The 115,343-nt window shown below is 33.3% G+C and carries 94 protein-coding genes and 1 CRISPR repeat array (1 of these 95 running past the window's edge); of the genes, 75 read left to right on the top strand and 19 right to left on the bottom strand.

The features are described from left to right. The 7 genes from H3T96_RS05205 to H3T96_RS05175 all read left to right on the top strand — a co-directional run. On the top strand, positions 1-1,982 hold the 3' portion of the coding sequence (locus tag H3T96_RS05205; RefSeq protein WP_186279235.1) for a type VI secretion system Vgr family protein. Its footprint begins 742 nt before the window's first position; the window shows 1,982 of its 2,724 coding nt (coding positions 743-2,724); its start codon lies beyond the left edge, outside the window; its stop codon occupies positions 1,980-1,982. Between the two features lie 11 nt (positions 1,983-1,993). Further along, positions 1,994-5,164 (top strand): hypothetical protein, encoded by a 3,171-nt coding sequence (locus tag H3T96_RS05200; protein ID WP_144091743.1) that lies wholly within the window; start codon positions 1,994-1,996, stop codon positions 5,162-5,164. Between the two features lies 1 nt (position 5,165). Next, on the top strand, positions 5,166-6,266 hold the full coding sequence (locus H3T96_RS05195) for a hypothetical protein (RefSeq protein ID WP_144091744.1): 1,101 nt from the start codon (positions 5,166-5,168) through the stop codon (positions 6,264-6,266). 37 nt (positions 6,267-6,303) lie between these two features. Next, on the top strand, positions 6,304-7,404 hold the full coding sequence (locus tag H3T96_RS05190; RefSeq protein ID WP_144091745.1) for a hypothetical protein: 1,101 nt from the start codon (positions 6,304-6,306) through the stop codon (positions 7,402-7,404). Between the two features lie 37 nt (positions 7,405-7,441). Beyond that, positions 7,442-8,536 (top strand): hypothetical protein, encoded by a 1,095-nt coding sequence (locus tag H3T96_RS05185; RefSeq protein WP_144091746.1) that lies wholly within the window; start codon positions 7,442-7,444, stop codon positions 8,534-8,536. A gap of 37 nt (positions 8,537-8,573) precedes the next feature. Continuing rightward, positions 8,574-9,656 carry a hypothetical protein gene (locus tag H3T96_RS05180; protein WP_144091747.1) on the top strand — a complete coding sequence of 361 codons (1,083 nt, stop codon included), beginning with the start codon at positions 8,574-8,576 and terminating at the stop codon, positions 9,654-9,656. An 864-nt stretch (positions 9,657-10,520) separates the two neighbouring features. After that, a complete protein-coding gene (locus tag H3T96_RS05175) occupies positions 10,521-11,237 on the top strand; it encodes a hypothetical protein (RefSeq protein ID WP_144091748.1) in 717 nt (238 codons plus the stop codon). A gap of 160 nt (positions 11,238-11,397) precedes the next feature. Here H3T96_RS05175 and cas3 read toward each other — a convergent pair whose 3' ends face one another. Further along, a complete protein-coding gene (cas3, locus tag H3T96_RS05170; RefSeq protein WP_144091749.1) occupies positions 11,398-14,112 on the bottom strand; it encodes a CRISPR-associated helicase Cas3' in 2,715 nt (904 codons plus the stop codon). 595 nt (positions 14,113-14,707) lie between these two features. Here cas3 and H3T96_RS05165 point away from each other — a divergent pair. From H3T96_RS05165 to H3T96_RS05145, 5 genes are all read left to right on the top strand, one after another. Beyond that, positions 14,708-16,669, top strand: a complete 1,962-nt coding sequence (locus H3T96_RS05165) for an extracellular solute-binding protein (RefSeq protein WP_198248610.1) — start codon at positions 14,708-14,710, stop codon at positions 16,667-16,669. 1 nt (position 16,670) lies between these two features. Further along, the gene (locus tag H3T96_RS05160; protein WP_086308514.1) at positions 16,671-17,759 is read left to right on the top strand and encodes a microcin C ABC transporter permease YejB; all 1,089 of its coding nucleotides are present in this window, start codon (positions 16,671-16,673) and stop codon (positions 17,757-17,759) included. Continuing rightward, positions 17,759-18,790, top strand: coding sequence for an ABC transporter permease (locus tag H3T96_RS05155; protein ID WP_086288154.1), 1,032 nt, complete (start codon positions 17,759-17,761; stop codon positions 18,788-18,790). The genes H3T96_RS05160 and H3T96_RS05155 overlap by 1 nt, the downstream gene beginning before the upstream one ends. After that, positions 18,787-20,520 carry a microcin C ABC transporter ATP-binding protein YejF gene (yejF, locus tag H3T96_RS05150; RefSeq protein ID WP_144091750.1) on the top strand — a complete coding sequence of 578 codons (1,734 nt, stop codon included), beginning with the start codon at positions 18,787-18,789 and terminating at the stop codon, positions 20,518-20,520. The genes H3T96_RS05155 and yejF overlap by 4 nt, the downstream gene beginning before the upstream one ends. Before the next feature lie 77 nt (positions 20,521-20,597). Beyond that, entirely contained in the window at positions 20,598-21,455 is an 858-nt protein-coding gene (locus H3T96_RS05145) for a hypothetical protein (protein WP_144091751.1), read from the top strand. Positions 21,456-21,528: 73 nt separating this feature from the next. Here the strand turns inward: H3T96_RS05145 and frdD are convergent, their stop codons facing one another. Together frdD and H3T96_RS05135 are read right to left on the bottom strand one after the other, a co-directional pair. Then, positions 21,529-21,885 carry a fumarate reductase subunit FrdD gene (gene frdD / locus H3T96_RS05140; protein WP_186279236.1) on the bottom strand — a complete coding sequence of 119 codons (357 nt, stop codon included), beginning with the start codon at positions 21,883-21,885 and terminating at the stop codon, positions 21,529-21,531. A 14-nt stretch (positions 21,886-21,899) separates the two neighbouring features. Continuing rightward, positions 21,900-22,331: a hypothetical protein gene (locus tag H3T96_RS05135; RefSeq protein ID WP_144091753.1), complete on the bottom strand. Its 432-nt coding sequence runs from the start codon at positions 22,329-22,331 to the stop codon at positions 21,900-21,902. An 876-nt stretch (positions 22,332-23,207) separates the two neighbouring features. On the opposite strand from H3T96_RS05135, the gene casA reads away from it, so the two are divergent. From casA to yciH, 14 genes are all read left to right on the top strand, one after another. Then, positions 23,208-24,734, top strand: coding sequence for a type I-E CRISPR-associated protein Cse1/CasA (gene casA / locus H3T96_RS05130; RefSeq protein ID WP_144091754.1), 1,527 nt, complete (start codon positions 23,208-23,210; stop codon positions 24,732-24,734). A gap of 20 nt (positions 24,735-24,754) precedes the next feature. Beyond that, positions 24,755-25,378 carry a type I-E CRISPR-associated protein Cse2/CasB gene (gene casB / locus H3T96_RS05125; protein WP_198248609.1) on the top strand — a complete coding sequence of 208 codons (624 nt, stop codon included), beginning with the start codon at positions 24,755-24,757 and terminating at the stop codon, positions 25,376-25,378. Positions 25,379-25,383: 5 nt separating this feature from the next. Beyond that, the gene (gene cas7e / locus H3T96_RS05120) at positions 25,384-26,448 is read left to right on the top strand and encodes a type I-E CRISPR-associated protein Cas7/Cse4/CasC (protein WP_144091755.1); all 1,065 of its coding nucleotides are present in this window, start codon (positions 25,384-25,386) and stop codon (positions 26,446-26,448) included. Between the two features lie 13 nt (positions 26,449-26,461). Beyond that, positions 26,462-27,205 carry a type I-E CRISPR-associated protein Cas5/CasD gene (cas5e, locus tag H3T96_RS05115; RefSeq protein ID WP_144091756.1) on the top strand — a complete coding sequence of 248 codons (744 nt, stop codon included), beginning with the start codon at positions 26,462-26,464 and terminating at the stop codon, positions 27,203-27,205. Beyond that, complete coding sequence (cas6e, locus tag H3T96_RS05110; protein WP_144091757.1) at positions 27,206-27,883, top strand: type I-E CRISPR-associated protein Cas6/Cse3/CasE; 678 nt, start codon at positions 27,206-27,208, stop codon at positions 27,881-27,883. Between the two features lie 11 nt (positions 27,884-27,894). Beyond that, positions 27,895-28,812 (top strand): type I-E CRISPR-associated endonuclease Cas1e, encoded by a 918-nt coding sequence (cas1e, locus tag H3T96_RS05105; protein WP_144091797.1) that lies wholly within the window; start codon positions 27,895-27,897, stop codon positions 28,810-28,812. A 1-nt stretch (position 28,813) separates the two neighbouring features. Then, positions 28,814-29,107, top strand: a complete 294-nt coding sequence (gene cas2e, locus H3T96_RS05100; RefSeq protein ID WP_025316428.1) for a type I-E CRISPR-associated endoribonuclease Cas2e — start codon at positions 28,814-28,816, stop codon at positions 29,105-29,107. A gap of 84 nt (positions 29,108-29,191) precedes the next feature. Then, positions 29,192-29,893: a CRISPR direct-repeat array (repeat unit 29 nt; unit sequence GTGTTCCCTGTATGCACAGGGATAAACCG). Positions 29,894-30,142: 249 nt separating this feature from the next. Further along, the gene (tmk, locus tag H3T96_RS05095) at positions 30,143-30,784 is read left to right on the top strand and encodes a dTMP kinase (RefSeq protein WP_144091758.1); all 642 of its coding nucleotides are present in this window, start codon (positions 30,143-30,145) and stop codon (positions 30,782-30,784) included. Then, on the top strand, positions 30,781-31,767 hold the full coding sequence (gene holB, locus H3T96_RS05090) for a DNA polymerase III subunit delta' (protein WP_144091759.1): 987 nt from the start codon (positions 30,781-30,783) through the stop codon (positions 31,765-31,767). The genes tmk and holB overlap by 4 nt, the downstream gene beginning before the upstream one ends. 60 nt (positions 31,768-31,827) lie before the next feature. Next, on the top strand, positions 31,828-33,228 hold the full coding sequence (locus tag H3T96_RS05085) for an MBOAT family protein (protein ID WP_144091760.1): 1,401 nt from the start codon (positions 31,828-31,830) through the stop codon (positions 33,226-33,228). 18 nt (positions 33,229-33,246) lie between these two features. Beyond that, positions 33,247-34,743 carry a DUF459 domain-containing protein gene (locus H3T96_RS05080; protein WP_144091761.1) on the top strand — a complete coding sequence of 499 codons (1,497 nt, stop codon included), beginning with the start codon at positions 33,247-33,249 and terminating at the stop codon, positions 34,741-34,743. Further along, entirely contained in the window at positions 34,736-35,908 is a 1,173-nt protein-coding gene (locus H3T96_RS05075; protein ID WP_172398405.1) for a hypothetical protein, read from the top strand. The genes H3T96_RS05080 and H3T96_RS05075 overlap by 8 nt, the downstream gene beginning before the upstream one ends. Positions 35,909-35,942: 34 nt before the next feature. Further along, on the top strand, positions 35,943-36,647 hold the full coding sequence (pyrF, locus tag H3T96_RS05070) for an orotidine-5'-phosphate decarboxylase (RefSeq protein WP_086326389.1): 705 nt from the start codon (positions 35,943-35,945) through the stop codon (positions 36,645-36,647). 4 nt (positions 36,648-36,651) lie between these two features. Further along, positions 36,652-36,975: a stress response translation initiation inhibitor YciH gene (yciH, locus tag H3T96_RS05065; RefSeq protein ID WP_367301860.1), complete on the top strand. Its 324-nt coding sequence runs from the start codon at positions 36,652-36,654 to the stop codon at positions 36,973-36,975. Positions 36,976-37,033: 58 nt separating this feature from the next. Here yciH and tmaR read toward each other — a convergent pair whose 3' ends face one another. After that, a complete protein-coding gene (gene tmaR / locus H3T96_RS05060) occupies positions 37,034-37,354 on the bottom strand; it encodes a PTS system regulator TmaR (protein WP_025316420.1) in 321 nt (106 codons plus the stop codon). Positions 37,355-37,674: 320 nt separating this feature from the next. Here tmaR and accD point away from each other — a divergent pair, with 320 nt between their 5' ends. The 21 genes from accD to H3T96_RS04955 all read left to right on the top strand — a co-directional run bounded on the left by accD (position 37,675) and on the right by H3T96_RS04955 (position 63,654). Further along, on the top strand, positions 37,675-38,565 hold the full coding sequence (gene accD / locus H3T96_RS05055; protein ID WP_086327175.1) for an acetyl-CoA carboxylase, carboxyltransferase subunit beta: 891 nt from the start codon (positions 37,675-37,677) through the stop codon (positions 38,563-38,565). Positions 38,566-38,568: 3 nt separating this feature from the next. Further along, positions 38,569-39,843: a bifunctional tetrahydrofolate synthase/dihydrofolate synthase gene (gene folC / locus H3T96_RS05050; protein WP_144091762.1), complete on the top strand. Its 1,275-nt coding sequence runs from the start codon at positions 38,569-38,571 to the stop codon at positions 39,841-39,843. A 12-nt stretch (positions 39,844-39,855) separates the two neighbouring features. Beyond that, positions 39,856-40,437 carry an SPOR domain-containing protein gene (locus H3T96_RS05045; RefSeq protein WP_086327177.1) on the top strand — a complete coding sequence of 194 codons (582 nt, stop codon included), beginning with the start codon at positions 39,856-39,858 and terminating at the stop codon, positions 40,435-40,437. Between the two features lie 121 nt (positions 40,438-40,558). After that, positions 40,559-41,044: a CvpA family protein gene (locus tag H3T96_RS05040; protein WP_144091763.1), complete on the top strand. Its 486-nt coding sequence runs from the start codon at positions 40,559-40,561 to the stop codon at positions 41,042-41,044. Between the two features lie 18 nt (positions 41,045-41,062). Next, entirely contained in the window at positions 41,063-42,580 is a 1,518-nt protein-coding gene (purF, locus tag H3T96_RS05035; RefSeq protein ID WP_144091764.1) for an amidophosphoribosyltransferase, read from the top strand. A gap of 475 nt (positions 42,581-43,055) precedes the next feature. Next, positions 43,056-45,755, top strand: coding sequence for an inverse autotransporter beta domain-containing protein (locus H3T96_RS05030; RefSeq protein ID WP_144091765.1), 2,700 nt, complete (start codon positions 43,056-43,058; stop codon positions 45,753-45,755). A gap of 157 nt (positions 45,756-45,912) precedes the next feature. After that, positions 45,913-46,959 carry a hypothetical protein gene (locus H3T96_RS05025; RefSeq protein ID WP_144091766.1) on the top strand — a complete coding sequence of 349 codons (1,047 nt, stop codon included), beginning with the start codon at positions 45,913-45,915 and terminating at the stop codon, positions 46,957-46,959. 323 nt (positions 46,960-47,282) lie between these two features. Further along, positions 47,283-47,489 (top strand): YheU family protein, encoded by a 207-nt coding sequence (locus H3T96_RS05020; protein ID WP_144091767.1) that lies wholly within the window; start codon positions 47,283-47,285, stop codon positions 47,487-47,489. An 86-nt stretch (positions 47,490-47,575) separates the two neighbouring features. Next, entirely contained in the window at positions 47,576-48,208 is a 633-nt protein-coding gene (gene crp, locus H3T96_RS05015) for a cAMP-activated global transcriptional regulator CRP (protein WP_025316411.1), read from the top strand. Positions 48,209-48,269: 61 nt separating this feature from the next. Then, entirely contained in the window at positions 48,270-49,001 is a 732-nt protein-coding gene (locus H3T96_RS05010; RefSeq protein ID WP_144091768.1) for an isoprenyl transferase, read from the top strand. Further along, positions 48,995-49,834, top strand: a complete 840-nt coding sequence (locus tag H3T96_RS05005; protein ID WP_144091769.1) for a phosphatidate cytidylyltransferase — start codon at positions 48,995-48,997, stop codon at positions 49,832-49,834. The genes H3T96_RS05010 and H3T96_RS05005 overlap by 7 nt, the downstream gene beginning before the upstream one ends. Positions 49,835-49,848: 14 nt before the next feature. Beyond that, positions 49,849-51,168: an RIP metalloprotease RseP gene (gene rseP / locus H3T96_RS05000; RefSeq protein ID WP_144091770.1), complete on the top strand. Its 1,320-nt coding sequence runs from the start codon at positions 49,849-49,851 to the stop codon at positions 51,166-51,168. 25 nt (positions 51,169-51,193) lie between these two features. Beyond that, complete coding sequence (gene bamA, locus H3T96_RS04995; RefSeq protein WP_144091771.1) at positions 51,194-53,617, top strand: outer membrane protein assembly factor BamA; 2,424 nt, start codon at positions 51,194-51,196, stop codon at positions 53,615-53,617. Positions 53,618-53,656: 39 nt separating this feature from the next. Further along, entirely contained in the window at positions 53,657-54,145 is a 489-nt protein-coding gene (locus tag H3T96_RS04990) for an OmpH family outer membrane protein (RefSeq protein ID WP_144091772.1), read from the top strand. After that, positions 54,145-55,173: a UDP-3-O-(3-hydroxymyristoyl)glucosamine N-acyltransferase gene (gene lpxD / locus H3T96_RS04985; protein WP_086326637.1), complete on the top strand. Its 1,029-nt coding sequence runs from the start codon at positions 54,145-54,147 to the stop codon at positions 55,171-55,173. Before H3T96_RS04990 ends, lpxD begins: the two co-directional genes overlap by 1 nt. Positions 55,174-55,280: 107 nt before the next feature. Next, positions 55,281-56,582 carry a trigger factor gene (gene tig / locus H3T96_RS04980; protein ID WP_144091773.1) on the top strand — a complete coding sequence of 434 codons (1,302 nt, stop codon included), beginning with the start codon at positions 55,281-55,283 and terminating at the stop codon, positions 56,580-56,582. A 93-nt stretch (positions 56,583-56,675) separates the two neighbouring features. After that, complete coding sequence (gene clpP / locus H3T96_RS04975) at positions 56,676-57,278, top strand: ATP-dependent Clp endopeptidase proteolytic subunit ClpP (RefSeq protein WP_065737770.1); 603 nt, start codon at positions 56,676-56,678, stop codon at positions 57,276-57,278. A gap of 12 nt (positions 57,279-57,290) precedes the next feature. Further along, on the top strand, positions 57,291-58,565 hold the full coding sequence (gene clpX / locus H3T96_RS04970; protein ID WP_144091774.1) for an ATP-dependent protease ATP-binding subunit ClpX: 1,275 nt from the start codon (positions 57,291-57,293) through the stop codon (positions 58,563-58,565). Between the two features lie 187 nt (positions 58,566-58,752). Continuing rightward, the gene (gene lon, locus H3T96_RS04965; RefSeq protein ID WP_144091775.1) at positions 58,753-61,188 is read left to right on the top strand and encodes an endopeptidase La; all 2,436 of its coding nucleotides are present in this window, start codon (positions 58,753-58,755) and stop codon (positions 61,186-61,188) included. 132 nt (positions 61,189-61,320) lie between these two features. After that, entirely contained in the window at positions 61,321-63,180 is a 1,860-nt protein-coding gene (locus tag H3T96_RS04960; RefSeq protein WP_144091776.1) for a SurA N-terminal domain-containing protein, read from the top strand. A gap of 153 nt (positions 63,181-63,333) precedes the next feature. Beyond that, the gene (locus H3T96_RS04955; RefSeq protein WP_144091777.1) at positions 63,334-63,654 is read left to right on the top strand and encodes a helix-hairpin-helix domain-containing protein; all 321 of its coding nucleotides are present in this window, start codon (positions 63,334-63,336) and stop codon (positions 63,652-63,654) included. Between the two features lie 49 nt (positions 63,655-63,703). On the opposite strand, the gene priA is transcribed toward H3T96_RS04955, so the two are convergent. Further along, the gene (gene priA / locus H3T96_RS04950; RefSeq protein ID WP_144091778.1) at positions 63,704-65,872 is read right to left on the bottom strand and encodes a primosomal protein N'; all 2,169 of its coding nucleotides are present in this window, start codon (positions 65,870-65,872) and stop codon (positions 63,704-63,706) included. 219 nt (positions 65,873-66,091) lie between these two features. Here priA and moaC point away from each other — a divergent pair, with 219 nt between their 5' ends. The 5 genes from moaC (at position 66,092) to H3T96_RS04925 (ending at position 70,026) form a co-directional block, all read left to right on the top strand. Beyond that, positions 66,092-66,583 (top strand): cyclic pyranopterin monophosphate synthase MoaC, encoded by a 492-nt coding sequence (moaC, locus tag H3T96_RS04945; RefSeq protein WP_086326377.1) that lies wholly within the window; start codon positions 66,092-66,094, stop codon positions 66,581-66,583. Then, positions 66,576-66,821 (top strand): molybdopterin synthase sulfur carrier subunit, encoded by a 246-nt coding sequence (gene moaD / locus H3T96_RS04940; protein ID WP_039128173.1) that lies wholly within the window; start codon positions 66,576-66,578, stop codon positions 66,819-66,821. The genes moaC and moaD overlap by 8 nt, the downstream gene beginning before the upstream one ends. A 4-nt stretch (positions 66,822-66,825) precedes the next feature. Continuing rightward, positions 66,826-67,269, top strand: coding sequence for a molybdopterin synthase catalytic subunit MoaE (gene moaE / locus H3T96_RS04935; protein ID WP_144091779.1), 444 nt, complete (start codon positions 66,826-66,828; stop codon positions 67,267-67,269). Between the two features lie 56 nt (positions 67,270-67,325). After that, on the top strand, positions 67,326-68,024 hold the full coding sequence (locus H3T96_RS04930) for a Bax inhibitor-1/YccA family protein (RefSeq protein WP_039128179.1): 699 nt from the start codon (positions 67,326-67,328) through the stop codon (positions 68,022-68,024). A gap of 175 nt (positions 68,025-68,199) precedes the next feature. After that, positions 68,200-70,026: a sulfatase-like hydrolase/transferase gene (locus H3T96_RS04925; protein ID WP_144091780.1), complete on the top strand. Its 1,827-nt coding sequence runs from the start codon at positions 68,200-68,202 to the stop codon at positions 70,024-70,026. 73 nt (positions 70,027-70,099) lie between these two features. Here H3T96_RS04925 and sppA read toward each other — a convergent pair whose 3' ends face one another. The 6 genes from sppA to pcnB form a co-directional block, all read right to left on the bottom strand. Beyond that, positions 70,100-71,935: a signal peptide peptidase SppA gene (gene sppA / locus H3T96_RS04920; RefSeq protein WP_144091781.1), complete on the bottom strand. Its 1,836-nt coding sequence runs from the start codon at positions 71,933-71,935 to the stop codon at positions 70,100-70,102. 27 nt (positions 71,936-71,962) lie between these two features. Beyond that, positions 71,963-72,781, bottom strand: coding sequence for a bis(5'-nucleosyl)-tetraphosphatase (symmetrical) ApaH (apaH, locus tag H3T96_RS04915; protein WP_039128184.1), 819 nt, complete (start codon positions 72,779-72,781; stop codon positions 71,963-71,965). A 4-nt stretch (positions 72,782-72,785) separates the two neighbouring features. Next, positions 72,786-73,583 carry a 16S rRNA (adenine(1518)-N(6)/adenine(1519)-N(6))-dimethyltransferase RsmA gene (rsmA, locus tag H3T96_RS04910; RefSeq protein ID WP_039128187.1) on the bottom strand — a complete coding sequence of 266 codons (798 nt, stop codon included), beginning with the start codon at positions 73,581-73,583 and terminating at the stop codon, positions 72,786-72,788. Then, positions 73,576-74,895 (bottom strand): peptidylprolyl isomerase SurA, encoded by a 1,320-nt coding sequence (surA, locus tag H3T96_RS04905; protein ID WP_086326373.1) that lies wholly within the window; start codon positions 74,893-74,895, stop codon positions 73,576-73,578. The genes rsmA and surA overlap by 8 nt, the downstream gene beginning before the upstream one ends. A gap of 73 nt (positions 74,896-74,968) precedes the next feature. After that, complete coding sequence (lptD, locus tag H3T96_RS04900; RefSeq protein WP_039128190.1) at positions 74,969-77,326, bottom strand: LPS assembly protein LptD; 2,358 nt, start codon at positions 77,324-77,326, stop codon at positions 74,969-74,971. 74 nt (positions 77,327-77,400) lie between these two features. Continuing rightward, positions 77,401-78,735: a polynucleotide adenylyltransferase PcnB gene (pcnB, locus tag H3T96_RS04895; RefSeq protein WP_260846846.1), complete on the bottom strand. Its 1,335-nt coding sequence runs from the start codon at positions 78,733-78,735 to the stop codon at positions 77,401-77,403. A 437-nt stretch (positions 78,736-79,172) separates the two neighbouring features. Between pcnB and oxyR the strand changes: the two genes are divergently transcribed. From oxyR to H3T96_RS04880, 3 genes are all read left to right on the top strand, one after another. Next, on the top strand, positions 79,173-80,099 hold the full coding sequence (oxyR, locus tag H3T96_RS04890; protein ID WP_086327616.1) for a DNA-binding transcriptional regulator OxyR: 927 nt from the start codon (positions 79,173-79,175) through the stop codon (positions 80,097-80,099). A gap of 2 nt (positions 80,100-80,101) precedes the next feature. Further along, a complete protein-coding gene (gene fabR / locus H3T96_RS04885; RefSeq protein ID WP_039130139.1) occupies positions 80,102-80,746 on the top strand; it encodes an HTH-type transcriptional repressor FabR in 645 nt (214 codons plus the stop codon). Positions 80,747-80,941: 195 nt separating this feature from the next. Further along, positions 80,942-81,979, top strand: coding sequence for a lipoprotein signal peptide (locus H3T96_RS04880; RefSeq protein WP_144091783.1), 1,038 nt, complete (start codon positions 80,942-80,944; stop codon positions 81,977-81,979). A 60-nt stretch (positions 81,980-82,039) separates the two neighbouring features. Here the strand turns inward: H3T96_RS04880 and pntB are convergent, their stop codons facing one another. Together pntB and pntA are read right to left on the bottom strand one after the other, a co-directional pair. Further along, the gene (gene pntB / locus H3T96_RS04875) at positions 82,040-83,428 is read right to left on the bottom strand and encodes a Re/Si-specific NAD(P)(+) transhydrogenase subunit beta (RefSeq protein ID WP_086327293.1); all 1,389 of its coding nucleotides are present in this window, start codon (positions 83,426-83,428) and stop codon (positions 82,040-82,042) included. Between the two features lie 15 nt (positions 83,429-83,443). Next, positions 83,444-84,976, bottom strand: a complete 1,533-nt coding sequence (gene pntA, locus H3T96_RS04870) for a Re/Si-specific NAD(P)(+) transhydrogenase subunit alpha (protein WP_086327294.1) — start codon at positions 84,974-84,976, stop codon at positions 83,444-83,446. A 693-nt stretch (positions 84,977-85,669) separates the two neighbouring features. Between pntA and H3T96_RS04865 the strand changes: the two genes are divergently transcribed. The 4 genes from H3T96_RS04865 (at position 85,670) to H3T96_RS04850 (ending at position 87,910) form a co-directional block, all read left to right on the top strand. Further along, positions 85,670-85,912, top strand: coding sequence for a hypothetical protein (locus tag H3T96_RS04865; protein ID WP_086351314.1), 243 nt, complete (start codon positions 85,670-85,672; stop codon positions 85,910-85,912). A 148-nt stretch (positions 85,913-86,060) separates the two neighbouring features. Next, a complete protein-coding gene (locus H3T96_RS14990; RefSeq protein WP_143423811.1) occupies positions 86,061-86,180 on the top strand; it encodes a hypothetical protein in 120 nt (39 codons plus the stop codon). Positions 86,181-86,258: 78 nt separating this feature from the next. Beyond that, a complete protein-coding gene (locus tag H3T96_RS04855; protein ID WP_086327435.1) occupies positions 86,259-86,528 on the top strand; it encodes a hypothetical protein in 270 nt (89 codons plus the stop codon). Continuing rightward, positions 86,522-87,910, top strand: a complete 1,389-nt coding sequence (locus H3T96_RS04850; RefSeq protein WP_144091784.1) for an MFS transporter — start codon at positions 86,522-86,524, stop codon at positions 87,908-87,910. The genes H3T96_RS04855 and H3T96_RS04850 overlap by 7 nt, the downstream gene beginning before the upstream one ends. A gap of 128 nt (positions 87,911-88,038) precedes the next feature. Here H3T96_RS04850 and H3T96_RS04845 read toward each other — a convergent pair whose 3' ends face one another. Continuing rightward, positions 88,039-88,761 (bottom strand): DUF4198 domain-containing protein, encoded by a 723-nt coding sequence (locus H3T96_RS04845; protein ID WP_086327437.1) that lies wholly within the window; start codon positions 88,759-88,761, stop codon positions 88,039-88,041. Positions 88,762-89,074: 313 nt separating this feature from the next. On the opposite strand from H3T96_RS04845, the gene mukF reads away from it, so the two are divergent. The 7 genes from mukF (at position 89,075) to H3T96_RS04810 (ending at position 100,756) form a co-directional block, all read left to right on the top strand. Then, positions 89,075-90,397 (top strand): chromosome partition protein MukF, encoded by a 1,323-nt coding sequence (gene mukF, locus H3T96_RS04840; protein ID WP_144091785.1) that lies wholly within the window; start codon positions 89,075-89,077, stop codon positions 90,395-90,397. Positions 90,398-90,440: 43 nt separating this feature from the next. Further along, positions 90,441-91,163, top strand: coding sequence for a chromosome partition protein MukE (gene mukE, locus H3T96_RS04835; RefSeq protein ID WP_144091798.1), 723 nt, complete (start codon positions 90,441-90,443; stop codon positions 91,161-91,163). 2 nt (positions 91,164-91,165) lie between these two features. Then, positions 91,166-95,584 carry a chromosome partition protein MukB gene (gene mukB / locus H3T96_RS04830; protein WP_144091786.1) on the top strand — a complete coding sequence of 1,473 codons (4,419 nt, stop codon included), beginning with the start codon at positions 91,166-91,168 and terminating at the stop codon, positions 95,582-95,584. 369 nt (positions 95,585-95,953) lie between these two features. Then, positions 95,954-96,172, top strand: a complete 219-nt coding sequence (locus tag H3T96_RS04825) for a hypothetical protein (RefSeq protein ID WP_086326965.1) — start codon at positions 95,954-95,956, stop codon at positions 96,170-96,172. A gap of 569 nt (positions 96,173-96,741) precedes the next feature. Further along, on the top strand, positions 96,742-96,963 hold the full coding sequence (locus tag H3T96_RS04820; RefSeq protein ID WP_144091787.1) for a hypothetical protein: 222 nt from the start codon (positions 96,742-96,744) through the stop codon (positions 96,961-96,963). A gap of 396 nt (positions 96,964-97,359) precedes the next feature. Beyond that, entirely contained in the window at positions 97,360-98,652 is a 1,293-nt protein-coding gene (locus H3T96_RS04815) for an HlyD family secretion protein (protein ID WP_186279237.1), read from the top strand. After that, on the top strand, positions 98,645-100,756 hold the full coding sequence (locus H3T96_RS04810; protein WP_086327252.1) for a peptidase domain-containing ABC transporter: 2,112 nt from the start codon (positions 98,645-98,647) through the stop codon (positions 100,754-100,756). Before H3T96_RS04815 ends, H3T96_RS04810 begins: the two co-directional genes overlap by 8 nt. A gap of 660 nt (positions 100,757-101,416) precedes the next feature. On the opposite strand, the gene lepA is transcribed toward H3T96_RS04810, so the two are convergent. Next, entirely contained in the window at positions 101,417-103,213 is a 1,797-nt protein-coding gene (lepA, locus tag H3T96_RS04805) for a translation elongation factor 4 (protein WP_086327529.1), read from the bottom strand. 132 nt (positions 103,214-103,345) lie between these two features. Here lepA and H3T96_RS04800 point away from each other — a divergent pair, with 132 nt between their 5' ends. Next, positions 103,346-103,777, top strand: coding sequence for a MerR family transcriptional regulator (locus H3T96_RS04800; protein ID WP_144091788.1), 432 nt, complete (start codon positions 103,346-103,348; stop codon positions 103,775-103,777). 122 nt (positions 103,778-103,899) lie between these two features. Here the strand turns inward: H3T96_RS04800 and H3T96_RS04795 are convergent, their stop codons facing one another. Further along, positions 103,900-104,547, bottom strand: coding sequence for a LemA family protein (locus tag H3T96_RS04795; RefSeq protein WP_086327721.1), 648 nt, complete (start codon positions 104,545-104,547; stop codon positions 103,900-103,902). Positions 104,548-104,961: 414 nt separating this feature from the next. Beyond that, positions 104,962-105,114: a hypothetical protein gene (locus H3T96_RS04790; protein WP_186279238.1), complete on the bottom strand. Its 153-nt coding sequence runs from the start codon at positions 105,112-105,114 to the stop codon at positions 104,962-104,964. Between the two features lie 1,059 nt (positions 105,115-106,173). Here H3T96_RS04790 and H3T96_RS04785 point away from each other — a divergent pair. The 6 genes from H3T96_RS04785 to H3T96_RS04760 all read left to right on the top strand — a co-directional run bounded on the left by H3T96_RS04785 (position 106,174) and on the right by H3T96_RS04760 (position 110,095). Continuing rightward, positions 106,174-107,055, top strand: coding sequence for a LysR family transcriptional regulator (locus H3T96_RS04785; protein ID WP_144091789.1), 882 nt, complete (start codon positions 106,174-106,176; stop codon positions 107,053-107,055). A 231-nt stretch (positions 107,056-107,286) separates the two neighbouring features. Next, positions 107,287-108,495 carry an MFS transporter gene (locus H3T96_RS04780; protein ID WP_144091790.1) on the top strand — a complete coding sequence of 403 codons (1,209 nt, stop codon included), beginning with the start codon at positions 107,287-107,289 and terminating at the stop codon, positions 108,493-108,495. Between the two features lie 30 nt (positions 108,496-108,525). Further along, the gene (locus H3T96_RS04775; RefSeq protein ID WP_086327248.1) at positions 108,526-108,915 is read left to right on the top strand and encodes a hypothetical protein; all 390 of its coding nucleotides are present in this window, start codon (positions 108,526-108,528) and stop codon (positions 108,913-108,915) included. Further along, on the top strand, positions 108,905-109,363 hold the full coding sequence (locus tag H3T96_RS04770; protein ID WP_198248605.1) for a cyclophilin-like fold protein: 459 nt from the start codon (positions 108,905-108,907) through the stop codon (positions 109,361-109,363). The genes H3T96_RS04775 and H3T96_RS04770 overlap by 11 nt, the downstream gene beginning before the upstream one ends. A gap of 40 nt (positions 109,364-109,403) precedes the next feature. Continuing rightward, the gene (locus H3T96_RS04765) at positions 109,404-109,664 is read left to right on the top strand and encodes a hypothetical protein (RefSeq protein WP_198248604.1); all 261 of its coding nucleotides are present in this window, start codon (positions 109,404-109,406) and stop codon (positions 109,662-109,664) included. Continuing rightward, positions 109,652-110,095: an MBL fold metallo-hydrolase gene (locus H3T96_RS04760; protein WP_198248603.1), complete on the top strand. Its 444-nt coding sequence runs from the start codon at positions 109,652-109,654 to the stop codon at positions 110,093-110,095. The genes H3T96_RS04765 and H3T96_RS04760 overlap by 13 nt, the downstream gene beginning before the upstream one ends. A gap of 436 nt (positions 110,096-110,531) precedes the next feature. On the opposite strand, the gene H3T96_RS04755 is transcribed toward H3T96_RS04760, so the two are convergent. Next, on the bottom strand, positions 110,532-111,620 hold the full coding sequence (locus H3T96_RS04755; protein ID WP_144091791.1) for an alpha/beta hydrolase: 1,089 nt from the start codon (positions 111,618-111,620) through the stop codon (positions 110,532-110,534). A gap of 170 nt (positions 111,621-111,790) precedes the next feature. Between H3T96_RS04755 and H3T96_RS04750 the strand changes: the two genes are divergently transcribed. After that, entirely contained in the window at positions 111,791-112,675 is an 885-nt protein-coding gene (locus H3T96_RS04750; RefSeq protein ID WP_086327312.1) for a LysR family transcriptional regulator, read from the top strand. A gap of 747 nt (positions 112,676-113,422) precedes the next feature. On the opposite strand, the gene H3T96_RS04745 is transcribed toward H3T96_RS04750, so the two are convergent. After that, on the bottom strand, positions 113,423-114,319 hold the full coding sequence (locus H3T96_RS04745; RefSeq protein WP_144091792.1) for a LysR family transcriptional regulator: 897 nt from the start codon (positions 114,317-114,319) through the stop codon (positions 113,423-113,425). A 79-nt stretch (positions 114,320-114,398) separates the two neighbouring features. Between H3T96_RS04745 and H3T96_RS04740 the strand changes: the two genes are divergently transcribed. Beyond that, on the top strand, positions 114,399-115,040 hold the full coding sequence (locus H3T96_RS04740; protein ID WP_306298066.1) for an NADPH-dependent F420 reductase: 642 nt from the start codon (positions 114,399-114,401) through the stop codon (positions 115,038-115,040). Positions 115,041-115,343 lie beyond the last annotated feature (303 nt).

Here is a 115,343-nt window from a genome sequence, read left to right as displayed (position 1 = left end):
TTATTCAAAGACTGCTTGCTGATGTGGGGGGCTATTTCCGGTTTGAAACCCATGGTGAACATAATTGCGATGTAATGGTCATCAGTGATTATGAGCAAGGTTACCAGCAGGTGGCTGATATTGTGTACAAACAACCGAGCGGTACACTGGATAACGGCATTGAAAGTGTCTGGGATATGACCTTGCACAGTCAGATGGTGGAATCTTCGATACAAGTACAAGATTATAACTACCGCGATGCGCAGGCGAATTTACTGGGTGAGGTTAACAGCCAACAGAAAGATAACACCACTTATGGCACCGATTACCGTTATGATGAGCACTATAAAGGATTAAATAGCAATGGTGACAGCAATAATGGAATTGATAGTGACACCAACAATAATGATGATGACGATGATAATGAAAACAGTGGTGATATCGATACCGACGACAGTAACGGCAATAATAACGATAATAGCAGTGATATTAGTACTCATTCTGGTAATGCGAGTAATGGTGTTGAAAGTGGTGAATGGTATGCCCGTATTCGTCATGAACATGCCATTAGCTGTCAAATTGTTATCCGAGGTAAAAGCAATCAGGCCAATTTAGCTCCGGGTCAACATATCCGCATCAAAGGCAGTACGATTGCCGGAATAGATGAGGGGGTAATGATATTAACGGTGCAAGGACAGGGAAACCGCAGTGATGCTTATGAGCTGAGTTTTACTGCTATACCTTACCAACCATTAAAACCTTACCGCCCGGAGCCGATTCCTTTTCCGACTATTGACGGCACTTTACCGGCACGGGTAACCAGTCCGAATAATGACACCTATGGTTATATTGATACACAAGGGCGCTATCGGGTTAAATTTAACTTTGACTTAAAAGAGTGGCGAAACGGTGAAGAAAGCTTATGGTTAAGACTGGCTAAACCGTATGCGGGCAGTACCTATGGTTTTCACTTTCCGCTGATTGACGGCACAGAAGTTGCGGTAGCGTTTACTAACGGTAATCCGGACCGACCTTATATCGCACATGCAATGCATGACAGCCAACACCCTGACCATGTGACCACCATAAACAAACACCGTAATGTAATTCGTACTCCTGCTAACAACAAATTGCGGATGGATGATAAGCGCGGACAAGAGCACATTAAGTTAGCAACCGAATACGGTAAAACCCAGCTTAACATCGGGCATTTAGTTGACCAAAACAAAGAGCAGCGAGGTGAGGGATTTGAACTGCGCACCGATGAGTGGGGTGCAATTGCCGCCAATAAAGGCTTATACCTCACCAGTCAGACCGAGCCTAAGGCACAGGGTAAACAGCTTGATATGCAAGGTGCCATTACTCAGCTTGAAAATGCGTTATCAATTGCTAAAGCACTGCAAAATGCAGCAACTGCCTCTGAAGCCCATGGTGCGGATACCGACAGTCAAGAACAACTTAAAACAACATTAACCCAATTAGCCCAAAGTGGCATTATTGCTTATGCACAAGAGGGTATTGCTTTAACCAGTCCTGAAAACATCCAATTGTCAACTTCAAATAGCGTTTCAATGACCAGTGAAAACCAAACTGACATCAATGCATTAAAAAACATTACCGTCTCATCCGGTGAATCCATCGGTCTGTTTGCTCATAAATCAGGAATGAAAGTCTTTGCCAACCAAGGTGATGTTGAGGTGCAGGCACAAAATGCCAACCTGAATATGGCTGCCAAGCAAGATATTAAAATAGACAGTGTCGATGGTGAACTGAGAGTAAGCGCATGCGAAGATTTGACGTTAATGTGCGGAGGTTCATACATCAAACTCAGTAGCGCTGGGATTGAACTGGGTACCGCGGATAATGTTTATATAAAAAGTAATGCTATGCAAAAAATGGGACCGAAAACATTAGATAATAAAAAGCATAATTTTTCAAAAAATGAACTAGATGTCTCCCTTAAGCGTTTTAAAAAAAGTAAGCATAGTAATTTTTCAGGTTAAGGAGTTAAAAAATGACATTGTCAGCAGTAACAGGATGGAGATATCCAATAACTATAAAAAGTATAGATGAGTATAATGAAGCATTGTTGTCAGCATCAACTGGTTTTTATCCAATAAGTGTTAACAAATTTATACATCAAGGTATTCATTTTGAAGAAAATGTGCTTAATAAATTAGGTGTTGAAAAACCAAGAGAAATAAATAGTAAAGTATATTGTATTGCAGATGGTGAAGTGATTGCTTATCGTTGTAACGATAATTATCAAAAACTAGATTATGGTGATAGAGTCGGATTTTTCTCAACAGGCTTTGTTCTGGTGCGTCATTTACTTGAAATGGAGCGAGTTGAAGAAGAGACAAATTCAACTAAAACTGAAAAACAAAAACAGCCACCACATCGTCTCTATTTTTATAGCCTTTATATGCATCTGGCAGATAAGGCTTTTTATGAAAAAAATTCTAAAGAGCCGGTACCAGCATTTTGGCAGCAAGATATTTATCAAGTGAAGGATAAAAATCTACAATATATTAAAGGATTAAATTGTCGAAAAGAGCCCGACCCTCAAAACAATCTAAATAGATTAGCTGTATTACAAACTGGAACAAAGCTTAAATTAAATCTTGATATTAATCGAGAAGGAAAAAGTCACAAAATGTGGTATGCAGTTTCGAGTTTAGTGGAGGGCTATTCAACGATACCTCAACTAGAGCCTATACCGTATCAACATGACAAAAAGACTGTGGATATTTTAGGATGGGTTAATACAGGCGACAAGGTAGATGACCCAATATTTGAGGTTAAAGAGAGTGGTGATACTTCACTCGTAAAATCTAAAGGATTACAGGTAAAGGATGAAAATGACAAAATCATCTCAATGCTACCAGTTGGCACCGATATTAAAATTTCAGGTAATACCCAAAATGGTAGTTTAGTTGAATTAATTGAAATTATTGGAAATGGGAAACCAACACTACCCTTGCCAGAAGGGAAAAATAAAGTTTTATTTGATGGACTAAAAAAACATGTCCGCCCCCAAAAATATAATGAAGTTGTGATATTAGATAAACCTTTCCCAATAAAAGCTGGCGATTTGATTGGGCATGTTGGGCATATCCATTTACATGATACGGCAATTATTAAAGAAATTGATAAGGATACTGAAAAACCTATCGATATAGATTTATTACCACTCACTCGTCCTTTGAAAGAAACAGAATTTAGACCAAATTTTCATCTTGAATGTTTTACCTGTGATGACTTGCCTAACTTTATTGCGCAAACTAAAGCCGAAGCCAGTAAGATAGCTGATAAAGATAAAACCTTGTTAGCCATATCGGAGCAAGCAAAATTGTTGGTGGCAGCCAAAAAAGCAGATACTAACGTAGGCAAACCTTATAAAGATACAAAACTAAAAATCCTAAGTAAACGACGAAATATTAAATGGTTACAAATCGAAATCACCACCTCCGAAACGGAAAAAAAGACATTATGGATTGAAAACAACAAAGATATAATGTCAAAAAGTGAAATAAGCTTGGATGAAAAAACAGAGGCTTGGACTAGTCACCCTCTGCAATTTAGCGACTTGTCGAGTAGCACCAGTAGTGTTGCTATACCTTTATTATTAAAATTGAGTGATAAACAATTTCAATCAAGAGACAATCAAGCCGAAGACGAACAAGGTAAGGCTTGGTACAGGATTGACAAGTTAGAAAAAGGAGTATTACCAATCAAAGGTTGGGTTGCCATAGATAACCAAAAGGTGAAAAAGTACAGCAGTTGGGATTGGTTTGACTTTAAGCAGATTAAAGAAACGGCATCTCTAAAAGAAATCTATTTAGAGATAGAAAAATCCTTAGCGCGAGATGATGCCGCCCTTGAATCATACAAACCGATTTTAAAAGAGACTTTAACCATATTAGATAAACAGTTTCATCCGGATCAAAAAAAATATGCAAAGATTGATACCAAAAGCTTTAGTGGACTTGCTGATAAACCGCATTTATCCTCGGCACTTTCCCGGTTACTGATTCACTATGAAAGTGAATGGTATAGTGAGATAAATGCAGAGGGTAAAATGCCTAAATGGGAAGCATTAAACAGTGAAATGAATGAATGTAATAAAAAATTACTGGATTATTTACAAACGGGTGATGAAACAAAATTAAATGCTTATTTAGATAAAATTGGTAAATCAACAGATTTATCTGAAGCGAATAAACACAAAAAAGACAGAGAAACTATTAGTACATTTCCTGCTGATTATAAAGACAATCCAAAGGAAAAGCTTAATGACAATCAAAAGAAAAGTTATGAAAATTTAACCGCACTAGAAAATGATGTAATGGTATGGGAAAAAGAAAAAGAGAAGATTAAAAAACTATTATGGTGGAGTGATGTTGTTAAAAGTCAAGCCAAACTAAATCCAGATGGCAAAGTATGGTCTATCCATCCGATGGCAATGTTAGAGATTGTTATATCTAATGATTTGATTGATGTCGAAAATTTTATTGCTATGTATAAATTAGAGCATCATAAAATTATAAAAGCTTCCAAGGATACTAGCACTGGAAAAGATATAATAAAGGAGCCTAAATATGATCAAGAATCAATAGAAATATTGCGAGGAGTACTTAAACGAGTAAATCTATTCTTTCGAAAAAATACAGAATATATACCCAATCTTTATTATCTATCTTATATGTTAGCAACCGGTCATTGGGAAACTACCTATGCTAAGGAGTTTGATTCATTGGTAGAGCGTAATGATGGTCGTAACTATGATCCCGTATTAGCGAGTACGGAAAAACTAAAAGAAAGGGCAAAGAAAAACGGTAATACAGAAGAGGGCGATGGTTCAAAATATCGTGGTAGAGGTTTGGCGCAGATAACTTGGAAACCAAATTACAAAAAAGCGAGTGAATATTTGAATGTTGATTTTATCAATCAACCAGATAAAGCTGCTGAGCTGGATTATGCTGTACCAATTTTAATCTGGGGTTCAATAAATGGCACTTTTTCTGGAAATAAATTACCAAGCTATATTAATGAAAATAAGATTGATTATAAACTCGCCAGATATGTAATTAATTCTCAAGATAATGCTCAGTATATCGCGCAAAATGCTGAATGTTTTGAGGCAATACTTAGGCAAACATCAAATTTGATTGAGGCATTTTAATATGAAAAAAATTCTTTTATTACTGTTATTGATAATAATCAGCACGGTTTGTCACGCCAAGGAGCCTTGTACCAATAAAACCTTTGTGGAAAATTATCAATTTAATATTAACTCTCAACCATATAAATTCACTTCTTACTTATGTGAAGATAAAGATGAAGATGAAGATGATGACGTTTTTCTTACACCCGGAATTTTAGAAGTACATGGCAAAAATTTTAATAAAACATATAAAAATGTTATTGGATTAGGAGGTTATAGATATAGCACGTTTACGCAATGGAATGATAAACATATACCAATATTCTATTATACTATCACCTCATCAGAATATGATACCGAAGCATATATGCCAATAATCATCAAAGATAATAATCTAATGGTTAATTGTATATATATGAATAAAAGTTTCAAAAATTCAATGAAATTTAATTATTCTTATTGTGGTAATTTGCAAATTGTCGAAGATGGCTTTGGAAACGTTGAAGTGGGATTTGACAAGCTAATTCGTAATTTTTATTTGGAAGCAATATACTATTTTTCAGATTTTGCTAAGAATAAGGAGAGCCTACAATACAAAAAATTTGATGTTTTTATTGGTAAAATCGATGGTATCAGTTTTTACCGCCGCTATTCATCGATAAAAGATTATGAGTTGAATAAATATACGGTTGTTATAGCAAATAAGATAAAAGAATACCGATTTAAGCCAGAAGATGAAGTTTATCAACGAATAGTTGACCGTTCTGGTTCACAAGCCTTTATTGGTTTGGATATAGTCGATTCCAAAGGAAATATCAAGTTTTATAATAAAAAGGCCTTATCGGCATTATTAAATAAATCGACAATAAAAAGGAACATTACATCTTATATACAATATAATGAAAAAACAAAACTCTATAATAAACCAAGTAATCGCTCAGCAACAGATATGTACCTAGTACAACACGACTCCGTCACAATTTTGGATGAGATTTTGTATAAGGGTAATAGTTTAGTTACTTGGTATAAAATAAGTTATAACAGTAAAAAACACGGAAAAATAATTAAATGGATTAAAGGCAATGCGTTTTTCCCTATGAAAGAAATATCTTCGGATTAAAGATGATGATAACGCGATTTAGTTGAGAAGTTCTGATATGAAAAAAATTCTTTTATTACTGTTATTGATAACAATCAGCACGGTTTGTCACGCCAAGGAGCCGTGTATCAATAGAACCTCTATTGAAAATTATCAATTTAATATTAACTCTCAACCTTATAAATTCACTTCTTACTTATGTCAAGATAAAGATGAAGATGAAGATGATGACGTTTTTCTTACTCCCGGAATTTTAGAAATACATGGCCAAAATTTTAATAAAACATTTAAAAATGTTATTGGAATGGCAGGTTATAGATCTAGTATGTTTACGCAATGGAATGATAAACATAAACCAGTATTCTATTATTCTATCAGAACATCAGAATATCTTACCGAAGCTCATTTTCCAATAATCATTAAAGATAATAATGTTATGATCAATTGTATATATTTCAATAAAAATTTTAAAAATTCAATGGAATTTAATTATTCTTATTGTGGTAATTTGCAAATTGTCGAAGATGGCTTTGGAGACGTTGAAGTGGGATTTGACAAGCTAATTCGTGATTTTTATTTAGAACTAATATACTATTTTTCAGATTTCGCAAAGAATAAGGAGAGTCTACAATACAAAAAATTTGATGTTTTTATCGGCAAAATCGATGGTATCAGTTTTTACCGCCGCTATTCATCGATAAAAGATTATGAGTTGAATAAATACACGATTATTATAGTAAATAAGGAAAAAGAATATCGATTTAAGCCAGAAGATGAAGTTTATCAACGAATAGTTGACCGTTCCGGTTCACAAACCTTTATTGGTTTGGATATTGTCGATTCCAAAGGAAATATCAAGTTTTATAATAAAAAGGCCTTATCGGCATTATTAAATAAATCGACAATAAAAAGGAACATTACATCTTATATACAATATGATGAAAAAACAAAACTCTATAATAAACCAAGTAATCGCTCAGCAACAGATATGTACCTAGTACAACACGATTCCGTTACAATTTTGGATGAGATTTTGAATAAGAGCAATGGTTATGTTGATTGGTATAAAATAAGTTATAACAGTGAAAAACACGGAAAAATAATTAAATGGATTGAAGGAGATTCGTTTTTCCCTATGAGAGAAATATCTTCAGATTAAAGATGATGATAACGCGATTTAGTTGAGAAGTTCTAATATGAAAAAAATTCTTTTATTACTGTTATTGATAACAATCAGCACGGTTTGCCACGCCAAGGAGCCTTGTACCAATAAAACCTCTGTGGAAAATTATCAATTTAATATTAACACTCAACCTTATAAATTCACTTCTTACTTATGTCAAGATGAAGATGAAGATGATGACGTTTTTCTTACTCCCGGAATTTTAGAGATACATGGCCAAAATTTTAATAAAACATTTAAAAATATTATTGGACTGGCCGGTAATAGAGGCATTATTTTTACGCAATGGAATGATAAACATATACCAGTATTCGTTTATTATATCAGATCATCAGAATATGATACCGAAGCATATATGCCAATAATCATCAAAGATAATAATGTAATGATCAATTGTATATATTTCAATAAAAGTTTCAAAAATTCAATGAAATTTAATTATTCTTATTGTGGTAATTTGCAAATTGTCGAAGATGGCTTTGGAGACGTTGAAGTGGGATTTGACAAGCTAATTCGTGATTTTTATTTGGAAGCAATATACTATTTTTCAGATTTCGCTAAGAATAAGGAGAGTCTACAATACAAAAAGTTTGATGTTTTTATTGGTAAAATCGATGGTATCAGTTTTTATCGACGCTATTCATCGATAAAAGATTATGAGTTGAATAAATACACGATTATTATAGCAAACAAGGAAAAAGAATATCGATTTAAGCCAGAAGATGATGTTTATCAACGAATAGTTGACCGTTCAGGTTCACAAGCCTTTATTGGTTTGGATATAGTCGATTCCAAAGGAAATATCAAGTTTTATAATAAAAAGGCCTTATCGGCATTATTAAATAAATCGACAATAAAAAGGAACATTACATCTTATATACAATATAATGAAAAAACAAAACTCTATAATAAACCAAGTAATCGCTCAGCAACAGATATGTACCTAGTACAACACGACTCCGTCACAATTTTGGATGAGATTTTGTATAAGGGTAATAGTTTAGTTACTTGGTATAAAATAAGTTATAACAGTAAAAAACACGGAAAAATAATTAAATGGATTAAAGGCAATGCGTTTTTCCCTATGAGAGAAATATCTTCAGATTAAAGATGAAGATAACGCGATTTAGTTGAGAAGTTCTGATATGAAAAAAATTCTTTTATTACTGTTATTGATAACCATCAGCACGGTTTGTCACGCCAAGGAACCGTGTATCAATAGAACCTCTATTGAAAATTATCAATTTAATATTAACTCTCAACCTTATAAATTCACTTCTTATTTTTGTGAAGATGAAGATGAAGATCAAGATAGAGTTTTTCCATATCCCGCTATATTAGAAATACACGGCAAAAATTTTAATAAAACGCTTAAAAATGTTATTGGAATGGCAGGTAAGATTGGTGTCATGTTTTCAAACTGGGATGATAAAAATACACCCGTATTCCATTATACTTTCAAATCACCAAAAAATGTTGAGTCCTATATTCCCATGATCATTGATGATAATAATGTAATGGTTGAATGTTCATACATGGATAAGACATTAACAACTGGAATAAAAATTAAATATTCTTATTGTGGTGATTTGCAAATTGTTCAAGATGGCTTTGGAGAAGTTGAAGAGGGATTTGACAATTTACTTCCTGAGTTTTATTTAGAATTAATATATGATTTTTCAGATTTTAATGAGAATAAGAAGAGTCTGAAATACAAAAATTTTGATGTTTTTATCGGCAAAATCGATGATATCAGTTTTTACCGTCGCTATTCATCCATAAAAGATTATAAGTTGAATAAATATATGGTTGTTATAGCAAACAAAGAAAAAGAATACCAATTTAAACAAAAAGATGAAATTTATCAACGTATGGGTAATCCTTTTATTCCAGAACGTTTTATTGGTCTGGATATTGTTGACTCTAAAGGGAATATAAAGTTTTATGATAAAAATGCCTTATCGGCATTACTAAACGAATCGCCAATAAAAAGAAACATCAAATCTTATATACAGAATGATAAAAAAACACAACTTTATAATCAACCCGATGATAACTCGGCAACAAATATTTACCTAGTCAAGCACGATTTTGTTACAATTTTAGATGAGATTTTGAATGAATACCAAGACGATATTCTTTGGTACAAAATAAGTTATAAAAGTAAAGAACACGGTAACATAACTAAATGGATTAAAGGAAAACCGTTTATCTCTAATTTAGATTAGTTTGAATTTGAATATTTGGCATAAAACAAGTTATCACAGTAACAAGCACAGTAAAATAATTAAATGGATTAAAGAAAAATCATTTAACTTTAAGAGAAATGATTAACGAGAACACTTAATTAAATAAATCAGAATGTATATTGATTAACCAGCTAGAGTCAGCAATATAGCTAAATTCCAATCCTTAATATTATTGTTATTTTGTCAAAAAGTTTGAGGAAATGGGTATGTTTCAGTATAAAACTAAAAAAATTGGTAGCGTTTTTAATTGATTATTTTAATTATTTAACAGGTGGTTATAATTAAATTGTTTTTTTCCCTATATAGGGATAAACCGATATTATACCAATAGAAGCTTATAAACGTTTAGTGTTTCCTATATACATAAAGTTAAATTTGTCTGCTAAGGATCAAATCAATTTTAGTTACCTTTACTGGTAAATAAATTTATTATTTAAAGGCGATACAGTAATACATATGATTTTTAATACTATTCTTTAATAAATTCATTAAATCTAAAAGTTGACCTATCTATTTTATGGATAGAATATCTATTTTTAATCCTCACACTTATTAGTAATTAAACTTATCCCTCATTTTGATGAATTTAATGTGATCAAAAACACAATTTTACTATTATCGGTGAGTTTATACCCAAAAAAGTTAATGCGGATAACCTTTTGAGAATGATAAGATAGCTTACAGCAAAAGGTTTTATGACTTTAGCTTTTTATACTATGATGTATTTACAAATTAAAAATTGTAGTTTTATATCATGTTCTTTACAAAAGAATATTTGTCAAATAATTAAATTGTTGTAAAGTAGGCAGTCTTTTTTTAGTAGTCAATGGATTAAGGATTTTTATGAAAACATGGCAGCGAGTTTTAGCTTGTTTTTTGGGTGGTTGTTTGATTGTTGGCGCATTTTGGTTTTTTACACAAACTCCATTAAGTGATGGTGATAATCAGATAGAAAAAGAAAAAAAAGCGATCATTTCTGAGTTTAATTCAAATAAAGAGAATATTTTTACACAAATTAACCGGTTAATTTCTGAAGAAAAATATGATGAAGCGATTTCTTTAGCCAGTAAATATCAGGTTACAGAAGACGAAGCATTGTTAAAATTGAAAGATCAGGCTCAAGCAGAGTTAACAAAAGTTAACACCCAGAAACAAATTACAGATTTGTCAAATGAGCTTAATGCAACCCCTGAATCTGAATTACAGAAACGATTTGATTTATACAGTAAACTATTAGAACTCGTTCCTGATAATTCGGAATATAAAACTAAACACGCTGAGTTAAAGCCAATAGTAGAAAGACTACAAATGATAAGCTCTCAATTTATGGGTGAAAATGGTGCTCATCGTAAACTTGAAAAATTTATAAAATTTAAAATGAAAGATGTAAGCAATTATGAACATCTTGAAACTAAATATGTTGAAAATGACGATAATACGTTAACAATTACTACTACGTTTAATGGTAAAAAGGGTGATAGTGGTAAGATTACTAAAAATACTGTCACAGCGATTGTTGATTCAAATGGCAATCCAATTCGTATTGTAAGTTGGAAATAAAAGGAGCAATAGCTCCTTTTTTAAAGTTATTAAATATGTGGCAACACTGCATAATAATGCGATATTTCTTCACTTTCTGCTTGTTCACCTATTTTTTACTGCATTTCATCTCTAATTTAAATCAGTTAATTTTCCTGAAATTTAATAGTTAGTGTTTCGATCAGTTAGCATGAAAACCTAATGATTTTGTGTAAAAAGATGGACCATCTCCTTTTTCAAGTAAAACAATGATGGCTTGCGGTCTATGCAGTTGTTGCCTTTTTTTTTCTAAACTTATGTCATCAAGTTGTTTAATACTTTTTTTTATTCTTTCCCATTTGGATAGGCTGATTGAAACTCGGCTTTGTTCCCATGCATATTCGCTATTAACACTATAAGGGATTATTTCGTGTTCTTCATTATAATAAGCTAAATATAGATCGATATTATCTTTAGATAATCGGGTGGACAATTCAACATTCTTATCCCAATAGCTATCGGAGTCTCGTCTATAACCACTGTTAATATCTAATACACTCTGATTGGCAATAGAAGAGTGACTAAGCGATTTTCCTTTTTCCTTATAGTAAACTTCTAATAACCCTGACGGAGGCTCAATATCTTCAGCATAAACAGAATCAATCAATAAACGTGCCTCTTGAGGCATTTTGATATATTCTTGCTTAAGTAGGATTTTTTGAGTGAGCCATAAATAAGCGTGATTAGGGTATACATAACTGGTATTGCGAAAAGCAGGATTATCCAGCCAATCTTTTTGCGGTTCATCTTGCCAAGGTGGTGCAAACACAGTAAGAACAGGTGGGTCTCGCTCATCCTTTGATTGATTCTCTTTATTATCAGGTTTGATATTACCGTGTTTATCTCTTACATGCCGTTGTAAACGCCCAGCACGTTGTATCAATAGATCGATAGGGGCTATGTCACTTATCATTTCGTCAAAATCAAGATCTAAAGATTGTTCTATGACTTGGGTTGCAATGATCACTTTTGCTTGGCGAATTTCACTATTTGAGGATTTTCCTGCCCATGTTAAGGCTTTTTCTTCAATTTCCAGTCGATCACAAAAAGCAAATCGACTATGAAAAAGTAAAATATGATCAGTGTCGATATTCAAGGTAAGTTGTAGTTGCTGATATAACTCAATAGCATTAGCTACACTATTTTTAATCCAACAGATAATTTTACCTTGTTCTATTGATTGTTTAATTCTAGTTATACCGGTTTCAATGTCCTCAATCCATGCTATTTTAACCTGACGTTTTACTTCTTCCCGGGTATCTATTGGTTTTTCAGTCAGACCATGATAATTAAGTCTCGTTATAAGCGGAAACGGTAATGACTGATTTAAAGATAAGGTTTGTTGGTTATTTGTTAAACCTTTATTGAATGCATTTAGTAACTTTTCACGTAAAAAACCAGGTAATGTGGCAGTTAAGATAATGGCGCTACCGCCTTGTGAGGCGTGATAATTAAGTAATATTTTTAGCAGCTTTACCATGTAGCTGTCATAAGCATGAACCTCATCTAATATAAGTAATTTATGTCGCAGACCTAATAAACGCAATGATTGATGTTTAAATGGCATGATAGCCATTAAAACCTGATCCAGTGTACCTACGCCAACTTCTGCTAATAAGGCTTTTTTACGAGTATCAACAAACCATTCATTACATTCAGCACTGACAGATTGTTCACCATTAGAATATTTTTGTTGGCTGATATGATCGTTCGTTAAAATGGATTGGGTAAAATTTGGATTCATATAGCTAGCGCCGTGAGTCAACACTAATGATGGATGACTACCTGTTTGATATAATTTCTCGTAAACATTTGCGGTGCGTTGATAAATGGCATTAGCTGTTGCCATAGTTGGTAGACCAATATAAATTCCTTGTACTTTTTGGGCTGACATTAATCGGCTTGCTAAAATCATTGATGCTTCGGTTTTTCCTGCACCCGTCACATCTTCCATAATAAACAATTCAGGGTGCTTATCAGATAATTGACAGGATAATGCGTACTCTTGTAGTGGTGTTGGTTTTTCAATAAAGGGAAAGAGATTTTTAATGTTCTTAAATTGAGCAACAGAAGATAATTTGGGTAGAGTTGCTATGGCATTTTCAGCTTGAATGATTGCATGATTTTGCCAATATTCCGATAATGGCATCACTTGCCAATTAAATGAGAATAACTGCTCATTTGATCCTAACCAATCGCTGATAACCGTTAAACCAGCAATCAACCAACTTATTTGGTTCAGTTTTTCTTGATGTGTTTCATCGATAAAAAATTCTGGATAATGTTGTAATTTATTATCTTTAATAAAAAGCTGATTAATTGCTTGAATATAATCGGATGCACTTTCTTTATCTTGTTGATTAAATGCTAACTTACCTTTTATATCTTTAAGTAGTTTAGGAGGCTTTCCATGATGCCCAGTCATGATTAATAACCAAATATTATATAAATTCTTAATTTTTCTATCATATTTGTCTAGTTGAATTTCTGGCTTGAGTGATAAGGATTCACGCCATAACCACCAACCCAGTGAGTCATGTCTTGATAAATATTCTTTTGAGGGATCAGCGGCAACAAGTTGTGGGTTATTGTGCTTAAATAATTTTTGAAATCCATTAGCAAATTTACCAATATCATGCCAAGCTAAAAAATAGGCAAACCAAAGTGCGGCTTGTTCTTTGTCATTTGAAGAAAAACCTATTTTTTCAAATAATTCAAAAGAATTGAAATAATTGTGTTTGACTATCTGATAACCGCATGCCGCTACATCCAAATTGTGGTAAGCAAGCAAATGATAGGAAGAATTATCGGTATTTTGTCGACATTTTCCCCAATATTGATAAAAAGATTCCGCCATTATAATTATTATCCTTTTTTAATTGTCGATAGATTGATTCATATTTTTTATTGGATAACAGAACTAAAAATATAAAGAAAAACCAAATAACTTCATATAATTAATTTTATTATATGCCCTATCGTTTAGCTAAACAGATATTGTGCTAGTAAATCGATTTTTTGTGGTTAATTCTTTTGTTAAGGTTGTTTACTAATCTATTTAGATTCTAATGAATAGAAAGCTTATAATTTGTTCTGATACTAATATAACTGGTTTAATATAAAAATACAGATAATAATTTAGAGTTTTATACTGAAACGTTATGTTAACCTGAAACTTTTTTACAAAAAACTTGTTTTTTTAAAAGGCTAAATGGATTAAGTGCTATGTTTATCTACTCATAAAGACAGCTATTAATAAATGTAATATCGGTATTAATGTTAACGTTTGTATTTATTCTTGAGTTTATGAATTAGGTTTTGCTCATTTAGTTGAAGTTTGGCAAAATAGATGACCTATTATAGGTGGAATAGTTGTTTGGAATTATGATGACAATAATTTCAATACTACTCATCAATATTGATATGAGTAATTAAACAGGAATGACATTAGGATGATTAACCAAATCAAACAAAAAATAAACGCAATACTTATAACAAGCTGTATAAGTGGGTTAGTTATTTGTTCTATGACGGTTAATGCTCAAGAAACTCAGCCAGAACAATCACCAAAGGCAATAGAGGTTAAAACTGATACTGATTTATCAAATCAACCATTAATAAATGATGAAGCTAATTTTGTTGGTCCTGTTCAAGTTACTGAAAAAATCTATCATAAAACTACTTTTTCTTTATTAGGTGAGCCTAAATATCCTGAAGATTTTGATCATCTTGATTATGTGAATCCAAAAGCACCAAAAGGTGGAACGATTAAACTTGCCGAAATAGGCACTTTTGATAATTTTAATCGTTATGCAAGCCGAGGTGCGCCAGAAAAGAACTCAGGATCATTATACGACACTCTTTTTACTAACTTAGCCGATGATATTACCAGTTTTTATCCACTAATTGCGACATCGGTTACTTATTCTGATAATTATCGTTGGGCGGAAGTTGCCATTAATCCCGATGCCCGTTTTCAAGATGGTAAACCGATTACGGCACATGATGTTGAATTTACCTTTCAAAAATTTATGACTGAAGGCGTTCCGCAATATCGTGTCTATAATCAGGGCATTACGGTTAAAGCGCTGGATGATTACCATGTGCGCATCGATTTACCAGAAACAGATCGAGAAAAGTTATTATCTTTTATTGGTAATATGCCTGTGATACCGCAACATTTTTGGCAAAATCATAATTTTGCAGAGCCAATTGCTACACCACCTGTGGGCAGCGGACCTTATTATATCAGTAATTATAAAATGGGACATTATGTGGTTTATCGACGCAATCCTAACTATTGGGCAAGCGATTTACCCGTTAATAAAGGGATGAATAATTTCGATGAAAAACGCATTGAATACTATATGGATAGTAGTATTTCGCTAGAAGCTTTTAAAGCGGGTGAATATGATCTTCGTGGTGAGGGACAGCCTAAAAACTGGTTTACCCAATATCAAGGCCAATATTTTGATTCAAATAATATTATCAAACAGGAAAAACCAATTAAAACGGCTGTAGATACCAAATGGTTAGCGTTTAATTTGCAAAAAGATTTGTTTAATGATGTTAAAGTTCGTGAAGCAATTACTTTAGCGTTTGATTTTCAATGGTTAAATCACGCTTTTTATTATGATAGTTACAAAAGACCTTACAGTTTTTTTGAAAACACCATTTATGCGGCGATAGGTACGCCAAGTGAACAAGAGTTAAAATGGCTTAATCAATATAAAGATATTATTCCTGAACGGGCGTTTGATAATGCTTTTTACATTCCTAAAAGTGATGGTCTTGGATTTAATCGTGATAATTTATTAAAAGCGACTGACTTACTTCAACAAGCTGGATGGATTATTAAAGAAGGTAAATTAGTCAATGCTAAAACCAATCAACCTTTTGAATTTGAACTTGTTACATATCTTGGGGATGATATTAAATATGCGATACCTTTTCAGCAAAACTTAGCTCGTTTAGGTATCACAATGAAAATCGTGTCACTTGATTATGCTCAGTTCACACGTCGTTTGCGTGAGCGTGATTATGATATGATGCCACGTACTTATGGTGCTGAAAATTATCCCTCATCAGACTTAATGATCCTTTGGGGAAGTAACTATCTTAATTCATCATGGAATGCATCAGGATTACATAATCCAGCAATTGATGGAATTATCGCTGAAATTACTAAAAATTTAGATAATCAAGCTCAGCTTATTCCTCTTGGGCGCGCTCTTGATCGCATCATAACTCAAGAATATCCTATGATTCCAATGTGGTATAACAGCAATACTTACTATGCATATTGGAACAAATTTGGGCAGCCAGCTGTTCAACCCGCTTACGCTATTGGCGTAGATAGTTGGTGGTATGATGCAGATAAAGCAGCTAGCCTGACTAAAAATCGGAAACATTAATATGCTTAATTATCTTATTCGACGATTATTACTCATTATTCCTACGCTGTTTGTTATTTTAACGATTAACTTTTTTATTGTACAAGTAGCGCCAGGTGGCCCAGTTGATCAAGCATTAGCACTGATTGAAAATGGTCCAGAAGCAGGACAAGCTATTTTGCCGGGGGGTGATAATAGCGCTGTAAAATTGCAACAACCTAAAAATGAGTCAACTTATCGGGGATCGCGCGGGCTTGATCCACAAATTGTGGCTATGATCGAAAAACAGTACGGTTTTGATAAACCAATAATTGAACGTTATTTTGAAACATTAAAAAAATATGTCATGTTTGATTTTGGCAATAGCTTTTTTAAAAGTGAATCTGTAATAGGTTTAATTATTAAAAGTTTACCTGTTTCTATTTCACTCGGCCTTTGGAGTACCCTCATTGTCTATCTTATTTCGATTCCTTTAGGGATCCGCAAAGCGGTTAAAGATGGATCGGCTTTTGATTTTTGGTCAAGTACGTTAATCATTATTGGCTATGCAATACCCGCTTTTTTATTGGCGGTGTTACTCATTGTGCTGTTTGCGGGTGGAAGTTATTGGGATATTTTCCCATTACGAGGATTAGTTTCTAACCATTTTGAACAGCTCGATTTTTGGGGTAAGGTAAAAGATTATGCTTGGCATATCTGCTTACCGACTATTGCAATGGTGATCAGTGGTTTTGCATCGTTAACCATGCTAACCAAAAATTCATTTTTAGATGAAATCCGTAAACAATATGTCATAACCGCTAGAGCCAAAGGTCTAAGTGAACGACAAATTCTTTATAAACATGTGTTTCGTAATGCAACTTTACTTATTGTATCGGGCTTTCCTGCTGCATTTGTCGGTATCTTATTTACCGGTTCGTTACTGATAGAAATTATTTTTTCACTCAATGGGCTTGGGCTATTGGGGTATGAGGCGATCATTCAACGAGACTACCCGATTATTTTTGGTTCGTTGTATATTTTTACGTTAATCGGACTAATTGCTAAACTATTATCCGATTTATCTTATATGATAATTGACCCACGCATAGACTTTGAGGCTCGCAATTGATGACTAGTAATTACTCTATTAATCAGCAACGTTGGCAACGATTTAAACACAATCGGCGTGGATACTATTCGCTTTGGTTGTTTATGATTTTTTTTGTAATTAGCCTATTTTCTGATTTTATTGCTAACGATAAACCGATTTTTATTAAATATCAGGATAATTACTATTTACCTATTTTTCATTTTTATCCTGAAAGTGAATTCGGTGGACAATTTGATACTCAAACTAATTTTTTAGATCCGGCTGTGCAGCATAAAATAGAAGCAGATGGTTGGATTTTATGGCCTCTATTTCGTTATAGCTATAATACGTTAATTTATGATACGCCAAGCACGTTTCCAACTTCACCATCACTTTCCCATTGGTTAGGTACGACCGATGCTGGTTTTGATGTATTGGCAAATATATTATATGGTTTTCGTATTTCTATGTTCTTTGCCATTTTATTGACACTTTTTACCACGATCATTTCAGTTATCATCGGCGCAGTTCAAGGTTATTATGGTGGCAAAATTGATTTGATTGGACAACGTTTTATCGAAATTTGGTGTGGATTACCTGAGCTATTTGTGATTATTTTACTGGCGAGTATTTTACCACTTGATTTTTGGTGGTTACTCGGGATAACGGTATTATTTGGTTGGATGGCTTTATCTGGAATTGTGCGTACTGAATTTTTGCGTACCCGTAATTTTGATTATATCCGTGCAGCCAAAGCAATGGGGGTCGGCGACAGCAAAATTATGTTTCGTCATATTTTACCGAATGCAATGGTCGCAACATTAACATTTTTACCTTTTATTTTATGTGGTTCAATTACGACATTAACTTCTCTGGATTTTCTAGGTTTTGGTTTACCGATTGATTCGCCATCTCTTGGTCGTTTGTTGCTACAAGGTAAAAATAATTTGCAAGCACCTTGGCTTGGTATTAGCTCATTTTTAATTATTGCAACTTTGCTATCATTGCTTATATTTATTGGTGAAGCAATCAGAGATGCTTTCGATCCAAACAAGGGAGTGTATCGATGAGTTCTACTTTATTATCTGTTGAGGATTTAAGTATTGCTTTCAAACGTGATACACAATCACAATCGCGTGTTGTAAGCAATGTTAGTTTTAATATTGATGAACAAGAAACACTTGCTTTGGTTGGTGAGTCAGGTTCAGGCAAAAGCGTAACTGCGTTATCCATTTTACGTTTATTACGTAAAGAACAGGTGAGTTACCCAACGGGTGATATTTTATTTGCAGGGCAATCCTTGTTGCATGCACCCGATAAAGAGCTTCGTAAAATTCGTGGTAATCAAATTAGTATGATTTTCCAAGAACCGATGGTATCGCTCAATCCATTACATACCGTTGAAAAGCAGCTTTATGAAGTACTTTCATTGCATCGTGGTATGCGGCCTAATGCTGCTCGTAGCGAAATTTTGCAATATCTTGATCGTGTTGGAATTAAAGAGCCTAAAAATAAATTATCTGCTTTTCCTCATCAGCTATCGGGTGGGGAGCGACAGCGAGTCATGATTGCCATGGCAATTCTAACTCACCCTAAATTATTAATTGCTGATGAACCTACCACCGCTTTAGATGTATCCGTACAAGCACAGATTATTCAATTGCTTAAAGAGCTTAAAAATGAATTGAATATGAGTTTGTTATTTATTTCGCATAACCTTAGTATTGTCAAAAAGTTAGCTGATAAAGTGGCCGTTATGCAACAAGGTAAAATTGTTGAATATAATAGTAAACAACGTATCTTTTTACGTCCTGAACATGAATATACTCAAACCTTGCTAAATTCCGAACCAAGTGGCGATCCGGTTGTTTTGCCTCAAACGCCAGGAATATTGCTTAGCGTTAACCATCTTAATGTTGATGTAATAACTAAAAAAAGGCTGTTTAGTCACGAACAAAAAAGAATTGTTGATAATGTAGGTTTGACGATACACCAAGGTGAAACAGTGGGTATTGTCGGTGAGTCGGGTTCAGGAAAAAGTACAACAGCTTTGGCTATTTTACGATTGATTAAATCTCAAGGTGAAATCTTATTTGATAGCCACCCAATACAGAATTTAACGGGTAAAAAACTGTTACCATTTAGAAGCCGAATGCAAGTTGTGTTCCAAGATCCGTTTTCGTCACTCAATCCTCGTTTTAATGTTGAGCAAATTATTAGCGAAGGTTTAGTTACTCATAAAAAACTGAGTAAAAATGAACGTGAAAAAGCGGTAATTGAAATCATGCAAGAAGTTGGTCTCGATCCTGATTTACGTTTTCGTTATCCAACCGAATTTTCTGGTGGACAACGACAACGTATTGCTATCGCTCGAGCATTAATTTTACAACCAGAATTATTGATTTTAGATGAACCAACTTCATCTTTAGATCATACTATTCAAAAGCAAATCATTGAGTTACTCAAATCTCTACAGGAAAAATATCAGCTCAGTTATCTCTTTATTAGTCATGATTTAGCACTAATATATTCAATATGTCATCAAGTCATTGTTATGAAAGATGCACAAATTGTCGAGCAAGGTTCACGAGAAAAGATTTTTTATTCTTGCGAACATGAATATACCAAAGCGTTACTGTCATTTTTAGATAAACCTCATCGCAGAGGAAGCAGAACCCTAATTCATGCTGATAAAGCTGAAAAAATAGAAAAGGGTGATCACAAAAATGATAATTCACAAAATCAAAAACAAGAAAAAAAGGTCGATTGGGAAAATGCGTTATTAATGCGCAAAAAATAGTTGTACGTAAAGCTATGGTTGAATTTAGTTCACTGTTTGCCAATGGATGAATATTTATCTCTATTTATAGGTTAGTTATGAAAAAACAAACATTACCTTGTTCTATAACACTTTGCACATTGTTACTTTCACCAACTGTAATGGCGTTAAGTTGTAGTGAAAATCTTACTCAAAATAGGGTTCAAGCAAATAATTATATTTTTCAAATTTTGGATTTTATTGATTTACCCGCTCAAGGAATTAAACAAGAAGTTAGAACATCAACAACAATAATTAATAATCGTAATGAGTCAACAGCTAAACAGATTCTCAATTATGATGAAAATGGATTAATTACTCAAAGCCAATATATTTTGTTCTCAGATGATAATAAACGTGTTTATTCCGAAAATTTGCAAAAAACAACCGCCGGTTGGGAAAACTTTATTGAAGATCTGGAATATAAAACAAGCAGTATCATTCAATTTAAAACCGATGAACAAGGTAGAATCGTTGAGTCACAACAAGCAAAAAAAGCGTTAGACTTTATCTTCACTGAAACGGATAGTTACCAATATGATAGTAACAACTGTCTGATTAGCAAACAGGTACAATGGAAAGTTAAAGGGGTTGATGATGAGGGTAAATTTACCGGTGTTGATCAAAATGGTGCGTCATCTTATACCTTTAATTATCAACAACAGCAATTAGCTAAAGTTTTATATCAGTTCAGTAATAATACCCAAAATGAAAGTAACTTTTCATATCAATACGATAATCAATATCGCTTAACTGCAATACAATCAGCTTATCTATCGGCAAACAAAGATGAAGTGAATTATACCACTCAATTCTTAACCTTTGATGGCAAAAACAATTGGCTCACCGCGTCTAAAATAAGACACGATCAAAAAAATAAACAAACTAATATTGTTAGAGAAATAACCTATTACTGATGTTTAACATTAATCAGCGTTATCCAACTGGATAACGCTTTTTATCGATTAATTATATCAAACTCTATTTTAGTTAACTTCGGACAAACAAAATATAAACGGCATGCATAGTCCATGCAAGGGCTAGCGCAACGGTAAGTATTTTTTCCCGTTTTGGATGGATTTTATGCTGATGCAAAATAGTAATAATCTTCTGTAATGCGCACCAAATCGGCAATGAAATCATTAAAAATAAAAATAATTTACCCGTTTCTGTATTTACTACTTTAAGTATATAAGAACGCGTTGTTGCATTACCAAAAGGAATAATAAATGCAATTATTATCATGATGACAGGCAAAAATATCGCAGCCCATGTGCCACCTAAAACAAATAATCCTTTTGCAAGACTTCCCTTTGAATGTGCAGTTTGAATTTCTTGATTTTTCATCGGATAAATACCATCTATTTTAAAACAAATAACACTAAGCAAATTGAAATAGCGATTGTCACTAACCATAAACCGATAGTGAATAAATAATCTTGTGCTCTCTTATTTGATCTTGTTGAAAAAATAACTTTAGGGACTAAATTAAACCAACTTATTGAATGGCAAATAGCAACCAATAATGCTAGGCAATTGAGCACAACAACAAAAGGACTACGTAAAAAGAAGATAAAGCGGTAAAACTCATCTTGTCCCATATTATTGGTATACATGCATATTACGCCATACATTAACATTAAACTGCCCCAAAGCATCGCAAAGGGAATTAATTTGTTAATGATTGAACAAAATCGAGATTGTTTTTGTGGTAAATCACTATATTCAGACTGATTACTGATATTACTTATATTGTTATGTGATTGATAATTATCATTACTTTTTTTAATCATAACTTTCTCAATGTGGGTACCATTATTAGGTAGTTAACGTTTTTAGAGTTTAATTAAGTATTATAAACACTAAGCTATCCAAACCGTCAAATTAAAGTCGCACATAATATCGGCTTTTGACTTAACAACACTAGGCAGAAAGTGCGTTAAAGGTCAATAGCCATAACATTAAAATATCGAGTTATCAGATAAATAGAAAGAGCAGATAAAAAACAAAAAATTTAAAAAAGGAAGCTAAGCTCACATTTTTTAAAATTGATATTCGTTAAACTAATAATAACGTTTTATCTATTTAATTTTGAAATGAAAATCCCCACGAGAGTGGGGAACTGATTTTAATTATTACTTGCTATAGGTTTATCCCTATCAAAATAAGGAACATTGATTACAAATAACAGTAGGATTGTAACATAAATAAATTTATTATCATAATTATCACTAGCTATCTTATTTTAATTATCACTAGCTATCTTGTCTTTTTATGTTGTTAATTAGAAAATTTTATGTTAAATTAAAAATGGCTAGAACATACTAGCTAAATATTATCAGCATTGAATGAAATAGCCATTAGATACGACAACTATGATTATACATGCATCGCTGATATTTATAAACAACCATTTAACTATTAACCCAAGGAGGTTGATAATGAATTTGATAAAATATTTTTTTGGTTCAAAATATCAAATAGGTGCCAATGATGAATTTCGAACAAAAATATGGAGTTTTGAAATTAAACAGAGAATAGATGAACATGAGACTCGATCCTATAGTTTAACTATACAAAAACAAATTCATTAAAATTTATTTTTTATGGAAACCGATAAGCGGTATAGATTAATATACCGCTTATTATAAATAAAAAAGGAGTAAATTTTGTTCTCGTTATCATTGTTAGATGAAAAATGGATTCCTGTAAGACATTTTAATGGTCAGATAAGTAAAATTAAACCCAGTCAGTTAATTGATGAAACCATTTCTGATTTAGCCTATTTTAGACCTGATTTTCAAGGTGCTGCATACCAATTTCTTATTGGTTTACTACAAACTGCTTTTTACCCCAAAAATAATGATGAATGGTTAGACTATTGGGATGAGGGGATACCCCAATCACAGCTAGATAAAGCATTTGAACAAGTTAAACCAGCAATGCAATTTGGTGCTACTAAACCTGCTTTTATGCAAGACTTTACACCATTAAATGGTAATAAAGTACCAATATCGGGTTTATTGGTTGAGGCGCCTGGTGAAAATGCTTTAAAAAGAAATACAGATCATTTTATTAAGCGGGATTTTGTTAAGGCTATCTGTCCACATTGTGCTGTTATGGCATTATTTACTTTACAAACTAATGCCCCAGCAGGTGGACAAGGGCATCGAGTCAGTTTGCGAGGCGGAGGACCAATTACCACGTTAATAATGCCTGATCTGAACTCGCCAACACCATTATGGAAAAAGTTATGGTTAAATGTAGTGCCACTTAATGATGATGAAAAACCACAACACTATGATGAAACTGTCTTTCCATGGTTAAACAAAACCATAACCAGTGAACCACCAAAAAATTTAAGTGTATACCCTGAACAAGCTAATTTTTGTCAAGCTTTTTGGGGCATGCCTCGCCGAATTGAGCTAGATTTTGACAATATAACGCAAGGCAATTGTGATCTTTGTGGTGAGGAGTCGTCTGAGCTTATAAGCCATTATCAAACTAAAAATTATGGTGTTCAATATCAAAACTGGCGGCATCCTTTATCTCCTTATCGAACAGACAGTAAAACGGGAGCACCGATATCCATCAAAGGTCAGCCTGGGGGGTTAATTTATCGCGATTGGTTAGGAATGGTTACTACTAATGATGATAACCAGCCAGCTCAAGTTGTTATCGTTCATAATTATCGTGACTTGGAATCTTCGCAAGAATATCACCTTTGGTGTTTTGGTTATGATTTTGACAATATGAAAGCTCGCTGCTGGTATGAACATAACTTTCCTGTCTATCCAATATTTGCTGATCCAGATAGCGATATCAAAGAGTTAATAGCACAAGCACTTGAGTTTAGTAAAGATACTTTACCAATACTACGTAAAGCCTTGGCTAGTATCAATAAACAATCAAGTTCCGTTGATATTGCTTATTGGAAAGAAACAGAAATACCTTTTTATGAATTTGTTAAACAACTTATTGATGAAAAAGATAACCCAAATGGTCGCTTTCATTTTTTGTTAGGTTGGACAAATACCTTATTAAAATATATCACCCAAATTTACGATAAAGCTGCTTTTTCAGATCCAGATCAACAGATGATCAATTCTGAAAAAATTAGTACAAGAGAAAAACTACTTAAAGATTTTAACAAACTTAAAAATATCAAAAAGATTAAAAATAATAAACCGTCTTGATAGCATGTAGGGAGAACAACATGTCAGATACTACCCCAAAAGAGCTGATAATCTTAAATGATAACCATAAAAAGATTATTGATGAATGGTTTTCTATGTTGCAGCAACGGCAAGGTAAATTCAATGGTATTACTTATAATGGACGCAAATTGCGGGCTGATTTACGTCGAGATTCATTATCTGAATTTATATTTTTACAAGATGGCTACACTATTTTAGCTAATAAACTTATTAATAACGACAGTAAATTAGCTCAAACAGAAGTTCATTATTATGCATTACAGATATTTGTTAATGTAGCAGCTTTCGCAGAAAAGAATAATGATAAATCGCCATTTGCAGCACAATTAAGTGAAAAAATCAAAGGCGGCGAACGTAATTATTTATCTGAACCGCGATTTGAACGTCTTCTTGCCAGTGAAACCCCTGAAGAATTTTGTCAACGTTTAATTCGTGCTGTTAAGTTGCGAGGTGAAAAAGGGGTTAATCTAACTTCCCTTGCTGATGGCATCTTTTTATGGATGCAAGAGTGGCATGCGCGTGAACATGGTTGGCCAGCTGATACTAACCCGTTTAAACGCCTTTCTGTTCGTTGGGCAATGGACTACTTTTCAACTAAAAATAATACTAATACTAAGGAATAATCATCATGACTACATTCATTCAATTACATCTATTAACCGCTTATGCACCCTCAAACTTAAACCGTGATGATTTAGGTCGACCAAAAACCGCTAAAATGGGTAATACTGACCGTTTACGCATTTCGTCACAAAGCTTAAAAAGAGCTTGGCGAACCTCTGACTGTTTTTATCAATCATTGAGTGATCATATTGGCGTTCGTTCACGCCGCTTTGCTCGAGATTGGGTGTATAAACCAATGATTGATAATGGCATATCTGAAAAAATAGCTAAAGAAAGTGCAATTAAAATAGCCGGTCAGTTTGGTAAAGTAAAAAATGAAAAATCACCAAAAGATCCATTGAGTAATTTAGAAATCGAACAATTGGTACATATTAGTAATTATGAACAACAAGCAATTAAACAATTAGTTGATTTATTAACTAGTGAAAAACGTGAACCTACCGATAATGAAGTTAAATTATTGCGTAAAGAAAATAGTAGTATTGATATTGCATTATTCGGACGTATGTTAGCTGATAGCCCGGCATTTAATATTGAAGCTGCGTGTCAAGTTTCTCATGCATTAGGCGTAAGTACCGTAACCATTGAGGATGATTTTTTTACTGCTGTTGATGATTTAAATAATAATGATGTTGATGCTGGCTCAGCGCATTTGGGCGAACGTGGATTTGCCTCTGCACTGTTTTATACTTATGTCTGTATTAGTCGTGATTTATTATTAGAAAATTTAAATGGTGATGAAGTACTGGTTGAAAAAACCTTAAAAGCTTTAACTGAATCAGCAGCAAAAATAGCACCAACTGGTATGCAAAATAGTTTCGCTTCACGGGCATATACTTCCTACTTATTGATAGAAAAAGGGAGCCAACAACCTCGCTCTTTAGCGGTAGCTTATTTTAATCCAATTCGTAGTCAAGATCTGGTTAATGATGCCATTACCCGTTTAGAAGAGCAACGTGATAAATTTGATAAAGTTTATGGCCAATGCGCTGATAGTCGCTATGTTCTCAATAGTGAAACAGGAGAAGGAACCCTTAGCGCGGCATTAGATTTTGTTGCGCAAAAATAGGAGAGCCGACAAGATGATAGCCCATCTTATTTTTCAGATTTATGCCCCTTTTACCTCTTGGGGCGAACCTGCTGTTGGCGAAATTCGCCACAGCAATATTATTCCCTCTCGCTCTGCTTTATTGGGATTAGTCTCGGCGGCGCTTGGCATTCGACGTGATGATAATCAAATTGATAATTTTAATCAGCATTACCATTTTGCGATTCGTCCTTTTATTGCTCATAATAGCTGGTTTAGAGATTTTCATACTGTTCAAGCTCCTAGAGCTAACAAAAAGCAAGTATGGCATACGCGTTTTGATGAAATTCGACAGACCCCCCTTGATCTAGAAACTTTATTATCACAGCGAGAATATTACAATGATGTTTACTATCAAATTGTAATGTCTGAAACTGAAAATTCACCCTATAGTTTAACCCAAATACAACAAGCATTACTTAACCCCGTTTTTCCATTATACGCAGGGAGGAAAAACTCACCTTTATCGTTGCCGTTATCGCCTATCTTGTATCAAGGAACATTGAGTGAGGCTTTTATTTTTGCAGACAAGCATTATCAAGAGTGTCATCGTCAAGATCCGGTTATTGATAAATTAGTCGAAAGCACTGCTGATGAATATTATTGGGAACAGACTAATCAAGAAGATCACTTTAAGATAATTAAAATTCAGCTTCGGCAAGATCAACCAATAAATCGTGAGCGCTGGCATTTTAGTTGTCGTCAGCAGTTTTCAGGCAAGTTGAAAGGGAGTGAATAGATGTATTTTTCTCGAGTTACTTTAAAACTAAACCAACTTCCTTATGTTATGCAACAGAAAATGCAAAATTCGGGACCTTATGCAATTCATCAATGGTTATGGCAACTCTTTCCTAATCAAGAAAAACGTACTTTTTTATTTCGGGAAGAGCGAATTGGTAAAGGTTATCAATATTATCTATTATCGGAAGTCGCACCACTCTCAAATCATCAGTTTTTTTTAATAGAAACTAAACCGTATCAACCAAAATTAACCGCTGGAATGAGATTGTTTTTTTCACTACGGGCGAATCCAGTAGTGTTTAAAAATGGTAAGCGTAGTGATGTGTTGATGGACGCTAAATATCCGATTAAAAAACAAAGGTTAAAAATAAAGACTAATGAGATAAAAACTCGCCAAAATGAAGCTGCAATAAATTGGTTAATTAAACAGAGTGAAACCAGAGGATTTTCATTATCAACGACTAACGATCAACAAGTAAATTGTGCAGTAATTAGTTATGTCCAACAGCAATTTATTAAAAAAAGTGATCTTAAACCAATTATTTACAGTAGCGTTGATTATCAAGGCGTGTTGACTGTGACGGATGCTGAATTGTTTTTAAATACCATCTATCAAGGAATAGGCAAAAGTAAAGGATTTGGTTGTGGTTTATTCTTGCTAAAACATTGTCAATAGGATTAACGGTTATGGTTTATATTCCACTTAATCCCATTCCTCTAAAAAATAGAACTTCAATGATTTTTTTACAATATGGACAAATTGATGTTCTAGATGGAGCGTTTGTATTAATTGATAAAACAGGCATTAGGACTCATATTCCAGTGGGTTCTATTGCTTGCATAATGTTAGAACCGGGCACCAGAGTTTCACATGCTGCTATCAAGTTGGCTGCAATGGTTGGAACCCTGCTCGTCTGGGTAGGTGAAGCAGGCGTCAGAATGTATTCATCGGGGCAACCCGGTGGAGCAAGATCTGACAAACTGCTTTACCAAGCTAAATTGGCATTAGATGATGATTTACGTTTAAAAGTGGTCAAAAAAATGTTTGAGTTACGATTTGGCGAACCTGCACCTAGTCGTCGTTCAATTGATCAGTTACGAGGTATTGAAGGATCGCGAGTACGTGAAACTTATTCATTACTGGCTAAACGTTATCATGTTAAATGGCACGGAAGAAAATACGACCCTAAAGATTGGCAAAAAGGCGATACGGTTAATCAATGTATAAGTGCAGCCACATCTTGCTTATATGGGATCACCGAAGCGGCTGTTTTAGCGGCTGGCTATGCTCCAGCAATCGGATTTGTACATAGTGGAAAACCACTCTCATTTGTTTATGATATTGCCGATATTATTAAGTTTGATACCGTTGTTCCCAAAGCGTTTGAAATAGCTGCAAAAAACAAGATTGATCCTGATCGGGAGGTTCGTGTGGCCTGTCGTGAAATTTTTAGAAGCCAGAAGACATTAGCAATATTAATTCCGCTTATTGAAGAAGTTTTGTCCGCTGGTGGTATAGAACCGCCTCTACAACCTGATTATGTCCTGCCACCCGCTATCCCAGAACCTCAATCTTTAGCCGATAGTGGCTTTAGGAGCCGCTAATATGAGTATGTGTGTTGTGGTAACTGAAAATGTTCCACCTCGATTACGTGGTCGTTTAGCAATTTGGTTACTTGAAATTAGAGCCGGAGTTTATATCGGTGACATATCAAAACCAATAAGAGAAATGATATGGCAACAAATTGTTAAACTTGCAGAAGAAGGCAATGTAGTCCTTGCTTGGGCGACTAATACAGAATCAGGATTTGACTTCCAAACTTATGGCGCTAATAGAAGGGTTCCGGTAGATTTAGATGGACTAAGATTAGTCTCTTTTTTACCTATTGAAAATCAATAGGTTAACGTTCTTTAAAAAATTAAAAAAATTGGTAGATTTTTGGGGTACCAATAAATCTAAATAAAACAATTATATATATTTAGAGTGTTCCCTGTATGCACAGGGATAAACCGCAGATGGGATTAGACGAGTCTGAACGAGACGAGTGTTCCCTGTATGCACAGGGATAAACCGTTAGAAAAATGGCTACTGACGGCAAATTATCAAGTGTTCCCTGTATGCACAGGGATAAACCGTCGTACGACACGATATTATCGATATCTGAAAAGTGTTCCCTGTATGCACAGGGATAAACCGCATAACCAATCGCTAATTTTGATTTCCTGTGCGTGTTCCCTGTATGCACAGGGATAAACCGTCATGGATTTTGTGGACCATGAGAATAAATATGTGTTCCCTGTATGCACAGGGATAAACCGCTCAGCGAGCTGTAGGTTTAAAAGCCAATCTTGTGTTCCCTGTATGCACAGGGATAAACCGTTACGAAAAATACGAACGAGGGATTGAAGAGGGTGTTCCCTGTATGCACAGGGATAAACCGACATAATTTTTTTTCCTGTTCTCGACGTTTAAGTGTTCCCTGTATGCACAGGGATAAACCGGAAACATTTAATTGGGTCGTCGCACCCAACATGTGTTCCCTGTATGCACAGGGATAAACCGCTATAATAATGGTAGCACAGCTAATGCGTACGTGTGTTCCCTGTATGTACAGGGATAAACCGTATTAGTGAGAACTAAAGATGGACGTAACATGACGTTTCCTGTATACACAGGGATATATAGTTAGATTAATTAGGTAAAGTAATAATAACGTTTTAACTTTATTTCTTTACCAATATCGGCATATATTCACTTTTATATTTTTATGAATATAAAAATCGAATGAGATTTATTAAAAATCTTAAATAGTTATGAAGTTCATTTTAAAACATGAATATTGAAAGTAACTGTTAACTAAACTAATAATCAAAAATAGCGTACAATAGAGCGTTATTAAACATATGATCATCATAAATAGTTTAGGAATTTAGCATGACAGGCAAATTTATTGTCATTGAAGGTCTTGAAGGTGCGGGTAAAACGACAGCAGTTAATACCGTTGCTCGTATTTTGAATCAATATTACATTTGCGATTTACAATTTACTCGTGAACCAGGTGGTACACCCATTGCTGAAGCATTACGCAATCTTATTAAAAATGGTTTGGATGATGAACCTTTGACGGATAAAGCTGAATTGTTGATGTTATATGCCGCTCGTATTCAATTGATTGATAATGTGATTAAGCCTGCTCTTAATGCTGGTAAATGGGTCATTGGTGATCGGCATGATTTATCAACGCAAGCTTATCAAGGCGGTGGTCGCCAGTTAGATAAAGTTTTTATCACCACATTAAAAGAGCAAGTTTTAGGTAATTTTAAGCCGGATTTAACTTTATATTTAGATATTGAACCACAAATTGGTTTAATGCGTGCTAGAGCAAGAGGTGAACTCGATCGTATTGAACAACAGTCATTACCCTTTTTTGAGCGAATTCGTCAACGTTATTTAGAGTTGGCAAATCAAGATGAAACCATTTTTACCATTGATGCATCTAAATCAATCAATCAGGTGACAATGCAAATTGAACAGATCCTAACAACATGGTTAACACAACAGGTTACTAATGTATGATTTTAAATGATTATCCTTGGCTGATATCGCCTTATCAACAATTTGCTGAAGGAATTATACATAAAAAGACTCATCATGCGTTATTGATTAATTACCTGCAAGGAAGTGGTGAAGATGAGTTCATTAATATGGTGGCTAATCGTTTATTATGTTTGTCTGCACAGCAATTAGAACCTTGTTCAAGTTGCCACAGTTGTAAGTTATTTATGTCCCATCATCACCCGGATTTTTACATCATAACGAATGAACAAGATAAACAATCTATTGGTATTGATCAAATTCGAAAAATTACCACTAAAGTGTACGAAAAATCCCAACAAGGTGGCAATAAAGTTATTTGGATTAAGCGGGCCGCTTTAATGACAGAAGCCGCAGCTAATGCATTACTTAAAACATTAGAAGAGCCTCCAGAAAATACCTACTTTATTTTAAGTGATGAGCATAATAGCCATTTATTACCAACAATTCATAGTCGTTGTTTTTCTTATTTTTTATCTGTACCTAAATTGGAGCAATCCATTGAGTGGTTAAAAAAGAGACATAATCAGCAAAGTAGCGATAATGAGCTTGCCTCTGCGCTGTTATTGAGCGAAAATGCGCCATTAGCTGCACTAGCTTTATTAAAACCAGAAAAGTGGCAGCAAAGAAAAGCATTTTGTGACCATTTATTACGTGTTGTACCTCATAATGATTATTGGCAACTTGCAAAAACATTTGATAATGAAGAATTTATTGAATGTATTATTTGGTTTTGTGCTTTATTAAGCGATGCATTAAAGGCAAAACAAAAAGCTGGTCGTTTTATTGTTAATCGTGATCAAGTACCATTAGTAAGATTATTAGCAACTAAAAGCAATGAAAAAATTTCTGCACTGTATGAATTATGGCTGCAGGCTAGGCGTTTATTATTGTCTGTAACAGGGCTAAATAAAGAATTAATTGTTTATAATGTGCTAGCTCAGTCTGAGATGATTAGTGATTAAGGCGTTAATATACTTTCTAAAGAACTTTCAGGTTCGATATATGTTTATAAAAGGAATGCAGTGAGTTATTTATCTATTGAATTTGGACTAATCTTTATCGTTTTTTTTGCGTTATATTGGCGGTATCGTCTTTTTCCTAAATTACAAAATAAATTACTTTTAGTTTCAAGTTATCTTATTGTGGCCAGTTTTAGCTTGCAGTTTGCGCTAATTCTTTTTATTTATACCTGTGTAATATATTTTTTCTCAATTATGATTGCCCGGTCAGATGAAAATGGTAATCGGTGGTTAATCTTGGCATTATGTTTATCAATAGCTAATTTGTCGCTGTTTAAATATTTTGATTTCTTCCGTTATGAGTTACAGGCCTTATTTAATTTCCTCCATATACCAATCGCACTACCTGTTGTAACAGTACTTATTCCTATTGGAATATCATTTTATACTCTTCATTCAGTTAGCTATATTGTCTCTGTTAAAAAAAGTGAATTACCGGTAGCTAAATTTTGGGATTTTGCACTGTTTTTATCTTTTTTCCCGAGTGTTATAGCGGGTCCAGTTAATCGTGCTAAAAATTTTTTACCTCAAATAACTACCCGTCATCCCCGCAAGATTTTACAACCTTTTAGAGCTTTTACTTTAATAATTTTATCTGTAATTAAAGTCTATTGTTTAGGCGGAATTATAAGTGAAAACTGGGTTACGCCAATTTTTGCTAATCCTTTAGAATTTAGTGTTATTGATTTGTTAGTAGGACTTTATGGTTATGCAATTCAAATTTACTTAAATTTTTCAGGCTATACCGATTTAGTTACTGGTATTGCTCTTTTATTAGGATTCCGATTACCAAATAATTTTAACTTCCCTTATTTAGCCTGTAATCTGCGAGAATTTTGGAGCCGTTGGCATATTAGTTTATCACACTGGATTCGTGATTATATCTATATTCCTCTTGGTGGTAATCGAAAAGGGCTTACTCGTACGCAAATTAATGTGATGTTGGCGATGTTAATATCGGGTTTATGGCATGGTGCTGGGATTAATTTTATTATTTGGGGCGCATGTCACGGAGTTGGTATTATAGCGCTTAATATTAGTGAACATTATTTTGGTCGAGGTTGGGTAACTGAACGTTCTCCTACATTAGCAAGGTTTCTCACTTGGCATTACGTGTGTTTTTCATGGTTATTTTTTAATTGTGAAAGTTTGCCTGATGCATTAGATTATTTAACCGCATTAACACACAACTTTTTGATTGAACCAAAATATATTGTAACTTTTTTAATTATCTATGTAGTATTTTTTATTTATCCGATATTAAAAAATATTCCAAATTGGTTTACTTTACTGATAAGTAGAATAAATCTGATTTACTTACCTATCATTTTTATTTCAGTATTGTGGTTGACAATATATATTGCACCATCTGGTGTGCCAAACTTTATTTATGCTAACTTTTGATTATGATGATAAATTATTATGGAATTTAAGAAATCGGTTACGAAAAATAAGAAAAAAACTTATTTGAATCTGAAATGGCAATCTCCTAATACATTGAATAAAGTTGCTTTCAAGCGTTCAAGAAAATTTGTTAAAAATAATGTTATTTCTGAAATTGTAAGAAGTACTTTATCAGCTCGATATATTTGTGTAATTTTACTTTTGACAGCGGTTGTTTTGATGTCAATTTATTACAAATCAATACTAATTTATTGGCAACAAACTTATCATTCAGATCTATTGGATTCCGATACGCTTACTGAAGATCCCACACCTGAAGAGTTGGAAAAAGATACAAGCGAAAGCATTATTGCACCTCAAGATGATTTAAACTCTAATGCAAAAGTGGATACTGATGAAAAAGAGGTTACTGATGAATCTGATCAAACTGAACAAACTGATGACGTGCCTGAACCTATCGAGACTATTGAAGAAAATCGATCCGAATCAAAAGAAAATAAACTTGAAACAAAAGAAGATATTCTAAGATTATTTGCAAGGGATGAATCACTTGATGATGAATCACTAGAGGATAAATCACTGGAAGATGAAGCACCTAAATTAGAGATTATTGATTCAGACACTAAGTCAGAAACTACAAAACAAACGACGCAAGAAACAATAACTAATACTGAAGATAATCCTGAAATTAAAGAGAAAAATGAAGTTGAGGTTGAAGCTGAAGATAAAGTTGACGAGAAAGTTCAACAAACATCTACGGAAGTTAAAACAATAGAAACGCAAATAACTCCGATAGATCAAAATCAACAACCAGAGGTTTTGTCTGATGATGCATCATTAGTTGATGAACCAATACCAATTGTATTGACTCAAAATGATAAAGTTTTTTTTGCTGGTGACTCTTTAATGCAAGGAGTTGCACCATATGTTAAAAAAATGTTATTCAAACAATATAGAATTGAAAGCATTGATTTAAGCAAACGTAGTACTGGACTAAGTTATCCTAAAGCTTTTGATTGGCCAAAAACGATTAATGATAAACTATCTGAAGATCCTTCAATTAAATTACTTGTCATTTTTTTAGGTGCTAACGATCCATGGGATTTTCCTGTTAAAGGTTATGCAACAAATGTAAGATTTAAATCTAAACTATGGGAAAAACAATATCGTTTACGTATTGCCAGTATTTTAGAACATGTCCAAAAACATCGTGTTCAAGTCCTTTGGCTTGCACCACCTTGTATGCGTAAGAAAAAACTAAATGATGGTATGGTTTATCTTAATAAATTATATCAGTCAGAGCTTGAAAAAACTCAACAACATTTTCTAACAACCAATGAGTTACTCGGTTGTTCATACGAAAAATTCAATAGTTTTGTTGAGAAGAATAAAGAGAAAATCAGAGTAAGGGTTGATGATGGGGTTCACTTTACACCTTCAGGTCAAAAAATTCTGGCAAAGGCCATTATGGAAAAAATAATTTTCAAAAAATTAGAGGATGTCCATAGTGAATAAGTTCTTAAAGTCTTTTCTGACGGTTATTTTGGTTACTTTCACTTTTGGATATGGTGTGACTGAAAGTGAAGCTGTTACGGGGTCTGGAATTATTGATTTTGGTGATCCAAATGCGAAACAATTTGCTACCCGATTGAAATCATTAATGACCAATAAAAGAGCAAATAATGTTGTTAATATCACTCAATTTGGTGATTCTCATACCGCAGCTGATTTTTTTACTGGTGAATTTAGAACATTGATGCAAGGAAAATATGGTGATGCTGGTATTGGTTGGATAACACCAATAGCCATAAAAGGTCAAAGCCATGCAGCAGTGACTTGGAAAAGTAAAAATTGGGATGTGTTAAGTAGTAGAACCTTGAGTAATAGAGATTTTCCTATGGGTGGCTTTATTGCCAGACCTAACCAAAATTCTGCGGTATTACAGATTCAACCTAAATCAGATTATAATGCGGATTGGCGGGTTCAGTTAATTTTTAAACCATTAAAAAATACGTCTAATTTATTTGGTCTTTATGATAATAATAATAAAAGAATTAAATTTGACTATGTCCCTAAAGCTAATGTTTGGCAAAGTGTATCTGTGGTTGCTAAAATGCCACTAAAAATAACAGGGCAAAGTACAGTTGAACTTGGGGGCATTTGGTTAACTCGTTACCAGCAACCTGGTGTTATTGTCTCAGCAATTGCTACAAATGGGGCAAGGCAGGCTATATGGCAGAAATGGAGCCCAAGTTGGTTTAAAGAGCTATCTTTATCAAAAAGTGATTTAATTATACTCGAGTATGGAACCAATGAAAGTTTTGATGAAACTTTAGATCTCAATGCATACCGAAAAAATTTAATTAATAATATACGGCTCATTCGTAAATCATTACCCAATGCCGCTATCTTAATAATGACGCCACCTGATACAATGGTTAATCAAAAAGATATACCTAAATCATTTTCGGCAATAATGAATATTCAAAAACAGGTAGCTAGAACTGAAAAAACATTATTTTGGGATTGGCAAAGAGCTATGGGCGGTAAATTTGCTATTAAAGAATGGCGTAAACGCGGTTTAGCTCGTCCAGATTTAGTTCATCAAACTTTGAAAGGTTATAAAGAAAGCGCACGAATATTTTATAACGATTTAAATGAATTTGTACAAAAAAGATAGATAAAATTTAAGATAAAAAAGGGATAAATGAGTTATGTCATCACCAATTATTGTTGCTGTTGATTTTGCTGATGTTAAGTCAGCTTGGAATTTTATTGATCGGGTTGATCCGAAAGATTGTCGTTTAAAAATTGGTAAAGAATTGTTTACTCATGCTGGACCTGAATTTATAAAACAGATTATGAATAAAGGCTTTGAAATTTTTTTAGATCTTAAATTTCATGATATTCCAAATACCGTGGCTAAGGCAGTAGCAGCGGCGGCTGATTTAGGTGTTTGGATGACTAATGTTCATGCTAGTGGCGGAATTCGTATGATGGAGGCTGCAAAAGATGCACTTTATCCTTATGGTAAAGATGCACCACTTTTAATTGCGGTAACAGTATTAACGAGTATGGAAGCGGCAGATCTTAAAGATATTGGTATTAATGTTTCACCTTTAGAACAAGCAACCAAATTAGCTATACTTGCGAAAAATTGTGGGCTTGACGGAGTGGTTTGCTCAGCTAAAGAAGTACAAAGTTTTAGAACTAGACTTGGTAGTAATTTTAAATTGGTCACACCTGGTATTCGTCCTGTAGATTCAGGGCCTGATGATCAGCGTCGTATCATGACACCACAACGAGCTCAAGCGGCCGGCTCCGATTATTTAGTCATTGGTAGACCAATTACGAGAGCAGAAGATCCTGCTAAAGCATTACAATCTATTTTATCTACCCTTGATTTAAGTAAGAGTTAATTTAATTATGTCCGATAATCCTCTTGTTTATTCGACCGATCAAGGACGAATTAAACCAATAGAAGCAAAGTTATCTCGCCCTAAAGGTGATGGTACTATACGTATTCAACGACAGACTTCGGGGCGTAAAGGGAAAGGCGTATGTGTTATTTCTGGTTTTGATTTGGATGATAATCAATTATCTAAATTAGCAGGAGAACTAAAAAAACGTTGTGGATGTGGCGGCTCTATTAAAGATGGAACGATTGAAATTCAAGGCGATAAAAGAGATTTGCTAAAGTCGTTGTTAGAAGATAAAGGCTTTAAAGTTAAACTTGCTGGCGGATGATTTAACTGTTAAAACATAACTCCCATATATAAAATTATGGGAGTTATATATTCAAAAATTAATTTGAACGATAAGTGCGCATTTTTTTACTGATATCGCGACGTTCTTTAGATATTTCAGCATTTTTAATAATATAATCATCAACTCGATCATCATAATCGCTTTTCATATTAGCAATAATAGCTTGAAGTTCTTCATACGTCATATTTGGTTTAATGTATTCACTTAGGTTTTCAAGTAAGAGTACACGTTTTTGGTTATCGCGAATTTTTTTCTCATTATCTGAAATTTCGCGTTTTAATTTATTTAAACGACGTGATAGGCGAATGTATTCTAATACATCTTGAAACGATGGTGCACTTGCTTTTTCCTTGTCCATCTAAAACCCCTTAATTGTAAAAAATTGAAAAATAAACCTTGTCTAATTATATACTAATAATTTTTTAAGGTCATATTAATTATATTTTTAAATATCATCAGATTTTGTTGGAAAATTCAATAATTAATTGCCTTTTTATGATTTATTTATCGGCATTTAAAATTATTGTTGAATTTAGTCATTAATTTTATACTTAAACGTATGCACTTCCTCAAATATTTTTACAAAAAAGAGAAAAATTAAAACAACTATTAAGAATTATTACAAAATATTATACAATAGCCCAATATTTCTAAAGAGTATCTAATGAGAGAATCATAATGAGCTGGATTGAGAAAATTCTAAGTAAAAATAATATATCGTCAGATCATAAAAAGGCGAATATTCCCGGTGGGGTTTGGACCAAATGTAGTAATTGTGAACAGGTCATTTATCAAGCTGAACTAGATCGTAATTTAGAGGTGTGTCCGAAATGTGATCACCATATGCATATTGCTGCAAGAGTAAGATTATACCGATTTTTAGATGAAGGTTCGGATGTTGAAATCGGTGCAGAACTTGCTCCAAAAGATATCTTAAAATTTAAAGATACTAAAAAATATAAAGATCGGTTAACCGCTGCTCAAAAAGATACCCGTGAAAAAGAAGCCATGGTGGTTATGAAAGGCACACTACTTGGTATTCCTGTTGTGGTCGCTTGTTTTGAGTTTGCATTTATTGGCGGCTCAATGTCCTCAGTTGTTGGCGCATTATTTACTCGTGCTGCTGAACAAGCTATTGCTGATAAGTGTCCATTAATCTGTTTTTCAACTAGTGGTGGTGCACGAATGCAAGAAGCACTATTTTCATTAATGCAAATGGCAAAAACGAGCGCTATTTTGGCTAAAATGCAAGATGAAGGTTTACCTTATATTTCAGTTATGACTGACCCTACAATGGGTGGTGTATCAGCAAGTTTAGCTATGCTTGGTGATATTAATATCGCTGAACCAAAAGCATTAATAGGTTTTGCAGGTCCTCGCGTTATTCAACAAACCGTTCGAGAAACGTTACCCGAAGGCTTTCAACGTAGTGAGTTTCTGCTAGAAAAAGGCGCACTTGATATGATTATCCATCGTAAAGATATGCGACCAAAAATTGCTGGTTTGATCGCGAAATTAATGAAACTTCCAGCCCCTTTTTATGATGCCACCAATAATGAAACAATGTAACTAATCATGCAAGTTGAAAAACCTAATGCCTTGTCTGATCTATCAGCGTGGCTTTGTTATCTAGAACAACTACATCCCTCGACAATTGATCTCGGTTTGGAGCGTGTCAAAACTGTTGCTCAGCGCCTTAATTTATTGCAACCAGCACCTTATATATTTACGGTTGCTGGTACTAATGGTAAAGGAACAACTTGTAAAACACTTGAGATGATATTACTTGCAGCCAATTTACATGTTGGTGTTTATAGTTCTCCTCATTTATTACGTTTTACAGAACGAGTGCGAATTGATAATCAAGAATCAACAGAGCAAGAAACGATAAATGCATTTACACAAATTGAGGATGCGCGCGGTGAGATCTCACTTACCTATTTTGAATATGCTACTCTCGCTGCTCTGTATCAATTCAAACAAGCTAAATTAGATGTTGTTATTTTAGAGGTCGGATTAGGTGGTAGGCTTGATGCAACTAATATTGTCGATGCTGATGTTGCAATTGTGACAACTATAGGTATTGATCATGTTGATTATTTAGGTAGTACACGTGAAAGTATAGGTCGAGAAAAGGCAGGTATCTTTAAGTCTAAAAGTATTGCTATCGTGGGTGAACCAGATATTCCTATGTCAATTTTAGATGTAGCTAAGTCCGTCAATTGTCCTATTCATAGCATTAATCATGATTGGTTTTATGAGCAAAAAAGTAGCGATAAATGGGATTTTTATTCTAGTCAATGTCAATATCAATCTTTACCAATTCCTAAAGTCCCTTTAGCTAACGCTGCAACAGCAATTGCCGCTTTAAGTTATTCATCAATCCAAATTGAAACAAGACAAATAAGTGAAGGTTTATTGAATTCAAGTCTGGTTGGACGATTTCAGACAATAAATACAGAACCACTAGTAATAATCGACGTCGCTCATAACCCCCATGCAGCAGGCTACCTAACAAAACAATTAGCATTATTGCGAACAGAAAAAAAATATTTAGGTAAAGTTAGATTTGTTATTGCTATGCTTAAAGATAAAGACATTAAAAGTACTTTGTCTATATTGAAAGGGGATGTTTGGTATTGTGCCTCACTTTATGGTGAACGTGGATGCCGTAGTGAAGTATTGAAACAATATTTAATAGAGGATAATAAGTTTAATGTATCAACATTCGATAACGTTTTAGATGCTTATCAAATGGCTCTACAAGATGCTAAAAAAGATGATATTATAGTGGTATGTGGTTCGTTTCATACGGTATCTGATGTTTTAGCTAATTTAGCGGATTAAGTTTAATTAATCATGATGAAAAATAAAAAAAGTAGCAGCAATAATCAAAATAGAATAAGAAATCAACTCGTTGGTTTTGCAACATTATTGTTAATTTTAGCTGTAATAGCGCCATGGATCCTAATAGATAAATCTAATCAACGAACTTTAGCTACTCCAATTTTACAACCAGAAATAGTTAATCAACAAAATCAACTCATAAATTCACCTAATGAATCAGGGGGTGATTTTGACAATACTAGTAATATACCTAATACTTCGTATATTTCGGGTGTAGATCAAAATTCAAGCCCATTGACGTTACAAGATATTTCCGAAAATGACGAGTCAGATTCGAAAGTTTCAGTTTCAGGACAAGAAACCAAAACATTTATGATCCAACTAACAGCGTTAAAAAATAAACAAAAAATTGAAGAACTCGTTGCATTATTGAGATTAAATAATTATAACGTGAGGCTCATACCTAAAAATCCAGAACCGAATCAAGTAATTAAATTACAAGTTGGTCCATATGCAAAAAAGGAACAAGCAGAACAAATTATTACTAATTTAAATAATTTGACAAAATTGAAAGGGATTATTGTAGCCAATTAAGAATTATTTTTTTATATCAAAGATAATTCTTAATTTATAACTTTACAAGTTTACATATAGTATTATTTACGATAATTAGCGGTAAAAAATATTTTTAAACATAAAATAGCGGATTATTATGATGAATTGGGTTGATATTACAATTATAAGTATTATTGCTTTTTCAGCTTCAGTTAGTATCGTTCGGGGTTTTATAAGAGAAGCTTTATCTCTTGTTAGTTGGGGATTAGCTTTTTTTATATCGGGTCATTTTTATACTTACATCACGCCATACTTGACCTACTTTGATAGCGACATCATTCGTATTGCAGTAGCAATTACTATCCTTTTTTTTGCTACATTATTAGTATGCTCTGTTGTTTCTTATGTTATTGGCCAATTAGTTCAAAAAACTGGCTTATCCGGTACTGACCGAGTTTTAGGTATCTGTTTTGGAATATTACGTGGTATTTTAGTTGTTGCAGCATTACTCTTTTTCATTGATACCTTTACGCCATTATCAAAATCACCTTATTGGACCCAGTCACAACTTATTCCTCATTTTCATTTTATTATTCGTTGGTTTTTTGATTATATCCAAAATTCATCATCTTTTTTAGTTCATTAAGTTTGAGGTAGTCATTATATGTGTGGTGTTGTAGGTATTGTAGGAAGTGGTACAGTCAACCAATCAATTTATGATGCATTGACTGTGTTGCAACATCGGGGACAAGATGCTGCAGGTATTGTTACAATTGATAATCAAAATCGCTTTCGTATGCGTAAAGCTAATGGTCTAGTTAAAGATGTATTCCAAGAACATCATATGCAGCGTTTACAAGGTAATTTAGGAATTGGCCATATACGTTATCCAACAGCTGGAAGCTCCAGTCCCTCGGAAGCACAACCGTTTTATGTCAATTCACCGTATGGCATTGCTCTTGCTCATAATGGTAATTTAACTAATACCGATAAACTGCGTAATAAAGTTTTTGAGTTAGCTAGGCGTCATATCAATACTAATTCCGATTCAGAAGTTTTACTTAACATTTTTGCCAGCGAACTCGATAAATTTCCAACTTACCCTCTTAGCCCAGATAATATTTTTACCGCAATTCATAATGTACATACGATTATTAAGGGGGCCTATGCTTGTGTAGCAATGATTATAGGACATGGTTTGGTTGCTTTTCGAGATCCTTATGGAATCCGTCCGTTAGTTATTGGTAGAAGAGTTTTAGAAAATCAAAAAATCGAATATATGGTTGCCTCAGAAAGTGTGGCATTAGATATTCTTGATTTTGAGTTTATGCGTGATGTTGATCCTGGCGAAGCGATTTATATCACTCAAGATGGGCAATTATATTCACAGCAATGTTCAGATAATCCTCAATATTATCCATGTATTTTTGAATATGTTTATTTTGCAAGACCGGATTCATTGATGAATGGTGTATCTGTTTATCAATCTCGCATTTCAATGGGGCAAAAACTAGGGCAAAAAATAGCAAAGGAATGGAAGAATGTTGATATTGATGTTGTCATACCTATTCCAGAAACATCGTGTGATGCAGCGCTTGAAATAGCAAGAATATTAAATAAGCCTTATCGACAAGGATTTGTTAAAAATCGTTATGTTGGACGAACATTTATTATGCCGGGACAAACGGCACGTAAACTTTCCGTAAGAAGAAAACTCAATGCAAATCGTATTGAATTTGAAGGTAAAAATGTTCTCTTAGTTGATGATTCAATCGTACGAGGTACTACATCAGAAAAGATTCTTGAAATGGTTCGCTCGTGTGGTGCGAAGAAAATTTATTTGGCTTCTGCCGCACCAGAAATAAGGTATCCTAATGTTTACGGTATTGATATGCCTGTTGCAAGCGAATTAATTGCATATAATCGAACCGTTGATGAGATAGCTAAAGATATTGGTGCTGATAAACTTATTTTCCAAAACCTTTCTGATTTAATTGATTCAATTAAAATCCTAAATCCAAACATAACCCATTTAGAATGCTCTGTTTTTAATGGGAAATATATTACCGAAGATATTGACGATGAATATTTGTCTTCGTTAGAAATAAACAGAAGTGATAAGATTAAGTTAACACTATCTAAAGAATCAGAAAATCTAGAAATTTATAATGAAGGTCAATAAAAAAACATCTAAAATGAAAGAATGTTAAAAACAGATGAATTATTAGACGGTTTATCTGTTTTTTATTATCCAATCAATTTGTCACACACTCCCAATCATAACAAAAAAGTAATTTTGAATTAATTATTACAACGTTTATTAAGTTAAACAATTAGTTTACTAAAGTCACATTATTATTCTTTTCATTTAACTCAATGAAAAATAATAAATTTATCTTTATTTACAAAAATAAAACAAAATTAATGTAAATTTATTTTGATTTATGACAATTTTGTAATATCATTCCTCCCGTATAAAGGGTTTAAAATAATTTTAAAATCCTTAAAAGAAAACATGGAAAGAAAACAAATTTGAAGCACTTTTTATCAGAATAAATTGACAATAAAAATTTAATGGTAGATGGCTTTATTAACAAATAAAAAAAGAACTTGTTACTGCGTAGCATTGTGTCGGTGAAATATAAGGAATAATTAAGATGAGAAATAATCTTAATTTAAAAGTTATCTCTACACTAATTATCATGGCTTTAGGCTGCCAGATGAGTTGGGCAGCCGATGATACTGTTTCTGAAACAGTAACAGCTGTTGATAGTAATAAAGTGATCGAGTTAAAAGATGGTACCAAAGTACGTGAAATGGTTAATAACCAACAACGTAGCTTATATCAAATAGCACTTTTAAGTGGCGTCTCTGTCTCAGAATTAAGAGAGATAAATGCTGGGCGTTATGACAAAAAAGATATGGTAGAAGTCGGAGAGCGTTTAGTGCTCCCTGAGAATTCTCCAATATTGCCTGCACTGAAAAAATCAGATTCTGATACTCAAGATAAATATGCTCATTTACCTAAATTAGGTTCGGATGATAATTATGACGTTAAAGCTGATAAAGATGCTTTAGCAAGTCAAGTTGCATCAACTTTACAGACTTTAGCTACTCAAGATTGGAAACAAATTACCTCTTCTGAAAATGGTGGCATCTCTGGGCATGTAAAAAATAAAGCAAAAGATTATGCTGAAAATTATGTCCGTAATAGTGTAAGAAACCAAGTTGTTGATCCACTAAAAGGTGCTGCACAAGATTTTTTAGGGCAATTTGGTACAGCGCAATTACAGTTTGATATAAGTGACACCGGTTCATTTAATAATATCAATGCTAAATTATTTAGCCCATGGTACGACACCGAAGATACTTTGATCTTTACTCAATTATCGTTTCAAGAATATGAGCATAATCGACGTATTGGTAACTTCGGTATTGGACAACGTTGGGATGTAGCTGATAAAACATGGTTATTAGGCTATAACGTATTTTTAGACCACGATTTTCAACGCTCTCATAACCGTTTGGGTATTGGTGCTGAAGCTTGGACAGACTATATGAAGTTTGCCATTAACTATTATCACCCTTTATCTGATTGGAAAAACTCAAGGGATTTTGATGATTATTTAGAACGTGCAGCAAGAGGTTTTGATGTGCGTTTCCAAGGATACTTACCACAATACCCACACTTAGGTGGTTCATTGATGTATGAACAATACTATGGTGATAAAGTCGCATTATTTGGTAAAGATAATTTGCAAAAGGATCCTAGAGCTATCACTGCGGGTATTGATTATACACCAGTCCCTCTATTTACGGTAAAAGCTGAACATAAACGCGGTCAAGATAGTAATAAAGAAACCAAAGCAGAATTAACCATGAACTACCGTATCGGAATGCCTTTAAAAGACCAGTTAGATCCTGATATGGTTCAAGCCGCTCGATCAGTTAAAGGTAGTCGTTATGATCTTGTCGATCGTAATAATTACATTGTTCTTGAATATAAAGAAAAGAAAATGAGTGTTGATTTGGGACTTGAATCACTGCAATTATTGGAAGGTGAGACTTATGATGTCAGCATTGGCGTTCATAATGCTAAAGGTATACGCAGTGTCTCATGGTCTGGTGATATGATGGAAATTGATGCGGGCGGTGGTTTCTTTTGTTTTGCAACAGGAACCTGTGGTTCTTCTAACTGGTTAACGCCTAATGCCAATATTAACAATTGGAAAATTGTCGCACCTAATTATGTTGATTCTAATGGTCAACGTCGTCCTATAAATACTAAGGGTAAATATACGTTAGCCGTAACAGTTACTGACGAAAAAGGTAAATCTGCAACATCTAACTCGATTTCATTTGAAGTATTACCAAATCTAAATACGCGTAAAATTGGGGTCTGGGTAGTAGATGAAAACGGAGATAAGGCTTCAATGGCTAGCAGACCTGCGGATGGTCAAAGCGCAATTACTATTTTTGCAACATTAGTTAAACCTAAAGTAGACATTGGTTCTATTACCTCTGAAAACGACGTAGATGGTTTTAGTGATGAAGAAGTAATGGATAGTATACCTGATAATTTTGCATCAGTATTAAAAGGGTGGTCAGCTACAAGCAATGGTAAAAAAGTAGCTTTAATTGACGGTACATCGGGTAATGTGGATGCCTGCCCATCACAGGAAACTTGTGTCATTGTAAAAGGTTTTGAAAAAGTTAAGATGGGACATAAAGTATCTTCTAATGCTGCAACGGCTGCTGATATTGAAGTAGTTGGGGATAGCTACATTTTAGATGTTGCTTCTAATCTCGCTGGTACTGTTGATTTTGCAATTACCGTTGATAGATTTGGAACTTCTTTCAATAAAGCTACCGTTAATTTTACGGGTGGACAAGCTAATACCATTAAAGTTTACCAAGAGGGTGGTGTATTAGTGGCTACAAGCACAGGTAATTCATTGCAGTTTGATCCAAATGCTATTAAAGAATGGAAAGTTGATAGTAAATATCATGTGAAAGGTTATGATGTTAATGGTCAGGAACTTAAAGATCCGTTTGTTGTTTGGTCACTTGTTGGTTCCAATGAAGAGGCTTGTCCTGGCAGTGCTGCAACTTCTCCATTACCAGGTCATGCACAAAATCCAAATGGTCCTTGGTTTAATGTTGCTATGGGACCTAATGCAGATTACAAGATAAGAAGTAAGAAAACGTTGAGTTATGCATCAGCAGGTAAAGGTATTGATGCTGTTGCTAACGCACCTGCTCATTTGGATTTACAACCATCGGTTATACCTTCACCATTAGCATGTGCGGGGGATCAAGGATTTAAATTGCAAGTAACGATTACAGATTATAACTAACTAGTTAGTGTGTATTGTTCAGGTGATATAAAAGTATGGTTATAGGTTTTAGGCTAACGAATGATTTCGGTGGCCTATATTTGGGAACACCAACAAAAGTGTTGTATTCAAATCAATACAACATATTTAATTTAAAAATAAAAATAGGAAGTTAAACATGAAAAATTTAACAATCAAAAAAATTGCATTTGGCTTGTTATTAGCAGGTTATGCTTCAAGTAGCGCTTTTGCAACATTAACTGCAACAACTAACCAACCAATACAAGGTAGTGCACCTGTACTTTCTAAAGTAAATGGCCTTGCATTGCATACTGTTACCGTAACATTTACAACTGATGCTGAAGGTAACACTGAAATTGAAGCAACTGACAACGTTAAAGTCGGTAACTATATGAAAATTTCGTATAAGGTGCTGGATGATGATGGTGATTTAGATCAGGAAGATATCATTAAGACAGTTACTCTCTATAAAAGAGAAAAAGATAATGATGGCCAATATACTTCTTGGAAAGAAATAGATGCTAGCGTTCTTAGCGCTGCTAAAGTTATCACTGGTGACAGTCAAAATGGTCAACAATTAAATTCTATTATTATTCCAATTAGTGATGATTTTGCTGGTGCAGATCAAATTGGTTTTAAATTACAAGAACGTACTAAATATGGTGCACCTAGCGTAAATCAATGGATAAGTGTATCCGATGTTTGGTCATCAGAACTCCCAGAAGTATCTACAGATGGCACTGAACCAGCTGGACTACCTTCTGATCCAAAAGGTCCAGGTGATAAAGCACCCGGTAAAGGTCCAATTGTTAGTGATACCTTTAAAGTTGGTATCTTCAAATACGACGACAAGGATATCTTAGATACTAAAGTTAACTATGCTAAGATTGATGCTAGTACCCCTACCCCTAAATATGGTGATAAATTCGGTGCTGTAGTATGGAATGATGCTGATAAAAATGGCAGTATTGATGATGGTGAGTTGATTAAAACTTCAGCGTATACATATAAATGGACTCTTTACGGTACCTATGAACAAGTTGATGCTACTAATGATGCCTTAGAATCAACCAAGACAACAGCTGATGGCGATACTATTCTCTTAGGTCGCAAAGCAGCAAATGAAACTCATAACTCAATGTATAACACAACCTATAAAGCTGGTGCTCAAGGTTATCACTTGAAAGTTGAAACCAACGAGTAAATATAAGTTAGTATTTTTATAAGTAGTAGTAATTGCTTAAAAAATTGTTAAAACCACTCATATGAGTGGTTTTTCTTTATTACTTAAAAATATTTATTCATGTATGGTTTATGTAAATCATTTGAATAAAAATAAATCGGTACATTATAATGTTATGAGTGATAAAAACTTATATTTTTAGTTTTTAAGATAGTTTATATAACTTTATTATATGATTTAACATCACGATTATTAGTCAAATAAAATTAAAAAGTGAAATGATTCTTCTTATTTTTAAATGGATGCTTTAGAATGCTAATAATCCCAAATAATATTAATTTATCATGATTATTCCTTGGCAAAATCTTAACCCACAAACGTTAGATAACATAATTGAATCCTTTGTGTTACGTGAAGGTACCGATTATGGTTTACAAGAAAAATCCCTCCAAGAAAAGGTTACTCAAGTAAAATCTCAGTTAATTGATGGAACTGTGGCAATCTTTTGGTCTGAGTTACACCAAACAGTTGATATTAGACTTGTTAAATAATGGCTAAAATCCTTATTGCTTAGTATATGATTTATTGTTCAACTTTGTTATAGTGTGTAAGTTGTAAATTGAATGGAGAGGAAGGAATAATGATTGGTAAACAGCAAACGGATACAACATTAGAGTGGTTTTTATCTCATTGCCATATTCATAAGTATCCAGCTAAAAGTACCCTTATTCATCAAGGTGAGAAAGCAGAAACTCTCTATTATATTGTAAAAGGCTCTGTAGCCGTATTGATTAAAGATGATGAAGGTAATGAAATGATATTATCTTATTTAAATCAAAATCAATTTTTAGGTGAATTAGGTCTTTTTGAAGAAGGAACAGAGCGAAGCGCTTGGGTTAAAGCAAAAACAAGTTGTGAAGTTGCTGAAATCTCTTACAAAAAATTTAAGCAACTTGTTCAAGTCAATCCCGATATTTTAATGAAACTTGCGAGCCAAATGGCTAGCAGATTACAAGTAACATCAGAAAAAGTCAGCAATTTAGCCTTTCTTGATGTTGCTGGTCGTATTGCACAAACCTTATTAAATCTGGCTAAACAACCGGATGCCATGACACATCCTGATGGTATGCAAATTAAAATTACCCGTCAGGAAATAGGTCAGATTGTTGGATGTTCTCGTGAGACTGTTGGCCGAATTTTAAAAATGCTTGAGGATCAACATTTAATTTCTGCTCATGGTAAAACTATTGTTGTTTACGGAACACGCTAAGTGATTAAACAAATATTTAATGACAAGTTGATAAAATGATTTATATGACACGGCATATTTCATGATTCAAGAAAGATACATTCCTAACCATGTAGCGATTATTATGGATGGAAATGGTCGCTGGGCACAGCAACGAAAACAATTACGCGCAGTTGGGCATAGAGCCGGTTTAAAAGCCGTACGTAAAATTGTTACCTATGCTGCAACTCTTGGTATAAAAGTTTTAACGCTATATGCTTTTAGTAGTGAAAATTGGAAACGCCCAGCGAATGAAGTTTCTGCTTTAATTTCTTTGTTTATTTATGCTTTGAATCGTGAAATGAAAAGTTTACATAAAAATAATGTTCGATTAAATATTATTGGTGATATTTCCCAATTTAATGATGATTTGCAAAATATGATTATTAATGCAGAACAATTAACAAAAAATAATTCTGGATTAGTTTTGAATGTTGCTGCTAATTATGGTGGTCGTTGGGACATTTTACAGTCAACTAAAAAAATGGCTAAACAAGTCTTTGATAGAAAAATAACGTTAGATGATATTACTGAAGAACGATTTAACTCGGAAATGAGTATGCATGAGTTTCCTGAAGTGGATTTAGTTATTCGCACTGGTGGTGAATATCGAATCAGTAATTTTTTATTATGGCAGATCGCTTATTCTGAACTTTACTTTACTGATGTTTTATGGCCAGACTTCAATCAAACGTTATTTGACAAAGCAATTGATGTTTTTAATACCAGAGAGCGACGTTTTGGTGGTATACCTATAGAGGAACATTCATGTTAATTCAACGATTACTTGCAGCAATTGTGCTGATTCCACTTGTGATTATTCTACTTTTTTTTACGCAACTGTCGATATTCGCTTGTATCATGATTGCTGTTGTCACTATAGCTGCATGGGAGTGGTCTCAGTTTTTACATATTACTAATAAGCATTCAAGATTAATGTTTGCTTTTTTTATTGCGATTATATTAGCTTTATTATATTTTATGCCAATCTCTTTGGAGCTAAAATCCAAGCTGTATAATATTATATTATCATTTTCAATTATCTGGTGGTTAGTTGCATTATTCTTAGTTATAAGTTATCCCAAAACCTTACATTATTGGTCTAACGTTGCTGTAAAATTAATTTTTGCTTTTTTTACATTAGTTCCATTTTTCCTTAGTATGATAGAGTTAAGATCCATTAACTATCATTCAAATTGTTATACAGGCGCAATCTTGTTGTTATATGTATTTGTGCTAGTATGGGCAACAGATACTGGAGCTTACTTTGCTGGACGAACTTTTGGTAAACGAAAATTAGCCCCAAAAGTTTCCCCAGGTAAAACTGTAGAAGGTTTCATTGGTGGTGTTAGTGTCGCGATTTTAATTAGTTTGATTGTTTATTGTTCAAATCTATTCAATATAAAATTTAACGTTTTTTTTATCAGTTCTTTTTTTGCTATCTTAGTCTCAGTATTAGGTGATTTAACTGAAAGTATGTTTAAACGCGAGGCAGGCATTAAAGATAGTGGTAATTTAATACCAGGACATGGCGGTATTTTAGATAGAATTGACAGTTTAACAGCCGCAGTTCCAATTTTTACAGTACTATCTTTATACTTATCATAGAGAGGTAATATATTTTGCTCTGGCCGTTGCTGCTATTTATCATTACTATGGGTATTTTAGTCACTGTACATGAATTTGGGCATTTTTTTATTGCTCGTTTATGTGGTGTTCATGTTGAATGCTTTTCAATTGGTTTTGGTAAAAAAATATGGTCACATAAATTTTCAAGTGGAACTGAATTCGTAATTGCTATGATTCCTCTTGGTGGTTATGTTAGAATGCTCAATGAAGATACAAAAAAAACTTCAATCCATGATGAGAAATTTGCTTTTAATAGAAAAAAAATCTGGCAAAAAATGGCAATTATATTCGCAGGACCTTTTGCCAACTTTGTTTTAGCTGCGATAATTTATTGGATCATTTTTTTAAATGGAGTAATGGTTTATCCCGTAAAAGTAAAAGATACTATCGCCAATACTCCTGCTTCTACATTGTATATTCCTTATGGAGCAGAGTTAAAAAGTATTGATAATATTAATATTAAAAGCTGGAATGATGTAAATTTAGCCTTGATATCTGTATTAGGTAAAAATAGTGTATCTTTATCTTATATTGATACAGATAATAATGGTAATCCGATAGAAGTAACAAAGAGTGTTGATATTAGCCATTGGAATTTTGATATAGAGAAAGAATCATCCATTACGGCATTTGGTTTTCTTCCTAAAACGTTGGAAGTTTATCCAATTGTAAGTAAAATTGTACCAAAATCGGCTGCAGAAAAAGCTGGGTTACAAGTAGGTGATGAAATTATCAGTTATAATAGTCATCTTTATACAAATTGGAATGATTTTTCTGCTGAAATAAAAAAAGCGAATGCAATGGTATTAAAGGTTAAGCGGGGTAATAGTGAAATTGAGCTTAATTTAATACCAACAGTTCAGAAAAATGGTGAAGGTGTAGCTGGTTTATATCCTTCTTCAGAGGCAGTAGTTAAGCAATACGGTTTTTTAGAAGGACTAGGTAAAGGTATTGAGCAAACAGTATTAACGACAAAAGTAACTGTAGGTTCACTATATCAATTAATAACAGGTGTTATTGGCCTTAAACATTTATCAGGGCCTATAACAATAGCAAAAAGCGCAGGGCAAACAGCAAGTTATGGTTTCACACCTTACTTATATTTCCTAGCATTTATTAGTGTAAGTTTGGGTGTTATCAATCTTGTACCATTACCAATATTAGATGGTGGGCAACTTGTCTTTTTATTGCTTGAAAAGATAAAAGGAAAAGCCTTATCAGAACAAACCCAAGAACGATTATTTCGCATAGGGTTTTTTTTATTAATATTAATAATGGGAATTGCACTATTTAACGATTTTTTACGATTGTGATGGGATGAGGTTATAAACATTTACAATGAAAATAAATAAATTACTTATAGCATCTTTGCTGTTCAGTGGTACAGCAATGTATAGTTCCAACGCATTTTGTGTTGATGATTTTATAGTAAAAGATATTAAATTTGAAGGTTTGCAAAGAGTTACTCCTGGTGCCGCATTGCTTGAAATGCCTGTTCAAGTTGGCGATTATGTCAATGAAGCGGACTTAGGGCGTATTATCAAATCCCTTTATGCTAGTGGTAATTTTGATAATATCAGTGTTTCCCGAGATGGTAGTAAATTGATTATTCATGTTCAAGAGCGACCAACTATTGCGAGTATTACTTTTTCTGGTAATAAATCAGTAAAAGATGATATGTTGAAAAAGAATTTAGATAGCTCTGGTATCCGGGAAGGCGAAGCATTAGATCGTACAATGCTTTCGGCAATTGAAAAAGGTTTAGAAGATTTCTACTATAGTGTTGGTAAGTATAATGCAAAAGTTAAAGCTGTAGTTACCCCATTATCTCGTAATCGTGCAGATTTAAAATTGGTCATTGCAGAGGGTAAATCGGCATTGATTGATCAAATCAATATTGTTGGTGCTAAAGCATTTTCTTCAGAAGAACTTATTTCACGTTTTTCACTACGTGATGAAGTTCCATGGTGGAATATGCTTGGAGATCGAAAATATCAGAAACAAAAATTGGCTAATGATTTGGATGAATTACAAAGTTTTTATCTAAATCGTGGTTATGCTCGTTTTAATATTGATTCCACACAAGTTAGTTTAACACCAGATAAAAAAGGAATTTACGTAACAATTAATATCCATGAAGGTGAACAATACAAGTTATCTGGTCTTGATTTCAAAGGAAAATTTGCTGGGCATAAAGATGCGATCGCCAAAATAGCTAATGAGCGCGTATCAGTTGGAGATTTATATAATGGTAAGAAAATAACCGATATCGAAGATAATGTTAAACGCTTACTTGCTAATTTTGGTTATGCTTACCCTAGAGTCATTATTCAACCAGAAATGGATGATTCTAAACATACTGTAAAACTTATCGTTATGGTTGATGTCGGGCAGCGTTATTATGTTCGTAATATTAAGATTGTTGGTAATACAGTAACAAGTGAAAGTGTTATCCGCCGTGAGCTTCGTCAAATGGAAGGCGCATGGTTAAGTAACGGGTTAGTTGAGTTAGGTAAGGAACGCTTAAATCGATTAGGTTTTTTTGATACTGTCGAAGCGAATACTGAACGAGTGCCAGGAATAGATGATCAAGTTGATATCGTTTATAAAGTTTCTGAGCGTAACACTGGTAGTATTAAATTTGGTGTGGGTATCGGTTCGGATAGTGGTGTTAGTTTTAATGCCGGTATTTCGCAAGATAACTGGTTAGGTACCGGTAATAGCGTATCATTTGATATTAACACTACTGATACGGATAAAACTGCCTCTGTTTCAATTGTTGATCCTTATTTTACTGTTGATGGCGTAAGCTTAGGTGGTAGTGTTTACTACAATACTTATAAAGCAGATGATGATGATGATGAGTCAGAATACTCAAGTAAAACATGGGGTGCATCAGTAAATTTAGGATTTCCAATTAGCGAAAATAATTTCATTCGCTTTGGTACTGAATATGCCAACCATAAGCTCTCTGATATGAAAGCTCAATATGGAATGTGGCGTTATTTTGAATCTATGGGCGAAAAGATGAAGAATAGACGTTCTATTTCTTTCGATACTAATGATTTACTACTAAATGCTTATTGGACGTATAATTCATTGGATCGAGGATTTTTCCCTACTGATGGTTTAAAAGTGACCGCTAGCGCAAAAGTAACCGCGCCTGTATTTGATAACCGATTCTACAAAGTAGTCACCGATGCTTCCTATTATTATCCATTTGATTCTGAACATCATTGGGTTTTCTTAGCTCGAGGTCGCTTCGGTTATGGTGATGGTTTTGGGGGTAAAGAGTTGCCATTCTATGAGAACTTCTATGCTGGTGGTTCAACTGTACTGCGTGGTTTTAAAGCCAATACTGTTGGTCCTAAAGCGGTTTATTTTAATAGTGATAATGGTTGTAGTGGTTTAGATAATACAAGTAAATGTAAAAGATCAAAAGATGCAGTCGGAGGTAATGCATTAGCATTTGCAAGTACTGAATTGATTGTTCCGACTCCATTTGCTGGAGAAAAATATACAGATAGCATTCGTACTTCCGTATTTTTTGATGCAGGTACAGTATGGGATACTGAGTGGAATTTTAAGAACAAGGATATTCCAGATTATAGTTCACCTTCTGACATAAGAATGTCAGCAGGATTGGCTGTTCAATGGATGTCACCATTAGGCCCATTAGTCTTTTCTTATGCTCAACCTCTTAAGAAATATAATGGTGATTCAGCTCAACAATTCCAATTTAATATCGGTTCGACATGGTAACTCCATGTCAAAATTAATAAATAGACATAGGTGAAGAAAGTGAAAAAAATTATATCTGTTCTTAGTATAAGTGCTGCATTACTGTTTACTGGTATGGCAAATGCAGAAGTTAAAATCGGTGTTATTGATGTAATGTCTGTATTACAAAATATGCCTCAACGAGAAGCGGTTGGGCAAGCTTTGAATAAAGAATTTGAAGTTAGAGAGAAATCATTGCGTGAAGAAGAAAAGAAAGCTAGCGATGCGGCAGCTCGTTTAAAGAAAGATGGTTTAACATTATCAGCGTCTGAAAAAACAAAGTTAAATAAAACAATTTCAGATTTTGAAAATAAAGCAAAAGCATTTACAACAGATTACCGCAAACGAGAATCAGAAGAAGTGGGTAAACTATTAACTAAAATCCAAGAAGCTGTTAAAAGTATTGTTACTACAGAAAAATACGATCTTATTTTAAAAGCAGAAGCTACATTATCAGCATCGGATGCGGTAGATATCACTAATAAAGTATTGGAAAAGGTTAAAAAATAATGTTTGCTTTCCGTTTAGAACAGTTGGCTAAACAACTTGATGCAAAGTTACATGGTGATGGTAATATCACTATCACAGGTATTGCATCAATGAAAAGTGCAGTATCTGGTCAAATTACCTTTTTGTCTGATAAAAAATTGCAGAATAATTTATCAGAATGTAAAGCTTCTGCCGTAGTAATGACAGAAGAAAGTCTTAAGTATTGGCAAGGTGCTGCATTAATTGTAAAAGATCCTTATTTTACTTATGCAAAATTAGCTCAGTATCTTGATACAACACCTGCACCAGCTAAAGATATAGCGGCATCAGCAGTAATTGATTCATCTGCTCAGTTAGGTAGTAATATTTCAATTGGAGCTAATGCTGTTATCGAAAGTGGTGTTACATTAGGTGATAATTGTGTTATTGGTGCGGGTTGCTTTATTGGTAAAGATACAAAAATAGGTGCAAATACAAAATTATGGGCTAATGTCACGGTTTATCACAACTGTATTATTGGCGATAATTGCTTAGTGCAATCAGGAACGGTAATAGGAGCGGATGGATTTGGTTACGCTAATGATAAAGGAAACTGGATTAAAATCCCTCAATTAGGACGTGTTGTCATTGGCAATAATGTAGAGATAGGTGCATCAACCACAATAGATAGAGGTGCGCTGGATGATACGGTTATAGGTAATGGTGTTATTATTGACAATCAATGCCAAATCGCTCATAACGATATAATTGGTGATCATACCGCAGTTGCGGGAGGCGTTATTATGGCTGGTAGCTTAACTATTGGTCGTCACTGTCTAATCGGTGGAGCAAGTGTTATTAATGGACATATGGAAATATGTGATCAAGTAACCGTTACTGGCATGGGAATGGTGATGCGTCCTATCACTGAACCTGGTGTATATTCATCTGGGATCCCACTACAAGAAAATAAAGTATGGCGAAAAACCGCTTCGTTAGTGTTACATATTGATGAAATGAATAAACGTTTGAAAGCGCTTGAGAAGAAACTATTAAATGTCTCGACGTAGACGTTTACGGTCGGTATAATGCTCGCCTATTTTATAAATTTGTTGGCTCAATTATCAATTTAAAATAATCATGAGCAGATATTATTCAATAATTTCGAGGTATAAAGATGCAAGTTTCGGTGGAAACAACAAAAGGTTTAGGTAGACGTTTATCAATTACCATTAAATCAGAAGATATTAAAAAAGCAATTGATAAAGAGCTGATTAATACTGCAAAAAAAGTACGAATTGATGGTTTCCGCAAAGGAAAAGTACCTTTAAAAATTGTTGAACAACGCTATGGTGCGTCGATTTTACAAGATGCATTAAGTGACTTAATGCAAAAAAATTTCATTGAAGCGATTGTTCAAGAAAAAATAAATCCAGTAGGTGCACCAACTTATACTCCAACAGAATATAAAGATGGAGAAGATTACACCTTTACTGTTGAATTTGAGGTTTACCCTGAAGTTAAAATCAAAGATCTAGATAAGATCGAAGTTGAAAAACCAGTAGCCGAAGTTGTTGATGCTGATGTTGAAACTATGATTGAAACATTACGTAAACAACAAGGGACTTGGAAAGAAGTTGATCAATCAGCTAAAGAACAAAGTCGTGTAACTTTAGATTTTGTTGGCCAAGTTGATGGTGAAGAATTCGAAGGCGGGAAAGCTAATGATTTTGTATTAGTATTAGGTCAAGGTAGAATGATTCCTGGGTTTGAAGATGCTATTTTAGAGCATAAAGCTAATGACCAATTTGATATTAACGTAACATTCCCAGAAGATTATCATGCCGAAAATTTAAAAGGTAAGCCTGCAGTATTTTCTGCAACATTGAAAAAAGTGGAAGAGCTTGAACTTCCAGAGCTTACTGAAGATGTCATTAAACGGTTTGGTATCGCAGATGGTACAGTTGAAAGCTTACGTATTGAAGTACGAAAAAATATGTCGCGCGAACTTAATGCAACTATTCGTAATAAAATTAAAGCACAAGTTATTGATGGTTTAGTTAAGAATAATGAAATTGATGTACCTGCTGCATTAGTAGAACGCGAAATTGATGTACTCCGTCAACAGGCTGTATCACGATTTGGTGGAAACATGAAGCAACCAATCGACCTTCCGAAAGAATTATTCGAAGCTGAAGCTAAACGCCGTGTATCAGTTGGTTTATTATTTAGCGAAATTATTGAAAGCAATAAGATTAAAGCTGATGATGCAAAAGTTAAATCATTAATTGATGAAATTGCCTCTGCTTACGAAGATCCTAAAGAAGTTTTAGAATATTACAGTAAAGATAAGAAAGCGATGGATAACATTCGATCTGTAGCGATTGAAGATCAAGTAGTTGATTTATTATTAGCTAGTGCTAAAGTAACCGATAAAAACTACTCGTTTTCTGAATTAATGAATCAGCAAGTGGCTTAATATCTATACACTGCTTCATTAAAAAAAAAGATTACTTTTAAGCCCAAATAAGAATTATCTGTTTGGGCTATTTTGTTTAATTAGGAGATAAAAATGCCTTTAGAACCATATATGGGTGTGATTCCAATGGTTGTTGAGCAAAGCTCTCGTGGAGAAAGAGCTTACGATATATATTCACGGTTATTAAAAGAGCGAATCATCTTTTTAACAGGACAAGTTGAAGATAATATGGCTAACTTAATTATCGCTCAAATGTTATTTTTAGAAGCTGAAAATCCTGAAAAAGATATCCATTTATATATAAATTCACCAGGTGGTGTTGTTACAGCCGGACTGGCCATTTATGATACTATGCAATTTATAAAACCCGATGTTAGCACAATTTGTTTGGGACAAGCATGTTCAATGGGATCATTGCTTTTGACTGCCGGAACAAAAGGTAAACGATATTGCTTACCTAACGCTAGGGTAATGATTCATCAACCATTAGGCGGTTTTCAAGGACAAGCTTCCGATATTCAAATACATGCACAAGAAATCTTACAAGTAAAAAGCCGTTTAAATAATATTTTGGCAATGCATACTGGTCAAGATATTAGTGTAATTGAAAAAGATACAGATCGTGATAACTTTATGTCTGCCGAAAAAGCAGTTGAATATGGTTTAGTGGATGCCATATATAGTAAACGTTCATAATAAATTAGCTAGGTGGTAAAAGTGAATAATGAAAGCTCAGAAAAATTACTCTATTGTACTTTTTGTGGTAAAAGTGAACATGAAGTTCGCAAACTAATTGCAGGACCATCATCTATTTATATTTGTAATGAGTGTATTGGGCTATGCAATGATATTTTAAAAGAAGAGACAAAAAGTTTTCTCTCACATGAAGAATTTAATAGTAAACCATTACCAACTCCTCATGAAATTCGAAACCATCTTGATGAATATGTTATTGGTCAAGAAAAAGCAAAAAAAGTATTATCTGTAGCTGTTTATAATCATTATAAACGTTTACGTAATTATGCAAGTCATAATGATGTCGAATTAGGTAAAAGTAATATTTTATTAATTGGTCCAACCGGTAGTGGTAAAACATTATTAGCTGAAACTTTAGCTCGCTTTTTAGATGTTCCTTTTGCGATGGCAGATGCAACAACATTAACAGAAGCAGGGTATGTTGGTGAAGATGTTGAAAATATCATCCAAAAATTATTACAGAGTTGTGATTATGATATTGAAAAAGCACAACGTGGCATAATTTATATTGATGAAATAGACAAGATTTCAAGAAAATCAGATAATCCTTCAATCACAAGAGATGTGTCTGGAGAAGGTGTTCAACAAGCCTTATTAAAAATTATTGAAGGTACTATTGCCTCTGTGCCACCCAAAGGCGGACGTAAACATCCTCAGCAAGAATTTTTACAGGTAGATACCTCAAAGATTCTGTTTATTTGTGGTGGGGCGTTTAGTGGCTTGAATAAAGTAGTAGAAAATCGAGTATCTGTTAATACTGGTATTGGCTTTGGAGCTGATGTTAAAAGCAGTAAAAATATGGCAACGGAGTCTGAGTTACTCGCTCAAGTTGAAGCTGAAGATTTAGTAAAATTTGGTTTGATTCCTGAATTTATTGGTCGATTACCCGTTATCGGTACATTATCAGAATTAGACAAAAATGCCTTAATTAGTATTTTAACTGAACCTAAAAACGCTTTAACTAAGCAGTTTGAAGTATTATTTAGGTTAGATGGAGTTGAATTAGAGTTTACTGAAGATTCATTAAACGCTATTGCAATAAAAGCGTTGCATCGTAAAACAGGAGCTCGAGGTTTACGTTCTATTGTTGAAAATATTTTATTAGATACAATGTATGATTTACCATCTATGAAGAATATTAAAAAAGTTATTGTTGAACAAGAAACAGTAGAGAAAGCCCAAGCACCAGCTTTAATTTACCGAGAAGATGTTGAGTTGTCAGCTTAACTATGAAGATGCTTGTTATTGTTGAAACTTTAACAAGCATGATCTAATTTATATTATATCTAATTACATGTAGATATTGTCAAAATGTTTAAGGAATAGTATATATTTGACTCATAACAATAGGCTTGAATATCTAAAATCAATCCCAATATCAACATAATGGGTTTGTACTATTAGAGAGAAAAAAATGAAAACAAAACAAACTAAACAAATGATTATGCCTATTTTACCATTACGTGATGTTGTGGTATTTCCACATATGGTAATTCCTCTCTTTGTTGGTCGAAATAAATCGATACGTTGTCTTGAGAGCGCAATGGAAATGGACAAACAAGTTTTCCTTGTTACTCAAAAAAATCCATCACAAGATGATCCAGATGTTGATGATTTATACGAAACTGGGACTGTTGCCAATATTTTACAACTGCTTCAACTTCCAGATGGAACAGTAAAAGTTTTAGTTGAAGGTGTTGAACGAGCTAAAATTGTTGATATTTTAGAACAAAAAGAAGACGACTTTTTTATTGCCAATATCGAAACATTGCATGAAAAAAACAAAAATGATGATTTAAATGAAGCTTTAATGCGAGTTGTACTTTCTAATTTTGATGATTATGCAAAACTGAATAAAAAGGTAACACAAGAAGTTGTTGATTCAATTCGTTTGATTAAAGAGCCTTCACAACTGGCTGATTCTATTGCCGCTACATTATTTTTGAAAGTAGAACAAAAGCAAGAATTACTGGTTACAGCTAATTTGGAAAAACGTTTTGAGTTACTCATTTCATTGATGGAATCTGAAATCGATTTATTGCAAGTTGAAAAAAATATTCGTCAGCGTGTTAAGCAACAAATGGAAAAAGCGCAAAAAGAGTATTATCTCAATGAGCAAATAAAAGCAATTCATAAAGAATTGGGTGATATCGATAATAAACCAGATGAATATGAAGAGTTAAAAAATAAAATTACCAAAGCTAAAATGCCACAAGAGGCAACAGAAAAAGCTTTGGCTGAACTTAATAAACTCAAAATGATGCCTGCAATGTCTGCTGAAGCAACTGTAGTCAGAGGATATATTGATTGGATGATACAAATTCCGTGGCATAAATGTAGCAAAGTTAAAAAAGATATTGAGGGCGCTCAAAAAATTCTAGATAAAGATCATTATGGTTTAGAAAGAGTTAAAGATCGTATATTGGAATATTTAGCTGTTCAAGGTCGAATTAATAAAGTCAAAGGACCTATATTATGTCTAGTTGGACCTCCAGGTGTAGGTAAAACGTCTCTAGGCCAATCTATTGCTAAAGCAACAGGGCGTAAATATGTCCGAATGGCATTAGGAGGGGTTCGTGATGAGGCAGAAATTCGTGGACATAGAAGAACTTATATCGGCTCTATGCCAGGTAAATTGATTCAACGTATGGTAAAAGTTGGTGTCAAAAATCCATTATTTTTATTGGATGAAATTGATAAGATGGCATCGGATATGCGAGGCGATCCTGCTTCTGCGTTGTTAGAAGTACTTGATCCGGAACAAAATAATGCTTTTAGTGATCACTATCTTGAAGTTGATTATGATTTATCTGATGTAATGTTTGTTGCTACTGCTAATTCGATGAATATTCCAGCACCATTGTTAGATCGAATGGAAGTTATTCGTCTTTCAGGCTATACAGAAGATGAAAAATTAAATATTGCTAAACAGCATCTTATTACTAAACAAATAGAGAATAACGGGTTAAAACCAAAAGAAATTAGTATAGATGATTCAGCTATAATTGGAATTATTCGCTATTATACTCGAGAAGCAGGGGTTCGTAGCTTAGAAAGGGAAATAGCAAAAATTTGTCGTAAAGTTGTAAAACAATTAGCTTTAAATAGCAAGTTGAAAAAAGTGACGATAACTCAGGATAATTTAAAAGATTTCCTAGGAGTACAACGATTTGATTATGGTAAAACCGATAATGAAAATCGAATTGGGCAAGTTATTGGTCTTGCTTGGACTGAAGTAGGCGGTGATTTACTTACAATTGAATCAGTTAGTGTACCGGGTAAAGGTAAATTAACTTATACGGGTTCATTGGGTGATGTGATGCAAGAATCTATTCAAACCGCATTGACAGTGGTTCGTTCTCGTGCTGAAAAGTTAGGTATTAATGGTGATTTTTACGAAAAACGTGATATTCATGTCCATGTACCCGATGGGGCGACACCGAAAGATGGTCCAAGTGCAGGTATCGCTATGTGTACATCATTAATTTCAACGTTAACAGGTAATCCTGTTCGTTCTGATGTTGCTATGACTGGCGAAATTACTTTAAGAGGGGAAGTATTACCTATTGGTGGTCTTAAAGAAAAATTACTTGCAGCACATAGAGGTGGAATTAAAACGGTTGTTATACCGATGGATAATGTGAAAGATCTAGAAGAAATTCCAGATAATGTTAAAGCTGAAATTGATATTTGCCCAGTAAAATGGATTGATGAAGTAATAACAATTGCATTACAAACTAATCCGTTTGGTATAGAACTTGAACAAGATAAAATTAGTTTAAAACATGCAGCTAAAAAGGCAACTAAACAAATAAAATCTAAAATTCCAGTTCAGACACAATTAAATTAATTGTATTTAATTTTAAAAAGATCAACTTAGTGTTGATCTTTTTTTATCTCTTAACGTTCCGATAATAGCCAATTTAGGTAAATATGCTATACTTGCCGAATTAATCTTTAGATATATGGAGAATCGCAAGAAATGATGGAGACAATCCGCACAGCTGCAAACCATATTGTAGTTAAAATTATTTTTGCAATAATTATTTTATCATTTATATTCACAGGGATAGGTTTCTTTGGGTTTGGGGGCGGTAATAATGCGCGTGATGCTCAACAATACATCGCAAAAGTTAATGGAGAAGGGATAAGTCGAGCACAATTTGAAGCTCAAGCAAGGGAAATTACTTCAAGTTCAGCTGGTGACCCTGCTTTTATCAAACAACTTCGCCGTAATGTATTATATTCACAAATAACGAATTTTTTATCTTATAAATTTGCTGAGCAGTTAAATGCAAATATTAGTAATGAAAGTGTCAAAGAATTTATCAAGAAACAACAGGTGTTTTTTGAAAATGGTAAATTTAGTAATAAAAAATATTTACAACTCATTTCTGAAAACGGCTACACACCTGATAATTATGGTGAAACCTTGAGAACCTATTTGCAACAACAACAAGTCATTAATGCTTTAGTGAACACAAGTTTTGTATTACCTATAGATTCAGAGTTAGCCAATTTAAAAGATCAAACAAGAACAGTTTATACATCAACTTTGAGCCCTAAAGTGGTAAATATGGATGATGTTAAAATTACTATTGAAGATGAAAAGAAATATTATGAAGAACATAAGAGCGAATTTTATCGAAAGGAAAGAGTTAAATTTAATTATATTTTAAATAAAAAATATAATTACATGGATAAAATTCGTGTAACTGATGAAGAAGTGCAAAAACAATTTCAAAAAAATAAAAAAGATTATTCTTTCCCTGAAAGACAAGCTTACAGTGTAATTTATGTCACTGATAAAGAACAGGCAGATGATATTATGAAAGATCTATCATCTGGTGGTAATTTTGAGACTATTGTTAAAACGGTTAATCAGACCGCTAGTACCTCTCCATATGGAAAGAATGGCTCATTGGGATGGTTTACTATGGATGATTCTCTACCTCAAGCATTTAAAGATGCAAATTTAAAAAAAGTTGGACAAATTTCTAAACCGATAAAAGTTGATGATGGTTATGTTATCGTCAAATTAGATAATGTACAAAAATCTAGAGTCATGGATTTTGATTATGCAAAACATATGATTACTTCAAAGCTAGAAGATGAAAAACTAAATGCTATATTTTATTCTGTAGAAAATAAAATTCAGGCTGCGGTAAACAAAAATCCTAATTCATTAGAAGCTATTGCAAAAGATTCTGATTTACATATTGTTAATTCAGATTGGTCTTATTACAATGATATCGCTACGATCTTACGATATCCTGAAGTTAGGGATGTTGCATTTGGTGATCAAATGATTGTTGATGGTCAAGCAACAGGTAACGTTTCGGAAATGATAACTGTTGGTCAAGGTATTGATATGATTGATTTTGTTATTCAAATTGTTGATTATCGTAAGGAAGGGATAGCACCTTTTGAAGAAGTCCAAGATGAAATTAATAAAAAACTCTATCAAAATATTGCTAATGAACGTTTTACATCGACTGTAGATAATATCTTAGTGCAATTAAACGAAACAGGTAGTTCGACAAATGTAAACTTTGCTCAAAGTTATAAACTTACTCGGGATTCAAAAGTACTGGATAAGAAAATTGTTGATATGGTTTTTGATTTGGTACCATCAATTACATCTAAAGGAGTTTTTGGTGTTCAATACTTAGATGATAAAAGTGCTGCTATTGTGGTATTAACTGGCGTAAAAACACCTAATGAACAGAAAGATATTTCGTCTGAATTATTACCATTATATATCAATAATATCTTTTTTTCCCTTACTGAAGATATTCGTTCCAAAGCTAAAATTGAAATTATGCCAGATGCTAATTTGTGATCCAAATCGTAAATTAATGCAAAATTCAGCAATAATGAAAAGTCACTTCGGTGACTTTTTTCATTTATGAAATTAATAAACGTTTAATATTTGATTAAATGAGATAGTTAAAAAGCATATTAATTGCATAACTATTTTTAAGAGGTTAATCAAATGAAACTATTTTCAATTTTTTGTATTTTATTATCAAGTATCACTTTTTCCGGATTAAGTTTTGCGGATAATTCATCTAATGAAGTAACTAAAAATGAAGTAACTAGAAAAGATCAGCAACAAATTATACAAGTTAATATTAATACAGCTACAGCAGAAGAGTTAGCTAAAGTTTTAACAGGTATAGGGATAAGTAAAGCCAGAAAAATTGTTGAATATCGTGAAAAATTTGGGGCATTTGTATCTATCGAACAATTGAAAGAAGTTTCCGGTATAGGTCAAGCTACGTTGGACAAAAATGTAGGTAAAATAGCGTTATAATTTTATTTTAAGCCGCCGATTATTAATATCGGTCGGCGATTATGACATATTAATTATTGATAGGATCAATATCAATACTCCATCTTACTTTTGATGTTTCATTCCATTTTTCTATATCAATAATAAGGTTATCTAAAATTAATTGTAATAATTGCCTATTTGTGTGTTGTAACAAAAGTTGCCATCGGTAATATCCTGCTTTTTTAGGTTGATTTGCTGGCATAGGACCAAGTTGCCATAAGGAATTATCACCATACTCTTTTAATCTGTCATGAATAAGTTGCAAAAACTTTTGTGCATGATGATTATTGCGATCAGCCGCACGAATTAATGCTTGATAACTGAATGGAGGTAATAGCGTTTGTTGACGTTCTTTTAAGGTCTGTTTAGCGAATTCTTGATATCCATTATTTAATAATACATTTAATAATGGATGCTCAGGATGATAGGTTTGTAATATTACTTCTCCTGTTTTTGTTTCTCGGCCAGCTCGTCCTGACACTTGAGTATAGATTTGAGCAAATTGCTCTGTGGCTCGAAAATCACTCGAAAATAAAGCTCCGTCGACATCTACAATACCAACTAATGTTATATCAGGAAAATGATGACCTTTAGCTAAAATTTGTGTGCCAACTAAAATATGTGCACCACCTTGCTGAATACTTTGTAAATAATTCTCTAATGATCCTTTCTTAGCTACTGTATCACGATCAATACGACTTATTTTAGTGTTAGGAAAAAGAAGCTGAAGTTGTTTTTCTAATTGCTCAGTACCAAAACCAACCGGAACTAAATGAGTTGAACCACATTTTGGACATTGTTTTGGAATTGCTCTTGGTGTATCACAGTAATGACAACTAAGTTTTTGTGATTGGTTGTGAAAAGTATATGGACGATCACAACGAGGACATTCCGCAATCCAACCACAATCATGACATATTAATAAAGGTGAATAACCACGCCGATTTAAAAATAACATGACTTGATTATTATTGTGTAAATGTATTTTTATTTGTTCAATTAAGGGTTGTGATAAGCCAGCTACAAGTGTTAAACCTCGAATATCTAAAATAGATTGCTTTACAGGTTTAGCATGGCCTGCACGTTTTGTTAATTGTAACAATTGATATCTATGATTTTTAACATTATTTAAAGTTTCTAATGAAGGCGTTGCAGAACCTAATAAAATAGGGATATTTTTAAGTTTTGCACGAATAATTGCTAAATCACGAGCATTATAACGCCATCCTTCTTGCTGTTTATAAGAACTATCATGCTCCTCGTCAACGATAATCATGCCTAAATTTTTAAATGGTGTGAAAAGTGATGAACGGGTACCAACAACAATGGCATTTTCTCCATTTTTGCTTCTTAACCAAACAGCTAGTCTCTGTTGATTAGTTAATCCAGAATGTAGAATATCTATTGGAGCATTAAATCGTTCTTTAAAACGTTTAATTGTTTGTGGTGTAAGGCTAATTTCAGGTACCAATACTAATGCTTGTTTACCTTTAGCTAATACATTAGATATTATATTGAGATAAACTTCAGTTTTTCCTGAACCAGTGACACCCTCTAAAAGAAATACTGCAAAATTATGACAATGATTATTGACTGTATCTATTGCATAGCATTGTTCTTGATTTAATTTAATCAAGTTTGGATTTGCAGAAAAATTTGCTTGCCATATTATATTATCTGCTTGGACATTTACGCGTGTTATTAGTTTTTTTTTCTCTAATTCATTATAGATAGTAGTGCTTACGTTGATAGAATCAACAGTATTGTCTCTAAATGATGATAATAATAATTTTTGTTTTGGTGTCCGTGATAATGTGGTCAGATCAATATTCTCTCCTAATTCTGTTAATTGCCAATGTGTGATTTGAGTTTTGTTAGCTTCGCGCCCTTGCCTTAATAAAACAGGCATCGCATGAAATAACACTTCACCAATTGGATAATGATAATAATTTGCTGCCCAATTTAATAATTGCCAGATATCTGGGGTAAAAAGAGGTTCGCTATCAATAATTGTAGTTATATTTTTTAAACTTTTAATATCAATATTGGTTTGTTGATCTATTTTAACAATAATACCTATGGCATTGCGGGTACCAAATGGAACTTTCACCCGCATTCCAATTTGGGCGGGCTTGGTTAAGTTATAATCATAAAGTTGGTAAAGTGGTACTGGTAAGGCAACATGAGCAATAAGCATTGATAATCACAACTATATTTAAAGAGAGTAATATTGTACGCAGTTTTTATTTAACTCGCAAAAACATACCAAATTTATAGATGATTTGAAAGGTCAAATCAAACTAATTTTTTATATGTTCTGATAATGATTAATTTAATCAGGTGAGTAGCTACTTGTAAAATTTTGCTATCTTGGATATATTCTAAAGAGTTGATAAATTTTCAAGGAATCAAAAATATGCCCGAGTCATTTTCGCATATTAATCAGCGCGGTGATGCTCATATGGTTGATGTTTCAAATAAACAGCTAACCATGCGACAAGCAAGCGCAGAATCATTAGTTTTAATGAATACCAAAACACTTGATATGATTATCGAAGGTAAACATCATAAAGGGGATGTTTTTGCGACAGCAAGAATTGCTGGTATTCAAGCTGCAAAAAAAACTTGGGATATTATTCCTCTATGCCATCCGCTTTTACTCAGTAAAATTGAAATTAATATTGAAGCTGATCGAATAAAAAGTTGTATTCGAATTCAAGCTAACTGTCGATTAAACGGGCAAACAGGTGTTGAAATGGAGGCTATGGTAGCAGCGTCAGTTGCTGCTTTAACTATTTATGATATGTGTAAGGCTGTACAAAAGGATATGGTCATTACGCAAGTAAGATTATTGAATAAGAGTGGTGGTAAGTCTGGAGACTTTATTGCCAAGGAACTAGATGAATAAAATTATTTTTTTTGCTCAAATTAGAGAGTTAGTTGAAATTGACAGCATTATCTTAGATGCTAATCAAGTTTCTATTTTGGAATTGCTTGAACAACTCAGCAAACGTGGCGATAGGTGGGCTTTAGCATTCAAAGAGAGAGTTATTTTATGTGCCGTGAACCAAGTATTGGTTGATTCTGATTATATTATTCAGGCTGGCGATGAAATTGCCTTTTTCCCTCCTGTAACAGGTGGTTAAAACGATGGATATTATTAAAGTAAATGAAGAGTCAATTGATAATAATCAGTTAATTAATTGGCTTTCAGAATTACCCCAAGATGGTGCTATTGTCACTTTTATGGGTAAGGTTCGTTGTTTTGAAAAACAGACATTGAGCCTTTATTTAGAACATTATGCAGAAATGACAGAGAAAGTTTTAGCTAATATAATCGCTAATGCTCGAAAAAGATGGCAATTAAGTCGAGTTGTGGTTATACATCGAGTTGGGAAAATTAATGCTAATGAGCAGATCGTATTTGTTGGGGTAAGTAGTGCTCATCGTGCCGATTCATTTGCGGCTGCTGAATTTATTATGGATATTTTAAAAAATGAAGCGCCATTTTGGAAGAAAGAACGAACCATTGATGGCGATAGCTGGGTTGAAGCAAAAAAAACTGACGTAGATGCATTGAAAAAATGGAATTAATCCCTATTTAATATATAATACGATAGTTTATATGGCATTTTTAGGAGAGATAAGGAATGGCAAGTTTTTCGCCGAATGGCTTGATTAATGAACAAGCTGGCAGTCGTGTACAAACGTATATGAGCCATGTATATGGTTGGATGACTGTTGGTTTATTATTAACAGCTTTAGTTGCTTGGTTTGCATCAAGTAATCTTGCGCTGATACAATTATTATATAAAGGTATGTGGGTATTGATGATAGCGGAACTGGCATTAGTTTTCGTTATTTCTGGCATGATTAATCGTCTTTCTGGCGCTGCCGCAACGACATTATTTATGCTTTATTCGGTTTTAAATGGTTGTACCTTTTCAATCTATTTTCTAGTTTATACTTCATCGTCAATAGCAAGTGTGTTTTTTATTACCGCAGGTATGTTCGCAGCTTTGGCTTTTTATGGCTATACTACTAAGCGAGATTTGTCTAGTTTCGGTCGTTTCTTATTTATGGGATTAATTGGATTAGTCATTGCATCATTAGTGAATATATTTATGCATAGTGAACCATTGATGTGGGCTATTACCTATATTGGTGTATTTGTTTTTGCAGGATTAACTGCTTACGATACTCAAAAATTGAAAGAATTAGGTGACGGTTTACCTCAAGACGATCAGAATATATTTAGACGTTATGTTATTTTAGGTGCATTACAACTTTATCTTGATTTTATCAATTTATTTATTATGTTATTAAGAATTTTTGCCGATAGACGATAATGGTTTGAATCTAGAAAGAGGGCTCAATTAGAGCCCTTTTTTGTTAATATTTTATTAGTATTTATCTAGATAATGCTAACTTGTTAAAAAGTTTCAGGAAAGCACTACGTTTCAGTATAAAATACTGTAAGATTCTTTTGATGTTAAGTGAATGGATGGTCTACTAGTGAGTACTATGAAAAAATTATACTGTTTTGTTTTAATAAATATCTTCATTTCATCTCTTATTGCAGTACGTTTCTTTCTGGTTCCTGATGTAGCGTTTTCTTGGCTTGGTAGCACATTTTCAGTGTTTGCTGTACTTGGACATTTTTTTTCATTATATATATTGTTTTTTTTAATCTGTATACCAACCCTGTGGTTAAGAAAATATTTATGTTATGCCATTCTTGCTATTTTATTTAGTTTTATTCAAATAACATTATATGTTGATACAATTGTTTTTCAGCAATATCGATTCCATATTAATGAATCTGTTTTATCAATGGTATTATCAGGTCAAGTTGTTGATTTTTCTATAACAACGTATTTGTTAATGCTGGCGCTTATTATCGTTTCATTTTGTGTTGAATATCTTATTATCTATATTATTGATTTCCAAGTATCTAAACCTCATAATAAATCGAAAGTAATTTTATTATCCACACTGCTATTAATTGCTTCTTTATTTATTAGCCAGTTTGGACATATGGTTGGTTTTTATTATGCTTATTCTCCAATAATGGTTGTGAAAGAATATATTCCGCTTTATCGTCCATTGACTTCAAAAAAAATCATGAGTATTTTTGATAAGGAAGGTGCACGAAAAGTTGTTTATGATAAAGATAATATTAATGCAACTGTCGATTATCCTAAAAATCCGTTAGTGATTAACCCAGAAAATAAAAAACTTAAAAATATAATATTTATTGTTTTAGATTCATGGCGATATGATACTTTTAGTAATGAAATCTCACCAAATACTTTTCAGTTTGTTAAGAATAATAATGGCGTGATCTTTAATAATCATTATTCGACAGGTAATGCAACGCGTACCGGTATTTTTGGACTTTTTTATGGTATTCCAGGTACTTACTGGGATTCATTTTTACGTGGTAGCATTCCGTCCGTATTTATTACAACTTTACAGAAAGAAAATTATAATATTGGTATTTTTACATCAGCTAAAGTAACTGCACCTGAATTTGATCGAACTGCGTTTGTTACTATTGAAAACTTAAGAATCAGTAGTAAAGATGGCTCAGCATCTAAACGGGATAAACAAATCACTGATGATTGGTTAGCATGGTATAAATCGCGAGATATTTCAAGACCAACGTTTTCTTTTTTATTTTATGATGCGCCTCATGCGTATGATTTCCCAGATGATTTTTCAGTTAAGTTCAAACCTATTGGCGATCTTAACTATATGACATTGAACAATGATACAGATCCTTTGCCGATTTTTAATCGTTACAAACAAAGTGTCTATTATGATGATTATTTATTACAAAATATTTATGATGAACTTATTAAATCAGACTCTTTAAATGATACATTGTTAATTATAACAGGTGATCATAGTCAAGAAATGAATGATAATAAACTAGGTTTTTGGGGGCATAATGGTAATTATACTGATGCACAAACTAAGGTACCTTTTATTATTGTTGGTGCGACAGAGTTAGGTAATTTGATAAATAACAGTAATAAATTAACTAACCATGAAGATGTTGTCCCAACCCTAATGAAGCATTATTTATATGTTGAAAATGATATAAAGGATTATTCTACCGGATATGATTTATTTCAACCTATAACTGATCGTAATTGGTTATTAATGTCTAACTACAGTTCTTATGCTGTTAGAACACCAGATAATATCTATTTTGTTAATAGAATTGGTATTAGTCGTTATATGGATATACATAATCGTGAGGTTAACGAGGTACCAAATTACCAAAATATTCAAGAAGCGATGAAAAATATGAGTTATTTTTTCAGTCAAAGAAAAAATCATTAACATATTAGAACGGAATATCTAGCAACAAATGAAAAATTCTATCCGCCATATTCATGGCGGATAGTGATAAAAATTAACGAACATCAGCACAATTTAAGCAATAAATATAACGATTTTGGGTGTCGTTAAAATTATTCCATAAAGAGATATGTTGTTTTAGCTGTTTTGCTTCAGGAAGATGTTCAAATAATATCTCAGCTGTTGATTGCGGTAAGATAGCTATCATATCTGAATATAATGCATTAAACCAATTTACTTCAGATTTTGGCCAGTCAATTTTATAATCAGTTAAATTTGCTAATGTTGCAGCTATTTCAACGGCATCATCAAAATCACCTAACTTATCAATAAGCCCTATTTTGTCTGCTTCTGCTCCTAACCAGACTTGACCTTGTCCAATTTTATCTACTTGTTCCGTTGTCATTTTTCGCGCTTTTGCTACTAGCGAAATAAATGTTTGGTAGCCATTGTTGATGTTCATTTGAATTAATTGGTTTGTTTCTTCAGGCAAGTTTTTAGTTAAATTATTGCCTGCCAATGGTGATGTACTTACTCCATCACTATAAACACCAATATGAGATAAAGAGTTTTCAAATGTTGAAATAATACCGAAGATACCAATAGAGCCTGTAATTGTGTTTGGACTTGCAACAATATAATCAGATTCAGTTGAGATCCAGTATCCACCTGATGCAGCCATTCCGCCCATAGAAACAACGACAGGAATTTGATAACTACGTAAAGCTTCTAATTCACTACGAATCGCTTCAGATGCATCAACACTACCCCCAGGGCTATTTACTCGTAATACTACAGCTTGTATATTTTGCTTATCTAGGTTCTTACGAATTTCTTTAAGTTGCTGAACAATGTCTTCGCTTCCTGCTACATTATTGCTATTTTCACCATTGGTGATCGTACCATTGACAAAGACAACAGCGATAAGTGGAGTATTACTTTTATTATTATCACCAACTAATTGTTCATTTTCTGATTTAAGTTGATAATCGTAAATACTAATTTCATGTTGATCAGTGAATTCTAATTCATATTGATGACTTGAAGCAATAACATCAACTAAGCCATTAGATAAAGCATATTGAGCCATATTACCATTAGCAGCTCTTAATTCTGATAGCATTGTTTCAGGTGCAGGCACTAATTGTGAATTGGCTTTTTTTCGTTGTGTTGAGATATCATTAAGGTAATTATCCCACATATGGGTTAACCAACGAGTTGTATTATTTCTCGCATCTTCCGACATGTCATCACGAATAAATGGCTCAATGGCAGATTTATACGTTCCTACTCTGAAAACATGTGTATTAACTTTTAAATTATCAAGTAGGGTTTTATAGTATAAGTTGTTTGCAGCTAATCCATATACGTTGACTGAGCCAAGAGGTGTTAGATAGATTTTATTAGCATAACTCGCTAAATAATATTGGCTCTGATTATAACTTGTTCCAAAGGCATAAATTGGTTTTTTAGCTTCTTTAAATTTGGTTAAATACTTGCCCACATATTGTAAAGAGCTCAGATCGGCACCAACAAAATTATCTAATTTTAAAATAATGCTTTTAATATTTGGATCGGTGGTTGCTTGGGCAATTTTTTGCGTTAATATAAACAAACTATTTTCGCGGGAAGTATTTACTTTTTTACCATAAATTTTATTTTGTAGTGCATAGATTTCATCATTGTAATTCGTGTTATCAACAATAACACCTTCAAGATCTAAAACCAATGAACCATATTGAGGAACTGTATCTTGCTTTTGAGCTTCATTTATTAAGCCAATACCGCCGAAGATAAGCAGAATAATAACTAAGAATATCAAATTAAGAAACGTTTCTCTTATTACATTAATCACTTTCCAAATAGATTTTATGACAGATAATGCAGACATAATAATAAGTCCTTGTTAATAATAACTTTAATTTTTCGTTTCAATATTACGTTTTTTGAAATATTTTTTATCTTCAAATCGTAAACATGTCAGTTTTCCTCCCCAACAACATCCAGTATCAAGTGCATAAATATTTTCTGGTGTACCTTTACCATTTAATGCAGCCCAATGCCCGAAAGCAATACTATATTGTGCGGGTATTTTACTTGGCAATAAAAACCAAGGTTTAAGTTTTATTGGTGCTTGTTCAGGTGATTTTTTAAAATAAAAATCTAACCGGCCATCTTCATAACAAAAACGCATACGTGTTAGCGCATTGGCAATATAACGTAGGCGATCCAATCCTTGTAAATCTGATGACCATTCATCAGGAAAGTTACCATACATTTTATCTAAAAATAAGGGATATGAATCACTAGATAGCATAACATTCAGATCGTGAGCGCATTTTTTTAGTAATTCAAGATCCCATTGTGGTGAAATACCCGCATGGGTCATGATTAATTTTAATGATTCATCAATTTGAACCAATGGCTGTTTACGTAGCCAGTTCATAAGTTCATCATAATCGGGAGCATTGATGACTTCATCTAAATTATCTTTCTTTTTAACAAGTGTAACACCAGCATATACTGATAATAAGTGCAAATCATGATTACCTAAAACCATACGAATTTTCTGACTATTTTGCTTAACAAATCGTAAAACATCTAATGATTTAGGTCCTCGGGCAACCAGATCCCCTGTTAACCATAAAGTATCTGAAGATGAGAATTTTGCTTTTTCAAGTAATCGCATGAATTCATCATAACAACCATGAATATCACCAATGAGTAAATTTGCCATAATATTATTTCCATGCATTTGCAAGTTGGCAATATTGTTGAACAGTTAGATTTTCAGCGCGTAAATTTGGATCAATATTGAGTTCAACTAATTGTTCGGCTGTAAACATATTGCCTAAACTGTTACGGATCGTTTTTCGGCGTTGATTAAATGCTTCAGTTGTTACACGAGAAAGTATTTTGACATCATTTACTTGATAAGGTTTTTCTTTATATGGAATCAACTTTACAACCGCAGAATCAACTTTTGGTGCTGGTTTAAATGATGTTGGAGGTACTTCTAATACTGGAATAATTTGGCAAAAATATTGTGCCATTACACTTAATCTACCATAGTCTTTACTATTAGGTGCGGCGACAAGTCGAGTTACTACTTCTTTTTGTAACATAAAATGCATATCAGTAATGATATTGGCATATTCAAATAAATGGAACATCAACGGTGTAGAGATATTATAGGGTAAGTTACCAAATACTCTTAATGGTTTACCTAATTGTTGCTTTAATTCATTAAAGTCAAATGTCAGAGCATCTTGTTCAATAACTGTCAATTTATCATTTAATAGAGGATTATCAATCAATCTACTGGCTAAATCTCTATCAATTTCTACAACCGTCAAATGGTCAACGTATTTACTAACTGGAACAGTTAATGCAGCTAGTCCAGGACCAATTTCTACTAGAGCTTGATCTGCTTTAGGCTGTATAGCTGCAACAATGCTTTCAATAATATAGTCATCGTGTAAAAAATTTTGTCCGAATCGTTTACGGGCGAAATGCCCTTGGTGTACACGATTATTCATGCTTATCTTCACCTGTAATGTTAATGTAGGCATCGCCTTTTAATTCTTGAATCCACACTTGTGCTTCCTCACTAAATTTACGATTAAATATCAATCGGTAAGCCCGATCTTGTTTAACTGCATTTGTGCCATCAGTTTGTTTGGTATCGAGTAATTGAATCAAATGCCAACCGAAAGATGATTTAACTGGCTGGCTGATTTCACCTTTTTTTAACCGAACTAGGGCATTTCTAAATCCACTGTCATAGACATCTGGGCGACTCCAACCTAAATTTCCTCCATTTTCGGCTGAGCCAGGATCTTCTGAATTAGCCTTTGCGGCTGCTTCAAAACTTATTGCACCACTGATTATTGATTTGCGAATATCATTCAATTTTTGTTTAGCTATTTCGTCTGTCACCAATACATTTGTTTTAATTAAAATATGGCGAGCATTCATTTCTTCAATAGTATATTTTTTGGGAGCTTCTGTGCGGGTATCATCTACTTTCAAAATATGTAATCCAACGCCAGAACGAATTGGGCCAATAATACTGCCTTTTGGTGCTCTAATGAGCCGTTCTTCAAAGATAGTTGGTAGCTCGTTGAGTTTATTCCAACCCATATTACCGCCTTTTAAAGCGTAATCATCATTTGAATATGTCGCTGCTAATTTTGCAAAATTTTCACCTTTTTGTGCCCGATTAAGGATATCATTTGCTTTGTTAATTGCATTATCAATTTGTTGTTTAGACGCTTTTTCTGGTACTGATATTAAAATATGACTAATTTTGACATCTTTATTGTTGGCTGGTTGTTCAGCAAGATTTTTAGTCAAAGTTTCAACTTCTTTTTCTGAAATTTTAATTCTAGGCCTAACCTCATTCATTCTGGTCTGTTCAATCAACATGTCATTATGGATTCGTTCCCGATAACTGCTGTAACTAATACCCATTATTGAAAGTTTACTTCTGAGCTCATCAATCGTCATACCGTTTTGCCCTGCGATTCTAGCAATAGCATTGGTGACTTCATCATCATTAATTGTTATTTTGGCTTTCGCGGCTTTTTGTAAAATTAAATTTTCAATAATTAAGCGATCCAGAATTTGTTCTCTTAATACTTTATCATTAGGTAGATTGCTCGCATCTGTACTGGCCTTAATTGTTTTTAACATGTCGTTAATATCACTTTCCAAAATGACATTATTATTAACTACCGCAGCTACTCGTTCAATAACCTTAGGTGCAGCAACGGTTGATAATGGTGTAAGTAGTCCTATGGTTAAACTTAAACTTAAATTTAAAGTAATCAATAGGTTTGATAGTTTCATATTTGCGCTACTCATGTTGTTTGTTACAGTATAAATATTACTGTATTAATTTATTTAGTTATATTAAGTAAAATTAAAATGTTGTTGTGTATGGCAGTTTACCAAAGTTTAACATTTTTGCTTTCGCATCACGGTTACGACCTAAACCTTGTAATTCAAAATTAACTGAAAGTTTATTTTCGTATTTACTACTACGTGAAATTGAATCCCAATCTGTTAACTTTCGTCCATATTGTACGGTCATTCCCCAGCAACAGTCACTGTAATGTAACCCTATTGAGCTATCGACAGTTTGCCCTAAGCCGACATCGTAATAGTATGAACCTACTGCATTGATCGTTTGTGACAATGGCCACGCCGTAACAAATCCAGCTTGTGATATATCTTGTTTATAATTCTTATATAAAGAATTTGAATCAACCGTATTGATATAATTATGGTTAGCATAACGATAAGATAGTTGTAATAATTTTTCACTTGATGGGTGATACTCAAATATTGCATTAGCTAAAGATACGGTATCAATTCGAGTATCATATTGTATACCACTTCTGAAAATTACATCATTAGTAACCCGCCAAAAATTATCTGATGCCCAAGTGATACTACCAGTATCCGAATTTTTATCTAACTCAGTATTATGTTCACTGGTTTTTGATTTAGTAAAATAAGTTATCTGCCCTATGGATAAATTAAACTTTTCAACTTTATTATCATCGTAAAAACGAGTTGTTACCCCTGTAGCTATATTATTAGCGGAAGCAATTCGATCTAACCCACTGTATGGTTGATCTCTAAATAGACCTACATAATCAAACTGTAATAAGGTTGAGTCATAAGTTCCTATATTAGACTGATTTCGATATGGAATATAGATATATTTTACGCGCGGTTCTAATGTCTGGGTATAGCCATCAATGAAATTGAAGTCACGTTCAAATATAATTTTACCATCAATACTAAATTTTGGTATAAAGCGGTTAACATTTTTATCTAACTGTTTATATCGATCAATATTTCTTTTAATATTATCTTGACTATAATGGGTTGCCATTATACCGGCTGAAGTGGTTAAAATTGTCCAAGAATTAGTTAAAGTATAATTAAATGATGGCTCAATATGAGCTCGCCATGCTTTAGGATTATTTTTTCCTGAGCTTATAAAATGAGACACTTGCGAAAATGTTTTGAATTTTAGCGGTCCAAAATCATAATTATAATAATTAATATTTAATTGTGGTTGAGTTTGATACAAAGAATCTTTAACGCCATCTTGAAAGGCTTGAAAGTGTCTATAACCCAAAGTAATATCCCAGTTAGGATCATTATAGCCCAGTTTATAAAACTGTGTAAGATAACCTGCTGTTTGGGATGTATATTTAGAATCTAAATCTGCTAGATATTGATTATCACTTACACGGGTCGAATCAACAGTAAAACGCCAATTGTAATTAATTAATTCATCGTTTTTCCAATAGAATAACCAGCGATGACGATTGTCATCATAGTTATTACCATTTAATAATCTATCCCTATCTTCGCTATATTTAGCATCATGTTGTAACCAATCAAATGCTAGTGTACCCAAACCAAGTTCATTTAAATAGCGGAATTCAGTTTGTAATTGAAGACCTCGACGTTGCAATACCCTTGGAGTAAATGTGGCATCATAATTAGGTGCAATATTCCAATAAATAGGTAAAGCAAAATCTACACCACTGACACTGTCATAACTTAGATTAGGAATTAATAAACCAGAACGACGCTTATTACCTGTAGGTAATTGTAAGTAAGGCGAATAGAGCACGGGAACTTTACCAATACGAAATACTGCATTCCATACTTCAAGTAATTCTTCTTCATTATCGTGAATAATCGTTGAACCTTTAATACTCCAAGTACTGTCATCGACAGGGCATGAGGTAAAACTGCCATTTTTTAGAATTATCAATCGATTTTTCTCAAGTTTCATCTCATCAGCATCACCACGACCAAGACGATTGACAAGATGGTACTCACCAGGGCTAATTTGAGTATCATTATTATTAAGATTCATTGATGCATTATTGCCTTTTATATTGATCAAATTATCTTGATAATTAATGTTACCTTGTAAGATCGCCATACGATTATTTTTATTCGTTGAGTCAATTGTAACTTTATTCGCTTGTACTGTGCGGTTTCCTTGTTCTATTGAAACATCACCTTGATAAATGACTGTATTTGGATAAATAGCTTTAAATTGGTTTGCTTCGGCATTAACTGGTAATGTGTTAATATCACCTTTAACTAAAGGCCGATCAAATTTAGGAACATTGGCAAGACATTGTGGATTATTACTTTCAGCTTTAGGTAAACCTATAGCGTAACAGCTATTAGACAATGAAAGGGTAACGGTAATTGCAATAAATGACGGCGTTAATTTTTTCATCAATGATTAAAGGTAGTTATGATTATTATATGCTAAACATTATAACGATTATTTACAAAAGTGCGAACGAAAAATTAATGTTTGGCTCTTCGCTTATTTGTTTTACTCAATTGCTTAACCATTACTATTCTTTTGTCAACAGAAGTATGCTGAAATTCATCCCACCATTTAGCCAGAGCTAAAAGCTCACCTTTTTCGATGGATGCACGCATTTCTAATAAGTCATAAGCTGCACGGAATTTAGGATGTTCCAAAATTGCAAATGCACGTTTACCTTCACGTTTTTTCATTCGTAATTGTAAACGCCAGATATCTCCCATTATTGTTGTCAATCTTTTAGGTATTGCAATAATTCGGCATTGTTCACTTAGTACATCATTAATAGCCATTGAAAATGCATCATGAAATAATAAACCACCTTCAACGCAAGTTAATTGTGCCTGTTCAATAATTGGATACCAAAAAAAAGCGGCAAATAAAAATGCTGGATTAACACGTTGCTTATTAGTTATGCGGTAATCAGTATTTTTTAAAACTTGCTCAATCATTTTTTCTAAATAGCTATTATTATTTTGAGTAAATAGCCGTTCAATGACCGGAAATAGCTGCTCAAAAAGATGATATTTTCTTAATAATAAATAAGTGTTATAACCATTGCCTGATTGTAATAATTTTAGCGATTCATCAAAAAGTCTTGCTGACGGAATATTTTTTAACAAAGGTGCAAGATGTTTAATTGGTTCAGAGGTTGATGGCTCAATTTGCATATCAAGTTTAGCGGCAAAACGAATCGTTCTTAACATCCTAACTGGATCTTCTCGATAACGAACTTTTGGATCACCAATTAAACGAATGATTCCATTTTGTAAATCTTTTAAGCCACCACAATAATCACGTAATGTAAAATCTTTTATACTATAATAAAAAGCGTTCATTGTGAAATCACGACGAACGGCATCTTGTTCAATTGTTCCGTATACATTATCACGCAGTAACATTCCCGATTGGGAACGTTTGGCGATATTGTTTTGTTCATCTTGGTTGCTGTGTTCACCACGAAAGGTTGCTACTTCAATAATCTCTTTACCAAACATAATGTGTGCCAAACGAAACCGTTTTCCCACTAAACGGCAATTGCGGAATGTTTTTTGCACTTGTTCTGGTGTCGCATTGGTTGCGATATCAAAATCTTTGGGTGTTTTACCAAGTAAAAGATCACGAATACACCCACCAACTAAGTAAGCTTCATACCCTTGTTTGTTTAATCTATAAAGAACTTTTAATGCATTTTCACTAATATCTTTACGTGAAATATTATGTTCATTGCGAGAAATGGAAATATACCGAGATTTTTTTTGTTCTTCAATGTGAAACATTTTACGGCAAAAGCGAGAGACATGTTTAAAAATAGTGCACCTCTGAAAGTGTATTTACTCAAGTGATATTGCACGAAATTATATCTCAATTACTTATAACTTTCCATTTTTCTTCATTTGTTAACTTTAACTATAGTAAAATTAAATATTTTATGATTTTAGTTTAATATTGTATTTAAATTTTTAAACATAATTATCAACAATAGCACTTTATATAGTACAATTAGCAATATTGCTGTAGAAAGCAACATTATCTATTTACATGTATTTTATGTGTAATTTTACTATCTAATTATGATTAACTAACCTATATTCAAAGATTTTTAATTTATTGAAAGAAATAGTTTGTATAAATAACATGATAAATATGTGAGTTATATTTTTAATATGTTAATTTTTTCAAAACAGAATTAGTCAATAAAAATCGTTTGAGTATATACCATTAACTGATAACTTATTTTGGGGACATTATGAATATTCGTGATTTGGAATATTTTGTTTCGTTAGCTGAATTTCGTCATTTTCGTAAAGCTGCTGATGCTTGCAACGTGAGTCAACCAACTTTAAGTGGGCAAATCAGAAAATTGGAAGATGAACTAGGCGTAATGTTACTAGAACGTACTAGTCGCAAAGTTTTATTTACTCAAACAGGAATGATGCTTGTTGAGCAAGCAAAAGAGATATTACGCAATATTCAAATCCTTAAAGAGATGGCTAGCCGCCAAGGTGAAGAGATGTCTGGGCCGATGCATATCGGTTTAATACCAACTATTGCCCCTTATTTATTACCACATGTAATAACGGTACTACATGAATCTTTTCCTCAACTAGAGCTTTATTTACATGAAGCACAGACTGCTAATATTGTCGCTCAACTTGAAAGTGGTAAGTTGGATTGTGCGATAATTGCGCAAGTAAAAGAAACAGCGCAATTTATAGAATTACCGTTATTTAATGAGCCAATGTTTTTAGCTGTTCCAGCAAATAATGAGTTAGCAAATAAACAAACAGTTAAACTCTCTAATTTAAAAGGTGAAAAATTCTTAATGTTAGAAGATGGGCACTGTTTACGTGAACATGCTATGGGATATTGTTTTCAAGTAGGTATTGACGAAGATAAACAATTTAAAGCAACCAGTTTAGAAACCTTGCGTAGCATGATTTCTGCTGGTCGAGGAATAACCTTGTTTCCTGAGCTAGCAGCTCCAAATGAAAGAATACGAGATAATATATGCTATATTCCATGTACTGACCCTGTTCCAGTACGTAGTATTGCTTTGATTTATAGACCTGGTTCACCTTTGCGTTCACGTTATGAAACAATAGCAAAAACGATTCGTGAACATATGCCAAAAGTATTTGCTGAAAAAGAACGTTTATTAACATCAACAAATTAAAAATGAAAAATATTAAAACCAGTGGTGTACGCGCACAGCAGAAACAGAGAACTCGTCGGTCACTAATTGATGCTGCTTTTAATCAATTGAATGCAGAGCAGGGATTTGCCAGTTTGAGTTTGCGTGAAGTTGCTCGAGAAGCAGGTATTGCTGCAACATCATTCTATCGACATTTCCGTGATATGGATGAATTAGGTTTAGCAATGGTTGATGAAAGTGGTTTAACTCTTCGCCAATTGCTGCGCCAAGCACGAAAACGTATTGAAAAAGGTGGTAGCGTGTTGCGTACTTCAGTAACAACGTTTATTGAGTTTATAGATAAAAATCCCAAAGTTTTTTTACTATTACTTCGTGAAAAAGCAGGGACTTCATCGGCCTTTCGGTCAGCCATTGCGCGTGAAATTCAACATTTTATTGAAGAATTGGTTGACTATTTGGATAATGCTAACCAAATGCCTCATCATTATAACGTAGCACAAGCAGAAGCAATGGTAACCATTGCTTTTAATGCAGGAGCAGAAGCGATTGATTTTGATATCATTCAACGTCAAAAATTAATCGAAGATCTTATTTTCCAGCTTCGAATGGTTTCACGTGGTGCCTATTATCTTTATCACAAAGAATTAATTAAAGAAGGAAAATATTAATTACAAGTTTTTTATACTCAAACGTATAGTTAACCTGAAACTTTTTGACAAGAATTAAATTACCATTCTGTTTATTCATTGCGTAGCCTAATAAAATAAACTATTGATTAACAATTTGTTAAATTTATTATATCGTTAATTAAGCGTAATTGTTAAAGTTAAAAATAGTTGCATATTTTAATAGGAATTAATTTAATGGTTAAACTATACTTTTTGCTTAATTTTCTTATTTTATTTTTTCCATTTATTTGTTCTGCATCAGAAAATATAGGTTTTAAGAAAATTCATTATGATAAACGAGATAGTAGGCCTATAGATATTGCCGTCTGGTATCCTACTAACAATAACCATGGCGCTGTTACTATAGCTGAAAATGCTATTTTTTATGGTCATGAAGTTACTCCTGATGCTGAACCGAAAATCAGTACGACTAAATATCCATTAGCTTTGCTTTCACATGGTTATGGTGGAAGTTGGCAAAATCTAAGTTGGCTTGCTAATGAACTTGCTTTAAAAGGTTATATTGTTGCTGCTCCCAATCATCCAGGAACAACAATATTTGATCGTAATATTGAACAATCATCTAAACTATGGTTACGTCCACAAGATTTAAGTAAAACAATTGATGCCTTAATTGGCAATCAAACATTTTCAAATATTGTTAATTTTAATCAGATTGCCGCTATAGGGCATTCTCTTGGTGGTTGGTCTGTAATAGCGCTTTCTGGCGCTAGATTTTCGGTTAATTTATTTAATCAGGATTGTAAGATACATTCTTATTTGAAAGGTTGTCATTTGCTATCTGAACTTGGTTTAGCAAATTCAGAGCTGAATAAAAGTATATTAGACCCAAGAATAAAAGCTTTCATATCTTTAGATGCCGGTTTGACAAGAGGATTTACAATTGAAAGCTTGCAAGAAATTAAAATACCTTCTCTTATTATTGGTGCAGGCGTTGATCTAGATGATACAAATACTCAACTTGAATCGGGCTACCTTCAACAATTTTTAGCAAAGTCATCTTCCACTTATATTACTATTCCAGATGCAATGCATTTTAGTTTTATCCAAATGTGTAAAACTAATGCAATAGAGATATTAAACCAAGAAAAACAAGGTGAAGGAATTATTTGTAAAGATGGAGGAATTCGTCAGAGAAGTGAAATACATAGTGAAATCACTCATCTTGTAGTTAACTTTTTGTCAGATACATTTTCAAATAATAAAAATTAATGCTCAAAAAAACTGCGACAAAAGTCGCAGCTCATTTAATAAATTTATAATAGTTAATTATTATAAATTTTGTAACACTTTTTCAACACTATCTTTGGCATCGCCAAATAACATATAGCTATTTTCTTTAAAGAATAGTGGGTTTTGCACGCCAGCATAGCCGGTATTCATTGAGCGTTTAGAAATAATCACTGTTTTTGCTTTCCAAACTTCAAGAACAGGCATACCTGCTATAGGGCTATTAGGATCTTCTTCAGCTGCTGGATTAACAGTATCATTTGCACCAATAACCCACACAACATCCGTATCAGGGAAGTCGTCATTGATTTCATCCATTTCAAGAACGATGTCATAAGGTACTTTTGCTTCTGCTAATAATACATTCATATGACCCGGTAAACGACCAGCAACAGGATGGATACCAAATCTTACTTCAATACCCATTGCACGTAATTTTTCAGTAATGTTACTTACTGCACCCTGTGCTTGAGCTACAGCCATACCATAGCCAGGAACGATGATAACAGAACGAGCTTCTTTTAATGTTTGTGCAACTTCAGCAGGTTGCATTTCACGATACTCACCTTGTTCTTCATCAGATGAACTCGCTGCATTACCATCGCTCCCAAATCCACCAGCGATAACACTGATAAATGAACGATTCATTGCTTTACACATGATATAAGAGAGAATTGCACCAGAAGAACCCACTAACGCACCAGTTACAATTAGAAGATCATTTTGTAACATAAAGCCTGCCGCTGCTGCCGCCCAACCAGAATAGGAATTAAGCATTGAGATAACAACAGGCATATCCGCACCACCAATTGATGCAACAAGGTGGAAACCGAATACTAGTGCAATAATTGTCATGATAAGTAAACAAACTAGGGCGCCTGCACCAGTTTGTGCATTGATAAATGTAAACATCAAGATAACTGATACAACTATTGCCGCTAGATTTAGATAGTGTTTATTTGGGAGAGATAATGGTTTTGAACTAATTTTACCATTTAACTTTCCAAAGGCTACAATTGATCCAGAGAAAGTAACTGCACCGATAAATACACCTACAAAAATTTCAACTAAATGAATTGTTATTTCATTCGCTGCAACTGTGTGTGGATCTAAAAAGCTGTTTATACCAACAAGAACGGCTGCCATACCGACAAAGCTATGTAACAAAGCAACCAATTCAGGCATTTGTGTCATTTCAACATTTTTCGCTAGATACAAACCAATAGCAGCACCGATAATCATGGCAATAATGATCCAGTGTAATCCGCCATTTATGCTGGCAATTGCTGCGATAAGAGCTATTGCCATACCGATCATACCGTAGATGTTTCCTGATTTAGCTGATTCTTGATTGGAAAGACCTCGTAAACTGAATATAAAAAGTAATGCAGCAATAACATAGGCTGCTTGAATAATTCCGTTACTTAACATTATTGATTCTCTCCTTTATTTGCCACGTTGGAACATTTTTAGCATTCTTTGGGTAACAAAGAATCCACCAAAAATATTAATACTAGCAATCAAAATAGCAATAAATGCAATTGCCGTAGTTAAGCCATTATCATCACCGACTTGTAATATAGCCCCAACTAATATAATTCCGGAAATAGCATTGGTTACAGACATAAGTGGTGTATGCAGAGAATGGGTAACATTCCAAACTACGTAATAACCAACAACGCAAGATAGTGCAAATACAGTAAAATGTCCTAAAAAGCTTTCAGGTACTGAGTTTGCTAACCAGAAGTAAGCAATAATGATTAACGTTAAAATCCCATATTTTTTCTGAGGATCCATTGGTTTTGGTTCTGGTTTTGCAATAGGTTCAGCTGCTTTTTTCTGAGGCTGAGCCGATACTTGAATTGGTGGTGCAGGCCAAGTAATTTCTTTATCTTTGACTACAGTTACACCACGGATAACCACATCTTCAAAGTTAATATCAATGCTGCCATCTTTTTCTTTAGTAAGCAGTTTTAATAAATTAACAATGTTAGTCCCATAAAGTTGAGATGCTTGAGCTGGCATACGATTAGCTAAATCAGTATAACCAACAATTTTTACATTATTGTCTGTTTCAAATACTTCACCTGGTTTTGTTAACTCGCAGTTGCCTCCCGTTAAGGCTGCTAAATCAACGATAACGCTACCTGGTTTCATTGATTCAACCATTTCTTTCGAAATAAGTTTTGGTGCTGGTTTTCCAGGGATTAATGCTGTAGTAATAATGATATCTACGTCTTTTGCTTGTTCAGCAAATAATGCCATTTCAGCTTCAATAAAGGCAGCAGACATTTGTTTTGCATAACCGTCACCAGAACCGGCTTCTTCTTCGAAATCTAACTCTAAGAAGTCAGCACCCATACTATTAATTTGTTCTGCAACTTCTGGGCGTGTATCAAATGCACGAACAATCGCACCTAAACTAACTGCTGCGCCAATTGCTGCAAGGCCTGCAACACCTGCGCCAATTACCAAAACTTTTGCTGGCGGTACTTTACCTGCAGCCGTTACTTGACCAGTAAAGAATCGACCGAATTGATTTGCTGCTTCAATAACAGATCGATAACCTGCAATATTAGACATTGAACTTAATGCGTCAAGGGACTGAGCGCGTGAGATACGTGGAACACAGTCCATAGCCATTACAGTTATATTTTTAGCTGCAAGCTTTTCTAAAAGTTCTTGATGTTGGGCTGGATAAATATAGCTAATGAGAGTTAATCCCTCTTTCATTAGTAAAATTTCTTCATCAGTTGGTGCATGAAATTTTAAAATAAGGTCATTTTGCCAAATATCATGATTATTTTGAATTGTTGCTCCAGCATCAATAAATGCTTGATCTTCAAAATGAGCAGCGTGTCCTGCACCTTGTTCTACAGAAACTGTAAATCCAAGTTTTAACAGTTGTCCAACTGTTTGGGGAGTTGCTGCAACTCTAGCTTCATTGGCTAACCGTTCTTTGGGTATACCGATATGCATTGCATTTCATCCTTATGTTAAAGTGAGTTGGTAATAGTACCTTGATTCTAGCATAAAATAGAGTCAGAGCGAGTAAGTAATTTATTTTTTATCATTCAGTCCACATTATTATTTTTTATAATATTATGTGATTATCTTGATAGATACGCTAAATAGTAAAAAGCAATCGTAGATATAAAATATCTATTTGTTTATTTTTAAGTCAAAATTGTTGCTTTTTTAAGATATTTTTCTATTTTTAAAGCAATTGACCGTATTTAAGTTTGGTTCTGTTTGCTTCTGTTTTACTGCATAAGATATGATGATTAATACTCTTTTAATGATTCAATTGAAATCTAATCCAAATTAGATATTCAGAAGAAAATCAAAAAACGAAGAGAAAATGTGAATAACAGCTTGTGTGTTTTGAAGCAATTAATGTTAGCATCGTCGCTCAAATATTTAGAGGCATTAAAAGGTCGTCAGGTAATGTTAGTAAAAAACATGACCAACTAAACTAGTAATCATACTAATTAGTCTTTTGTTGCTAGTTATGTTGAAGAAAAGGTTTATTTTGTCATCTAAATTGAAACAAATTAATTTATTTAATTTGAATATAATCTTCACATACTAGCAAAAATTAATACGTTTAATTTATATCAATCTAAGAAAGAATCGATAAGTAATGCAGTTATTTATGTTTCAGATGAAAGTATGATTGCCATTTATCTTAGGAGGAATTTAACAATTACTAATAAAAAAATTGTAATCTTAGAACCTTATTTAAAAAAATCTGATATTTTATTAGTTCAACTTGAAAATATTATTAATACTGTTTTTAATGCAATGAAATTACCTAAATCTGTAGGAGAAAAAGTTGTATTTAATCCTACTCCACACTCTAAAGATATCATTCAACTATTATCCCAAAACAGCACCGAGGCGAGTTTAATGTGACTAATTTAGATACAGCAAAACTTGTTGCTTAAAAAATATATTCAGTAGGTATTCAACCCATTATTTTTACTTTAGTTAGTAAAGATTCACTGATTTTTAATGGTAAAGATCATCAATACATTAACGCTTTTTAGCCGTAACTTTAGATATAACAGGTGCGAAAGATACTTTTAATGGAGCGCTTTGTGTCTCACTAGCAAAAGGCGAATCACTTTACTACTCAGCAAGTTATGCTTCTGTTTTTGCTTCTTTGACAATAAATAGTTAAGAAGCACTCAATATGCCGTTTCATCAAAGTTTACTTCAAAAAATGGCTAATAAATAAATTTACTAGAGGAAACGATTTATGACAAATCAGCCGAAAAAAATTATTTTAGATTGTGATCCCAGTCATCATGATACTAACGCGATTTTATTGGCACAGGGTAATCCTAATATTAAATTAATTGCTGTTAAACCCTGTGTAAGAAAAGTTGACAGAACACTAAATATTAATAGTGATTCAGAATTAGATGTTCAAGTACGACCAGAAGCATCTATACAATTAGGCTCAAAATATTCAATTGATTTAATTCTTGATTCTTTAGAACGCTCCTGTGAGGTAAATGTATGTTAGATCAAAGTAAAGAAAAGAAAAATATAATAACATTAATGGTTGCGTTACTTGCAGCTTGTGTTGCATTTCAACTTAATGCAAGCATGTTAAGTCCAGTATTAGTAACAATAGCTAAAGAGTTAGGAACCAATGATGCCGCTGTAGGTTTATCGCAAACTTCTTTTTTTACTGCTGCTGCTTTATTTTCACTATTCTTACCTCGTTTGAGTGATATAAAAGGTCGAAAAAAAGTATTAACCCTTATGTTGCTTATTATGACATTAGGTACCATACTTGCAGCACTAGCACCCAATATAGAAGTATTGTATGCAGCCCGAATCATACAAGGTGTATCAGGTCCTGTTGTACCACTTTGTTTATTAATGCTTAGTTATGAAGTTAAAGATGCCAAACAATATGGTATGTTAATGGGAATTATTACAGCCGTAAATGGTGGCATTGCTGGTGTTGATGCAATTGCAGGTGGCTTACTTGCTACATATTTTGGTTTCCGTTCAGTATTTTGGGTTATTGCTGTCGTTGCTGCTATTTCTACCTATTTTGTCTATCGCTTTGCTCCAGAATCAAAACCGTCAGTTGGAACTAAAATGGATTGGATAGGTGTTCTATTCATTGTTCTTACTATTGCAGCTTTGCTATTAGCACTTAATGAGGCTGGTAATATTGGCAATGCCAATTGGCTTTATGTCACTGGACTCACATTGTTTGCTATTGTTTGTTTTATGTTATTTTGGCGTACCGAAAAACGCAATAAACAACCTTTGGTTACAATTGAACATTTAAAAAGAAGAGCAACGTGGGCTTTATTATTAACCACAACATTAACCATGACAGGTATTTTTGCGATAGTAAATGGTTTAGTTATGTCAATAGCCCAAAATCATGAAATAGGTTTTGGACTTGATCCTGATTGGGCTTCACTTATTCTTCTTACTCCCTATGCGTTAATTGGTTGGTTTATTGGTCCATTCTCAGGTCGTTTAGCTCCAACGATGGGATATAATAAAGTATTAAAACTAGGTTTATTGGGTTGTATTATTGGTATTTTAGTAATCATGTTTTATGGTATTCATTCCTTAACAATTTTATCTATTTGCGTTATAGCATTAGGTATTTTTTATGCAGGAATGGCTAATATTATCTTAAATGGATTAGGTATCGTTTTATCGCCATCAAATAATCCAGGTTTTTTACCGGGTATGAATGCAGGTGCATTTAATCTAGGTGCAGGATTAAGTTTTGCATTGTTACCCGCTATACAAATGGTAAATGCAAATACATTAACTGGTTATTTCAACGGTATGTTATTGGGATTAATTATTACCATTTTAGCTTTACTTTCTAGCTTTCTAATTCCTAGACCTATTAATGCAGAGTTATAAAAAATATTAAACTTTCAGCGAATCCTAGATAATACTATCTAGGATTTTTAATTCTGAATGCATTTAAAAATAGTCTCTTTATAGGTTTACCACTATTTGTTATTAAATATTTTTTGAAAATTTACATTCTACTCTTCTGGTATCAAAGTAAAAACTAAGGTTGTGAAGAATTTATCTTGGGTAGCTAACTTTTTATTTTTAATTGGAAAACCAATTTCAACACCAATGACATTTAAACCTTGGTTAGGAACAATAATATCAACTTCTCCGTTATTATTAGTTTTTATAGTTTGATCTAAATTATTCACTACATCAATAATTACAGGAACATTTGCAAGAGGTTGACCATCTTTATAAACAGTAATAGGTAATGTGTCCCCACGATTCAATTTTGTTGGATCAATTTTAGGTACGATTTGTAATGGAATATCTTTAATGATTTTAGGGTTAGTAACAGATGATAAATAATTTACACTATATTTTATGGCATGAATACCAACATTAGCGCCTTGGACTTGATTCATGGGTAAATTAACATATTTTCCATCTGCATTTTGTGTCCAGTATCCATAATCAAAATCAATCGTCACAACTGATGTTTTGTCGGCTGGCTCAATGGTCACATAGTTACTGTGTTCTTTTTTTATAACAGATGATGGCATCCAATCGTTTGTGTAGGCATGAATTTGTTTTACCGTATCTGGGTTATAACCGTTGTCCAATGGGCCTTCACCTAAAATAATCTGTTTTTGATCAACTCGATTGGCAATCCAGATACCATGGGCAGAGACTTTTAGAGTTATAAAGTAAGTAGCAAATCCTACTAGAGTTAAAAGAAATATTTTACGCATATATCCACCTTTATTTTAAATATAAATGATAATCATTATCATTATTGTTTTGATGTTTAGTAATGTCAAGCTGAGCATGGGTGATGGATAGGATAAATTTGATAAAGGTAATATAAAATAAGGCTGGATAAATAAATGTTTACTTACTGTTTATATTCAATCATCTAATCATAAATCTTAAGTTTGGTTATTTTTAACTATTACAAATTGTTATATAATCAATAATATTTTGTCTTTAAAACTATATATTGTGTTTATTAAACTTTTTAAGGTACTTTTACATAAAACGATACGTTAATCTAAGGAAACCTCTATGATGGATTTTTCCCAATCAGTACCTGAACTGGTCTCTTGGGCAAAAAAGAATGATTTTTCAATTACGTTGCCTGTTGAAAGGTTAGCTTTTTTATTGGCTATTGCTGTATTAAATAGCGAGCGTTTCGATGGTGAAATGACTGAGTCGGAATTAATTGATGCTTTTCGGCATGTTTCACAGATTTTTGAACAAAGTGAAGATACTATTACTGTAAGAGCTAATAATGCTATTAATGATTTAGTGCGTCAGCGTTTAATTACACGTTTTGCAAGTGAAATGACTGATGGTTATTCGATTTATCGTTTAACTCCCCTTGGAATAGGGATCTCTGATTATTATATTCGACAGCGTGAATTTTCGTCACTCCGTTTATCCATTCAGTTATCTATTGTGGCACAAGAATTGAAACGTGCTGCAGATGCAGCACTCGAAGGGGGGGATGATTTACATTGGCATCGAAATGTCTTTGCCCCTTTAAAATATTCGGTTGCTGAAATTTTTGATAGTATTGATATAACACAACGTGTTATGGATGAACAACAAGCAGATGTTAAGCAAAATATATCTGCATTATTAAGCCAAGACTGGCAAGCAGCAATTAGTAGTTGTGAAGGATTGCTAACAGAAACATCACAAACACTTCGTGAGTTGCAAGATACTTTAGCTGCAGCAGGCGATAAACTACAAGCCAGTTTGTTATTAATTCAAGACGCAACACTTGATAATCCTGAACTTGATAAAATTAATAATGTAGTATTAGATTTACAAAGTAAATTAGATCGAATTATTGGTTGGGGGCAAAAAGCGATAGACCTTTGGATAGGTTATGATAGACATGTTCATAAATTTATTAGAACAGCGATTGATTTAGATAAAAACCGTGTATTTTCTCAACGATTACGTAAATCAATTCAGAGTTACTTTGATTTACCATGGTCTCTTACGTTTGCAAATGCTGATCGTTTACTTGATATGCGTGATGAAGAACTCGCATTACACGAAGCAGAAGTTACAGGTGAATTACCGTCAGAACTTGAATTTGAAATGATTGAAGAGATTCAAGAACATATTATTAAACATATTGAACAAAATTTATTGATTTTTAAACAAGAAAATAAACCACTTGATATTGGTATTGCAATTTGTAGCTATTTAGCACAATTTCCACGCGAACAACATTTTGATATAGCAAGGTTATTTATCGATCAGGCTATTCGACTTGGTATTGCCGAAGATGATTTGCTCGGTATACCTAACGAATGGAAACCTATTAACGATTATGGAGCTAAGGTACAAGCACATGTCATCAACAGATACTAAAGATTTTGAAACACAACAAACAGCACATCATCTTGATGAAGTTATGGGACGCATAGCGGCAAGTTCACAAGCATCCATTGATAAATATATGCCAGTTAAATTGGCGCAAGCAATTGCAAACCCAATTTTTCCTGAGCTTGATAGTACTTTGCGTTCTGGGCGTCATATTGGCATTGATGAGCTTGATCATCATGCATTTTTAATGGACTTTCAACTAGAACTTGAACAATTTTACCAACGTTATAATGTTGAATTAATAAGAGCGCCAGAAGGTTTTTTTTATCTTAGACCTCGCTCAACAACGTTAATTCCTCGCTCGGTATTATCTGAGTTAGAAATGCTAGTCGGCAAAGTGCTTTGTTACCTTTATTTAAGTCCAGAACGATTAGCACATGAAGGGATTTTTACGTTGCAAGAGTTGTTTGACGAACTGATATCATTAGCTGATGAAAGTAAATTGCTTAAATTAGTTAATCAGCGATCTACAGGATCTGATTTAGATCGTCAAAAGTTATTTGATAAAGTCAAAACTGCTTTAAATCGATTACGTAGACTTGGTATGATTTTCTTTATTGTTGGTAATGACAGTAGCCGTTTTCGCATTAATGAATCAATTTTTCGTTTTGGTGCAGAAGTTCGTAGTAGTGATGATGCGCAAGAAGCTCAATTGCGTTTAATCCGTGATGGTGAAGCAATCAAGATAGAATCATCACTTATCTTAGATGATAATAATGAAGACCAAGATGTTAATGAGGAGATAGAATAATTATGATTGGACATGGTAAGTTTCACTCATTGACACTGATAAACTGGAATGGTTTTTTTGCTCGAACCTTTGATTTGGATAAATTGGTTACAACTCTTTCTGGTGGTAATGGTGCTGGTAAATCAACCACAATGGCAGCTTTTGTTACTGCTTTAATTCCTGATTTAACTTTATTACATTTCAGAAACACAACTGAAGCAGGGGCAACATCTGGTTCACGAGATAAAGGTTTACACGGAAAATTAAAACCTGGTGTCTGTTATTCTATGCTTGATGTAATTAATTCTCGTAATCAACGTATAATTTGTGGAGTACGTTTACAGCAAGTAGCTGGTCGAGATAAGAAAGTCGATATTAAACCTTTTTTGATACAAGGTTTATCTGTTGGTATTACTCCAACAGAATTAGTCACTGAACGTTTAAACGACAAACAAGCACGAATCCTTTCATTACCTGAATTAAAAGAAAAAATTGAAGGAATGGATGGCGTAATTTTTAAACAATTTAACTCAATTACTGACTATCATTCGGCGATGTTTGACTTTGGTATATTACCAAAGCGTCTGCGTACATCGTCCGATCGTAGTAAATATTATCGCCTGATCGAAGCTTCTCTTTATGGTGGTATTTCAAGCGCTATTACCCGCTCACTACGTGATTATCTATTGCCCGAAAATAGCGGTGTACGTAAAGCTTTCCAAGATATGGAGGCCGCACTACGTGAAAATCGAATGACATTAGAAGCTATCAGAGTTACGCAATCTGATCGAGATTTGTTTAAACATCTTATCACCGAATCGACTAATTATGTAGCTGCTGACTACATGCGTCATGCTAATGAACGTCGTGTACATATTGAATCCGTGCTAGGCTTACGCCGAGATATGTTTAAAACACAAGATCTACTTTTAAGTAATCAATTCCGCCAAGTTGAAATGGCAAAAGAGTTGAAAGAATATCAAGAAGCACAAAGTGATTTAGAAACTGATTTACAAGCAGCCAATGATCATCTAAATCTTGCACAAACGGCATTGCGTCAACAAGAAAAGATTGATCGCTATCAAGCAGATTTAGATGATTTAAATGTAAAGCTTGAAGAACAAAATGAAGTTGTACTTGAAGCTAATGAACAATATCAAGCTTATCGAGACCAATTTGAACATTCAGAACAAGAAGTTGATGAAATAAAAACACAACTGGCTGATTACCAGCAAGCGCTTGATGTTCAACAAACCCGAGCTATTCAATATCAACAAGCACTGCAAGCCCTTAAAAATGCACAGTCTTTATGCAAATTACCTAAATTAGGCCTTAGTAATATTGAAAATCATTTTGCAGAGTTTGATGAAAAACAAAAAGAGATAACTGAACAAGTATTAGAACTTGAGCAAAGACTCAGTGTTTCTGATGCTGCGATCAATCAATTTGATAGAGCTTATCAACTTGTTGTCAAATTAGTAGGTGATGTGGTTCGCAGTGAAGCATTTATTGCTGCCAAAGAAGCATTAAGGATATGGCCGTCACAATGTTATCAAGCTGATCAAGCTGAACATTTACAATTACAACTAGATGAATTAGAACAACGTTTTTTTGAGCAAAAAGAAGCAGAATCATTATTAACCCAATTTTGTAAACGTATTGGTCGTCAAGTTAATTACGATGATCTGGATGAATTAAAACAAGAGCTTGAAGTACAATTAGAAGAAAGTGCGGAGCTGGCTCATGAATCAAGTGAAAAACGAATTGAATTTAGACAAGAACTGGAACAAATTCAAGCGAAGATTACTGAATATCGACAAAAAGCACCTACATGGTTAAAAGCGCAAGATGCTTTAATTTCTTTGCAAGAACAAACTGGTCAAACATTTACTCATAGCCAAACGGTCACACAACATATGCAGCAATTGCTTGAACAGGAACGCATACTTGTTACTGAACGTGATCAAATCAATTCTAGACGTAATCAACTGGATATACAAATTGAACAACTTAATCAACCAAGTGGGGTTGATGATGGACGATTATCGGCATTGGCAGAACGATTTAATGGTGTATTACTATCTGAAATTTATGAAGATGTCACTATTGATGATGCCCCTTACTTTTCAGCGGTATATGGTCCATCAAGGCAAGCTATTGTGGTGCCCGATTTATCCTTAGTAAAAACACAACTTGAAACTCTTACTGCAAGTGAAGAAGATTATCCTGAAGATATCTATTTTATTGAAGGTGACCCATCATCATTTGATGATAGCGTATTTGACTGTGAAGAAATGGATAAAGCAGTATTGGTTAAAACGGGTGAGCGTCAGTGGCGTTTTTCTAGTTTTCCTAAAGTACCATTATTTGGCCGGGCTGCACGCGAGGTTCATCTTGAAAAATTATCAGTAGAACGAGACCAACTGCATGAACGTTATGCAACTGTCTCATTTGACTTACAAAAGTTACAACGAATTGAGCAAAATGTTGGGCAATTTATTGGTCAATATTTAGCGGTAGCTTTTGATATCGATCCTGAAGCTGAAGCACAGAAATTAGCAACTAGGCGTACGGAAATTGAACGTCAATTATCATCTCAAGAAAGTATTGATAAACAAAATCAGCAACAAGTATTAAGTTTAAAAGAACAATTAACTACCGTTAATCGACTTGTTGCACAAATGCATTTATTGGCTGATGACGATCTCGCTGATCGAGTTGATGACTTGCGTGAACAGGTAGCAGAAGCACAAGAAGCAGTACAATATGTCAGTCGGAACCGTAACACTGTTTCAGAGCTGGAACCGATTGTTGCTGTTTTACAGAGCGATCCTGAACAAAATGAAGCTTTACACGAGCAATACAACATTGTAAGAACACAACAACAAACGATTCGACAACAAGTTTTTGCGCTAACTGAAGTGATACAACGTCGATCTCATTTTAGTTATGAAGACTCGGCTGGTATGTTAGGTGAAAATGCTGATTTAAATGAAAAATTGCGTTCTCGATTGGAGGTGGTTGAAGCTCAAAGAACTGAATCCCGTAGTCAAATGCAGCTATATCAAGATAAATATAATCAGTATAACCAAACATTTGCTTCATTAAAAAGTGCTTTTGAAACTAAGCGAGATATGCTGAATGAACTACAGAATGAGATAAAACAAATTGGTGTAAAAGCCGATGCGATTACCGAAGAGCGTGCCCGAATACGACGTGATGAAATTCATCAAAAACTTAATAATAATCGTCAGCAATGTACCTCCCTTGAAAAGCAATTGATTGTGTGTGAAAGCGAAATGACACAAATGCAAAAACGTTTGACACAAACATTGCGTGAATATAAGCAATTACGCGAACAAGTGGTACAAGCTAAAGCAGGATGGTGTTTAGTATTACGATTAGTCAGAGATAATAGTGTTGAGCGTCGATTACATCGTCGGGAACTTGCTTATCTAAGTGCTGATGAGCTACGTTCTATGTCGGATAAGGCATTGGGTTCACTACGTTTGGCTGTAAATGATAATGAGCATCTGCGTGATGTATTAAGGTTATCAGAAGATCCAAAACGGCCTGAACGTAAAATCCAATTCTATATTGCAGTTTATAAACATCTGCGTGAAAGAATTCGCCAAGATATCGTGAAAACCGATGATCCAATTGAAGCTATTGAACAAATGGAAATTGAATTATCTCGCTTAACTGAAGAACTTACTTCGCGTGAGCAGCAATTAGCGATAAGTTCCAAAAGTGTGGCTAATATTATACGTAAAACTATTCAACGTGAACAAAATCGTATTCGCATGTTAAATCAAGGTTTACAAGCAGTAGCATTTGGTCAGGTTAATGGTGTACGTTTAAACGTTAATGTTCGTGAAGCCCATTCTTCATTATTGGCGGCTCTAGCTGATGAAAAAAGTGAACATCAAGATCTGTTTAGCAACAATAGAATCACTTTCTCTGAAGCTTTAGCTAAACTGTATCAACGCTTAAATCCACATATAGATATGGGACAACGCACTGCGCAGAATATCGGTGAGGAGTTACTTGACTATCGAAACTATCTAGAGATGGATGTTGAAGTTAATCGTGGTGCTGATGGTTGGTTACGTGCCGAAAGTGGTGCATTATCAACTGGTGAAGCGATTGGTACTGGTATGTCGATTCTCTTAATGGTAATTCAAAGCTGGGAAGAAGAATCTAAACGTCTGCGTAATAAAGATATTTCACCATGCCGACTATTATTTTTAGATGAAGCCGCTCGTCTAGATGCTAAATCAATTGCAACACTTTTTGAGCTATGTGAACGATTAGAAATGCAACTCATTATTGCAGCACCTGAAAATATCAGCCCAGAAAAAGGGACTACATACAAATTAGTTCGTAAAGTTATTAATAATCAAGAGCATGTTCATGTTGTTGGATTAAAAGGTTTTGCTTAATAATATTGCTGGTGATTGCCAGCAATATTTTATTTTTTTAAGAAATTTAGTCGTATATGCTAAAGTAAAAAAATATTTTGTCGTTTAATTTTGTATTTATACAAAAAATAATTCTATTTTTGTCAAAAAATATATTTTTTTTATTTAAAAAAGTTAAGGTTAAGTAAAAAAATATTATCCTCCTTAAAATACTTATAATTAATCAAATAGTTATCTATTTTCATGTGAAAATTAACTGTAATCATAATTGACTTGATCCAAATTTTATTTTCTGTTTAAATGTTTATGAGTTTAAACGGTACCATGTATTAATGGTATTTTTTAGATTCTAATATTGAAAATAACTATTGTGGAAAAAAGGAACACATTATGAAAGAATTAAATTTAGTAGAAGTAGAACAAGTTTCTGGTGCTGGCTGGATCGCTGATGCAGGCGGTGCTTTAGGTGCAGGTATTGGTGCTGTTGTTGATGCAGCTCATCATAACGTAAGCACTGCTGGACAAGATTCAGGTCGATTATTAGGCCAAGGTATCGGTCAAGTTGTTGAAGCTATTATCGGCTTACCTTTCCCAACACTTCGTCCTTAATTAATGTCTTAAACGGGAAGCGATGATTTGCTTCTCGTTTTATTGTTAAAAACCATATAGGAAATTCAAATATATACCTTAAGCTGAGATTTAGCATTTTTATTTTGAAAAATTGATAATAGATAAATTATAAAATTAAATAGTAAATTATTTTAGTTTTATTGAATATGAATCATCCACGATGATAAAAGTAAAAGTTTTTATCATTATCATGCCATTTAATCTCAATAAATTTGAAAGGGAAATATTGAAGTTATTTGTGATCTGCTTTAATACAATAGATCAAAAAATTTATAAATAACAAATAACAATCTCCTTTTGCTTAAACAATACAAATTATTTATTTGTAACAAGTTAACATTAAGTAAAAAATAATCATTAATTTTAAAACACTTATATTCAATTAAACATTCATTTCTTTCATGTGAAAATTATACGTAATTATAATTGACTTGATCATAATTTTATTTTCTGTTTAAATAATCATGAGTTTAATCGGTACCATGTAGTAATTGGTATTTTTTGAATTCAAATTTGATAATAACTATTGTGGAAAAAAGGAACATATTATGAAAGAATTAAATTTAATTGAAGTTGAACAAGTTTCTGGTGCTGGTGCTATTATGGATGCTGCAGGTGCTTTAGGTGCTGGCATTGGTGCTGTAATTGATGCAATGAATCATGATTTAACTCAATCTTCCCAAAATGCAGGCCAAATATTAGGCGAAAATATTGGTAAGATTGTTGAAAGTCATTTAGGTCTACATTTTCCAGGTTCTGTTCGTTTTTAATTGATATTGTTTAATATAGTTAAACGAGAAGCGGTTGCTCGCTTCTCGTTTTGTTTTAAAAAATGATCTAGTGATTTGAAATTAGAAATTTCAAACTAAAAATTAGTATTTTTATTTTAGAATAATATGTGATTGTTCAATTAAAAAATAAAATTTGATAATAAATTAATTAAGAATGTATTTTATTTGATTGGTCATATATTATGAAATCGATCTGACTTTTAAGTAAGTTGTTATTTAGTAATAGACTTATAAGTATATTTTAAACGTGATTTCTTTATTAAAAATTAAAATCCATATAGTTGAAAAATTTATTGAAATAATTAAATAATAAAAATAATTATAAACAGCTAAGTACAAACAGCTAAGTATAAGTACAAACAGGTAAAATATTTTATGGAAAATAATGGATTGTTTCGTCAAGAAGCTATTAATTACCAGAAAGCAAAATGGATGGGAAAAGCATTATTAATAAAAGGGTATTCTGCATGGTTTGTCTTTTTATTATCGATTATTTTTATTATCGTTTTAGTACTTGCTGTCATATTCGGTACTTATACTAGACGAATTAATGTACCTGGTGAAATAACTACCCAACCAAGAGCGATTAATTTATTTTCAACACAGCAAGGTTTTATTATTACCTCTCATGTAAAAGTTGGCGATAAAGTTAAAAAAGGCGATCCAATTTATGAATTAGATGTTAGCCAAACTACACAGCTAGGCAATGTCACTCAAAAAACAATCGAATCAATTAATAATCAAATCAAAAATATATCTGAAATTATTGAAACTCTAAAAGAAAATAAACAAATCACATTAAATGCATTGAAACAACAAATAGATGAATACAATAAATTTCATCAAGATTCATTATTACTCGTTAAAAATGCAGAAAAAGGTATGAGTGAAATGTATGAAAGCATGCAAAACTATGCTGATTACCAAAAAAAGGGACTTATTAATAATGAACAATTCAATAATCAAAGATACTTATATTATCAACAACAAAATTCTTATCAATTTTTACAAAATCAAATAATACAAGAGAACTTAAGTATTATACAACTTAATAGTGAATTAGTTACGAAGATAGCCGATTTTGATAACAAAATATCTGAATACCAATTTCAATTAAATGCTCTACAACGCCAATTAACCGAAGTAAATGCTAAAGGAACATTAATTATTAGTGCCCCGAGTGATGGACGTATTGAATCCCTTAGTGTAACAGACGGTCAGATGGTAAAAACAGATGATAGTCTAGCACAACTTATTCCTGCTAATACTGATAGTTACTATTTAGTTCTTTGGGCTCCTAATGAAAGTGTCCCTTATATTTCAGTTAATGATAAGATTAATATTCGTTATGAAGCTTATCCCTATCAAAAATTTGGGCAGTTTTCAGGTAAAATCATGTCAATATCTAAGGTGCCTGCCTCTAGCCAAGAAATGTCAACGTATAGTAGTTCGCCATTATCTCAAAACAATGTTAACTATCAAGCTTATTACAAAGTAATGGTTTCGCTTGATAAACAACAAATGGCCAAATTTAATAATAAAATTAAATTAACAAATGGAATGAAAGCTGACATTACTCTATTTTTAGAAAAAAGACCTATTTATCAATGGATGCTATCGCCTTTTTATGATATTCAGAAAAGTATTACAGGACCAGTCAATGAATAGAAACCAGTTTCAGCATATACTTCAAAGTTTACATTTTGGTTGGAAAAGAAAAATACCACAAATTTTACAGACAGAAGCAGCTGAATGTGGTCTTGCATGTTTAACTATGATTTGCCGTTATTATGGGATGAACGTAGATTTATTTAGTCTAAGGAATCAAATTGGTGTGTCATCACATGGTGTAACGCTTGCCACGTTAATTAATATGTCAACTTCTGTACATTTAATAAGCCGTCCACTTTCCTTAGATTTAAATGAGATAAAACAGCTAAAAACTCCTTGTATTTTACATTGGGATCTCAATCATTTTGTTGTATTAGTTGCGGTAAAAAGAAGTAAATTTATTTTACATGACCCTGCATTTGGTCGCCGTGAAGTAGGTCTTAATGAAATGTCAAAACATTTCAGTGGAATAGCGCTTGAGTTGTGGCCTGATAAAGAGTTCAAACCTCGCACAGAACGCAGTCAACTTAGTTTGATTAAAATGCTCTTTCAAATTGATGGTCTAAAAGGGTTCTTAGTTAAAATTTTATCACTATCTCTCATTATTGAATCCATTAATTTATTGCTACCTGTTGGAACTCAATTGGTCATGGACCATGTAATTATGGCAAAAGATCATAGTTTACTTGGGTTAATCTGTGTAGGATTACTGTTTTTTATATTATTTAGAACGTTTATTGCTATGTTACGTTCTTGGTCATCATTAATTATGGGATCTTTAGTTGATATTCAATGGAAAGCAGGTCTTTTTGGTCATTTAATGAAGTTACCATTGGCTTATTTTGAAAAAAGAAAACTTGGTGATATTCAGTCTCGCTTTTCATCTTTAGAAACAATTTGTAAAACACTAACTAATAATATAGTAAAAAGTATTATTAATATTTTGATGTCAATTGGTGTTTTTATCATGATGTTTTTGTATGGGGGCTGGTTGGTATGGATTGTCTGTGGTTTTACGCTAATATATATAATATTACGTGTGGCAACCTATCAGCGTTATCGACAAGCATCAGAAGAAAAAATAGTGAAAGAGGCAAAAGCTAATTCTCATTTTATGGAAAGCTTATATGGTATTGATACCTTAAAATCACTGAAACTCACTGAGTCAAGGGCTCAATATTGGCTCAATATGAATATTGATACAACTAACGCAAATATTCGTCTTACTAAATTAGAAATGATATTTAGTGGTGTTAACACATTGATTATGATGATTGAGCAAACATCAATATTGTGGATTGGTGCTGCACTTGTTATGGATGATAAGATGACGCTAGGTATGTTTATCGCATTTACTGCATATCGAGCTCAATTCTCAGAACAGGCTGCAAATTTGATAAATATGGTATTAGATTTGAAAATGCTAAATTTACATACTGAACGACTAACCGATATTGTGTTAACCGATACTGAAAATGATATTGAATCAAAATACTCATTTCCTAAAGATATTCCTGTTGAATTTGAATTGCGCGATATAGCGTATCAATACGATAATCTTTCTAAACCTATTTTTACTAATATAAACATGAAAATTCAAGCAGGTGAAAGTGTTGCAATTATTGGTCCATCAGGTGCGGGTAAAACAACATTGATGAAGGTTATGAATGGATTGCTTACACCTACACATGGTGAAGTTCTTATAAATGGAATTGATATTTATAAATTTGGTGTCAATAATTATAGAGATATTATTGGTAGTGTATTACAAAATGATAAACTTTTTGCTGGTTCTATATCTGATAATATTTCAAGTTTCGATACTGAAAAAAATTATGAATGGCTTGTTGAATGTGCAAAATATTGCAATATTCATAACGAAATTATGAGTATGCCAATGGGATATGAAACGTTAGTGAGTGAGTTAGGAAATAGCTTATCTGGGGGACAAAAACAACGGTTGTTAATTGCAAGGGCATTGTATCGTAAACCTTGTTTATTATTTCTTGATGAAGCAACAAGTCATCTAGATGAAGATAATGAATTTACAATTAATAAGGCAATATCTTCATTAAAAATAACGCGTATTATTATCGCTCATCGAAAATCAACAATAGAAAGTGCTGATCGTATTGTTGAAATTGGTTCAGTAAATCATTAAAAATTAGCAAGTAAAATAGACAAAATAAATAATGAGAAGCAAAAATTTTCACCTATAAATAGGTAATAAAGTTTTTTGAAATTAAAGAAGTAGTTTGAGATGATAAAATACTTCAATTTATTAACAATAAGATGTGATTTATAATTTTGGCAGACAAAAGTTTTAAAGTTAGTATAAACATTGTTACTACCATGTTTAACTAGCAAATTTTCTGCAATAGTAATATTTCTGATATTTTTTGCTTCTAATTTTCCTTTCTTTATTTGCAGAAAGTTGTACATCAAAATTAAGAGCAAAAAGATTATTTAACTTAGTTTATTCTGAATACTGAAATTCAATAATAAAAAAATAGTTATTTAATTTTTTTGTTTTAGTTCCGTTCAGAATACTAAGCCTACAGAATATGATAATTATCTAAATAAAAAAATAAAGATATGGTAAGAACACAGTAGCTAATACCACAGGTATATAATGTCGTCATTGATTTCAGCTATAGAGAACTTGATATTGTTGGGTTAAATGAGATTACTAAAAATAATTCATATTATGTACGATAAAAAGTTTTGCCAACGATAGTCAGCAAAACTTCCTTTATCTGGTTTGTTAGAAAATAACAAAATATTAAATTATATGCATTTAAGACAGTGGCTATTAATATTATCAATGAATATCCAATACCGCATGAAATGCTTCTTGTGGGATATCAACACCGCCAAACTTACGTTGCCTAATTTTATTTTCCTTAATATTTTTAGCTATCTTTTTCTTTTTCGATGCAGATCCTGAATAGCCACGTCCTGTTACACTTTTACGTAATGGAGGAATGTCTTCCCTTGCAATGACTTTATTTTCAACTACCGATTGTACTGGCATTGGGTAAAGTTTGCGAGGTATAACGTGTTTCATTTTCTGAACTATTTGTTTACCGCGTTCAAAGCTTTTATCTCGTGGTAAAATAAATGAAAAGGCATCGACAATTTCATCATTCAGCCAAATATCCATTTTAACCAAATCAGTTACAATATAACTTCGGTCTCGATAATCTATTGATGCATATCCATGTGTAATTGATTTAAGTGAATCATAAAAATTATAAGCAATTTCTGAAATTGGCAGTTTAAATGTCAATTCGGCCATTTTATTATTCAGATAAATCATATCGACATAAATACCGCGTTTTTCCTGACAGAGTTCCATAATCTCGCCAATATTTTCCATAGGAATAATAATTGCTGCATCAATAAATGGTTCTTCAATATATTCGATCTTTTCAAAACTAGGCAGTAATATAGGGTTGTTAACGCTAATAATTTCACCATTTTTTAACGTTACACGATATTCAACGCTAGGAAATGTAGATAGAATTTCGATTCCATATTCTCGTTCAAGCCTTTCTTGAATAATTTCCATATGCAAAATACCTAGAAATCCACATCGAAATCCCGCCCCAAGTGCCATTGAATTTTCTTGTTTATAAATGAATGCTGAATCGTTAAGCGATAATTTTTCAACGGCATCTTTCAGTTTTTCTTGATCTTCATTTTTTATTGGAAATAGACCGGCATAAACCATTGGTTTAACCTCTTTATAACCAGGCACCGCATTGGTATCAGGTTTATTAGGGTTAATTAATGTATCACCGACTTTTACATTTGACACAATTTTAATATTTGTAGAAATAAATCCTACTTCACCAGCCATAAGTTCTTCGACTGATTTCATGGCAGGTAAAAATACTCCTACTTGTAACGCTTCAAATTCAAGTTCGCTTTTTAGCATTTTAATTTTCATTCCCGTACGAATTGAACCATTAAAAATGCGAACATGTAGCACAACACCTCGGTAGACATCATAGTGAGAATCAAATATTAATGCCTGAAGAGGTTTATCTTTGTTGCCTTCAGGTGCAGGAATATTTTCAATGATGGATTCTAAAATGTTGTCAACTCCAATCCCAGTTTTAGCCGAAGCTAAAATAGCCTTGTCTAAATTTATACCTTCAAGTTCTTCAAGTTCCTTGAGTACACTTTCAGTATCAGCATTTGGCATATCAATTTTATTAATAACAGGAATGATAGTTAAATGTTGTTCTTGGGCTAATTTCAAATTTGCAATAGTTTGTGCCTGCACGCCTTGGGTTGCATCAACAAGTAACAATGCACCTTCACAAGCCGCTAAACTACGTGAAACTTCATAATTGAAATCTGTATGACCAGGAGTATCAATTAGATTTAATTCATATTCAATACCATCAGATGCTTTATAATACATACGAACAGTTTGAAGCTTAATAGTAATACCACGTTCTCTTTCAAGATCCATGTTATCTAATAATTGCTCTTTCATATCACGTTCGGAGACCGTATTTGTCATCTCAATTAATCTATCAGCTAGAGTCGATTTACCGTGATCGATATGGGCAATTATACAAAAATTTCTTATATTATTTGGGTTCATTTTAATTTCTCCCATACTTTTATTAAATATTGGCGTGAACTATAATGGTTAGAGTAACTCTAAGTCAAGTTTATCAAGTCATTATGATTGATAAGATATTTAATTGATTTATATTAATAAATAGGTATAAATATGGTAAATATAAATGACTGTATTGCATCAATAGCTCAAAATGGTGAACTAAACCAAACACCTAAATATACAGTGACTAAAGCAGCTAAAATGTTAGGCTTATCAGTGCATACATTAAGGTATTATGATTCATTGAAATTATTTCCATTTCTACAACGCGATCAGAACGAAAAGCGACTTTTTTCTGATGCAGATTTGCAATGGGCAAAATTAATTGAATGCTTACGTAATGCGAATATGTCAATTAAAGAGGTACAACATTATGTTAAGTTATGCTTACAAGGTGATGAAACATTGGATGAACGTCTAACCATCATTAATCAACAAGAAAAGATTTTAATCGATACTATAACTCAACTAAATGAGCAATTGGCCTTATTGAAATTTAAAAAACAATATTATAAAACAGCTCATCAAGCAATAAATAATTAAGTTTTTTAATGAGCAAAAAATTTGAGGAAAGCGATTTTTGAGTGGTTTTGTTAATTAACCATTTTAAAGGAACATGAGTTTCTCTGTTTATCAAAAAAGAAACTCATGGTTTATGATATCAATTATTGATTATCTGGAGAATCATTTTCCGCATCATCATTTTTTTTGGTTGTAATTTTTTTTATATTTTCGGTTGCAACTGATGCCATTCGACCCATAGTATCTCTTAAAATTTTTCCATCATCAGTATTAAACGACACCAATTGATCCATGCCATTTTCATCCATCTCAAAGTAAGTTGCTTCAACAAAACCTAATTTGGTTGCGTAAAATAAATGAGGGATACTGCCACGTAAGGAATTATAGATTTGTACTGCTGCATTATATGCTTCACGTCTTTCAAGAATTGTATTTTCAATTTTATCTAATTGAACCATCAATTGTTGATATGTTGAGTTAGCTTTTAGATCAGGAAATCTATTAGCTAGCATTTGAACATTGCCAATTAAATGTGATGCCTCTGAAACAGCTATATTTGCTTTAGCTATACTGTCACTCTCAGTAATGGTTAAATGAGTCAACTTTTCATGATCACCATAATTTGAAGCTATATCTGAAAGTCTTTGAGCGATATCATGTCTTTTTTTGATTGTAGCATATATATTAGATTGTTTTTGTTTAACATTTTCAGCTAAACTTCTGAGTTTGTTATATGCAAAAAATAACCACACTAAAATTGCTATAAGAATTAAAAATAAAGTAGTGAACATAAACAGTCCTATTCATAATTAGAAGATCTATTAATCAAATAGGTAGCATTTTTTATATTTGAAATGTAGCTGTTAAGTGAGGTCAAATTATTGTTACTTTTTATTAATTTATATCACTAATTCAATCAAAACAATTTCTATATACATTTAAAATAGCTACGTATTGAACGTATTAAAATAATAATTATACTTCTTTTAAAACAACTAATTATATAAAATAGCATATATTTAGGTTTGTTGCAACATATTGTAAATTATCAATTTGTTATGATACATAAATATTAAATTAAGTATTTTTTACCTATAAAAATTTTTGCTTTATATAATCCTTTATATCTTTTTTAATTATCTTCTCAACTCAATTAACTATATCTTTAAATTATAATATTAATAGCTCGCCATAAAATGGTACTTTTACTTTTTTGTACTTTCAAATGTATATTCAATCTTTACTGCTGAGTTAGCCTCAATTAAGCCTGTATTCACAGCATAAAACATAATTTCAGTAATTTGTTGGCAAAGTTTTTTAATTGTTTCCAATTTACCGTTTGCTCTTAATGGTTCCATAACTTTTATAAAGTCCTTTATCTTTAATTTGAATATGGAACTATTTCCAATGTAAGGAAAAATATGTAACTCTAATGAAATACCTTTTAATGTAATTTTTTACTGCTTTTAACTTTAAACCAGTTAGTAGCTACTTTTTTAACGTACTGGTTATTTCGTCATGTTTGCATTGTTCTTGTTAGGTTTGTGTTCTTGAGGTTCTATACCTTGTTTGATAAGTTCTTGCGCTTCATTTCTTAACTTTTTTGCTTATGTAGTGAAACCTCAGGATAACTACCAAAACTTGTTAATGCCTCTTTTTTGGTATAGGGGGCGCGTACAATTAGAATGTATTTGTTTTGATTAAAAGATAAATACTGCCACCAACAAATAAAGAATAATCCTTATCACTTGGTTTGGTTGCTTTTATTTGTGTGTCCGTTAATGGTAGCGTTTTTCTTGTCATAATGATTTTGGGTATACGGTTTTTAGGTATATTGTATTCGTATCCCTAAGAATATGCTTAAAATTTTGACTGTAAATGTATTTTACTGATGCTTAATAAATAACAAAATAAGGTTTAAGCCTTGTGTTTGTTGGTTTTGATGTGTTTTAAAGAATTTAAAAGAATGTTACTGATTATTGAATTGGTGCGTGGGCGGGACTTGAAAAATGTCTTTTAAACCCTTTCGGATAAATGATTTCTGTTTTTTATATTTGTTATTGTACCCTCAAAATAAAAAGTGGCCCCTAAAATTGGATATTTTTCGTACTCGTTTATTTTTGATTTAAAGTTTATTTTCGCGGATGTAAAAATCTGGTCAAAGGGGCGGTCCACAAATTTGAGTGTTAAAGAAATTAACCCACCCCCATTAAAATAAAATTTTATAAAAAATTGTACATACTATACATGATTTCTTATAAGCCTTATTGTATAAGGGTTTTCGCTATGTATAGTCTATATTTTAACTATACATAACTCTACATTCGAACTATACATAAAAACAACATACCTCTTTCCTATAACTTAATTATTGTTATACTTTTTAAGCATAAAAAATAGTTGTATGTGAGGTCATTCTGGATATTAAAGTATTACGTTATTTTTTAGCTCTTGCTAGAGAGGAAAGTATCACTGCGGCTGCTGAGTATTTACATCTGACTCAGCCAACCTTATCTCGTCAACTGTCTGAATTAGAGCAAGAATTGGGTAAAACCTTATTTAATCGAGGCAGTCGTAAAATTACCTTAACCGATGAAGGTATGCATTTACGCAAACGTGCTGAAGAAATTTTAGAATTAGTACAAAAAACTGAATTAGAGTTTCAAACCTCAGCTGAGGAAATCAGTGGTGATATCTATATTGGCTGTGGTGAAACCCATGCCATGGGATTAATTGCTGAGGTTGTTAAGGCATTACAACACGACTATCCGCAAATTCATGTGCATATTTATAGTGGTGATGCTGATGAAGTAACAGAACGTATCGATAAAGGCTTACTCGATTTTGGATTATTAATTGGTGTGGAAAATATCAGCAAATATGAGTCGTTACTATTGCCCGAAAAAGATACTTGGGGAGTGTTAATGCGTAAAGATAGTCCACTTGCGCATCAAGATGTGATTAGACCTAGCGATTTATGGAACTTGCCACTTATTATCTCTAAACAGAAAGAAGTCGATAACCGAATTACGCGCTGGTTAAAACGTGATTTAGATAAACTCAATGTGATTGGCTCATATAACCTACTTTACAATGCCTCACTTATGGTCGAAAAAAACATGGGTTATGCATTAAGTATTGATAAGCTGATTAACACGACTGGTAATAGTCATCTTTGCTTTAAACCTTTAGAGCCACAATTAATGGTAGATATTCACTTGGTTTGGAAACGTTATCAAATTTTTTCAAAAGCAGCTGAAATCTGTTTACAGCGAATGAAACAGGCTTTTTCTCAATAAATCCCTCTGAATATAGAAGTGAGCAAAATGATCCTCCTATTTTGCTGAGCTTATTCTTATGGCTTCTTTTTATTGATATTAATGATATTAAATAAAGCTTATACCCATGCTTTTAAGGCATAAATAACCATAAAATATAAGTAATTTACATATCTTTAGCTGCTATTTAGACTATGACCCATTCCACAACTATTCAATTCATTCGTCTTTAATATAATAATGGGATTAACCATGTCAGATAACATATTAAATTCCCCAAGTACGGCGTATTGGGGAGCAATATTCTCGCTATTTATTGGGGTAACAAGTTTGATTGCCGCGGAATTTATTCCCATTAGCTTATTAACACCTATCGCACAAGATTTAAATATTACTGAAGGTCAAGCAGGCCAAAGCGTCACAATGGTGGGGATTTTTGCGGTAGTCACCAGTTTGGTTCTCGCACCCATGACCCAAAATATTAATCGTCGAGTAGTATTATTCACTTTTTCTATTTTATTAGTATTATCCAATTTGTTCATTGCTGTTGCGCCTAATTATTTCATTATGCTGATTGGTCGAGCGCTATTAGGGATTTGTGTTGGCGGATTTTGGTCAATGGCATCTGCTGTAGTATTACAATTAGCGCCGAGTAAAGATATTCCTCGAGCATTAAGTATTGTCTATGCCGGAGTGTCGGTTGCAACGATTATTTCACTGCCTCTTGCCAGTTATTTAGGTCATTTAGTCGGTTGGCGTAATGTGTTTTTTATTGCTGCGGCGTTAAGTTTTATCGCGCTAGTTTGGCAACGGCTTACCCTTCCATCTTTACCGCCGTGTGAAAGCAGTAATTTTAAAAATATGTTTGCCCTATTTAAGCAAAATTGGTGTTTTTTGGGCATTATCGGTACAATTTTTAGTTATGGAGGTTATCACCTCTTTTTTACTTATCTGCGACCGTTTTTAGAGCACAATTTAGCACTACAAGCCGGTCCATTAACCCTTATTTTATTGGTGTTTGGTATCGCTAATTGCATCGGAACCTTTGTTGCAGGTTTACTACTTGGCCGATTTTTTAGACCTGTGATGATCGCCATTCATTTAGTCTTAGCCGCGATAGCCATGCTCTTATTTATTAAATATAGGTTTTTAAGTTCTGATAATGTGACTATGGATACTACATTAGTGATTGCTTGGGGATTTGTGTTTGGATTTATCCCTGTTGGTTGGTCAACGTGGATCACTCGAACGCTTGCTGATAAAGCTGAACTGGTTGGTGGGTTATCGGTTGCCGCGATTCAATTTTCCATTGGTTTAGCGGCTAGTGTTGGTGGAATGACCTTTGACCAATTAGGGGTTAGTGGCATTTTTATCACGGCCACGATTATTTGTATTATGGGTGCCATCATTACCGCCTTGTGTTTTAGTTTATATAAAAAAGCAACAGGCAACCTTGCTTAATCAATCTTATATAGATAAAAAGGATCACAAATGAAATTCAAGTTTACGGCTTTAGTGTTTATGCTAACTTTTGTACAAACAACACTTGCGAACACGGCAGTAGTGGCTGTGCAACATTTTCCAAATCCATCAACAATGAGTCAGGCATTACAACCTTTAGTCTCTGGCGAACCTTCTCCCTTTTGGAATGATCATCCTAAAATTAATGCCGAATGGCATCAATGGGTCGATACGATTGCTGCCCAAACATTAAAAACACTTCCTACGTTAAAAGAACGAATGCAAGTCAGTGTTACAGCTACGCAGCTTGGTAATGTTAATGCCTTTATGGTCACATCTAAAACGATTGCACCATATAATCAAAATCGTATTTTATTACATTATAATTCTCACTCTAGGCGATATCATCATGATAAATAGACATCCATTACGACAATTAAACTTGTTTATAACCGCATTTATTACACTTTTGATGAGTTTCTCGGCGTTTAGTCAAAAAACTGAAAGTACAACATTAGCAAAAATAAAACTGACTATTGACGATCAGCAAGTGATTGTCAATTTGCTCGATACTCCTGCCAGTCATCAGCTACTGGCACTACTACCTTTAACACTGACTTTTAGTGATTATGTTGGTGCCGAGAAGATCGCTTATCTGCCACAACGCTTAATTACTCAAGGTATGGCAAGTGCCGCTCATATTTCTGGGGATTTTACTTATTATGCGCCTTGGGGGAATTTGGCTCTGTTTTATCAAGGTGTAGGAACAAATTCACAATTGTATACATTGGGTCATATTGAGTCTGGCCGAACGGTATTAGCAAATTTAAAACAGGATTTTGTGGCAACAATAAGTCGTGTGGAGTAAATTAAATAAGGCATTAAAATATGAAAAGTGGATTTATAAAATGGTGGTAATATTATTACTTTTATCCGTTGCACTGGCAATCACGGCATGGATTATTTTACGCGCTCCCAAATTTGGTCAATCGCCACAAGACGAACTGTTGGCACAAATCACAAGTTCCCCTAATTATACGAATGGTCAATTTCATAATCTTATTCCAACACAAAAATTAACAATTGATTCCTACACCTTTTCCATTTTGTGGAATGATTTTTTTATGGTAATAAAGAAACCGTCCCCAGTCAGAATTTGCCTGCAATAAAAACAGATCTTAATGCTTTAGCAAGTAACGAAGATTTGGTTATATGGCTTGGTCACTCCTATTATTATGTACAATTACATGGTAAACGTATCTTAATCGATCTGGTATTAAGTGATTATGCACCTCATTCTCTTTTTTTAAATAAAGCCTTTAGTGGCACAACATCATATCGTGTAATAGATTTGCCAGAGATTGATTATTTACTGATATCACATGATCATTGGGATCATCTCGATTATCCAACCGTGACTGGTTTATATAATAAAGTCAAACAAGCAATTGTGCTATTGGGTGTTGGAGCCCATTTACGTTATTGGGGATATTCGAAAAATCGTATTATTGAAGCGGACTGGTATACCGAATTAACATTAAACGATGATTTTACGCATTATATTTTACCTGCCCGCCGCTATGGCACTTTAAACAAATAGCGAATCTAATTAATGACTTTGATTTGGTATTTTAGATAGTGGTCAATACGATACGCGTTGGGTGGGTATTCACATGACTCCTGAACAAGCCATACTTGCGGCTAAAGATTTACAGGCCAACGCGTTAATGCCTGCGCATGGGGCGTTTCTCAATCTCAAATCATCTTTGGTATGAGCCATTTAAATTCATTACCTATAACAGTCAGGATGCTGAGTTCGACTTATTTACCCAGATCATTGGCCAACCCATTTGGCTAGACGGACGATAACAGCATTTTACTCGCTGGTGGAAACAGGGGTGATTCTTTAATTATGTTGATATTTAGTCATAAATAAAATGTTTAAAAACTTTTAAATAACTTATCGTAAAAACACAAAAGCCTCCAAATTTTGGTGGCTTTTTACAATGTGAATAAGCTAATTTGATTAAGTATGATTATTTCAAATTGTCTTTAAAGAACTGTTCAAATTTATCAAATGGAATTTTGTTAGTTCTATTGTCATATAAGTCAGTATGGCTAGCATCAGGAACAATGACTAATTCTTTATTTTGGCTACCAACCGCTTTAAAAGCATCTTCCGAGAAGTAACGAGAATGGGCTTTTTCACCCGCTACAATTAATGTTGCTGCACTGATTTCATTGGCATAGCTTAATAGTGGCATATTGGCAAATGAAAGCGGCATTGTTAATACCCAAGAACCATCGGGATTAGAATTAGCCGCTCGAATATGGAATCCACGTTCAGTGGTATAAAAACGGGAATAATCAGCCATAAATTTAGGTGTTTCATCGGTTATTTGATCTGCCGGAATGTTATTTCTCGGATTTTTAGTGGCATAACCATTTTTTGCATCATTCCAACGGCTATTATTTAAGGCTTGTTTCATAGCTAATCGTTGTTCTTTAGTCATGCTATCATTATAACCTTTTGATATAACACGACTCATATCATACATAACACTGGTGGCTACGGCTTTAATTCGAGTATCAATTGCTGCTGCATTTAACGCCATTCCACCCCAACCACATATCCCTAAAATACCGATTCTGTTTTGATCAACATTATCGAGGGAGCCAAGATAATCAATTGCGGCACTAAAATCTTCAGTATTGATATCGCCAGAGGCTTGATTACGTGGCAAGCCACTACTTTCACCCGTAAATGACGGGTCAAATGCTACAGTAATAAATCCACGTTCAGCTAGCGTTTGTGCGTATAAACCTGATGATTGCTCTTTTACTGCACCAAATGGACCACTCACTGCAACCGCCGGTAATTTGCCAGTAACACCCTTAGGAATATATAAGTCAGCGGCAAGTGTAATACCATAGCGGTTTTTGAAGGTAACTTTATGGTGTTCAACTTTATCGCTTTTAGGGAAAAGTTTATCCCAATTTTGTTCCAATTGAATCGTTTGTGTCGGAATTTCAATAACAGTTTGTGAACGAATATCTACCATAGCGTTTGCTCCAAATAAAGTTGTACTAAATAATAACGCTGAAGTAATGACTTTTAATTTCATTTATGTTTCCTTTAGAAAAGAATGTGTTCCCGATTTTGTTGCTAGACATAAATTATATCGGTTAATAATATAATGATAATATGCAAAAAAGTTCATATACTATTAACTTGGCGTTATTAATTAATTTTACTGCTGACTAATATCAAATGACGTCATTAATTAGGATTTTTATGCTTAAACGTGAAAACTATAATGATCTATTTGCCTTCTTAAAGGTTGCACAAGAAAAAAATTTTAATAAAGCATCACAAAAACTGGGGATTTCTTCCCCTGCACTAAGTAAAAAAATTCATCAATTGGAACAGCGTTTAGGGGTACAGTTATTTAATCGTACGACAAGAAGCCTTTCGCTTACCCAAGTTGGCGAGCAGCTATTTCGCACTGTTGAAACAAGTTTTGCTAAAATGGATAACGAACTTCAACTGATTGAACACTATCGAAATTCACCATCTGGCTTAGTGCGTATTAACTGTGGACTACAAGTGATTGAAACGCTACTACTCCCTAAATTAGCCCATTTTAAGGACAAATATCCTGATATTCAGTTTGAGTTTATTAGTGATAATCGTTTTGTTGATATTGTTGCAAAAGGTTTTGATGCGGGTATTCGTTTTGGTAGTGATGTTGCGGAAGATATGGTAGCTGTTTGCATTAGTCAACCTATGAAAATGGCGGTGGTAGCAACGGCTGATTATTTTCAAAAAAAGGGATTTCCTAGCACGATACAAGAGTTAACACAACATCAATGTATTGGTTATCGTTTATCCAACGGACATCTTTTTCAGTGGCAATTTGAGTACTCAGGTCAAATTGTTAAAATCACCCCACAAGGACAATGGATTTTAAATGATGATTATCCAACGCTCATTGCCGCAAAAATGGGATTAGGGATTGCTTATTTACCCGAAGAACTGATTGCAAAGGAACTGGCTAATGGTCAACTCATCCGCATTTTTAATGAGTATAGCTATACTTTTCCACCTTTATACCTCTACTATCCACATCGCAATATATCATCCGCATTACGGGTTGTGGTGAATACATTGAGGGTTTAAATTTAAATGCGAAGATTTAGAGGATTGTTCAATTTTTAAGAAATAAAATTATAATTGTTATTAAGGTAAAGTTATGAAATATATTTTTCCACCCCTGTTATAGGACTCGGATAACGTAACTAATATGTTGAATAAAAATAAAAGATTTAGTTAATGTCTTTTTCTGTATCCTGTTTGGTATCGGATTTAATGCTAGATTTGGGATAATTTCAGTTGAACTCGGTTGAGTAAGGATTCCTTGAAAGTGTTTGTATATAAGGATTTGATTGACTTCGGTAGAGTTGTGTAGATATGCTAATGGGTGGGCTGGACTTGAAAAGTATGTATTAAACCTTTTTAGTAAAAGTGTTTTATCTATTTAAAATTTACTTCGTATACCTAAAACGAAAAGTGACCGCTAAAATTGGGCATTTTTAATGCTCACTTATTTTTGATTTAAAGTTAATTTTTCGCGGATATAAAAATCTGGTCATATAGGCAGTACCGAAATTTGAGTGTTAAAGAAATTAACTCCCATTAAAATAAAATTTTATAAAAAACTGCACATACTATACATGATTTCTTGTAAGCCTTATTCTGTAAGGATTAGTGCTATGTATATCTGCATTTTAACTCTGCATAGCTCTACTTTCTAACTGTACATAAAAACAAAAAACCGCCAATCAAGGCGGTCATAATACTCATAAACAAAAAATTAAGCAGGCTCATCTGCTTTAGGTAACCAATTTATACAGCCTACTATGATTTCTAACTTTGTTCACATTCACCAAATTTTTTAATACAAAAATCAATAAAACATCTTAGTTTAGGTAAAACATGGCGATTAGATGCATAAAGAATATGCATGGGTCGGGTTGGTACGTGATAGTCGGGTAAAAGATGAACTAACAGTCCTTTTTCTATTGCTGGTGTCACCATTTCTGCTGATTGTAACATAATACCTAATCCAGCAATGGCTGCTGGTAATAGTGCATCACCACTGTCGGTCATGAATCGCCCTGATACAGGTACAGAAAAATGACCTTCAGCTCCCTCAAATTGCCAATGAGTTTGTAATGTTGTGTGAGAAAAACCTAAACATTCGTGATATTTAAGATCTTTTGGTGAATTAATCGGTGGCGAGGATTTTAGATATAAAGGAGCTGCACATAAAATCAACTGGTAAGGTTTTAATTTTCTTGCAATTAATCCACTATCAGGTAATTCGCCAACTCTGAAAACTAAATCAAATCCTTCATCAATTAAATCAACAATACGATTAGTAAGTGATAAATCAATGGAAATTTCTGGATAATTGCTTAAAAACTCGGGTAACTGAGGTGCTAATGCATGAGTGCCAAATGTTGTTGGTGCACTAATCTTAATTCGCCCTCGAGGTGTGGCATTAATTTGTGCTGCAATCGCTTCTGACTCTTCAACTTCGGCAAGAATATTTTTGGCTCGTTCATAAAATGCACGTCCTACTTCGGTTAAGCTCTGGTGACGAGTTGTTCTATTTAACAAACGAACATTTAGGTGTTCTTCAAGCATGCGGACATGTTTACCAACTAATTGTGGTGACATATTAAATGCGTTTGCTGTAGCCGAAAATGAGCCTAATTCAACGGCTTTCACAAAAACAGACATAGAAGTTAATCTATCCATTAGAAACAATTTGTTTTTAAATATGAAATATAACTGAAATTTATCACTTTTTATTTCTATTGTATAGTTTTATCAATTCATTCATAAACAGGAGATAAAAATGAAAATTGCTATTATTGGAACAGGAAATATGGGGACAGGACTTGCAAATTTACTTGCCACAACAAATCATGATATTGTAATTGCAAGCAGAAACTCAGCAAAAGCTCAGACTCTTGCAAAAAATTTAGGCGCTGAAAGCGGTTGTATTGAAACCGCGGTAAAATCAGCCGAAATGGTGATTTTAGCACTACCTTATCAAGCCGTAAAAGAGGTGTTACTCTCTTGTGGTGATTTAACCGATAAAATATTAATTGATATAACTAACCCAGTTACGGAAGACTTTAAAGAGTTACTGATTGGTCATGTCACATCAGGCGCAGAAGAAATTCAAGCATTGGCACCAAAGGCGAAAATCGTAAAAGCATTTAATACTATCTTTGCTCAATTATTACCTACATCAGCACGAACAAAACAAACTTTGCAAGTTTTTATTGCTTCTGATGATGATAACGCAAAAACCGTTGTATCAAACATTGCTAATTCAATTGGATTTGAACCGATTGACGCTGGTTCTTTGTGTAATAGTCGTTTTATTGAACCTATTGGTGCAATGAATATTCATTTTGCCTTTTTCCTTGGGCAAGGACCAACTGTAGCCCCGATTTGGGTCAAAGCATAAATACGAAAATAACAGTCAATTTTGTTATTTAATTTATAATAAACAAAATGATATTAAAATTTATATTTCTAAATAGTCGCCATGTACGGTCTATATTTTAACTCTACATTCGTACTATACAAAAAAACCGCCAATCAATAAAGTAACCCCCAATAGTTGGACAATCAATTACTGGGGGTCTTTTTATGTCAAAATATAGTCGAGATTTAAAAATTATTATAGCTAATGAATTCTTATCAGGAGAATCATCGGAAATTCTTTCAAAAAAATATGCGATATCTTCTAGTCAGATTCGGTATTGGT

The organism is Gilliamella sp. W8136 (assembly GCF_016101285.1).
GTDB lineage: Bacteria > Pseudomonadota > Gammaproteobacteria > Enterobacterales > Orbaceae > Gilliamella > Gilliamella apicola_N.
The sequence above is the reverse complement of the archived record's forward strand: the minus strand, read 5'-3'. Positions and strand labels throughout refer to the sequence as shown.

Coding starts and splice junctions, on each gene's coding strand:
- H3T96_RS05200 (WP_144091743.1), top strand. CDS start 1,994: ATGACATTGTCAGCAGTAACAGGATGGAGATATCCAATAACTATAAAA.
- H3T96_RS05195 (WP_144091744.1), top strand. CDS start 5,166: ATGAAAAAAATTCTTTTATTACTGTTATTGATAATAATCAGCACGGTT.
- H3T96_RS05190 (WP_144091745.1), top strand. CDS start 6,304: ATGAAAAAAATTCTTTTATTACTGTTATTGATAACAATCAGCACGGTT.
- H3T96_RS05185 (WP_144091746.1), top strand. CDS start 7,442: ATGAAAAAAATTCTTTTATTACTGTTATTGATAACAATCAGCACGGTT.
- H3T96_RS05180 (WP_144091747.1), top strand. CDS start 8,574: ATGAAAAAAATTCTTTTATTACTGTTATTGATAACCATCAGCACGGTT.
- H3T96_RS05175 (WP_144091748.1), top strand. CDS start 10,521: ATGAAAACATGGCAGCGAGTTTTAGCTTGTTTTTTGGGTGGTTGTTTG.
- cas3 (WP_144091749.1), bottom strand. CDS start 14,112: ATGGCGGAATCTTTTTATCAATATTGGGGAAAATGTCGACAAAATACC.
- H3T96_RS05165 (WP_198248610.1), top strand. CDS start 14,708: ATGATTAACCAAATCAAACAAAAAATAAACGCAATACTTATAACAAGC.
- H3T96_RS05160 (WP_086308514.1), top strand. CDS start 16,671: ATGCTTAATTATCTTATTCGACGATTATTACTCATTATTCCTACGCTG.
- H3T96_RS05155 (WP_086288154.1), top strand. CDS start 17,759: ATGACTAGTAATTACTCTATTAATCAGCAACGTTGGCAACGATTTAAA.
- yejF (WP_144091750.1), top strand. CDS start 18,787: ATGAGTTCTACTTTATTATCTGTTGAGGATTTAAGTATTGCTTTCAAA.
- H3T96_RS05145 (WP_144091751.1), top strand. CDS start 20,598: ATGAAAAAACAAACATTACCTTGTTCTATAACACTTTGCACATTGTTA.
- frdD (WP_186279236.1), bottom strand. CDS start 21,885: ATGAAAAATCAAGAAATTCAAACTGCACATTCAAAGGGAAGTCTTGCA.
- H3T96_RS05135 (WP_144091753.1), bottom strand. CDS start 22,331: ATGATTAAAAAAAGTAATGATAATTATCAATCACATAACAATATAAGT.
- casB (WP_198248609.1), top strand. CDS start 24,755: ATGTCAGATACTACCCCAAAAGAGCTGATAATCTTAAATGATAACCAT.
- cas7e (WP_144091755.1), top strand. CDS start 25,384: ATGACTACATTCATTCAATTACATCTATTAACCGCTTATGCACCCTCA.
- cas5e (WP_144091756.1), top strand. CDS start 26,462: ATGATAGCCCATCTTATTTTTCAGATTTATGCCCCTTTTACCTCTTGG.
- cas6e (WP_144091757.1), top strand. CDS start 27,206: ATGTATTTTTCTCGAGTTACTTTAAAACTAAACCAACTTCCTTATGTT.
- cas1e (WP_144091797.1), top strand. CDS start 27,895: ATGGTTTATATTCCACTTAATCCCATTCCTCTAAAAAATAGAACTTCA.
- cas2e (WP_025316428.1), top strand. CDS start 28,814: ATGAGTATGTGTGTTGTGGTAACTGAAAATGTTCCACCTCGATTACGT.
- tmk (WP_144091758.1), top strand. CDS start 30,143: ATGACAGGCAAATTTATTGTCATTGAAGGTCTTGAAGGTGCGGGTAAA.
- holB (WP_144091759.1), top strand. CDS start 30,781: ATGATTTTAAATGATTATCCTTGGCTGATATCGCCTTATCAACAATTT.
- H3T96_RS05080 (WP_144091761.1), top strand. CDS start 33,247: ATGGAATTTAAGAAATCGGTTACGAAAAATAAGAAAAAAACTTATTTG.
- pyrF (WP_086326389.1), top strand. CDS start 35,943: ATGTCATCACCAATTATTGTTGCTGTTGATTTTGCTGATGTTAAGTCA.
- tmaR (WP_025316420.1), bottom strand. CDS start 37,354: ATGGACAAGGAAAAAGCAAGTGCACCATCGTTTCAAGATGTATTAGAA.
- accD (WP_086327175.1), top strand. CDS start 37,675: ATGAGCTGGATTGAGAAAATTCTAAGTAAAAATAATATATCGTCAGAT.
- H3T96_RS05045 (WP_086327177.1), top strand. CDS start 39,856: ATGATGAAAAATAAAAAAAGTAGCAGCAATAATCAAAATAGAATAAGA.
- H3T96_RS05040 (WP_144091763.1), top strand. CDS start 40,559: ATGAATTGGGTTGATATTACAATTATAAGTATTATTGCTTTTTCAGCT.
- purF (WP_144091764.1), top strand. CDS start 41,063: ATGTGTGGTGTTGTAGGTATTGTAGGAAGTGGTACAGTCAACCAATCA.
- H3T96_RS05030 (WP_144091765.1), top strand. CDS start 43,056: ATGAGAAATAATCTTAATTTAAAAGTTATCTCTACACTAATTATCATG.
- H3T96_RS05025 (WP_144091766.1), top strand. CDS start 45,913: ATGAAAAATTTAACAATCAAAAAAATTGCATTTGGCTTGTTATTAGCA.
- H3T96_RS05020 (WP_144091767.1), top strand. CDS start 47,283: ATGATTATTCCTTGGCAAAATCTTAACCCACAAACGTTAGATAACATA.
- H3T96_RS05010 (WP_144091768.1), top strand. CDS start 48,270: ATGATTCAAGAAAGATACATTCCTAACCATGTAGCGATTATTATGGAT.
- H3T96_RS05005 (WP_144091769.1), top strand. CDS start 48,995: ATGTTAATTCAACGATTACTTGCAGCAATTGTGCTGATTCCACTTGTG.
- bamA (WP_144091771.1), top strand. CDS start 51,194: ATGAAAATAAATAAATTACTTATAGCATCTTTGCTGTTCAGTGGTACA.
- lpxD (WP_086326637.1), top strand. CDS start 54,145: ATGTTTGCTTTCCGTTTAGAACAGTTGGCTAAACAACTTGATGCAAAG.
- tig (WP_144091773.1), top strand. CDS start 55,281: ATGCAAGTTTCGGTGGAAACAACAAAAGGTTTAGGTAGACGTTTATCA.
- clpP (WP_065737770.1), top strand. CDS start 56,676: ATGCCTTTAGAACCATATATGGGTGTGATTCCAATGGTTGTTGAGCAA.
- lon (WP_144091775.1), top strand. CDS start 58,753: ATGAAAACAAAACAAACTAAACAAATGATTATGCCTATTTTACCATTA.
- H3T96_RS04960 (WP_144091776.1), top strand. CDS start 61,321: ATGATGGAGACAATCCGCACAGCTGCAAACCATATTGTAGTTAAAATT.
- H3T96_RS04955 (WP_144091777.1), top strand. CDS start 63,334: ATGAAACTATTTTCAATTTTTTGTATTTTATTATCAAGTATCACTTTT.
- priA (WP_144091778.1), bottom strand. CDS start 65,872: ATGCTTATTGCTCATGTTGCCTTACCAGTACCACTTTACCAACTTTAT.
- moaC (WP_086326377.1), top strand. CDS start 66,092: ATGCCCGAGTCATTTTCGCATATTAATCAGCGCGGTGATGCTCATATG.
- moaD (WP_039128173.1), top strand. CDS start 66,576: ATGAATAAAATTATTTTTTTTGCTCAAATTAGAGAGTTAGTTGAAATT.
- moaE (WP_144091779.1), top strand. CDS start 66,826: ATGGATATTATTAAAGTAAATGAAGAGTCAATTGATAATAATCAGTTA.
- H3T96_RS04930 (WP_039128179.1), top strand. CDS start 67,326: ATGGCAAGTTTTTCGCCGAATGGCTTGATTAATGAACAAGCTGGCAGT.
- H3T96_RS04925 (WP_144091780.1), top strand. CDS start 68,200: ATGAAAAAATTATACTGTTTTGTTTTAATAAATATCTTCATTTCATCT.
- sppA (WP_144091781.1), bottom strand. CDS start 71,935: ATGTCTGCATTATCTGTCATAAAATCTATTTGGAAAGTGATTAATGTA.
- apaH (WP_039128184.1), bottom strand. CDS start 72,781: ATGGCAAATTTACTCATTGGTGATATTCATGGTTGTTATGATGAATTC.
- rsmA (WP_039128187.1), bottom strand. CDS start 73,583: ATGAATAATCGTGTACACCAAGGGCATTTCGCCCGTAAACGATTCGGA.
- surA (WP_086326373.1), bottom strand. CDS start 74,895: ATGAAACTATCAAACCTATTGATTACTTTAAATTTAAGTTTAAGTTTA.
- lptD (WP_039128190.1), bottom strand. CDS start 77,326: ATGAAAAAATTAACGCCGTCATTTATTGCAATTACCGTTACCCTTTCA.
- oxyR (WP_086327616.1), top strand. CDS start 79,173: ATGAATATTCGTGATTTGGAATATTTTGTTTCGTTAGCTGAATTTCGT.
- fabR (WP_039130139.1), top strand. CDS start 80,102: ATGAAAAATATTAAAACCAGTGGTGTACGCGCACAGCAGAAACAGAGA.
- H3T96_RS04880 (WP_144091783.1), top strand. CDS start 80,942: ATGGTTAAACTATACTTTTTGCTTAATTTTCTTATTTTATTTTTTCCA.
- pntB (WP_086327293.1), bottom strand. CDS start 83,428: ATGTTAAGTAACGGAATTATTCAAGCAGCCTATGTTATTGCTGCATTA.
- pntA (WP_086327294.1), bottom strand. CDS start 84,976: ATGCATATCGGTATACCCAAAGAACGGTTAGCCAATGAAGCTAGAGTT.
- H3T96_RS04865 (WP_086351314.1), top strand. CDS start 85,670: ATGATTGCCATTTATCTTAGGAGGAATTTAACAATTACTAATAAAAAA.
- H3T96_RS04855 (WP_086327435.1), top strand. CDS start 86,259: ATGACAAATCAGCCGAAAAAAATTATTTTAGATTGTGATCCCAGTCAT.
- H3T96_RS04850 (WP_144091784.1), top strand. CDS start 86,522: ATGTTAGATCAAAGTAAAGAAAAGAAAAATATAATAACATTAATGGTT.
- H3T96_RS04845 (WP_086327437.1), bottom strand. CDS start 88,761: ATGCGTAAAATATTTCTTTTAACTCTAGTAGGATTTGCTACTTACTTT.
- mukF (WP_144091785.1), top strand. CDS start 89,075: ATGATGGATTTTTCCCAATCAGTACCTGAACTGGTCTCTTGGGCAAAA.
- mukE (WP_144091798.1), top strand. CDS start 90,441: ATGGGACGCATAGCGGCAAGTTCACAAGCATCCATTGATAAATATATG.
- mukB (WP_144091786.1), top strand. CDS start 91,166: ATGATTGGACATGGTAAGTTTCACTCATTGACACTGATAAACTGGAAT.
- H3T96_RS04825 (WP_086326965.1), top strand. CDS start 95,954: ATGAAAGAATTAAATTTAGTAGAAGTAGAACAAGTTTCTGGTGCTGGC.
- H3T96_RS04820 (WP_144091787.1), top strand. CDS start 96,742: ATGAAAGAATTAAATTTAATTGAAGTTGAACAAGTTTCTGGTGCTGGT.
- H3T96_RS04815 (WP_186279237.1), top strand. CDS start 97,360: ATGGAAAATAATGGATTGTTTCGTCAAGAAGCTATTAATTACCAGAAA.
- H3T96_RS04810 (WP_086327252.1), top strand. CDS start 98,645: ATGAATAGAAACCAGTTTCAGCATATACTTCAAAGTTTACATTTTGGT.
- lepA (WP_086327529.1), bottom strand. CDS start 103,213: ATGAACCCAAATAATATAAGAAATTTTTGTATAATTGCCCATATCGAT.
- H3T96_RS04800 (WP_144091788.1), top strand. CDS start 103,346: ATGGTAAATATAAATGACTGTATTGCATCAATAGCTCAAAATGGTGAA.
- H3T96_RS04795 (WP_086327721.1), bottom strand. CDS start 104,547: ATGTTCACTACTTTATTTTTAATTCTTATAGCAATTTTAGTGTGGTTA.
- H3T96_RS04790 (WP_186279238.1), bottom strand. CDS start 105,114: ATGGAACCATTAAGAGCAAACGGTAAATTGGAAACAATTAAAAAACTT.
- H3T96_RS04780 (WP_144091790.1), top strand. CDS start 107,287: ATGTCAGATAACATATTAAATTCCCCAAGTACGGCGTATTGGGGAGCA.
- H3T96_RS04775 (WP_086327248.1), top strand. CDS start 108,526: ATGAAATTCAAGTTTACGGCTTTAGTGTTTATGCTAACTTTTGTACAA.
- H3T96_RS04770 (WP_198248605.1), top strand. CDS start 108,905: ATGATAAATAGACATCCATTACGACAATTAAACTTGTTTATAACCGCA.
- H3T96_RS04765 (WP_198248604.1), top strand. CDS start 109,404: ATGGTGGTAATATTATTACTTTTATCCGTTGCACTGGCAATCACGGCA.
- H3T96_RS04755 (WP_144091791.1), bottom strand. CDS start 111,620: ATGAAATTAAAAGTCATTACTTCAGCGTTATTATTTAGTACAACTTTA.
- H3T96_RS04750 (WP_086327312.1), top strand. CDS start 111,791: ATGCTTAAACGTGAAAACTATAATGATCTATTTGCCTTCTTAAAGGTT.
- H3T96_RS04745 (WP_144091792.1), bottom strand. CDS start 114,319: ATGGATAGATTAACTTCTATGTCTGTTTTTGTGAAAGCCGTTGAATTA.